The organism is Phycicoccus mangrovi, from assembly GCF_018729305.1.
Classification (GTDB): domain Bacteria; phylum Actinomycetota; class Actinomycetes; order Actinomycetales; family Dermatophilaceae; genus Phycicoccus; species Phycicoccus jejuensis.
Genome location: NZ_JAHHWP010000012.1, coordinates 111,116 through 221,072, shown reverse-complemented (window position 1 = coordinate 221,072; position 109,957 = coordinate 111,116). Strand labels below are relative to the sequence as shown.

Here is a 109,957-nt window from a genome sequence, read left to right as displayed (position 1 = left end):
CCGGGGTGCCGTCGGCGACGACCCGCCCGCCGTCGAGGAGCGAGACGTGGTCGGCGAGCTGGTCGGCCTCCTCGAGGTACTGCGTGGTCAGCAGGACGGTGACGCCCTCGGCCACGAGCTCGCGCACGACGTCCCAGGTGGACCGTCGGCTGCGGGGGTCGAGGCCGGTGGTCGGCTCGTCGAGGACGAGGATGCTGGGCCGCCCGACGAGCCCCATCGCGAGGTCGAGGCGGCGGCGCATCCCGCCGGAGAACGTGGACGGCCGGCGGTCGGCGACGTCGGCCAGCCCGAAGCGCTCGAGCAGCTCGGCGGAACGTCGACGCACCTCGGCGGCGGGCAGGTGGTGCAGCCGGCCGACGAGGACGAGGTTCTCCCGGGCGGTCAGGAGGTCGTCGACCGCGGCGAACTGCCCGGTGAGCCCGATGCAGGCCCGGACGAGCCGAGGCTCGCGCGCGACGTCGTGGCCGAGGACCGCCACCGTGCCGGCGTCCGGCGCGACGAGGGTCGTGAGGATGTTGACCGTCGTCGTCTTGCCGGCGCCGTTGGGGCCGAGGAGCGCGTGGACGGTCCCGGGCGCGACCGTGAGGTCGGCACCGGCGAGGACGACGTGGTCCCCGAAGGACTTGTGCAGGCCGCGGATCTCGACTGCCGGGGTGCTGGTCATGTTGGTCCTCTCGAGCGGTTCCGGGTGGTGGGCAGGGCGTGGGTGGTGGGCGGTCAGGCGCGCCGCAGGACGACGTCGCCGTAGCCGGCGCGCACCCGGACCTCGACGGTCGGCTCGTCCTCGGCCGGAGGGCCGCTCGCCTCGAGGTCGCTGCGGACGGTGCCGTGGCGGGCCTCGACGTCGAGCCACGTGGCGACGCCGTCGGCGACACCGACCTCGACCCGCCCGTAGGCGCTGTCGACGCTCACCGTGCCGCCGCGGACGGCCGCGACGCGGACGTCGCCGGCCGAGGCCTTGGCGGTGATGCCGCGGTCCGCCCGCTCGACGCGGACGTCGCCGGCGGTCGTCGAGAGGTGCAGCGGCCCGCGCCCGGTGCCGACGGTGACGTCACCGGCGGCCGTCCGCGCGGTCGTCTCGTCGCCGGCGTCCTCGACGCGGATGCTCCCCGCCGACGTGCGCAGCTCGACCCGGCCCTGCGCCGTGCCGACGCGGACGTCGCCCATCGACGTGCGGCCGCGGAGGGCGCCGGTGTGCTCCAGCGTGATGTCGCCCATCGAGGTGTCGACGTCGACCGTCCCGAGGGTCCCCGTCGCGCGGACGCCGCCCCAGCCGCGGACCTCGAGGCCGGAGCCCTCCGGCAGCCCGACGACGATGTCGGCGCGGTCGCCGGTGCCGACCATGGCCCGGAGGCGGCCGGCCACGGAGCGTGGCGACCGGACGACGACGCGGCCGTCCGTGTGCTCGACGAGCACGGCGGCGGCGTGGTCGACGTCGCCCTGGCGCCCGGGGTTGTGCGGCCGGACGTCGACGACGGTCTCGTCCGTGGCGGACGCCCGGACGGTGAGGTCGGCGCCGGACACGTCGACGTGGAGCGTGACCGGTCCTGGGGTGCTGAACGTGGGCATGGCGGATCCTCCCGTGGCGGGTCGGGCTGTGGCTGTGGGGTTCTGGCGGAGCCGGGCGTGGGTCCCCGGCGCGATGGCGGGGGCTAGCGCACCCAGCCGGTGTGGCGCTGGCCGGTCCTCACCGGCGGCACCTGATGGCTCGAAGTCGGCGAGGAGGAGGGGTCGGCGACCGCGGCGGCCACCGTGCGGACGAGCCAGGCGTTGACGGACATCCCGGCGGCCTCGGCCGCCTCCTCGACGCGTGGCTTGAGGCGCTCGGGCAGGCGCAGGCTCAGGCGGGCGGTGCCGCCGGCCTCGTCGTCGTCCGTCTCGACGGCGGCCGGGGCGGGGGTCGGGGCCGGTGCGACGTCGGGCACGGCGGTGGAGACGACGAGGTCGAGGTCGCGCCCCCGCATCCGGACGTCGACCGAGCCCGGGGCCAGCCGCTCGCTCACCTCGGCGGCGGCCTCGACGACGGCGTCGAGGAGGAGCATCCGGGCGGACGGCTCGAGGGTGCCGGCGACGAGCTCGGCGAGCTCGGCCGCCTCGGGTCCCCCGGCCCGGGCCGCGACGACGAGGTCGCGCTGGAGGCGGGCGACGTAGGGCGTGAGGTCCATGACGCCACTATGACACCACGATGACGTCATCCGCAAGAGGGATGGCGCCACCGCGGCGTCACGGAAGCGTCAGGGCATGGTCAGCGCCCCCGGGAGGCCGGGCTGCGCAGGTCGGCGAGCACCTGCTCGAGGGACGGGGCGTTGCGCCGGTTGTACGGCAGCCGGGAGAGGGCCATCCCCATGGCGCAGGTGTTCGTCAGGGCGGCGCCGGCCAGGCCTGCGCCGACCGCCCCGGCGACCCACACCGCCCCGGGGACGACGAGGGAGGCGAGGACCGAGAGCAGGACGATGCTGCCGGCGACGAGGCGGACCTGCCGCTCGAGCTCCCAGCGCTCCTCGCCACGGACGAGCGGCGCGCCGGCGGCCTCCCAGGCGACGACCCCGCCGGTGAGCACGTGGAGGTTCGGCAGGTCGGCGGCGGCCTCGGCGAGCACCTGCTCGGCCTGGCCGGCGCGGGCACCGGACCGGCAGACCAGCACGACGTCCTCGGCGAGGTGGGCGGCGAGCTCGTCGCGGTGCTCGGTCAGCAGGTCGAGGGGGACGTTGTACGAGCCGGGCACGTGCGCCGTCGTGAACTCCCCGGCGGTCCGGACGTCGAGGACGCGCGGGCGGTCGGGGGTGTCCATCCAGTCACGCAGGGTGGGGGCGTCGACGGCGGCGGGGTGTCGGGTGGTGTCGGCAGAGGTCACGGGAGGGGGGCCTTCCGGGCAGGGGTGACCGTCCGGCGCCGCGGGGCGTCGGCCGGTCGGGACGGAGGAGGTGGTGCGGACAGAGGGGAGATCGGTCGTCGGCCGGTGTCAGACGACGGGTAGGCCGGCGCTGCGCGCGTGCTCGTCGAACGAGTCGTCGACGAGCACGACGTGCGTCCCGGCGGCCGCGAGCAGGGAGGCGGCGATGGAGGCGCGGTAGCCACCGGCGCAGTGCACCCACACCTCGCCGTCGGGGACCTCGTCGAGTCGGGTCGGCAGCTCGTGCAGCGGGATGCTCGTGGCGCCCTCGACGTGGGCTGCGGCGTGCTCGGAGTTCCGGCGCACGTCGAGGACGGACACCTCGCGGTGGTGGCGGACCTGGGCGAGGTCGGCGAAGGTGGCCCGCGGCGTCGAGGCCAGGGGCTCGTCCGTCCAGTCCTCGGGCGCGCCGTCGGCCGCGCCCTCGAGCCGGTCGACGCCGATGCGGACGAGCTCGCGCCGGGCCTCCTCCACCTGCTCGGGCGACTCGCCGAGCAGCGTGAGCGCGCTGCCCCAGGGCATGAGCCAGCCGAGGTAGGTCGAGAACTGGCCGTCGAGACCGATGTTCAGGGTCCGCGGGACGTGGCCCCGGGCGAACGCGGTGCGGTGGCGCAGGTCGACGACCCACTCGCCGGCGGCGAGGGCGCGGGCGACGGCGTCCTTGTCGGCGCGGGCCGGAGCGGCGTCGAGCCCCGGGGCGTCGGGGCCGGCACTGTTGGCCGGGCCCATGTGGGCGTAGTAGGTCGGGTACTCCTCGAGGCCGGCGAGGATGTCGGCCACCCAGGCCTCCTCGTCGTGGGTGAGGGCGGGGTTGACCCGCTTCTCGTCCCCGATGGTGGAGCTGTCGGCGCCGCTCGTGGCCCCCGCGGCGCAGAAGCTGCCGAAGCCGTGGGTCGGCAGGACCCGCGCGCTGTCGGGCAGCTCGTCGGCGAGGCGGTGCGCCGAGGCGAACTGGTGGTGGACGAGGGCGTGCGTGTGCTCGGCACCGAGGAGGTCCGGACGCCCGGTGGCCCCGAAGAGGAGCGACCCGCCGCTGAACACCGCCTGCTGCTCGCCGCCCTCGAGGAGGGCGTACGAGAGGTGCGTGAAGGTGTGGCCCGGGGTGGCGATGGCGCGCACCGACATCGTCGGGGAGACCTCGACGACGTCGCCGTCGCGGATCGGGTTGCGCTCGAACGAGACCGTGTCGTCGGCGTTGACGTGGTAGCGCGCGCCCACCTGCTGCGCGAGGGCGAAGCCGCCGGTCACGTAGTCGTTGTGGATGTGCGTCTCGAAGACGTCGGTGATGCGGACGCCCTCGCGGGCGGCGAGCTTCAGCACGCGGTCGATGTCGCGCTGTGGGTCGACGACGACGGCGAGCTCGCCGTCGTGCGCGAGGTAGCTGCGGTCGCCGAGGCTCGGCGTCTCGATCTGGAGGATGTGGACCATCGGAGGACCTTTCGGGAGGGGTCAGGTCGGGCGGGGCCGGTCGGCGCGACCGGCGGGTTGTCCGGACAGAGGGGTCAGGAGGACGGGTGGAGGACCAGCTGGTCGAGCAGGACCCAGCCGGCGAGGAGCACGAGCAGTGCGGCGAAGGCGCGCTGCAGGACGGGGGCGCGGACCCGGGCGGCCACGCGCTGCCCGAGGACGGCGGCGACGCTCGCCGTGAGGGCGAACGGGGCGATGACCGCCCAGTCGAGGTGCGCGCCGGTGGCCCGGGTCGCGAGCGCGGCCGCGGAGTTGACCGCGATGACGAGCAGCGAGGTGCCGACCGCGTCGGCGAAGGTGAAGCCGGCCGCCGCGACCAGGGCGGGGACGGCGAGGAAGCCGCCACCGACCCCGAAGACGCCGATGAGCACACCGACCCCTGCTCCCGCGACCACGCTGCGCAGGGCGGACGCCGGCCGGGCGGGTGAGTCGGCGGCGCGCCGACCGCCGGCGGAGCGCCACATGACGGCGGCTGCGGCGAGCATGACGACGGCGAAGCCGACGAGGACGACGGCATCCGGCAGGCCGGCCGAGAAGTGGGCGGCGAGGACCGACGTCGCCAGGCCCGCGAGGCCGAAGAGCAGGCCGGCCCGCACCTTGACCCGTCCGGCGCGGGCGTGGGCGACGACCCCGGCCAGCGACGAGAGCACGACGATGACGAGGGATGCGGTGGTCGCCTCGTGCGGTGACTCGCCGAGCACGTAGACGAGCGCCGGCACGGCGAGGACGGAGCCCCCTCCGCCGAGGGAGCCCAGCACGAGCCCGACGGCGAGGCCGAGCGCAGCGGCGACGAGCGGCATGCTCACGCACCCCCGGGGACGGGTCGACCCGACGCCGGGGCGCCGTGGGCCCACCCGGTCCGGCAGGTGTCGGGGGTCGTGCGCGGGGGCATCCGTGGAAGTTCCTCTCGGTCGGGGTCTCGCCAAGTTGTCCGTACATCTTATACCCAGATGGGTATGGCGAGATCGCCCCCGGGGGGATGCCGCGGGTGACGGGCAGCCGAGGGCGGAAGGCGCCGACGAAGGGGGCGGCGCGCGTCAGGCCTCAGGCGTCCGGGTCCTCGGGGCGGCTCTCCGCGCCCAGCCGGAAGCCGCCCGGGGTCCACGAGGTCAGCAGGTCGTAGCGGTCGCCGCGCACGAGGGTGCGCCGGTACTCGAGCGGCTGGCTGCCGAGCACGGTGCCGGTCCGTTCTACGGCGAAGCAGGCGACGCCGGGGCCGAGCTGCAGGAGTCGCCGCTGGGCGTCGTCCGGGACGACGGCCGCGATGCGCTCGCGGCCCCCGCTCGGGCGGACCCCGACGCGGCGCACGAGCTCGTCGTAGAGCGCGGCGTGGCCGAAGTCCGCGTCGAGCAGCGGTCGACCGACCTCCTCCGGAAGCCAGACGCGGTCGTGCGCCAGCGGCAGGTCGTCGGCGTAGCGGAGGCGCTCGAGGTGGAACAGCGGGGCCTCGGGCGCCAGCCCGAGCTCGCGGGCGGCGTGGGCGTCCGTGCGGATGCCGAGGTCGAGGACCTCGCTGCGCTGCTCCAGCCCCTGCTCCTCGACGACGCGGAAGAGCGAGTACAGACCACCGAGGGGCTGCTCGATGCTGCGCGCCGCCACCCGGGTGGAGCGGCCGCGGTGGGTGTCGAGCAGGCCGCTCTCCCGCAGCCGGCGCAGGGCCTCGCGGACGGTGTGCCGCGAGACGCCGTAGCGCTCCGTCAGCTCCAGCTCCCCCGGGAAGCCGTCGGCGAACTCGCCCGCCCCGATGCGCCGCAGCAGGTCCCGGTGCAGCACCTGCCACTTGGGCTCCCGGCGCGGCGACGGGCCCTCGGCCGTGACGTCACGGCCGGTGGAGGGTGCCATGCCCTCGAGGATAGGCCCGGGCGACGTCACGGCTGCCTCCCGGTCAGGAGCGCCGCACGACGGGGACGTGCAGGTCGCCGAGGCGGGCGATGAGGCGCAGGGCGTCGTGGGGCGCGTGGCCGCGGGCGTCGTTGTCGAAGAACACGACGACGTCGTGGTCCTGCGCCCAGCCGCGGCAGCGCTCGGCCCACCGGTCCAGGGCGGCGTCGGAGTAGCCGCTCGCGTAGAGCTCGGTGTCGCCGTGGAGGCGGACGTACACGAGGTCGCTCGTGACGGCGTCGGCCGTCGGCCACCGACCGGCCGTGTCCGCGACCACCGTCGCGACGTCATGGCGGCGCATCAGGTCGGCCGCCTCGTCGGTGCAGAACGTCGCGCTGCGGAACTCGAGGGCGTGCCGGATGCGCCGCGCGGCCAGCCCGTGCGGGGCCCGGGTCAGGGCGCGGTCCTCGGGGACCTTGGCGTCGTGCCGCCGGGCCAGCGCGGCCGCGTCGGCCACGGTCCGGGGGAGGAGCGCGAAGAAGTCGGCCAGGAGCGCGGCGTCGTACTCCTGCCGCTCGGGCAGCTGCCACAGCATCGGGCCGAGGTGCGGGCCGAGCGCCAGCACGCCCGAGGCGAAGAAGTTGGCGAGCGGCACCTCGACGTCGCGCAGGCGCTTGAGGTGGGTGACGAACCGGCCTCCCTTGACGGCGAGCTCGACGCCGTCGGGGACCTGCTCCCGCCAGTGGGCGTAGGTCGTCGGTCGTTGCAGGGAGTAGAACGAGCCGTTGACCTCGAGGGCGCCCATCCGCTCGGCGGCGTACCGCAGCTCCTCGCGCTGCACCAGGCCGCCGGGGTAGAAGTCGCCCCGCCAGCGCGGGTACGTCCAGCCCGACGTCCCGACGCGGATGCGTCCTCCGCGCGCCTGGTCCGCCGTCACGTCGGGCACCTACCCGGACGGCTCGACGACCACACCGCCCTCGCGTCGTGCGGGCGAGCCGGGCCGTGGTCCCTCCACGACCCGCCTCCCTAGACTGCGGGCATGGCGGCGACTGCGACGAGGCTCCTGCTCCTCGGTGCCGTCATGGTCTTCGAGCCGGTCAACGGCTACCAGATCCGGCGCGAGCTGCTCTCGTGGCGGGTCGACGAGTGGGCCCACGTCAACCCCGGCTCCATCTACTCCGGGCTGGCGACCCTGACCCGCATGGGCCACCTCGACCGCCACGACCTGGTCGACGGCGGCCGGGAGGTCGCCGTCTACACCTCGACCGCCCAGGGCCGCGACGCCTTCGCCGGGCTCTGGCGGGCCGCGGCGGAGACCGTCGACCTGCTGAGCCCGCTGGACTTCCACACGGCGCTCTCGCTGCTCGGCCTCGTGGACCGGGACGAGGCGCTCGACGCCTTCACCGCGCGCCTCGCCGCCCTCGATGCCGAGGTCGGGCGCCAGGCCGACATCTACCCGGAGCCCGAGCGGATCCCCCCGAACGTCCACGCCATGGCCGACCTCTGGGTGGGGCTGGCGGCGACCGAGCGCGAGTGGCTGGTCACCCTCCTCGGTCGGCTCCGCGCCGGCGAGCTCGACCTGCGCGGCGACGAGATGTCGTGGGCGCCCGCGGCCGACGACCCCGGCGTGCAGATGGTCGCCGACCGGTCGCGCTACCTGGAGATCATCCGGGGCGGCTGACCACCTCCTGCGCGACGACCGATGAGTCGGCGGCGGCTCTGCGGTCCACCCGTGCGACGGCGGCCCCGGTCAGGGGTTGCCGCCCTACTGGTCAATGTTGAATACTCTCGGTGTTCAACGTTGACCACGACCGAGGAGGACCCATGATCCACGCACGCGGGCTCGTCCAGACGTTCCGGACCCGAGAGGGCCGCCGGACGGCGGAGGTGCGCGCCGTCGACGGTGTCGACCTCGACGTCGCCGAGGGCGAGGTGGTCGGCTTCCTCGGGCCGAACGGGGCGGGCAAGACCACGACCCTGCGGATGCTCACCACCCTGCTGCGGCCCACCGCCGGCACCGCCACCGTCGCCGGGTTCGACGTCACGAGCGAGCCGACCGAGGTGCGCCGCCGCATCGGGTACGTCTCGCAGAGCGGCTCCACCGGCAGCTTCGCCCGCGCGGGCAACGAGATCGTCGACCACGGGATGCTCTACGGGATGGCGGAGGCCGACGCGCGCCGTCGTGGCCACGAGCTGTTCGAGCAGCTCGACCTGCCGGGCATGTGGGACCGCCAGCCCAGGTCGATGTCCGGCGGTCAGCGCCGACGCCTGGACATCGCGATGGGGCTGGTCCACGACCCCACCCTCGTCTTCCTCGACGAGCCGACGACGGGTCTGGACCCGCAGGCCCGGGCCAACCTCTGGGAGCACATCGGCGCCCTGCGCACCGAGCGCGGCGCCACCGTCTTCCTCACCACCCACTACCTCGACGAGGCGGACGCGCTCTCCGACCGGATCGTCGTCATCGATCACGGCCGCATCGTCGCCGCCGACACGAGCGACAACCTCAAGGCGCAGGTCGCCGGCGACCTCGTCGACCTCGAGGTCACCGACGCCGAGCGGGTCGCCGACGCGGCCGCGCGGCTGGCCACCATCGCGACCGACGTCGAGGTCGAGGGCCGACACGCCCGCGGTCGCGTGCCGCGCGCGGCCCAGGCGGTCCCGAGGCTGCTGCGCGACCTCACCACGGACGGTGTCGAGCTCGCCTTCTTCGAGGTCAAGCGCCCGACCCTCGACGACGTGTTCCTCACCCTCACCGGCCGGTCGCTGCGCGACGCCGAGGCCGGCACCGAGACCACCGAGCCCACCCCCGCAGGAGCCCCCGCATGACCTTCCTCCGCGAGTCCTTCATCGTCTTCCGCCGGCAGCTGCGGATGAACCTGCGCAACCCCACCTGGGTCGTCATCGGACTCATGCAGCCGGTGCTCTACCTCTTCCTCTTCGGTCCGCTGCTCGAGCCCCTCGCCGCGCAGTTCGGCTACGCCAACAGCTGGACCTTCTTCGTGCCGGGGATGCTCGTCCAGCTCGGCCTCTTCGGGGCGTTCTTCGCCGGGTTCGGGCTCATCGCGGAGTGGCGGGACGGTGTCGTCGAGGCCGAGCGCGTCACGCCGGCCAGCCGGACCGCGCTCCTCATGGGGCGGCTCTGGCGCGACCTGATCCAGCTGTTCGCCCAGGCACTCGCCCTCGTCGGGCTGGGGTACGTGCTCGGGATGGACGCGTCGGCCGGCGGGGCCGCACTCGGCGTCCTCATCACGCTGCTCATGGGTGGGGCGTGCGCCGCGGCGTCGAACGCGTTGGCGCTCACCACGAAGAGCGAGGACGTGATGGCTCCGGTCATCAACGCGGTGATGATGCCGGTGCTGCTGCTCTCGGGGATCCTCCTGCCGATGACGCTCGGCAAGGACTGGCTGCAGAAGGTCAGCGACTTCATGCCGACCCGGTGGGTGGTCGACGGCGTGCGCACCTCGTTCCTCGGCGAGTTCGGGAACAGCGCGTTCCTCTGGGGCGCCGTGTGGTCCCTCGCGCTGTTCACCCTCGCGATGTGGTGGGGGACGCGCACCTTCCGCAAGGAGAACGCCTGACCCGGCGGTCTGCGGCCCGAGACCCACACGCACCCCGTCGACGAGCGGCAGGGAGTGGCGTCGGCGCCCCCGGAGACGACAGGAGCCGCAGCCCGGGGTGCGGACTGCGGCTCGTGGTGGTGGCCAGGGGCGGGGTCGAACCGCCGACCTTCCGATTTTCAGTCGGACGCTCGTACCAACTGAGCTACCTGGCCTGGACCTGCACGGAAGGGCCGGACGTATCCGGCCCCTCTCGTGAAGGAGCGACCCCGACGGGACTCGAACCCGCGACCTCCGCCGTGACAGGGCGGCGCGCTAACCAACTGCGCTACGGGGCCTTGGCTGGTGCAAGACCGTATCCCCAACGGGATTCGAACCCGTGCTACCGCCGTGAAAGGGCGGGGTCCTGGGCCGCTAGACGATGGGGACCCGACCTTCGCCGGACCCTCTCCGTCGCACAACCCGGGATCGGATCCGTCGAGGACTCCGAAAGCATAGGGGAGATTCTCGCGACCACCAAAACGGGGTCCGACCGGGGCCGGAGGGGCGTCAGCGCAGGTGCCCGAGGGCGTCCCGGACGAGCGCGACGGCCGCCTCGTCGGCGAGCCCGGCGGCCCGCGCGGCGCGGGCGAAGTCGGCCGCGGCGAGCCGCATCGCAGGGTCCCCGTCGCTCCGGTCCCCGCCGGCGCCCGGGGCCACGAGGGTCCCGAGGCGTCCCCGGGTGACGACGAGGCCGGCGGCCTCGAGCTCCTTGTAGGCCCGCGCGACGGTGTTGGCGGCGAGGCCGAGCTCCTCGGCGAGGCCGCGGACCGTCGGCAGCCGCGTGCCCTCGGCGAGCCGCCCGTCACCGACGGCCTCGGCCAGCTGGCTGCGCACCTGGTCGAACGGCGGTCGCGCGCCGTCGTGCTCGACACGCAGCACGCCGTCGAGGGCGGTCGTGACGCGCCCGCTCACCGCCCGGCCTCCGTCCACTCCAGCACCCGCTCTACCTCCCACGTCGTGACGACGCGCTCGGCCGGCACGCCGAGCCGCTCGGCCCGCTCGCACCCGTACGCCTTCATGTCCAGCTGCCCGGGAGCGTGTGCGTCGGAGTCGATGCTGAAGAGGCAGCCGATCTCCAGCGCGAGCGTGACGAGCTCGTCCGGCGGGTCGCAGCGCTCGGGCCGACTGTTGATCTCGACGGCCGTGCCGTGCTCGGCGCAGGCCTCGAAGACCGCGCGGGCGTCGAACTCGGACTGCGGGCGGGTGCCGCGCGAGCCGGTGACGAGCCGTCCCGTGCAGTGCCCCAGCACGTTGACGCGCGGGTTCGAGACCGCGGCCACCATCCGCCGCGTCATCGGGTCGGCGTTCATCCGCAGCTTGCTGTGCACCGACGCGGTGACGAGGTCGAGGCGGCCGAGCATCTCGTCGGTCTGGTCGAGCGAGCCGTCGTCGAGGATGTCGACCTCGATGCCCTTGAGCAGTGTGAACTGGCCTGCGAGCGAACGGTTCACGCCGTCGACGATCTTCAGCTGCTGCCGCAGCCGCTCGACCGTCAGGCCGTTGGCCACGCGCAGCTGCGGGCTGTGGTCGGTCAGCACCATCCACGCGTGCCCGGTCTCGACGCCGGTCAGCACCATCTCGTCGATGGGGGAGCCGCCGTCGCTCCAGTCCGAGTGCAGGTGGCAGTCGCCGCGGAGCATCCCGTAGAGGTCCTCGCCGCCGTCGACGAGCGGGCCGCCGGACTTCTCCTGGAGCGACGCCAGGTACTCCGGCACCTCGCCGGCCACGGCCTCGGCGATGACGCCCGCCGTCGACTTCCCGATGCCGTCGAGCTCCTGCAGCGTTCCGGCAGAGGCGCGCTCGCGCAGCTCGTCGCCGTCGAGCGCCCTCACGCGCTTCACCGCGTTGCGGAACGCCTCGACCCGGTAGGTGCCGGCGCGGGTGCGCTCGAGCAGGAAGGCGATGCGGCGCAGCGCGTCGACGGGGTCGACGGGAGCCTCCAGCGGCTCGAGCAGGGCGACCATGCCGTCGATGCTGTCACAGCCGCGGCGCGGCCGGACGGGACGCGACGGCCCCGTCCGACCGGTGGTGCGCCGGCGTCAGCAGACGTCGTCGAGCGCGCTGAGCAGCCGGTCGACGTCCTGGCGGTTCGTGTACGGCGCGAGGCCGACCCGCACGCCACCCGCGTCGCCGAGGCCGAGGTGGCGGCTGCACTCCAGCGCGTAGAAGCTGCCTGCGGGGGCGTTGACGCCGTGGCTGGCCAGCGTCCGGCGCACGTCCTGTGGGTCGCGGCCGGTCACCGTGAAGAGGAGGGTCGGCGTGCGGCGGGCGGCGTTGGACCAGACCTGAACCCCTCGGCGACCGCGCAGCGCCGGCTCGAGGCGCGCGAGCAGCCCCTCCTCGTGCTTCTCGAGGGCGGCCATCGACGCGCGCAGCCGGGCCCGCCGGTCCTCGGGCGTCACGGGCGTGTCGAGGTCGTCGAGGCCGGCGAGGAAGTCGACGGCGGCCGTGGTACCGGCCAGCAGCTCGTAGGGGAGCGTCCCCAGCTCGAAGCGCTCGGGCACGTCGTTGCTCGAGGGCAGCAACTTGTCGGGGTGCAGCGACTCCAGCAGCTCCGGGTCGGCCGCGAGGACGCCGCAGTGCGGCCCGAGGAACTTGTACGGCGAGCAGGTCCACACGTCGGCGCCGAGCGCGGCGACGTCGACCGGCACGTGCGCGGTGGCGTGCACGCCGTCGACCCAGTGCAGCGCGCCGACCGCGTGCGCGGCCGCCGAGATCGCGGCGGTGTCGGGCCGGGTGCCGGTGAGGTTGCCCGCCGCCGTCGTCGCGACGAGCCGCGTGCGCTCGCTGAGCACCGCCTCGACGGCGGAGGTCGGCATCTCGCCCGACTCCGGGTCGAAGTCGACCCAGCGCACGGTCGCGCCGACCGCCTCGGCGACCTGGACCCACGGGCGGATGTTCGAGTCGTGGTCGAGCCGCGTGACGACGACCTCGTCACCGGGGCCCCAGCCCTTGGCCATCGCCCGGGCGAGGTCGTAGGTGAGCGTGGTGGCGCTACGGCCGTGGACGATGCCCCGCGGGTCGGCGCCCAGGAGGTCGGCCATCGCCTGCCGGTAGGCGACGACGACCGCGTCCGCCCGGCGCTCGGACGAGGTGACGACGCCCCGGTTGGAGATGGCCGAGGTCAGCGTGTCGGCGACGGCGCGGCCGACGACGTCCGGCACCTGGCTGCCGCCGGGGCCGTCGAAGTGGGCCGCCCCCTCGACGAGGGACGGGAAGTGGGAACGGATCCGCTCGACGTCATAGGCCATGCCGTCATTTTCGCCCATCGGCGGCGCCGCACGGTGCGCGCCCTCCCGGCCGATGACCGGCTGTCCGAGGGGTGGGCGCGCACCGCGGCGGTGGGTCACCAGGAGGTGTGCAGCGGCCGTCCCTCGGCGAAGCCGGCCGTGCTCTGGATGCCGACCGTCGCCCGCTCGTGGAACTCCTCGAGCGAGCGCGCGCCGGCGTAGGTGCACGCGCTGCGCAGGCCGGCGACGATCTGGTCGATGACGTCCTCGACGCTCGGGCGCGCGGGGTCGACGTACATCCGGGCGCTGCTGATGCCCTCCTCGAAGAGGGCCTTGCGGGCGCGGTCGTACGCGCTCTCGGTGGCGGTGCGGTTGCGCACGGCCCGGGCCGAGGCCATCCCGAAGGACTCCTTGTACTGGCGGCCCTGCTCGTCGGTGTAGAGGTCGCCGGGGGACTCCAGCGTCCCGGCGAACCACGAGCCGACCATGACGTTCGACGCGCCGGCGGCCAGGGCGAGCGCGACGTCGCGGGGGTGGCGGACACCGCCGTCGGCCCAGACGTGCTTGCCGAGCTCGCGGGCCGCCGTGGCGCACTCGAGCACCGCGGAGAACTGGGGGCGGCCGACCGCCGTCATCATCCGTGTCGTGCACATCGCGCCCGGTCCCACGCCGACCTTGACGATGTCGGCGCCCGCCTCGATGAGGTCGCGCGTGCCCTGCGCGGAGACGACGTTGCCGGCGACGACCGGCACGCCGAGGTCGAGGGAGCGCACCTGGCGCAGCGCCTCGATCATCTTCTCCTGGTGGCCGTGCGCGGTGTCGATGACGAGGACGTCGGCGCCGGCCTCGGCGAGGGCCTGCGCCCGCTCGGCGACCTCACCGTTGATGCCGACCGCTGCCGCGATGCGCAGGCGGTTCGACGCGTCGACCGCGGGGGAGTACAGGTGCGCACGCAGGGCGCCGGCGCGGGTCAGCAGGCCGACGAGCGTGCCGTCGGGGGCGATGACCGGGGCGAGTCGGCGGCGGGCGTGCGAGAGGACGTCGAAGGCCTTCTCGACGTCGACGCCGTCGTCGAGGGTCACCATCTCGCGGACCATGACGTCGGCGAGCTGGGTGAACCGGTCGACCCCCGTGAGGTCGGTCTCGCTGACGATGCCGACCGGGCGGTCGCCCTCGACGACGACGGCCGCGCCGTGCGCGCGCTTGTGGAGGAGGACGAGCGCCTCGCCGGCGGTCGTCGTCGGCGCGAGGCTGATCGGGGTGTCGTAGACGAGGTGGCGCGACTTCTGCCACGCGATGACCTCGCGGACGACCTCGACGGGGATGTCCTGCGGGATGACGGTCAGCGCACCGCGGCGGGCGGTCGTCTCGGCCATCCGGCGGCCGGCGATCGCCGTCATGTTGGCGACCACGAGGGGGATCGTCGTGCCCGTGCCGTCGGTGCTGGCGAGGTCGACGTCGAGCCGGCTCGTGACCGACGAGCGGTTCGGCACCATGAAGACGTCGTCGTAGGTGAGGTCGAGCTGGGGCATGAGGCCGTTGAGGAACTGCACGGGTCCAGCGTAGGCGCGCGGGGCCATGGGGCAGGATCGGCCGGGTGAGCCTCATGGCGGAGTCCCCGGCCGACGCGCGGCGCCGCACGGCGCTGCGCCGGATGCGCCTGGTCGCGCTGTCCCTCCTGCTGCTCGCGGCGGTCGTCTTCCTCGCGACGCTGCGGCTGGACCACGGCGGCGTCTGGGGCTACGTCAACACCGCGGCCGAGGCGGCGATGGTCGGCGCGCTCGCCGACTGGTTCGCCGTCACCGCCCTCTTCCGGCACCCGCTCGGGCTGCCGGTGCCGCACACGGCGATCATCCCGCGGCGCAAGAACGAGATCGGGCGCAACCTCCAGGAGTTCGTCACCGAGAACTTCCTCACCGTCGAGATCGCCCGCGAGCGGCTCGCGGCGGCCGACGTCACCGGCCGGCTCGGCCGCTGGCTCGGGGTCGCGCGCAACCGCCGACGCGTCCTCACCGAGGTCGTCCGGGTCGCGCGCGCCGGCCTCGGCCGGCTCACCGACGACGAGGTGCGCTCCCTCGTCGCCGACGTCCTCGTGCCCCGCCTCGTCCGCGAGCCGGTCAGCCCGATCGCGGGCGCGCTCCTCGAGGGGGTCGTCGAGGAGAGCACCCACCACGGGCTCGTCGACCTCGGCCTCGAGCAGCTGCACGACTGGCTGCGCGAGAACCCCGGCACCTACGCCGACGTCCTCGGCAGCAAGGCGCCGTGGTGGACCCCGCCGTGGCTCGACGACCGCGTCATCACGTGGACCTACGACCAGGTCCTCGCCTGGCTGCGCGAGATCCGCCGCGACCCGCGCCACCCGGCGCGGCTCGCCCTGGACGACCTCCTGCGCCGGCTCGCCCACGACCTCCAGCACGACGCCGACGTGATGGCGCGCGCCGAGTCGCTCAAGGAGCGCCTGCTCACCCATCCCCAGGCCACGGAGACCGCGGTCGGGCTGTGGCGCTCGTTCCGCACCTCGCTTGAGACGGCGATGGACGACGAGCACTCGTACTTCCACACCCGCGGCGACGAGCTGCTCGAGCACCTCGGCGCCCGGTTCGAGCACGACCCGGAGTGGAAGGCCGTCGCCGAGGCGCGCCTCGGCGAGGCGGTCTCGTTCGTCGTCTCGACCTACGGCGAGGAGCTGGCCGAGGTCATCTCCGTCACCGTCGAGCGCTGGGACGCCCGCGAGGCCTCAGAGCGCATCGAGCTGCACGTCGGCCGTGACCTCCAGTTCATCCGGATCAACGGCACGGTGGTCGGCGCCCTCGCAGGCCTCGTCATCCACGCGGTCGCGCAGCTGCTCGGATGACCCCGGCGGGCGCCCGGCTGGGATGCTGGGACGCATGACCGCCGAGGCCGCCACCCCGCCGACCCGCCTGCTGCTCACCGCCGCTGGCCTGAGCGCGCTCGTCTTCGCCGTGCTGGACGCCGTCTGGCTGACCACCGGCTCCGGCACGCTCTACGACGACCGGATCGGCCACCTGCTCGCGGAGAAGCCGAACATGGCCGCGGCAGTGGCGTTCTACGTCGTCTACCTGCTCGGCTTCGTCCACTTCGTCGTCCGGCCGGCGCTCGCGGCGGGCTCGGTGCGGCGGGGCGTGCGCGACGCGGCGGCGTTCGGCGTCGTCACCTACGCGACCTTCGACCTCACCTCGATGGCGGTCTTCCGGGACTTCCCGCTCGTCGTCGTCCTCGTCGACATCGCGTGGGGGACGGTGCTGTGCACCGTGACCGCCGCCGTCGCGCTGGGCGTCACCCTGCGCCGCCGCTGACGGGCGGCGGCGCAGGGCGAGCGTTCACTTCTTCTTCGGCGGGAGCGGGAAGAACATGCTCGTGCGCTCCTGGTACTCCGGGTAGCCGGGACGCTTGGCCATCTCGGACTCCAGCAGCCGGGCCCCGGTCGCGAAGGCGAGGAAGTAGGTCATGACGACCGGCGAGAGCACGGTGAGCACCCCGGGCCACGCCTCGGCCGCGACGACCCACATGCCCCACCAGACGGCGGAGTCGCCGAAGTAGTTCGGGTGGCGAGTCCAGCCCCAGAGGCCGCGGTCCATGACCTTGCCCTTGTTGGCGGGGTCGGCCTTGAACGCCTTGAGCTGGGCGTCGCCGACCGACTCGAAGGTCACGCCGACGAGCCAGACCACGACGCCGAGCGCCGCGACCCAACCGAGGGCGGAGTCGGTGGCCGCGGCGACCTGCAGCGGCAGCGACACGAACCACGCCGCCGCGCCCTGGGTGCCGAAGACCTTGACCAGGGCGGTGCGGAACCGCTTCTCCTCGGGGACGCCCGACAGCATCTTCGCGTAGCGCGGGTCCTCGCCCTGCCCGAGCGCACGCCCGCGGATGTGCCACGCCAGCCGGCCACCCCAGAGGGTGACGAGCACGGCGAGCAGCAGCGAGCGACCCGAGTGCTGACCGGCGAGGTACGCGACCCAGCCGATCGCGACGAAGACCAGGCCCCACGTGATGTCGACGACCGCGTACTTGCCGACCCGCTTCGACCACAGCGCCGTGGCGGCCATGGCCACGAGCGACGTGAGGGCGGACGCGACGAGGACGACGCCGAGCGTCCCTCCGGAGAAGCCGTCCATCAGCGCGCGGGGTCCGAGACGACGGCCGGGCCGCCGGTGCGACGGAGCAGCAGCTGGTCGACGCCCATCCGGTTGTCGCGGAACGCCTGCGCCCCACCGACGAGGTAGAGGCGCCAGACGCGCGCGCCCTCCTCGCCGAGGAGCTCGACCGCGCGGTCCCAGTTCTCCTCGAGGGTGCGGTGCCAGGCCTCGACCGTCCACACGTAGTGCTCGCGCAGCGCGTGCACGCCGCGGACCTCGAAGCCCGCGCCCTGGAGGAAGGTCAGGGTGTCGCCGACGGGACGCATCGTCATGTCCGGGGCGATGAACTGCTCGATGAACGGGCCGCCGCCGGGGTGGTGACCGCGGAAGCGCGACATCTGCTGGACGAGGACGTACCCGCCGGGCTTGACGTTGCGGTGCAGCACCTCGGCGTAGGTGTCGTAGTTCTTCTCGCCGACGTGCTCGCCCATCTCGAGCGACGCCACGGCGTCGTACGGGCCGTCGTGCACCTCGCGGTAGTCCTGGAGGCGGATCTGCACCCGGTCCTGGAGGCCGCGCTCGCGGATCCGCTCGTCGATGAACGCCTTCTGCTCGGCGGCGATCGTCACGCCGGTGACGTGCGCCCCGAAGTGCTCGGCCGCGTAGAGCGACAGCGAGCCCCAGCCGCAGCCGACGTCGAGGAAGCGCATGCCTTCCTGGAGGCCGACCTTGCGGCAGACCATGTCGAGCTTGGCGGCCTGCGCGTCGACGAGCGGCATCTGCGGGCCGTCGGCGTAGAACGCGCACGAGTACGCCATGTGCGGGTCGAGGAGGAACTCGTAGAACTCGTTCGAGAGGTCGTAGTGGTGGCTGATCGAGGCGCGGTCACGGGCCAGCGAGTGCAGCCGCCCCTTGATGACGGCCTGGGTCGCCGGCGGGGCCGGCGGGCGGGCGAGGGCCCCGGCGTCGCGGGCGAGCCGGACGAGGTCGGGGAGCATCCGCGCGACGCGGGCCGGGGTGAGCGGCGGGATGCTGCGCGCCGCCACGGTCTCGCGGACGAGGTCGAGGGCGTCGCCGATCTCGCCGTGCACCTCGATCTCACCGGTCACGTAGGCCTGCGCGGCGCCGAGCTCGCCCGGGTGCCAGAGGAGGCGGGTCAGGGCCCGGGGCGAGCGCAGCTCGACGAGCATGGCGCCCTCGGGGCCGGCCTCGGAGCCGTCCCAGGCCCGCAGCCGCACCGGCAGGGGGCCGGCGAGGAGGGGTCGCAGGGCGGCCTCGATGCGCGGGGCGAGCCCCTGCGTCGAGGTGCTCGTCGTGCTCCGGTCGGTCAGCGTCACGGGGGCTCCTGGGGTGTGGGGGGTAGGGGAAGGCCGGGCGCTGGCTGCAGCGCCCGGCCCGTCGGGTGTGGTCACGACCGGGGTTCGGAGTCCGTCCGGGTCGCGGATGCCCCGTCGCCCGCGTCCTGGGCCTGCGCCCGGCGGCGCTCCCGCGCGGCGTTGGTCAGCTCGGTGACGTCGCCGACGAGGTCGGGACCGAGGTGGTAGGCCTTGATCTCGTCGAGGACGCGCGGCGTCGTGCCGCGGCCGGCCAGCCAGACCGGGTGGCGCTCGGCGAGCCGGCGCAGGGCCGGTGCGTGCGCCCGGAAGCCCGAGGGGCGGCGGCTGGCGAGGACGACGGCGTCCGGCTGGGTCAGGTCGGCGGCCGACGCGAGCGACGCGATCGGGGTGTCCGGACCGAGGTAGCGGATGCGCCACCCGGCCCTGCCCAGCAGCACGCCGAAGCTGAGGAGGATGATGTCGTGGAACTCGCCCGGCGGGCACGCGAGCACGGCCACCGGGCCGGTGCCGATGCCCCAGGTGAGCGACAGGGCGCCGAGGCGCCGCCGCACGAGGCTGGAGGCGAAGTGCTCCTGGGCGATGCCGATGCGCCCGAGCTCCCACATCTCGCCCACCCGGACGAAGAAGGGGACGAGCACGTCGACGATGGCGCTCTCCACGGAGCGGTCGAGGAACGCAGTGTCGAGGACGGCGTGGGCGCGGTCCTCGTCGAGCGCGGTGACCGCGTCGAGCAGCTGCGTGACGAGCAGCGGAGGGTCGGTGCGCATCGGGTCGACGGTGTGACCGTTGGTCGTGGGCTCGCCCTCGACGTCGTCGGAGGCGATGCCGGTCGCGGCGTTGCCCGCACGCTCGGCCGCCAGCACCTGCCGGCACGCCTCCATGGCGCTGACACCCTGCTCGCGCAGGGCCAGGACGTCACGGACGCGGCGCTCGTCGTCGGCCCCGTAGAGCCGGTAGCCGCCGCTGCTGCGGACCGGGGTCAGCAGCCCGTAGCGGGACTCCCACGCACGCAGCACGTGGGTGCTGACCCCCACCTTGGTGGCCAGCTCTCCAATCCGCATCGATGGCGGAACCGAACGCCTCACACAGACCACGGTAGGCGCTCGGCAGAGATTTGACAAACCTTTGACGACATTCGATGGAAGGTTCTACGGTCGTGCCCATGCCCACCCACCCCGCGGCGAGCCCCGACGCTCGCCGGCGCATCGCCGTCGTCGGCGCCGGAGTCTCCGGTCTGACTGCGGCGCACGTCCTCTCGTCCACCCACGACGTCACGCTCTACGAGGGTGAGGACCGCCTCGGCGGCCACGCCCACACGCACACCGTCCCGACGGTGAGCGGGGACGTCCGGGTCGACAGCGGCTTCATCGTCCACAACGACCGCACCTACCCCCACCTGCGCCGCCTCTTCCGCGAGCTCGGCGTCGAGGCGCGCGACACCGAGATGTCGATGAGCATCCGGGACGCCTCGACCGGCCTCGAGTACGCGGGCGGCCGCGGGGTCAAGGGCTTCGTCGCCCGGCCTCGCCAGCTGCTCGAGCGCGAGTACCTCGGGATGCTCCGCTCCGTCAAGCGCTTCCACGGCCTCGCCACGCGCTTCCTCGACGAGACCGACGACGAGGACACGACGACCTACGGCGAGTTCATCCGCGAGCACGGCTTCCCCGAGTCCTTCACCCGGCTGTACGCCGTGCCGGTCGTCGCCTGCGTCTGGTCGAGCGGCGGCGGCGACGCCCTCGACTACCCGGCGCGCTACCTCTTCCGCTTCCTCCAGCACCACGGGATGCTCTCCGTCGGCGACTCCCCGCAGTGGATGACCGTCGTCGGCGGCTCCCGCACCTACGTCGACCTGCTCGCCGCCCGCCTTCCCGCGGTCCACGTCGGCGACCCCGTCACCTCCGTCGCCCGCACCCCCGAGGGTGTCGAGATCCGCACGGCGGGAGGGCGGCTCGACCGCCACGACCAGGTCGTCGTCGCCACGCACGCCGACGACGCGTTGCGGCTGCTCGCCGACGCGACGCCCGCCGAGAAGGAGGTCCTCGGGGCGTTCCGCTACTCCCGCAACGAGACCGTCCTCCACCGCGACGGCTCGCTGATGCCGCGCGCGCGGCTCGCGCGCTCGTCGTGGAACTACCTCGTCGGGGACCCGGCGCAGGGCGCGGTCGTCACGTACTGGATGAACAAGCTCATGGGCATCCCCGACCGCGAGCCGTTCTACGTCACGCTGAACGCCACCGAGCGCATCGACCCCGGTAGCGTCGTCGCCACCATGGAGTACACCCACCCCCTCTACGACGTGGCGGCCGTCCGGGCCCAGCGACGCCTGCCCGAGATCACCACGGACCGCACGGCGTTCGCCGGCGCCTACCAGGGCTGGGGCTTCCACGAGGACGGCTGCCGGTCGGGGGTGGAGGCGGCGCGCGCCTTCGGTGTCGAGTGGTGACCCGATGACCACCACCGCCGACCTGCCCGCCCTCCCCTCGATCGTCGTCGGGCAGGTGCACCACACCCGGCACCGCCCGGTGCGCCACTCGTTCACGCACAAGCACACGCAGTGGCTCGTCGACCTCGACGACATGCCGCGGGTCCCGTTGCCGCTCAGGCCCTTTGCCACGTTCCGCGCCGAGGACCACCTCGCCGGCAACCCGGGCATCCCTGCCCTCAAGGCCAACGTCCTGCGCGTCCTCGAGCGCGACGGCGTACCGACGTCGGCCCGCGACCGGGTCGTCATGCTGTCGCACGCCCGGGTGCTCGGGCACGTGTTCGACCCGATGTCCGCGTTCTGGGTCTTCGCCCCCGACGGTGCGCTGCGCGCGGTGCTCGTCGAGGTGCACAACACCTACGGCGGGCGCCACGCCTACGTCCTGCGCCCCGACGAGGGCGGCCGCGCCTCGATGGACAAGGACTTCTACGTCTCACCGTTCAACGACGTCGAGGGCGAGTACGCCATCCGCCTCACCCTCACCCCCGGGACCGTCGGCGTGGCCATCCGGCTGCGCACCCGCGACGAACCCCTCGTCACCGCGACCGTCACCGGACGCCCCCGCGCGGCCACCACCGCGCAGGTCGCCCGCACGGCGCTGCGGTACCCGCTCATGCCCCAGCGGGTCACGGCGCTCATCCGCGTCCACGGCATCTGGTTGTGGCTGCGGAGGCTGCCCGTCCGACCCCGCCCCGAGAACTCACTGGAGACCGTCCGATGACCGCAGAGACCCCCCGCCTCGAGCTCGCCACCCCGGCGCTGCGCTTCCCCCACGTCCTGACGCGGGGCGCGGTCGCCAAGGCCATCACCGAGGTCGCCGTCAAGCCGATGCCGGTCCGGATGCGCTACCCCGACGGCACCGTCGTCGGCGCCGGCGGGCCGGACTCGCCGGTGCTCGAGGTCGTCCGGCCGCGGGCGATGTTCCGCCGGCTGGAGGCGCACCCGAAGATCGGCCTCGGCGAGGCGTACATGGTCGGCGACTGGCGTGTCGCCGACGGCACCGACCTCGCGCGGGCGCTCGCCCCGTTCGCGGCCCGGATGGGTGAGCTCGTGCCGAAGCCGCTGCTGTCGCTGCGCGGACTCGTCGACCGGGCCATCCCGCGGGCGCAGCGCAACACGCTCGAGGGCTCGCGCAGCAACATCAGCGCGCACTACGACCTCTCGAACGACCTCTTCGCAGCCTTCCTCGACCCGTCGATGTCCTACAGCTCGGCGCTGTTCGACCCGACCCGCCCGGTCGCCGAGCAGGACCTCCACGAGGCGCAGGTGCGCAAGGTCGAGGCGATCCTCGACGCCGCCGACGTGCGCGAGGGCTCCCGCGTCCTCGAGATCGGCACCGGCTGGGGCGAGCTGTCCATCCGGGCGGCCGCCCGCGGCGCCACCGTCACCTCGGTCACGCTCTCGGCGGAGCAGCGCGACCTCGCGCTGCAGCGCATCGCCGCCGCGGGGTACACCGACCGCGTCCGGGTGCTGCTCCAGGACTACCGCGAGACGACCGGCGAGTACGACGCGATCGTCAGCGTCGAGATGATCGAGGCCGTCGGGGAGGAGTACTGGGAGACCTATTTCCGCCAGATCGACGCGCTGCTCGCTCCAGGCGGCGTCGTCGCCGTGCAGGCCATCCTCATGGAGCACCACCGGCTGCTGGCGACCAAGGGCTCCTTCGGCTGGATCCAGAAGTACATCTTCCCGGGCGGCCTCATCCCCTCGCTCCAGGCGATCCGTGACGTGACGCGTGAGTCGACGACCTTGCGGGTAGAGAGGGTCCACGGCTTCGGCGCCGACTACGCCGAGACGCTGCGTCGCTGGCGCGAGAGCTTCAACGCGCAGTGGCCGGACATCCAGCGGTACGGGTTCGACGAGACGTTCCGCCGGATGTGGGAGTTCTACCTCGCGTACTGCGAGGCGGGCTTCGCCACCGGCTACCTCGACGTGGCCCAGATCCGTTTCTCACGAAGGGACACCGCATGAGCACCACGGTGGAGCGCACCATCACGACGACCGCACCCCCGTCCGACGTCCTGCCCTACCTGGCCGACTTCCGCAACGCGACCGAGTGGGACGCGGGGACCGTCTCGTGCGAGCGGGTCAGCGGAGACGGCGGCGTCGGCACCACGTACAAGAACGTCTCGAAGTTCGCCGGCAACACCGTCGAGCTCGAGTACACGACCGAGGAGCTCGGCGAGGACCACGTCGTCATCGTCGGCCGCAACGACGCCGCGACGAGCCACGACACCATCACCGTGCGGCCGCACGGCACCGGCTCCGAGGTCACGTACAAGGCGGAGTTCGACTTCAGCGGGATCGTCGCCCTCGTCGGCCCGCTCATGACGCCGCTGCTCGAGCGGCTGGGCGACAAGACGGCCGCCCAGCTCAAGGACGTGCTGGACCGCCGGTGAGCGACTCCCGCGGCGCCGGCCGCCGAGCCCTCGTCACGGGCGTCACCGGCTACATCGGCTCCCGGCTCGTGCCGGCCCTCCTCGACGAGGGCTGGACGGTCCGGGTGCTGACGCGCGACGCCACCAAGCTCGACCGGCGCCTGTGGCGCGAGCGGGCCGAGGTCGTCGAGGGCGACGCCACCTCGCGCGCCACCCTCGCCGAGGCGCTCGCCGACGTCGACGTCGCCTACTACCTCCTGCACTCGATGGACGGCGCCGGCAACTTCGTCGAGCGCGACCGCGAGATGGCCCGCGCCTTCGGCCTCGCCGCCTACGAGGCCGAGGTCGGCCGCCTCGTCTACCTGTCCGGGCTGCACCCCGACGACGGCCCGCTCAGCGACCACCTCGCCTCCCGCGTCGAGGTCGGCGACCTCCTCATGGCCAGCGGCGTGCCGACCGCGGTGCTGCAGGCGGCGATAATCCTCGGGTCCGGTTCGGCGTCCTTCGAGATGCTGCGCCACCTCACCTCGCGGCTGCCGGTCATGGTCGCCCCCAAGTGGCTCGACAACCGGATCCAGCCCATCGCCGTGCGCGACGTCCTGCACTACCTCGTCGGCGCGGCCGACCTGCCGCCGGACGTCAACCGCACGTTCGACATCGGCGGTCCCGAGGTGCTGACCTACCGCGAGATGATCACCCGCTTCGCGAGGCTGGGGGGCATGCTGCCGCGCACCGTCCTCACCGTGCCGGTGCTGACGCCGCGCCTGGCCAGCCAGTGGGTCGGGTTCGTCACCCCGGTGCCGACGGGGGTCGCCAAGCCGCTTGTCGAGAGCCTGCTCCACGAGGTCGTCTGCGAGGAGCACGACGTCGACGACCTCGTCGGCCCGCCCCCGCAGGGCGCGCTCGGCTTCGACCGTGCCGTCACCGACGCCATCGCCGGCGACGACGCGGACCCGCGTCCCGAGCCCGGCACCGTCGACCCCGCCCGGGTCACCGCGGCCGACCCCTCGTGGGCCGGGGGTGGCAGCGGGTCGTCGGGCTGAGTCCGATGGCCACGTCCGTCCGGCCGGTCGCCGAGCTGCGCGCGTTCGTCCGCGCCGCGCTCGTCGACCCCGTCCCGCGCGACCACACCGAGACCGACCGCGCCTTCCGCCGCCGCCGCGTCGTCGCGGTCGTCACCCTGCTCGTCGGCGCCGGCATCCTCGCGTACGCGCTGCGGATCGAGCCCGGCGACCCGACCTTCTACGCCGCGACCCTCGCGCTGGCCCTCGTCTGGGCGGTCGGGGCGTTCGTCTCGGGGCCCCTGCACCTCGGCCGCGCCCACTCGCGCGCCGGGGGCACCGACAGCCGTCCGGTGGTGCAGTCACTCGCGCTCGGTGCGCTGCTGCTCGGGGTCTTCCTGCTCGGCTCGGTCGTCGTCGCCCAGATCCCCTTCCTGCGTGACCCCGTGCAGCAGCTCCTCGACCACGCCCGGTACGGCTCGCTCTGGGTCGTCGCGGTGATCACGGTCGTCAACGGCGTCGCCGAGGAGCTGTACTTCCGCGGTGCCCTCTACGCGGGCGTCGGCCGCAAGCACGCCGTCGCGGTGACCACCGTCGTCTACGCCCTCGTGACCGCCACCTCGGCCATCCCGCTGCTCGTCTTCGCCGCCGCGGTCGTCGGCGTCGTCGTCGGGCTCCAGCGGCGGGTGACCGGCGGCATCCTCGGCCCGATCGTCACCCACCTCACGTGGTCCCTCGGGATGCTCTTCCTCCTGCCCCCCGTCCTCGACCGCCTCTCCTGAGGAGCGCCCCGCGATGACCTCCGTCCTCTGGCTCCGCCGCGACCTGCGCCGCCGGGACCACCCGGCGCTCCTCGCGGCCCGTGACGCGGCGGGGGACGGCGACCTCGTCGTCGCCTTCGTCGTGGACCCGCGGTTCTGGGACCGCGGGGGGCCGGTGCGCCGCGCCTGGCTCGCGGCGACGCTGCGCGACCTCGACGAGACGCTCGACGGCTCGCTCACCCTCCTCCACGGCGACCCGCGGCAGGTCGTCCCCGCGCTCGCGGAGCGGGTGGGCGCCTCCAGCGTCCACGTCTCGCGCGAGACCACCCCCGGCGGCCTGCGGCGCGACGAGGCCGTCCGCGACGCGCTCGGCGAGGGTGTCGAGTGGGTCGAGACCGGCACCCCCTACGCCGTCGGGCCGGGCCTCGTGACCAACGGCTCCGGTGACCCGTACAAGGTCTTCACCCCCTTCTCCAAGGCCTGGCGGTCGCACGGATGGCCCGAGCCGGCTCCCACCCCGCGCACCCTGCCGCTGCGGCACGCCCGCAACGACGCCGACGCGACGGCGGCGCTCGACGCCGCCCTCTCCGCCTCCGACCTGCCCGACCTGCCGCCGGTCGGCGAGGAGGCCGCGCTGCGCCGCTTCCGGGCCTTCCGCGACGACGCCCTCACCGACTACGACGACGACCGCGACCGCCCGGCCCTGGACGCCACCTCGCGGATGTCGCCCTACCTCAAGCTCGGGGTCGTGCACCCGCGCACCCTCCTCGCCGAGCTGGCCGACCGCACCGGCGCCGGGGTCGAGACCTACCGCGACGAGCTCGCCTGGCGCGAGTTCTACGCCGACGTGCTCTTCCACAACCCGCGCAGCGCGTGGTCCGACCTGCGACCGGCCCTCAAGGGCATGCGCTACGACGAGCCCGAGGACGCCGTCGAGGCGTGGCGCCGCGGCGAGACCGGCTACCCCGTCGTCGACGCGGGGATGCGCCAGCTGCTCGCCGAGGGCTGGATGCACAACCGTGTCCGGATGATCACCGCGAGCTTCCTCACCAAGGACCTCCACGTGTGGTGGCCGGTCGGCGCTCGGCACTTCCTCGACCACCTCTGCGACGGCGACCTCGCCTCGAACAACCACGGCTGGCAGTGGGTCGCCGGCACCGGCACCGACGCCTCGCCGTACTTCCGCGTCTTCAACCCCGTGACGCAGGGGGAGAAGTTCGACCCGAGCGGCGACTACGTCCGGCGCTGGGTGCCGGAGCTGCGGCACCTGTCGGGCAAGGCCGCGCACCAGCCGTGGAACCACGACGACGGCTACGCGCACGGGTACCCGGAGCGCATCGTCGACCACGCCGAGGAGCGCCAGGAGGCGCTCGACCGGTACGCCGCCGTCCGCGGCTGAGGTCGGCCACCGACCGGGTCCCGCCCGGCGGTCCCGGTCCTGCCCGGGGTGGCGAGGCGTCGAAGGTTGGACGGTTTTCCGCACACGGACTTGGGGAAAAGATCGGGCCGCCGGTAGCCTTGGACGCGACGAGGGGAGTACTTCCCAAGTCCGTCACCGGTCAGTACGAGCATCCCATGGTGCTCCCGGGGCGGCGCCACACCGCGGTGTGGTGAAGGAGACCTCGGGACAACGACAGTGCCCCGAGGAGCGTCATGCCATCCCTCCACACCCTCGTCGCGGCGGCCGAGCCCGCCGCCGCCACCGAGCAGTCCGTCGGGACCCCCCTGCTGTGGGGCGTCACCATCGCGGCCGTCCTCGGTCTCTTCGCCCTCGACTTCGTGCTGACGCGCAAGCCGCACGAGGTGTCGATGAAGGAGGCCGTCGGCTGGTCGAGCTTCTACATCGCCCTGCCCCTGGCCTTCGGTGTCTTCATCTGGTCGCAGTACGGCGGTGACCGCGGCCTGGAGTACTACACCGGCTACCTCGTCGAGAAGTCGCTCTCGGTCGACAACCTCTTCGTCTTCATGCTGCTCCTCGCAGCCTTCGCCGTGCCGGACGAGCTCAAGCAGCGCGTGCTGCTCATCGGCGTCGCCGGCGCCCTCATCCTGCGCGGCATCTTCATCGCCGTCGGGGCGCAGCTGATCTCGATGTTCGCGTGGACCTTCCTGCTGTTCGGCGTCATCCTCCTGCTCACCGCCGTCAAGGTGCTCAAGGACGCCCTCTCCGACGAGGAGGAGGCCGTCGACATCGGCTCGCTGCGCACCGTCAAGCTGCTCCGCCGGTTCTTCCCGGTCGTCGAGGACTACCGCGGCCCGCACCTGACCGTCAAGGAGAAGGGCAAGCGCGCCCTGACCCCGCTCGGCCTCGTCGCCGTGGCCATCCTCGGCACCGACATCGTCTTCGCGGTCGACTCGGTCCCGGCCGTCTTCGGCATCACCGGCGACGCCTACCTCGTCTTCGCGACCAACGCGTTCGCCCTCCTCGGCCTGCGTGCCCTCTACTTCGTCCTCGAGGGCCTGCTCGGTGCGCTGCGCCACCTCGGCTTCGGTCTCGCGGCGATCCTCGCCTTCATCGGCGTCAAGCTCGTCCTGCACTGGGCGCACGGCGTCTGGCCGGGCACCCCGGAGGTCCCGACCCTCGCCTCCCTCGGCGTCATCGTCGGCATCCTCGCGCTCGTCACGACGACGAGCATCATCGCCAACAAGCGCGACGAGGCGAACGGCGTCGGCCGGGGCGACGACGACCCGGACGCCACGCGGCGACCGGAGCTCGAGCCCGAGCGCTCCTGACCCCCACGCACGACACCGGACGGCCCGGCGGGACACCCCCGCCGGGCCGTCCCGTGTGGACGCGACGTGCACGAGCGCGGCACGCCTCACTACGGTGGGCCGGTGACCGACGACGCCCCCACCTCGCACCCGGTCTCGGGGGCGGACTGCACCGGCGAGGTGCTCGACGAGGGGGCGCTCGTCCTGCGCTGGCACCCCGTCGGCTCCGAGCCGGTCCTCTTCTCCCACCCGACGCTGCCGGTGCGCTCCGGCACGCCGCCGCACGCCGGGATCCCGGTGTGCTGGCCCTGGTTCGGCGCGGGGCGCCACGGTGACAAGGCGCCCTCGCACGGGTGGGTGCGCTCGACGCGCTGGCACCTCCTCGATGAGGTCGCCGACGCCGGTGGCGGCACGGTGCGGATGGGCCTGTCGTCGCGGGACTCCGGCAGCCTCCAGTGGCCGCACCCCTACCGGCTCGAGCTCGTCGCCCGGATGGGTCGCGAGCTCGAGGTCTCGCTCTCGACGACCAACCCGGGGCGCGAGCCCGTCGTCGTCGAGGAGGCCCTGCACGCCTACCTCGCCGTGGGTGACGTGCGGCAGGTGAGCATCGGCGGCCTCGACGGTGCGCGCTTCCACGACAAGGTGACCGGGCGCGACGAGACCCAGCGCGGCGACCTCGTCCTCGACGGCGAGACCGACCGCGTCTACCGCTCGGACGCGGTCGTCACCGTCACCGACCCCGTGCTCGGCCGCCGGCTGCGCGTCGAGACCGAGGGCGCCGCCGACCGCGTCGTCTGGAACCCCGGCCCGGACAAGGGCCCGGGCATCCCCGACATCGGCGACGAGTGGCCGCGATTCGTCTGCGTCGAGGCCGCCAACGCGCTCGCCGACGTCGTGACCGTCGGCCCCGGAGAGACCCACACCCTGACCTACCGCCTGTCCGTGGAGGACCTGTGACCAGCTGGCTCGACGACCCGACCCACCGCGAGTGGCTCGGCCGGGGACTGTCCGACGTCCTCGGCTTCGCCCTGCGCTCGATCCGGCCCGAGGGCGGCTTCCACCACCTCGACGCCGACGGCACCCCCCTGCCTGACCACCCGCCGATGCTCTTCCTCACGGCGCGGATGGCGTACTCCGCGTCCGCCGGTGTGCGGCACGGCGTCCCGGGCTCGGGCGAGCTGCTAGACCACGCGATGGCCTCGCTCACCGGGCTGCACGCCGACCGCGAGCACGGCGGCTGGCTGACCCAGCCGGGGACCGAGACGCGCAAGGCGACCTACGACCACGTGCACGTCGGGCTCGCCGCCTCCGCGGCGCTCGGGGTCGGGCACCCGGGAGCGCGGGCGCTGCTCGACCAGGTGGTCGAGGTCGTCGACACCCACCTGTGGGACGAGGGTTCTCGGTCGCTGCGGGAGTCCTTCGCCGCCGACTGGAGCGACTCCGAGGACTACCGCGGCGCCAACGCGAACATGCACGGGCTCGAGGCCTTTCTCGCGATGGGCCACGCCACCGGCGACGCCGTCTGGCACGAGCGCGGGCTCGACATCGCCGACCGGCTCATCAACCGGGCCGCGCGCGAGAATGGCTGGCTGCTGCCGGAGCACTTCACGGCCGACTGGGAGGTGCTGCCCGAGTACAACCGGGACGAGCCGAACCATCCCTTCCGCCCGTACGGCGCGACCTTCGGCCACTCGCTCGAGTGGGCGCGCTTCCTCCTCCAGCTGGACGCCTCGCCGCTCGTCGGCTCGCCGGACTGGCTCGTCGAGTCGGCGGACGCCCTGGCTCGTCGCGCGCTCGACGGCGGCTGGGCCCTCGACGGCCGCCCGGGCCTGGTCTACACGGTCGACTGGGAGGGAGCTCCCGTCGCGGACGTGCGCCTGCACTGGCCGGTGTGCGAGGGCATCCAGCTCTCGGCGTCGATGGTCCGGCTCACCGGCGACCAGCACTGGGAGGGCTGGTACCGCCGCCTCTGGGACCACGCGGCGCGCTTCTGGGTCGACGAGCGCGGCACCTGGCGCAACGAGCTGGACCACGAGATGCGCGAGGCCGGCACCATCTGGCCCGGGCGTCCCGACGTCTACCACTGCGGCGGCGCCCTCTCCGGCCCCCTCGAGGCCTGACCCCCGCGCCCCACACGCCCCACGCGTCCCCGGAGCCACCCCTTTTCGGGGTCACCCCGAAAAGGGCACGCGACCCCGGCTCGGAGCCGGGGTCTCGTGGACGAACCGGGGGCACGACGCCGCCGGGTCCGGAGTGTCGCCGATGGCGCGTCCGGTGGCGTGAGAACCGGGGTGATGACCCTAGGTCCTGCGCCACGGGTGGATCCACGCGCCGGCGGACCGGGCTCAGCCGAGCACGACCACCGCGTCGGGGTCCTCGACCGGCAGGTCCGGGTCCGCGGTCGCGGTGACGTCCATCGCGAACGGCCCGGTCTCGGCGCCGAGCGTCGTCATGAGGGCGACGTCCGCCGCGTCCCGCCCCGTGCCGGTGCGCACCATCGACGCGCGCGGCGCGAGCCGGGTGGCGTCGAGCAGGCGCCACTCGTCGCCGACCGCCGCCTCGACGACGGCGTGGGCGTCCATCGGGTCCAGGCCGGGGGCGTAGACCGAGACGTAGCGAGCCGGGACCTCGAGGGCCCGCAGCAGCGTGACCGTCAGGTGCGCGTAGTCGCGGCAGACGCCCTGCCCGGTGTGCAGCGGGACGAGGGCGTCGTCGCCCGCGTCGGTGGAGCCGGGGGTGTACGCGGTGCGGTCGTGGACCCACGCGGCGACCCGGCGGGCGAGGTCCCACGGGTCGTCGATGCCGGCGAACTCGGATGCCGCCCAGCCCTGCACGCGGTCGCTCGGGCAGTAGCGGCTCGGCAGGACGTAGGTGAACCGGTCGGCGTCGGTGACGGGCGCGGGGTCGAGCAGGTCGCGACGGACGGTTGCGCGGTAGCGCACGGACAGCTCGCCCGGCGGGGCGTCGACGACGTGCAGGCGGGTGTGGTGGGGCAGCCCGACCTCGCGGACGTCGAGTGGGTGCCCGTCGGGGCCGGTGACCGCCAGCGACTCGTCGCGGTCGAGGTGCCCGGCGACGGTGAGGCAGAACGCGACCTCGCCGGCCGTGACGACCTCGGTGCGCAGGTCGAGCGCCACCGAGGTCGTCGGGCCGGCAGGCGTAGCGCCCGCGGCGGGGCTCAGAGCCATCCGGCGCCCTGGGCGATGAGGAGCAGGCCGAAGACGAGGAACGCGGCGGCCGCGCCGTACTTGATGACCTTCTCGGGCAGCTTGCGGCCGAGGACCGCGCCGACGCCGATGGCCAGCGCGTCGGCGGCGACCATCCCGACGGTGCTGCCGATCCAGGTGCCGAACCAGCCCTCCTGCGTCGCGAGCGTGATGGTGGCGAGCATGGTCTTGTCGCCGAGCTCGGCGAGGAAGAACGCGACACCGACGGCGAGGAGCGCCGCGCCGGTGCTGCGGCGGGCCTTGTCGGCCTCGTCCTCGGTCAGCTCGTCGCCGCGCAGGGTCCACGCGGCGAAGACGAGGAAGGCGACGCCGGCGACGATCGAGATCGTCCCCTGGTACTGCTCGAAGGCGGTCCCGACGGCGGCGCCGATGCCGACGGAGACGAGGTGGACGATCGCGGTGGCGGCGGTGATGCCGATGAGGACGTCGCGGACGCGGTAGCGCGTCGCGAAGGTCATCGCCATGAGCTGGCTCTTGTCGCCGAGCTCGGCGACGAAGATGACGGCGGTGCTGAGCAGGAACGCGTACATGTGGTGGGGCTCTTCCTCGTGCCGGACGAGGAGTGCCGCGGGACGGACCTCTCGGCCGGCACGCGTGACTGGACGGGCGTGCTTCTGGCCGAAAGTCTCGTCCGCCACCGGAGGTGGCCCGCCGTACCGGACCCGGGGGTCAGTGTGTCGACACGGCGATTGGGGACTACTCCCTTTCGCCACCAACCGTAGCGGCCCACGACGTGGAGACGGAAATCGCCGGCGGTGCGCATCCCGTAGGTTGGACGGGTCGAGGCACGAGCACGCGGGCGGCACCGTCCGCGCACGAGGAGAGGTGGCCGCCGTGGCGGGCTCCGAGGGACTGTCGCTGGGTTACCGGTTCGGGTGGCGGGTCCGGTACCTGCTGACCAGCGTGTTCGGGCCGGCGCAGCTCGGCACCGAGGACGACCCCCAGGCGAAGCTGCGCCGCGAGCGTGCCCGGCGGGTCGAGGAGGCGCGGCGCTCGCGCGAGGGCTGACGGATCCGTCGGCGCGCGGAGGCGTGCACGGCACCCTCCGGTGGGTGAACGAGGTCACGGCATAGACCCCGGCCCCGGTGGCGTTGGAACCACTCGGTCCACGTCCCCGACACCCCTGGAGGTCCACCCATGACCGACACCACCACGACCACGACCACAGCGCGCGAGTGGCGCCTGGCGTCCCGCCCGACCGGCTGGCCGACGCCCGAGAACTTCGAGCTGGCCGAGAGCGACGTCCCCGCGCTGGCCGACGGCCAGCTGCGCGTGCGCAACGTCGTCCTCTCGGTCGACCCCTACATGCGCGGCCGGATGAGCGCCGCCAAGTCGTACGCCGCCCCCTACGCGGTCGGCGAGGCGATGAACGGTGGCGCCGTCGGCGTCGTCGAGGAGTCGCGCGCCGACGGGTTCGCGGTCGGTGACCACGTCCTCCACGGCCTGGGCTGGCGCGAGGTCGCCGTCCTCGACGCCAAGGACGCGCGGGTCGTCGACACCTCCGCCGCACCGGCGTCCGCCTACCTCGGCATCCTCGGGATGACCGGCCTGACCGCCTACGCCGGCCTCAAGCGCGTCGCCGCCCTCAAGGAGGGCGACGTCGTCTTCGTCTCGGGTGCCGCGGGTGCCGTCGGTGGTGCGGTCGGCCAGATCGCCAAGGCGATGGGCGCCTCGCGCGTCATCGGCTCGGCCGGCTCGCCCGAGAAGGTCCGCCACCTGACCGAGGACCTCGGCTTCGACGCCGCGTTCTCCTACCGCGACGGCCGCGTCTCCGACCACCTGCGCGAGCTCGCGCCGGAGGGCATCGACGTCTACTTCGACAACGTGGGCGGCGAGCACCTCGAGGCCGCCATCGGCTCGCTCAACCTCGGTGGCCGCATCGCCGTCTGCGGGATGATCTCGGTCTACAACGACACCGAGCCGGCCCCGGGCCCGCGCAACCTCGCGCGTCTCATCCAGACCCGCGGCCGCATCGAGGGCTTCCTCGTCGGCGACCACTACGACCTCGCGGGTGAGTACTTCTCGACCGCCGCCGGGTGGCTGGCCGACGGCACGCTGTCGCAGCGCGAGACCTCCGTCGCGGGCTTCGAGAACGCCGTCGACGCCTTCCTCGGCGTCCTGCGCGGCGAAAACACCGGGAAGATGGTCGTCACGCTCTGACCTGCGCGCGACCCACGGGACGGCCGCGGGCCGGGGTGCCTCCAGGCACCTCCGGTCCGTGCCCGTCAGCGTCGTCGGGCCCGGCGCAACCGCGGACGGCGATCCTGCCCGGAGTGGCAGGTTCGCGCTGATTCGTGGATTCTGGCCGCACCTGCGGTTAGGGTCCGTGCATGCACCTCTTCCGGATGCGCGAGGCGGCCGACCTCCTGGGGATCAGCGACGACACGATGCGTCGCTGGGCCGACGCCGGGCGGCTCGAGACCGTCACCGACCCAGCGGGGCGGCGGGCCGTCGAGGGCCCCGTCCTCGCCCGTTTCGCCGAGGAGCTCGCGGCCGAGGGTGCGCACCTCGACGTGGGAGAGGTCGCGGCCGCCTCGGTCCGCAACCGGTTCACCGGGCTGGTCACGCGCGTGCTCAAGGACGGCGTGATGGCGCAGGTCGAGATCCAGTCCGGGCCGCACCGCTTCGTCTCGCTCCTCAGCCGGGAGGCCGCCGACGAGCTCGGCCTCGAGCCGGGGGTGCTCGCCGTGGCCGCGATGAAGGCGACCAACGTGTCCGTCGAGATCCCGAGCAGCCGGTGAGCGTCGCCCGATGACCACCGCCCGTCGCCCCCGAGGAGCCACCGTGCGCCGTGCCGTCATCACCTCCGTCGTCCTCGTGACGGGCCTCGGTCTCGCCGGGTGCGGGTCGGGCTCGTCGGGCTCCACGACGTCCACCGCCGCGGCCGGCGGGTCGGCGGCGTCGGCGAACAGCCAGGTGACGGGTGACATCACCGTGCTCGCCGCGGCGTCGCTCACCGAGTCCTTCACGACCATCGCGCAGCAGTTCGAGGCCGCGCACCCCGGGACGACGGTGACGCTGAGCTTCGGCGCGAGCTCGGCGCTCGCGACCCAGGTCACCTCCGGCGCGCCGGCCGACGTCTTCGCGTCCGCGAGCGCGAAGAACATGGACGCGGTCGTGTCGGCCGGCGCCGCCACCGACCCGAAGACGTTCGCGCAGAACGTGATGGAGATCGCCGTCCCGCCGTCGAACCCCGGCGGGGTGACGGGCCTCGCGTCGCTGGCCGGCTCGGGCGTGAAGACCGCGCTGTGCCAGGAGCAGGTGCCGTGCGGTGCCACCGCGGCCACGGTCTTCGCCAACGCGGGCGTCACGGTGAAGCCGGTGACCCTCGAGCCCGACGTGAAGTCGGTGCTCAGCAAGGTCACGCTCGGCGAGGTGGATGCCGGGGTCGTGTACGTCACCGACGTCCGTGCTGCCGGCGACAAGGTCGAGGGCATCCCGATCCCGGCCGACGTCAACGCCTCCACGAGCTACCCGATCGCCGCGCTCGACGACGCCCCGAACGCCGCGACCGCGAAGGCGTTCGTCGACTACGTGCTCTCGGCGGAGGGGGCGAAGGTCCTCACCGCGGCCGGCTTCGAGCAGCCGTGAGCCCGTCCGACGACGGGACGCGAGGTAGCCGACCCGGCTCTGCCGCAGCCCGGCCCGTGAAGCTCGGGGCCCGCGAGCGGCAGCGGCGCGCGAGCACGGGTGGGGCGTCGCGCCGGCCGCCGGCGCCTCTGCTCGTCCCGGCGGTGGTCGGGGTCGCCTTCCTCGTCGTCCCCCTGCTCGGGCTGGTCGTGCGAGCGCCCTGGGGCGACGCGTGGAGCATCCTGCGGGAGTCGCAGGCGTCCGAGGCGCTGAGGCTGTCGCTGTGGACCTCGAGCGTCGCGACCGTCATCGCCCTCGTCGTCGGGGTGCCGCTCGCCTGGCTGCTCGCGCGCAGCAGCTTCCCGGGGCTGCGGATCGTCCGTGCGCTCGTGACGCTGCCGCTGGTGCTGCCGCCGGTCGTGGGTGGCGTGGCGCTGCTGCTCGCGTTCGGGCGCAACGGTTTTCTCGGGCGCTGGCTCGACGAGTGGTTCGGCCTGACGATCCCGTTCAGCCCGGTGGCCGTGGTCATGGCCGAGACCTTCGTCGCGATGCCGTTCCTCGTCGTCACCGTCGAGGGGGCGCTGCGTGCGGCGAACCAGGGCTACGAGCAGGCCGCGGCCACGCTCGGGGCCGGCCGGATGACCGTCTTCCGGCGGGTCACGCTGCCGATGGTGGCGCCGTCGCTCGCGGCCGGCGCGGTGCTCTGCTGGGCGCGGGCGCTCGGCGAGTTCGGGGCGACCATCACCTTCGCCGGCAGCTTCCCCGGGCGCACGCAGACGATGCCGATCGCCGTCTACTACGCCCTCGAGACCGACCCGGACGCCGCCATCCTCCTCAGCCTCGTCCTGCTGCTCGTGTCGGTCGCCATCCTCGTCGCGCTGCGCGACCGCTGGCTGCGCGGAGGCACGGTGTGAGCGGCCGGGGTCTCGACGCGCAGGTCGAGGTGCGCCGGGGCGGTTTCGTCCTCGACGCCGCGGTGCGCGCGGCGCCGGGGGAGGTGCTGGCCGTCCTCGGGCCCAACGGGTCCGGCAAGTCGACGCTGCTCGGCGCCGTCGCCGGTCTCGTGCCGGTGGCGGGCGGGAGCATCCGGCTCGACGACGTCGTCCTCGACGACGCGAGCACCGGGGCCTTCGTCGAGGCGGCGCACCGCCCCGTCGGCTTCGTCTTCCAGGACTACCGCCTCTTCCCGCACCTCTCGGTGCTCGACAACGTGGCGTTCTCGCCCCGGGTCCGCGGGCGCTCGCGGGCGGAGGCCCGGGCCGTCGCCGCGGAGTGGCTCGAGCGCCTCGGGCTCGCCGACCTCGCGCGTCGGCGGCCCCACCTGCTGTCGGGCGGGCAGGCGCAGCGCGTGGCGCTGGGGCGCGCGCTGGCCGGCTCGCCCGACCTCCTCCTCCTTGACGAGCCGCTGTCCGCCCTCGACGCGCGGACCCGGCTCGACGTGCAGGCCGAGCTGCGCACGCACCTCGCCGAGTTCGGCGGCCCGAGCCTGCTCGTCACCCACGACCCGCTCGAGGCGCTCGTCCTCGCCGACCGGCTCGTCGTCCTCGAGGGCGGCCGCGTCGTCCAGGAGGGCAGCCCTGCGGAGGTCGCGCGGCGTCCGGCGACGGAGTACGTGGCGCGCCTCGTCGGGCTCAACCTCTACGCCGGGACTGCGGATGCCGACGGGGTCGCCCTGGAGGGTGGGGGCCGGTTCGTCGTGCCCGACCACGGTGGGCGCGGCGAGGTGCTCGTGGCCCTGCGGCCCTCGGCGGTGACGGTCAGCGCGCAGCCGCCCGGTCCCTCCAGCGCCCGCAACACGTGGGCGGCGACCATCGCAGGGCTGACGCTGCTCACCGACCGCGTGCGGCTCGACCTCGACGGCGAGCCGTCGTGCCTCGTCGACATCACGCCGGCGGCCGTGGCCGACCTCGGGCTTTCGGCCGGGCAGCGGGTCTGGCTGTCCGCCAAGGCCGTCGACCTCGAGGTCTACGCCCGCTGACGGTTCAGGCGTTCCGGGAGGACGCCGGGGGCGGCGGACCGGTCGAGGACCGGACGACGAGCTCGGTCGGCGCGATGACGGAGTCGTCGGTCAGCGACCCGCCCCCGAGGAGCGTCACGACCATGTCACCGGCCACCGCACCCTGGGCCGACGGGTGCTGGCGCACCGTCGTCAGGTCGGTGAGCTCCGCGAGCGGATGGTCGTCGATGCCGATGACGGAGACGTCGACCCCGGGGCGCAGGCCGCTGCGGCGCAGGGTGCGGACGGCGCCGAGCGCGACCTCGTCCGAGTGCGCGAACACGGCGGTCGGCGGCTCGGGGATGCTGAGCAGACGCGCCATGAGGGCGGCGCCGTTCTCCCCGCTCCACGACGATGCGAGGACGAGCGAGGGGTCGACGGACAGGCCCCGTTCGCGCAGCGCCTCGGCGTAGGCCGGTGAGCGCGTGGCCGGCAGCTCGGGCTGTGCCGGGTCGTGGGCCTCGAGCATCCCGATGCGGCGGTGCCCGAGGAAGAGCAGGTGGTCGACGGCCTGTCGGGCGGCGGTGTGGTCGTCGATGTGCACCGACGGGTAGGCCGCGCTCTGGCCGCCCGCGGCGACGATGTGCACGCCCATCGTCGCGAGCTGGTCCTGCTCGTCTGGGTCGACCTGGAAGCCGACGACGACGACCGCGTCGACCTTGCGCCGCGCCGGGAGGCGGGTGAAGAAGTCGCGCCGCTCGTCGGGGTCGGCGACGTGGTAGAGCAGCACGTCGAGGTCGGCGGCGTGGAGGACCCGGACCAGCCCCTCGACGACCTCGCCGAAGAACCAGCGCGAGAGGTGCGGGACGACGACGGCCACGCGCCCGCGGGTGCCCTTGGCCAGGCGAGAGGCCTCGGGGGAGACGACGTAGTTGAGCTCTGCGGCGACCCGCAGGACGCGCTCGCGGGTGGCGGGGGCGACGTCCTTGCCGTGGCCGAGGGCGCGCGAGGCGGTCCCGACACCGACGCCCGCGAGACGGGCGATCTCGACGATCGTCACCTTGCCGGGGGACTCGGCCTTGCGGGGCATGCGCGCAGCGTAACCGACGGTCACCCGGAAGCGTTTCGGACTCGGAGCCGTACAGCAGGTCCACGTGGTCGAACGCGCAGCGGAATCGGGTCTTGACAGAACGGTGAGCTGCCCTCATCCTCGAACCGGAAACGCTTCCAGTCAGACCGGACGCGACGTCCACAGCGGCGAGTCGGCTCGCCGGTCCTCCAACGACGCAGGAGAAGTCACATGCCCTCGGCAGCCCAGCACCCCCGCAGCACCACCACCCGCCGCGCCCTCGTGGCCGCCGTCGGCGCCCTCGGCGTCGGCGCCCTCGCCGCGTGCTCGGCGCCCGGCGGCTCCGCCGGCGTCTCGTCGAGCCAGGCGGTGCCCTCGTCCGTCAGCACGAGCGTCGGCACCGACCCCGTCACCCTCGAGCTCTACGACGGCCAGGGCCTCAAGCCCCTCGACGACGCGCTCATCGCCGCCTTCACGAAGAAGTACCCCAACGTGACGATCACCCCGACGTACGACCCCGACAACGTCACCACCCAGAACCAGCCTCGTCAGCTCGCGTCGGCCACCCCGCCGGACCTCGTCCGGGTCATCTCCGTCACGGCGGGGACGAAGAACAACCTCCTGACCAACCTCGACAAGTACGCCGAGGCCTACGGGTGGGACTCGCTGCCGGCCTCCCAGCTCGCGCAGTTCCGGGCCGAGAACGGCGTCGCCGGCTCGGGGTCGCTCTACGCCAAGGCCTCCGGGTTCACGATGACCGGCCTCTACTACAACAAGTCCCTCGCGACGAAGGTCGGGATGTCGACGCCGCCGACGACCCTCGCCGAGCTGACGGGGTACATGGACGAGGCCAAGGCGCAGGGTCTGACCCCGATGGTCGTGCACAACAAGGAGGGCGGCGGGGTGTTCCCCTTCCAGCTGCTCCTCAACACGCTCATGGGCCCGGAGAAGGTGTCGCAGTGGGTGTTCAACGCCCCCGACGCGACGATCGACGACCCGGCCGGTGTCGAGGCGGCGACGACCGTCGCGCAGTGGCAGAAGGCCGGCTACTTCCCCGAGTCGGTCAACGCCCTCGACGCCACGGCGGCGGACGCGCTCTTCGCGAGCAACAAGGGCCTGTTCTTCCCGTGGGGCAACTGGGACGCCGCGAACCTCGACAAGACCATGCCGAACCAGGTCGGCTTCTTCCCGTTCCCCTCCGCCAAGGACGGCGTCGGCCCCGCGGCGATGTCGGACGCGGCGACCGCGTTCGGCATCCCGGCCAAGTCGCAGCACAAGGACGTGGCCGCCGCCTTCCTGAACTTCCTCTCCAGCGACGAGGCCCGCCAGATCGCCGTCGACGCCGGGTTCATGCCCACCGGCACGAGCGACCAGCAGGCACCGACCATCAAGGACGGCTCGGTCCTCGCCGACGTCACGACGGCCTTCAGCACCGTGTCGGAGGCGGGCGGACAGGTGCCCTTCGTCCAGAACGCGACCGCCGGGATCAACAACCGTGCGTGGAACCCCGAGAGCCAGCTGCTCTACGCCGGTCGCGAGACGCCGCAACAGTTCGTGACGAACGTGCAGGCGAAGTACGACGAAGAGCTGCAGCGATGAGCGCGGTCGACGGCCTCAGCGGTGCGGCCGTCGCCGAGGCGGAGCTGGTGACCGACGGGCGGCCGCAGCGTCGCCCCCGGCGGGCGGGCGGTGCCGGGTCCTCCCGGCGCCGCGCCCGCTGGGCCGGCTGGTGGTTCGCGCTCCCCGCGCTGGTCATGTACGTCGTCTTCGAGCTGTACCCGATCCTCACCGCGGTCCAGTACTCGTTCTACGACTGGGACGGCATCAACCTCTCGACATCGGTCGGGCTGGACAACTACGTGCGCGTCTTCACCGAGCCGCAGCTGCTCTCCTCGATCGTCCACGCCTTCATCCTCATCATCTTCTTCTCCTTCGTCCCCGTGCTCCTCGCGCTCGTCGTGGCCTCGATCGTGCGGGAGATCCGCTCCGCGGTCGCCGGGGGCCTGGCGCGCACGCTGCTCTTCCTGCCGCAGATCATCCCGGGTGCGGCGGCGGCCATCGCCTGGACGTGGATGTACGCGCCCGACGGCGCCGTCAACCAGGGGCTGCGCGCGGTCGGACTCGGCGCCCTGGCCCGGCCCTGGCTCGGCGACTTCACCTGGGCCCTGCCGGCGGTCGGCATCATCGGCACCTGGCTCGCGACGGGCCTGTGCACGCTGCTGCTCATGTCCGGCATCGGCAAGATCGACGCCAGCCTCTACGAGGCGGCCCAGCTCGACGGGGCGAACCGCGTGCAGCAGTTCCGCAACGTGACCCTCCCGGGGCTGCGGCAGGAGATCGGGGTGTGCGTGACGATCACGATCATCGCGGCGCTGGCCAGCTTCGACGTCGTCTTCATGTCGACCCAAGGAGGCCCGGGCTACTCGACCCAGGTGCCCGGGGTGCAGGTCTACCAGCTGGCGTTCACGGAGAACCGGATCGGCCAGTCGTCCGCGGTGGCGGTCGTGCTCAGCATCATCGTGCTGGCCGTCATCCTCCCGCTCCAGCGACTCTTCAGGGAGAGGTGAGCCCCGTGCTGACCCGGCTCAAGGACTCCACGCCCAAGACCCTCCTGCTCGGGGGAGCAGCCCTCTTCTCGGTCTTCCCCCTGCTCTCGATGCTGTCCGCCGCGCTGCAGCCCCAGGGCTCTTCGCCGGCCGGCTTCTCGATCCCGACGAACCCGCAGTGGCACAACTTCGTCGACGCCTGGGACGTCGCGAACATCACGACGCTCATGAAGTCGAGCATCATCCTCGTCGTCGGCGTCGTGCCCGTCGCGGTGCTCATCGCGTCGATGGCGGCCTACGCCATCGCGCAGCTGCGCATCCCGTTCGGCAAGGTGTTCTTCCTGCTCCTGCTGCTCGGCCTGACGCTGCCCTACGAGATCGTCGTCGTGCCGCTGTACTACGAGATGCAGAGCCTCGGGCTGCTCAACACCCGGCTCGGGCTCATCCTCCCGCTCATCGGGCTGAACATGCCGTTCGCGGTGTTCTGGATGCGGACGCACTTCATGTCGGTGCCGGCCGAGCTGTCGGAGTCGTCGGCGATCGACGGCGCCGGTCCGTGGCAGGCGTTCCGCCGCATCCAGCTCCCGCTCGCGGTCCCGGCGATCGCCTCGCTCGCGGTCCTCATGTTCCTCAGCACGTGGAACCAGTTCCTCCTGGCGATCGTGCTCATCGACGACCCGAACAAGCGGACGATGGCCGGCGCCCTCCAGGGCTTCGTCGGGGCGCACTCGACCGACGTCGTCCTGCTCAACGCGGGGGCGCTGCTCATCATGGCGCCGACGATCCTCGTCTTCCTCGCCTTCCAGCGGTACTTCATCCAGGCGATGCTCGCGGGCGCCGTCAAGGGCTGACGCCCTCCGCACGCTCCGGGCAGCCCGTCCCGTCTGGGTCGGGAACGGGCTGCCCGGTCCACACTCGTCGACACGACCACCCGAAGGAGGCGACCCCGGATGTCCGAGGACGCAGCACCGCACGACCCGGCGAGGCGGGAGTGGTGGCGCGACGCCGTCGTCTACCAGGTCTACCCGCGCAGCTTCGCCGACGCCGACGGCGACGGCATGGGCGACCTGCCCGGTGTCCGCAGCCGCCTGCCCTACCTCGCGGCGCTCGGCGTGGACGCCGTCTGGCTCAGCCCGTTCTACCCGTCACCGCTGGCCGACGGCGGCTACGACATCACCGACCACCGGGAAGTCGACCCGCGGCTCGGGACGCTGGCCGACTTCGACGCGCTCGTCGCGGAGGCGCACGCGCACGACATCCGCGTCATCATCGACATCGTCCCCAACCACACCTCGGACCAACACCCGTGGTTCCTCGCGGCGCTGGAGGCGGGTCCCGGTGCGCCGGAACGCGATCGCTACATCTTCCGACGCGGGACCGGGCCGGACGGCTCGCTGCCGCCGGCGGACTGGCGCTCGCACTTCGGCGGCCCGGCGTGGGAGCGGGCGGCTGACGGGGAGTGGTACTGCCACCTCTTCGCCCGCGAGCAGCCGGACCTCAACTGGGCGCACCCGGAGGTGCGTCAGTACTTCCTCGACACGCTGCGCTTCTGGGCCGACCGCGGCGTCGACGGCTTCCGCATCGACGTGGCGCACTCGCTCGCGAAGGACCTGTCCGAGCCGTTGCGGAGCCAGCCCCACCTCGACGCGCGGCTGCCGCTCGACGGCTCCGACCCGCTCTACGACCGCGAGGAGGTGCACGAGATCTACCGGTCGTGGCGGCGCGTCTTCGACGAGTACGACCCGCCGCGCATGGCGGTGGCCGAGACGTGGCACCCGGCGAGCAGCCGGACCTTCCTCTACGCGCGGCCCGACGAGCTCGGTCAGGTCTTCGACTTCTCGCTCCTGAAGTCCGAGTGGGACGCCGGGCAGTTCCGCACCGTGATCACCCGCTCCCTCGCCGAGCACACCGGTCTCGGCGGCGGCATGACGTGGGTGCTCTCCAGCCACGACGTGCCGCGGCACGCGAGCCGGCTCGCCCTCCCGGTCGGGACCGACCTCGACACCTGGCTCGCCACCGACGGCCGCACCCCTGCCGTCGACCCGGAGGTCGCCGCGCGCCGGGCGCGGGCCGCGACCCTGGCGATGCTCGCGCTGCCGGGATCCGCCTACCTCTACCAGGGGGAGGAGCTCGGGCTGCTCGAGGTCGCGGACCTCCCCCACGAGCGGCTGCAGGACCCGGTGCACGAGCGGACCGGCGGCACGCTCAAGGGGCGCGACGGCTGTCGTGTCCCGCTGCCCTGGGCCTCGTCCGGTCCGTCCTTCGGCTTCGGCGCCGGTGACGCGTGGCTCCCGCAGCCCGACTGGTTCGCGGACGTCGCCGTCGACACGCAGTCGGGTCGGCCGGGGAGCAGCCTCGAGCTGTACCGGGCCGCGCTCCACCTGCGCCGCAAGCTCGCCGTCGACGACTCCTTCGCGTGGGTCCCGACCGACGACCCCCAGGTGCTCCACTTCCGCCGCTCGGACGGATGGTCCTGCCTCCTCAACTTCTCTGCTCGAGAGGTGCGGCTGGCGGGCCGGGTGCTCCTGAGCAGCAACCCTTCCCAGGGGGAGGGTCTGGCTCCGGAGACCGCGGTCTGGGTCGAGGAGGACTGAGCGGCGGAGCGGCTAGGCACTGCCCGGTGATCTGGCCCCGCACGCCGCCGGACGTGTGGAGCCGGTGTCGCGGATGAGCCGACCACGAAACGTCCAGCATCAGGCGAAGCAATACAGCGGTGTTGGTGGGCCCCGTGGGATTCGAACCCACAACCTACGGATTAAAAGTCCGCAGCTCTGACCGTTGAGCTAGAGGCCCCGGGGTGGCGGGACGCCGTCGAGGAGGCCTCGGTGACATCCCGTGGCCCCGGATTTCCCGTCCACCCGCGTGACCGAGGGTAGCGTCACCTGCGGTCGTCCCCGGAGGGACCGGACCGGTGGGCCGTCCACAGGCCCGTTGCCCGGATCGCGTCGGACGGTGACGGCCCCAGCCTCCCGGAACGCGGGGGCCGACAGTGCCACGATGTCGTGGACCCGACGAGCGAGGAGGTGCCATGCAGGTGTCCGTGGCGGTGCGTCCGCCCGAACACATCCGCGACGCGGTGACCGGCATCGCCGCGCGCGTCCCCGGTGCCAGGCAGCAGCTCGAGCTCACGCACTCGGGAGCGTTCCGGCTGAGGATGATGGGCCTCGGCAACCTCACCGTCCCCGACGCCCGCAGGCTCCACGAGGCCCTCTACTGGCCGGTGACGCGGTTCGGCCTCGTCGCGAAGGTCCGGCTCTCCGGCGTCTGGGCGCTCGAGGACGAGACCGACCCGAGCATCGCGATGAAGCTCGAGGGCGACCTCGACACGCTGGCCGAGATCGCGCGCCGGCTGCCCCCGCTCGTCGCGGACCACGCGTTCTACGTCGACCGCCGCATCTTCGTGCCCCGTCTGACGGTGGCGCGCGTGACGCCCGAGACCACGGTGCCCGTCCTCGAGCACCTCGTCGAGGCGCTCGAGGCGTACAAGAGCCAGGAGTGGGAGATCTCCGCGGTGCAGATCCTCAGCCGGGTCAACCGCGACTACGGCCACTCCTTCGAGGTCTTCGAGGACCTCCCCACCGTCGTCCCGTCCTAGCGGCCGGCAGCGGTCCACCCGGTCCGTCGCTCGGGCGAGACCGGAGGCCCCGACGAGGTCGTCGAGCTCCGGTGTCGCACGGGCTTGCTGGACCGCTCCGTGCAGGGCGTCGTCCGCGGTCGGCCGGGCCTGCTCGACCAGCCCGCGGTCCGCGAGCCGGGTGACGAGCCGGGTGGCGGCGCTGGGGAGAGGGCGGCCGAGCCCGCCGAGCCCGCGCTGGTCCGACCGGCGAGGGGGTGACGGCGGCGGCCGCCGCGCCTACCGTGGGCGGATGGCCTTCCTCCGCCTGGCGTTCTTCCCCGGCGCCACCGCCGAGCACTGGGCCGCGGTCGTCGAGGCGGTCGGCGACGTCCGGCCGCCGCCCGGACGTCGGGCCTTCGCCGCCGGGCCGGCGGAGGGCGGCTGGCAGGTCGTGCAGCTCTGGGACACCGAGGCCGGGCTCGAGCGGTTCAACGCCGAGGTCCTCGGACCCGCCCTGGCGCGGCTGGGTGGCGAAGGGTTCCCGGCGCCGCCGGTCGTGCGCGACGTGCACACGACCGCGGCGTGGGTCGACGGCGAGCCGCTGCCCTGACGTGGCACGGGCGGGTCGCTGCCCGGCCGCGGGAGACCCCCCGCCCGCATCCGGCGTGCTGGGATGGGGGGGGACGGCCCGGTCGCCCGCGAGGCGGCCCCTGACGACAGGACCCCGATGACCACCGCGCTCCTCATCATCGACATCCAGGACGACTACTTCCCCGGCGGTGCTTTCCCCCTCGTCGGGCCCGAGGAGGCCGCGGCGCGCGCCGCGGACGTGCTCGGCCGGTTCCGGACGGCCGGCCGTCCCGTCGTCTACGTGCAGCACGTGTGGGACGACCCGGAGGCCGACTTCTTCAGGCCGGGGACGCCGGGCGTCGAGATCCACCACCTCGTCGCGCCGCAGGACGGTGAGCCGGTCGTGCAGAAGGCCTTCCCGAACGCGTTCCGCGACACCGACCTCCGGGCGGTCCTCGAGCGCCTCGACGTCGATGCGCTCGTCGTCGCCGGGATGATGACGAGCCTCTGCGTCGACGCCACAGTGCGGGCAGCGGCCGACTCCGGGTTCGACGTCACGGTGGTCGCGGACGCCTGTGCCGCGCCGGATCTGGAGTTCGGTGGACGCACCGTCGAGGCGGCCGACGTGCACGCGGCGTTCCTCGCCGCCCTCGCGGACTCCTACGCGACCGTGACGGCCGCCGCCGATCTCGACGTCTGAGGGGGCCGGCGGCTCAGGGCACCAAGGCCGGGCGGAGATGTCGGCGGTGTCGGAGCCCGACACCGGCGACGACGAGCACGAGCAGCACCCACGGCCCCCACCGGGCGAGCCGCTCGGACCAGACGGCCCGCTCGTCGACCTGCGGCGTGCCGCGGAGCTCGTTGCCCGCGAACGAGACACACGCGCCGTCGTAGCGGGACGAGACCGCGACGAGCTCGAACGCCGAGTCCGACCTGCCCGAGTAGCGCGCGCTCGGGTCCTCGACGAAACCCGTCACGTCGCCGTCGGTGTGGACCGGCAGCCCGTCCTTCCACGCCGGGTGACAGCCCCAGCCCGCCCACCCGAAGACGCTGCCTTCCGTGAAGCGCGTGGGGTCGAGCGTGCCGTCCGGCATCGGTTGGCCGAGGCCCCGACCGGAGCGGGCGTCGAAGAGCATCGCGAGGGTCCCGGTGATCTCGCCGGTGTCGGGGTCGACCTCCCCCTGGGTGAGCAGAAGGCGCGTGCCGTCCGGTGACAGGGAGGCATCCGGACCCGGAGCGCCGGGGTCTCCCCAGGTGATCGTCGCGCCCGTCGGGGTCCAGCGGCGGGCACCGACGGTCCAGCGGTAGAGCTCCAGCCCCGACGTGCCGGCGGGCGTGGGTTGCAGGGCCAGCACGGTGTCGTCGTCCGTCCATCCGGCGAAGATCGGAGGGACGCCTCCATCGACCAGAGGGGCCTCGACGGTCGAGCCGTCCGTGGCGACGACGACACCCGAGCGCGCTGGAACCCCTTGGTTGAAGGCGCCGACGAACACGCGCGAGGAGTCGGGGGACCAGAAGGCAGGCTGCTCGCTCGGCATCCACCGGCGCTCGAGGGCCGAACGCCCCTTCGCTGTGGGGAGGGTCTCGCCCGTGAGGAGGCGGCTGAGGACGGGACCACGAGCGAGCCACCGCCCGTCGGGGGAGAGGGCGACCTGCGGCCGGGAGGTGATGAGGGCGTCGGTGTCCAACGCCAACCGCCTGACCTCTCCGGTGGGAGAGACCGCGAAAGGACGCGAGTCGTTGCGCTCGGAGACGAGCGCTGCCGTCGTGCCGGGCGTCGAGGTCGCGGACGCGAAGGGCGGCTTCGGGATGGACCCCGGGTACGAGGTGAGGCGGACAGGACCGTCGTCGAGGCGGACGGCCGGGACCGTGACCCGCGGGGGGTCGACAGGCCAGGCGACGAAGGCCAGCAGGGCGACCACGCACGCGATGGCCAGCACCGGGACGGCACGAGCGGTCCGGCGGCGACGGCGGCCGCCGGCCCACAGCTGGTCGGGCGTCGGACCGACGTCGTCGACGCCGTCCACGAGTTCGCGCAGGGCGGTGGTCAGGGTGTCGGGGGTCATCGGAGGCTCTCCTGCCGGCCGAAGGTGGCGGCGAGCTCGGGCGCCAGGACGCACAGCCGCTCGAGCGCGTGCCGGGTCTGCGACTTGACGGTGCTGACGGAGCAGCCGAGGACCCGGGCGGTCTCGACCTCCGTGCGGTCCTCGTAGAACCGGGCGACGAGGACGGCACGCTGCCGCGGGGTGAGCCGGCGCAGGGCCGCGCCGAGCGTGACGCGCACGTCGGCGTCGTCGTGCGGGGACGAGTGGCCGCCCGGCCCGTCCGCGACCCCGTCGACGGGGTCGGGCTGGTGCCGTCGCCAGCGCCACGCATCGACCGAGCGCGTGTAGAGGATGCGGCGGACGTACGCGTCGGGTGTCGCCGGGTCGACCCTGCTCCAGTGCTGGGCGGCGCGGACCAGGGTCTCCTGCACGAGGTCCTCGGCGGAGTGGCGGTCGCCGGTCAGGAGCATCGCCGTGCGCAGCAGCGGGCCCCACCGCTCGCGCACGTAGGCGTCGAACGCCTCACGGTCGGCCATGTCCCCTCCTCGTCGCGCCGGCTGGTCCCGGCTCCTCCATCGATGAGTACGGACGACGGCACCTTCTCGGGTGGAGGCCCGCGCCGGGGCCCGCGCGAGGAGTCAGTCGGGCCGAGGCGTGAAGGGCAGCACCAGGAGGTCCTGGGTCTGCCGCTCCCCGACGGAGCTCGTCGCCGTGAGCGTGCCGACCCCCAGGTCCATGGCCACGTCGACGACGCGGTCGTCCACCGTCGCGTACTGGTCGCTGCGCCAGACGCCGTCGGCCGCGAGGAACCAGAGGGGCACTCCCCACACCGTGCCCACGTCGCCGGCGCGCACGGACACGTCGACGTTGACGTAGGAGCGCCGGCGCGAGAAGTGCGTGCGGTCGAGGTCGGCCGGGTCGAGCGTCAGCGACCACCGTCCCTCGGCATCCGTCGTCACCTCGGGGGTCGAGGCCATGTCGACGGCCTCGCCCACCTCGGTGTCGTCCTCCAGGGGCCAGATCTCGAGGTGGACGGTCGCCCGCTGGCCGGCCGGGAGCCCGGTCACGCGGCCCTGGATCGCCGTGAGACCGGTGCTCGGTCCGGACGGGGCGGGGGCCGGCACCGCGGTGACGGACGGCGTGCCGGAGGTCCCTCCGCCGGCCGCCGCCACCGTGGACCCGCAGCCGGTCAACGCCGCCAGTGACGCCACCAGCAGCGCCGCACCCAGTCGTCCCGACACGTCGTTCCCCCTCACCTCGCACCCTGACGGCGACCATGAGACCACGCGTCGGGGTCCGTCGTCAGCAAGTCGGTGCAGACCGGATCGGTGCGAGTCGCAGACCTTCGCGGGCTTCTCGGGTCCGGTCGTTCCCGGGACGGAATGGGGTCCGAGACCCTAGAGTCGCAACGCTCCGAGGGGGATCGTGGCGTCGACTCGTCGTGTCCGACCGAGGAAGCCGGCCTGCCCTCGACCGTCGGACGGGATGGCCGTCCGTCACGTCCGGGGGCCTCGACCTCCGGCCCCCGAGGAGGAACCGTCATCACGCCGTCCGTCATCCGGAGGTCGCCGGCCGCAGCCTGCACCCACGTCGGAGTCGCCGTCGTCCGGCCCGACCGCGCGAACGCGAAGTCCGGCCTCGATGCGGGGACGGCGTCGTGATGGCGTGGACGGGTGGCCCGGCTCGGTCGCCGGAGCCCGGACAGCGCGGCCGGATGGGCTCGTTCCTCCGCAGCCGCCTCGGGCCCGGGTCGGTGGTCGTCGCGACGCTCGCGCTCTTCTTCGTCGTGGGCCTGGGCCTCACGCTGGTGGGGGTGGTCCTCGCCGTCACGCTCGGGCCGTGGCCGCTCGCCGCCGGTGTGCTGGTGACGTCGGTCGCGCTCGCCGGCGCGGGGATGCTCGTCCGCCGCGGGCGGGTGGCCTCCCACGAGCCCGCCGGTCCGTAGCCGGCGCTCCCGTCGTCCGTTCGGCCCCTCCTCGGCGGGTCCTCGAGATGGCTGAGTCGGCCGACGGCATCCTGTCGGGGTGCGGCACAGGGGGAGTCATGGAGGTCGGCCCCCGAGCTCCCGACCGGGCCGCCGCTCCGGGCTGCGACGCAGGATGCTGGGAGCCGGACTCCTCGTCCTGGCGCTCACCGGCTGCGCGGGGGCGTCGGCCGATGCGCCGGCCCCCGACGAAACGCCGTCTTCCCACGTCACGGACCCCCGCACCCGGCCGTCCAAGACACCTGTCACCCCCACCCCAACGTCGTCCCCGTCCCCGACGGCGACGTCACCTGCGAGTCCCTCGGGCGCGCACCGCGGGTTCGCGCTGACCGCGCTGGAGTCGATCCGGGTCAAGGGTCGCGCGCCGAGGACCGGGTACGACCGAGCCCGGTTCGGGCAGGCGTGGGCCGACGTCGACCGGAACGGCTGCGACACCCGCAACGACGTCCTGCGGCGCGACCTCTCGTCGGTCACGCTGAAGCGTGGCACCAGCGGGTGCGTGGTGCTCTCGGGCATGCTCCACGACCCCTACACGGGTCACAGCGTCCGCTTCACCCGGGGCGCGCGCACCTCCGGTGCGGTGCAGGTTGACCACGTGGTCGCGCTGTCCGACGCGTGGCAGAAGGGCGCGCAGCGCTGGGACGAGGCCACCCGCACGGCCTTCGCCAACGACCCCCTCAACCTGCTCGCCGTCGACGGACCCACGAACGCCGCCAAGGGTGACGGCGACGCCGCGACGTGGCTGCCGCCGCGGAAGGCCGCGCGCTGCGGGTACGTCGCCCGGCAGGTGGCGGTGAAGCACCGCTACCACCTCTGGATGACGGCAGCCGAGCAGGCCGCCGTCGAGCGTGTCCTCGTGGGATGCCCCCAGCAGGCGCTGCCCACCGCACGGGTGGTGCCTCTCGGCGGGGCGCCCGAGGAGCGCGAGTCCCGCTCTGCGACAGCTGCGTCGCCGAAACCCGGGCGGTCCTCCGGTGCCGACCCGCGCTTCGGCTCGTGCCGGGCCGCGCGGGCCGCGGGGTACGGGCCGTACGTCGACGGGCGCGACACGGAGTACGGCTGGTACCGCGACGGCGACTCCGACGGCACGGTGTGCGAGTAGGAGTTTCGCCCGGACTTCGTCGAAACCGCTGCACGACAGACAGATCCGCGAGTACGTTCGCGCAGGCGCCACGGCGCGTGGGGGAAGGAGCCGGGGGGCTCTCCTGCGTCGGCGCTGCCCACCGTCGACTCCGAAAGGTTCCACCATGTTCCGCCACCGGTTGCGTCACGGCGCACCAGTCCTCGCTCTCGTCAGCGCCACCGCGCTCGTGCCCGTCCTCGCCATTCCGGCGACGGCCGTGCCCGCGGGCGCCCCGGTCGTCGCCGCGGCGGCCCCCGCCGCCCAGGGTACGCCCTACCTCGGCGCGGACATCTCGTGGCCCAACTGCCCCAAGGGAATGGGCATCCCGTCGCGCCGGAGCGAGGGCAACCCGATGCCGGACCGTACGGCACGCTTCGTGCTCGTCGGACTGACCAACGGCCCCGCGTTCACCCCGAACCCCTGCCTGAAGAAGCAGGTCGACTGGGTGCGCTCGCGGCACGTCTGGGCGGCTCCGTACGCCGTCGTCACGTACCCGACGGCCGCGCAGCTCACGAGGTACGGACGCACCGGCCCGTACCGGCCGACGTCCACGACGGCGCGGCTGCGCAACGTGGGGTGGGCCCAGGCCAGGACGAACCTCGTCCGGATGAAGGCGGCGGGACTCAGGTCGCCGATGGTCTGGATGGACGTCGAGCACTACCCGGTGCGCCCGTGGTCGTCGTCGCGCAGCCGCAACAAGGCCGTGGTCGACGGGGTGCTCGCCGGTTACCGGGACGCCGGGATGCGCGTGGGTGTGTACTCGACCCGCCTGCAGTGGATCGCGATCGTCGGCACCGGCGCGAACTACGGCCTGCCCGAGTGGCGCACGGCCGGCCAGACCTCACTGTCGGCGGCGCGTCGCATGTGCTCCGTCGCGTCGATCCAGGGCGGCCGGGCCGTCGTGGCCCAGTGGTGGACGCGCCGGACCGACCACGACGTCCTCTGCAGCGGGGAGGGCCGGGTGGCCCGGATGAGGCAGCACTTCAGGAAGTACTGAGGGGGTCCGGCGCGGCGGCGGCGAGCAGCATCCGCGCTGCCGCCCCGAGGCGGGGACGGCCGTCGTCGACGGGGACGAGGACGGTGGTCATCCCCGCGGCGGCCGCACCACCGTCGGTCGACCTCGAGTCGCCGAGCATCACGCAGTCGGCCGCCTCGACCCCCAGGCGCCGCGCGGCGAGCGCGAAGACGCGCGGGTCGGGCTTGACGAGCCCGACCTCGACCGAGAGGACGACGTCGTCCAGGTGCTCGAGCAGGCCCAGCTGCGCCAGCCGTCCGCGCGGGTCGAGGCCGATGTTGGACAGGAGGCCCACCCGCAGACCGTGCCGCCGGAGGGCGACGAGCAGGTCGACCGCCCCGTCGGAGGCCATCCAGTGCGCGAGCATCAGGTCGTAGAGGGCGGCGGAGAGCGGCGCGGAGGTCGAGGAGTCCTCGCGCAGCGACTCCTCGAAGGCCCGACGGTGCAGCGCAGGGTCGAGGTCCCAGGCGAGGTCCGGGTGACGTACCGCCGCGCGCGACCACACGTGCCGCAGCGAGGTGAGCACCGCCTGCCGGTCGGCGGGCTCGTCCCCGCTCGCCGCCACCGCGGCGTCGACCCAGGTGTCGACCGAGCCGGTCCGGACCAGCGTGTGGTGGAGGTCGACGAGGACGGCGCGCAGCATCCCCGCATCCTGTCAGCCGCCCGCCGACGCGTGCCCGGTTGCGCTGCACGTCCCGCACGGCGGCCGCCCGCTCCGGCAGACTCGCGGCAGCGTCGGCCCGTCGGGCCGCGAAGGAGGGGAGCCATGTCAGGACACGACACGCCGCCACCACCGCGCTTCGCGCCGCCACCGAGCGGACCGACGGGTCCGCCGCTCGTCCGGCTCCAGACGTGGGTCAACATCGCGCTGCTCATCATCCTGCTCGCGTCCTGCAGTGCGGCGAGCAACGCGGGCGACGTCGTCACCCGCGTCGTCGACGGCGGTGACGCCGCGTCGAGCGCCCAGATCGACGACATGTGCCGTCTGCTCGGCGCGGTGGCGCAGAAACAGGGCATCGACCTCGACACCGTCTTCCCCGCGGACTCGGGCGACCCGTCCGCGACCTGCCGGACCGTCGCACGGCAGGCCGGCACCCCCTGACGGGGGATGCACGAAGGCCGCACTCCGGGGGAGTGCGGCCTTCGTGCGGGTGTGCGGTCCTGTGGGGCCCGGAGGGGTCAGGCGCAGTCGAGGCAGATGCTCGTACCGGGCTTGGACTCCTGCGAGCGGTGCACGAGGAGGAAGCAGCTGATGCACGAGAACTCGTCGGCCTGACGGGGGATGACCCGCACCTCGAGGGAGAGGTCGGACAGGTCGGCGCCGGGGAGGGTGAGGCCGTCGACGGCCTCGGTGTCCTCCTCGAGGAGGTCGACGCTGGTCCCGCGGGACCGTGCGGCGTCGAGCTCGATGATGTTGTCGGACTTCTCTTCCTCACCGTCGCGAACCCGGGGAGCGTCGTAGTCGGTTGCCATGTCAAGCACCTCTCGGTCGATCGGGGTCGGCTGTGGCGGTGAGGCCGGAGCCATGAGTATGTCGAGGTCAGAGGCCTTTGTCAAAGCTTTGTCTGAAGTTTGACGAAGGTGCGTCTGCTCGGTGAACGGCGGGGGGCCCGCCGATGTTCCCGAGGGGTCCGTCGGTCGTCGACGGACGGCTCCCCGCGGGCCGTCCCCGGACGCGGCGGACGGGTGTGTGCGCCTCCCGGCGGGGTGCTGTCGTGTGGGCGGTCAGGGCATGAGCGCGAGGACGAGGCCCACGGCGAGCGTCGCCGCGAGCAGTGCCGTCGCGGGCAGCCAGGCCCAGTGGACCCGCCGGACGCCGTCCTCGCCGACCGTCACCGACGGTCCGGCCGGGACGCTGCCCCGCTCGTGGTGCAGCGCGCGCCGACGTCGACGGCGAGCCCGCGGAGCGGCGAGGGGTGCCACGGGCGTGAGGGGTGTGGGGGCCGGGTCGTGGTGGGCGTCGCGCCCCGAGGCGTCATCGACATCGTCCGCGGCAGAGCGACGTTCGGCCGTCAGGGCGTGACCCCGGACGTCATGGGCGGCGACCTCGTCCGGCTTCCGCAGTGGCGCGTCGGACAGCTGCTCCCCGAGCTCGCGGGCGCTCGCCGGGCGAGCGTCGGGTCGCTTGGCCAGGCACTGCTCGATGATCTCGCGCAGCTCGCCCGTCACGTGCTCGGGCAGCGGTGGCGGCGGGTCGTTGACCTGGGCGAGCGCGGTGGCCACGGGCGTGTTCCGGTCGAAAGGCCTTCTACCGGTGAGCATCTCGTGCGCGACGATGCCGAGGGCGTAGAGGTCGCTCGCGCCGGTGGCCGCCTCGCCGAGCGCCTGCTCGGGGGAGAGGTAGTGCGGTGTGCCGACGACCTCGCCGGTCTGGGTGTGCCCGCTGCCGTCGAGCGCGCGGGCGATGCCGAAGTCGGTGAGCTTCACGGTGCCGTCGGCCGAGAGCAGGATGTTCGCCGGTTTGACGTCGCGGTGCACGACCCCGGCCTCGTGCGCGGCGCCGAGGGCGAGGGCGGCCTGGGCCATCACCGACCGCACCCGCTCGGGCGGCTGGGCTCCTTCTCGGCGCACGAGGACCGACAGCGGCTCGCCGTCGACGAGCTCCATCACGAGGTAGGCGAGGTGGTCCTCCTCGCCGTAGTCGTAGACGGTGGCGATGTTCGGGTGCGCGAGGGCGGCCGTGTACAGGGCCTCGTCACGGAAACGGCGGGCGAAGACCGGCTCGCTGTCGGTGCTCGGGCGCAGCACCTTGACGGCGACCGTGCGGTCGAGGACCTCGTCGTCGGCGCGCCACACGTCGCCCATCCCGCCGGAGGCGATGCGTGAGCCCAGCAGGTACCGGCCCCCGAGGCGGTACCCCTGCTGCAGCCGGTTCACCGGTGTCGACTCGTTCGCACGGCCACGACCATACGCCCGTCGGACCCGTGCGCTCGCCAAGGCTGACCTGCGGTGTTGAGGGTTTGTCGAAAAGTGACCGAACCGACACCCCATCTGTCCCACCCGGCACCGACGCACCCACCGCCTCAGGCGTGAGGGGGAGGGAGGGCCCCGACCCGCGGGGGATCCCCGGCGCCGTCGGCGCCGGTAGACCGGGGGGACGGCAACCGCCGCACGACCGACCCGACCCGAGGGGAACCCGATGACCAGCACCCGACGACTCCACCGCCTCCGCGCCGGCCTCGCCCTCGGCGCGGTCGGTGCCCTGGCCGCCACCGGCGCCGCCCAGGCCGCCCCGATCCCGGCCGCGACGGAGGCCTCGTCGGTGGCCGTGGCGAGGACCGGGGACGACCGGGCCGCCGCGCGTGCGCGCCTCGACGAGCGGCTCGAGGAGCTGACGGCCGCCGGGGCCGTGGGCGCCGTCGCCCACAGCCGCGGAGCCACCGGCCGGGCGTGGAACGGGGCGGCCGGCGTGCGCACCATCGACGCCGCGCGCCCCGCCCGGCCCGGGGACACCGCGCGGGTCGCGAGCGTCACCAAGGCGATGGTCGCCGTCCTCGCGCTGCAGGAGGTCGACCGCAAGCGGTGGACGCTCGAGACGACCGTCGACGACGTCTGGCCGGGGCTGCTGCCGGGCCACGGTGACGTCACCCTCGAGCAGCTGCTCTCGCACCGCAGCGGCCTGCCCGACTACCTCGTGCCCCTCCTCGGCGACGCGCAGACCGGGACCGACCTCGTCGACGTCCTCACCCGGGACCGCACCGACCGGCAGCTCGTGCGGGCCGGGCTCTCCCAGCCCTGGCTGTTCGAGCCCGGGACGTCGTTCTCCTACTCCAACACCAACTACGTCGTCGTCGGGCTCATGCTGCAGCGCGCGACGCACCGCCCGGTCGCCTCGCTCCTCCGGCAGCGCGTCTTCCGCCCGGCCGGGATGCGCGACGCCCGCTTCCCGACCACCGGACGGACCTTCGCCGGGCCGGCGCACCTCGGCGACTACGCCGTGCTCGAGCGGCCCTACCTGCTCGACGGCACGAGCTCGAGCGTCTTCTCGTCGGCGGGCGCGGTCGTCGCGAGCGCCGCGGACATCGGGTCCTTCTACCGGTCCCTCCTGGCGGGGCGGCTCGTCTCGAAGCGCTCGCTGGCGCAGATGCTCACCCCGCGAACCACCGAGCCGCTGGCCTACGGCCTCGGCGTCTACCGCGCGACCGACCCCTGCCCCGACGCCTCCGGGCAGCCCGGCACCCTCTACGGCCACGACGGCGCCTCGTTCGGCACCATCACGCTCGTCTTCACCTCCGCCGACGGCACCCGACAGGCGAGCGTCGCCTTCGGTGGACGGCAGTACACCGCCGACGCACCGACCGCGGCGGCGGCCAACCGGGTCCTCGTCGACGCCCTCGTCTCGACGTGCCCCCGGCCCGTGCCGGCGGCGGCGGCGCAGCGCAGCCTCGCCGAGCTCGACCGGCTCTCGGCCGGCCTCGACACCCGGGCCGAGGCCCTGCCCGAGGCGCTCACCACTCGGTGAGGGCGGCTCCTCTCGCGCGGCGCCCTCCGGCTCAGCGGCGGCGGGCGCCCTGCGAGGGGAGCGGCTCGAGCTCGACGCCGTCGGCGCGCTCGTCGTGCGGTCGCGGCTCCGGGATGCCCCGCCGCAGCCGGCGCCCGGCGCGGACCCGCTCGTCGAGCTTCTCCTTGGCCTTCTCGGCGCCCGAGGCGTCCTTGAGCGGCAGCTGGACCGTGTGCTCCGCCTTGATGCCCGCCTCGAGCTCGCGGACCCGCTCGAGCTCGGCGTCGACCTCGGCACCGAAGAGCAGCGCGAGGTTGGTGATCCACAGCCAGAGGAGGAAGACGATGATGCCGGCGAGCGAGCCGTAGGTCTTCGCGTATGAGCCGAACGTCGTCACGTAGAACCCGAACCCGACCGAGGCGAGGACCCAGACGCCGATCGCGACCGCGGCCCCGACGGACACCCAGCGGAAGCGGGGCTGGCGCACGTTCGGGGTCCAGTAGTAGAGGACCGCGACCATGACGACGACGACGCCGAGCATCACCGGCCACTTGGCGACCGTGAAGACCGTGACGGTGGCCGCCTGGAGCCCGATCCGGCTGCCCACGACGTCGGCGAGCGGGCCACTGACGACGAGCCCGACGAGCACGAGGCCCGCCATCACGACGAGGCCGAGGGTGATGAGGACCTGCTGCGGCCGCAGCTTCCACACGGGACGCCCCTCGGGCACCTCGTAGACGCGGTTGAGGGCCCGGCCGAACGCGCCGACGTAGCCCGAGGCGGAGAAGAGGGCGGTGCCGATGCCGAGGACGAGGGCGAACCCGGCGCCGCTCGCGCCGATCATCGAGCGGATGGGCTCCTGCAGCTGGTCGGCCGCGTCGCCCTGGCCGAGCTGGCGCACGATGTCGAGCAGCTGCTGGGTCGTCGACTCGCCCTGCCCGAAGACGCCGAGCAGCGAGACGAGCGCGAGGATCGCGGGGAAGATCGCGAGCACCGAGTAGTACGTGAGGGCGGCGGCGAGGTCGGTGCACTGGTCGCGCTGGAACTCGGCGAACGCCGCCTTGGCGGTCCGGCGCCATCCGCGGGGGCTGACGTCGGTGGGCGAGTCCGGGGTGCGGTCGCGGCCGGCCCCGGGCTCGCGCCGCCGGTCGGCGGGTGCGTCGGTGGCCATGGTCGTCCTCCGGGGGTGCGGGGGTGCCCGGCGGGCACGGCGGTCCCTCCCAACCTAGCCGGGGCCACCCGCATCGGCGCTGGTGAGGGCGCTCCGATGCCCCGTGCCGCCACGGGGCGGCGTGCGAGGTGCGAGACTGCCCGGATGACGAGCGACGGAGGACGACCCGTGCCGCGTCGGCCGGTGCGCTTCGGCCCGGACGCCCTCGAGGCCCATGGCGGGACACTGCCCGGCCCCGCCGAGACCACCGAGATGGCGCACCAGACGGCGGCCATCCTCGTCGGCGCGGGGCGCGCGGCCCACGACCCGCAGGTCACCTCGCGCCTCGTCTCGCTCGTCGACGACCTCGGCCTCTCGACCGTCGCCGACCTGTGGTCCTCGCGGCCGGGGCGCTCGCTGCCCGGAGCGCTGTGGCGGCTCTACGCGCTGCGCGAGTGGGTGCGGCGCAGCCCGGAGGCCGCGAGCCGCGAGTACGCGGCGGGCATCCGCTTCACCGACGTCGCGCACGTCGTGGCGGGCATCGCCGAGCCGCCCGAGCCCGCAGAGCTCATGCGCGTCGCCGACCAGATCCTCGCCGGCGTGTTCGAGGGCGACCTCGCCGTAGCGCTGGAGCGAGCGTCGGCGTTCTGCGCCGTCATCGCCGCCGGACGCGCCGAGCTCGCCCACGACCACGACGTCCTCGACCCCCTCTCGGCCACCGACCTCACGCGCAGCGGCGCCGCCCTGCTCGCGACCGGTGAGGACCTGCGGGCCAGCGCGCGGCTCTGGCGCACCGGCGAGCTCGACTGAGAGCCGCATGCTCCCGTCGGCGGATCGGTCCCCGCATCGGGAACATCCCCGGCCGGGGCACGCGTTATGGTCTTCCGTGGGTGCCGGGCCGCGGCAGCCCCGGGTCCCAACATCAGCCGCTACGAGCGGCCACGCGCCGTGAGGCGCTCCCGGTCCGGCATCCACCTCATCGCCTCGCGGGCGTCTTGGACGCCGCGCGCGTTCGCCCGGTCGGGGTCCTGCCGTCACGCGCTGTTTGCCCCTACGGTGGCGGCATGCCACCGGACGACCCGCTGACCGACGATGCGCTCCAGGAGGAGATCGAGCTCGTCGGGGCGCTCGTGCTCGAGGCCTCGGCCAGCGACGGACCGATGGACCAGGAGCACATCGACGCCGTCCTCGGGGTCGGGGAGGGCGACGCACCGGGGGAGTCGGACGCCGACGGGGGCGACGCGGTCGCGGAGGATGCGGGGTCCTGACGCGAGGTGCCGGGCTGGGGCCTAGCCTGTACCCGAGCACCAGGCCGTTCCCCGGGAGACCGTCATCGTGGGCTTTCGCCGCACCCCGTCCGACCCCTCCTTCTACGCGCTGTTCGCCGACTCGGCCCGACAGCTCGTCGAGGGCGCAGGGGCGCTGACCGCGCTCCTCGGGGCGGACGCCGAGGAGCGCGAGGCCATCCTCAAGCAGATGCACGAGATCGAGGCCGCGGCCGACGACGCCACGCGCGCGATCGTCCGCAAGGTCGGCGGCTCGTTCGTCACGCCGTTCGACCGCTCCGACATCCACGCCCTCGCGGTCGCGCTCGACCAGTGCGTCGACCTCATGGAGGCCGCGGTCGACCTCATCGTCCTCTACCGCGTCGACGAGCTGATGCCGCGCGTGGCCAAGCAGGTCGAGGTCATCCAGCGGATGGCCGAGCTGACCGCCGACGCGATGCCGCGGCTGCGCTCGCTCAAGGAGATGGACGCCTACTGGGTGGAGATCAACCGGCTCGAGAACAGGGCGAACAAGCAGTACCGCCGGATGCTCGCCGACCTGTTCAACGCCAAGAAGGCCGACCCCCTGACGGTCATGAAGCACAAGGACATCATCGACGCGCTCGAGGCGACCGCGAACGGCTTCGAGCACGTGGCGATGACCGTCGAGGCGATCGCCGTCCGGGAGTCCTGACCCGTCGTGGAGTGGTGGCCCGCGGCCCTCGTCGTCGTCCTCGCGATGGGCTTCACGTACACGAACGGCTTCCACGACTCGGCGAACGCCATCGCGACCTCGGTCTCGACGCGCGCGCTGACGCCCCGCATCGCGCTCGCGCTCGCGGCCGTCATGAACCTCGCCGGCGGGTTCGTCGGCGTGCGCGTGGCCGAGACCGTCGGCGGCGACATCGTCTCGGTGCCGACCGGGCCGACCGGGATCGTCCTGTGCGTCGGCGCGCTGCTCGGTGCGACCGGCTGGAACCTGCTGACGTGGTGGCGGGGGCTGCCGTCGTCGTCGACGCACGCGCTGATCGGCGGCCTCGGCGGGGCGGCGCTCGCGGCCGGGGCGACGGTCAAGTGGGACAGCATCCTCGACAAGGTCGTCGTGCCGATGCTCGTCTCGCCGGTCGTGGGGCTGGCCGGCGGCTTCGCGCTGATGACGCTCATCCTGTGGGTCTTCCGGCGGGCGCGGCCCGGGCCGGCGGTGCGCGGCTTCCGGTACGCGCAGACGGTGTCGGCCGCGGCGATGGCCTTCGGCCACGGGATGCAGGACGCCTCGAAGACCGCCGGTGTCGTCGTGCTCGCGCTCGTCGCCGGTGGGCACCGGGGGGCCGACGACGCGTCCGTGCCGTGGTGGGTGCTCGCGCTGTCGGCGGTGGTGCTCTCGCTCGGGACGTACGCCGGCGGGTGGCGGATCATCCGCACGCTGGGGCGCGGGATCATCCACCTCGACCCGCCGCAGGGGTTCGCGGCCGAGGCGTCGGCGGCGTCCGTGCTGTGGGTCGCGACGATGACCGGGGCGCCGGTCTCGACGACGCACGCCATCACCGCGGCGATCACCGGGGCCGGCGCGACCCGCTCAGCCAAGGCGGTGCGCTGGGGTGTGGCGCGCTCCATCGTCGTCGCCTGGCTGCTGACCTTCCCCGGTGCCGGCCTCGCGGCCGCCCTCGTCTACGCCGTCCTCTCCCCCCTCACCTGACCGCGCCTCTCCCGGGGTTCAAGCCGACTTATTGCCCATCCGCCACCTTTCGGGCCCGGATGTGGGTCCCCTCAGGTGGCGGATGAGCAATAAGTCGGGTCGAGCGGGTCGTCCACAGGGTCGGCGGATGGGGCTCGTCGTCCACAGATGCCGCCCCGGGGATGTCGCGCGCGTCCTTCCTCGGCTCATGGTGGCGGCTGTGGAGGCTCTCCCGATCTGCTTCACCCGGGCCGAGGCGCTCGCGGACGGATGGTCCGCGCGGCGCCTCGACGCCGCGGTGCTCGGTGGTCGCCTCGAGCGGATCGTGCCCGGGCTGTACGCGGACGCCGCCGCGTGGTCGGGGATGCCGCCGTGGGACCGTCACCTGGCCATCGCCCGCACGGCGAGCCGGACCACCCCCGACGCGATCATCAGCCACGCGAGCGCGGCCGCCCTCCTCGGTCTGCCGATGCCGCCGCACCCGCCAGAGCTGGCCACGCTGACGCTGCTGGACGACTCCCGGACGTCGCGAGAGGACTCGTGGCGCCGGTTCCACCGTGGCGCAACGCCGCCGTCGCACGTGTGGATTCGGAAGGGGACACCGTTCCTCGTGCCGGGTCGGACGGTCGTCGACTGCCTGCGGGACATGCGGCCCGGCGACGCGCTCGCCGTCGTCGATGCGGCGCTGCGTCGGGGACTCGTGACATCCGCCGGGTTGGCGGAGATGCGGGAGCACCAGCGCCGCTGGCCGGGCATCGCGGTCGCCGACCTGCTGCTCGAGCTGGCCGACGGCCGGCGCGAGAGCTGGTTGGAGTCGGTGAGCGCGTACGTCTTCGCCTCGTGGGAGGCCCCGCCGGGCGTGCCGCAGGTGGTCGTGCGCGACGAGTACGGCCGCTTCGTCGCCCGTGTGGACGTGGGGTGGGAGGGGCTCGGGGTGGTGGGGGAGGCCGACGGCCGGGGGAAGTACCTGCTGGACGCGCCGCCGGACGCGGGGCAGGAGGAGGCTGCGGCGCGCAAGGTGGTCGCCCAGGGGGTGCGTGAGTCGCGCCTGCGCGACCTCGGTCTCGAGGTGCTGCGCTGGGAGACCGCGGACGTCCTCGGAGGTCAGGACGCGCTTCGACAACGGTGGGAGGCCGCGCTGCGACGAGCCCGCCCGGACGTCGTCACGGCGCGGTTCGAGTGCTCCTGCTGCGCCCGTCCCCTCACTGATTGCGCATTCGCCACCCGGACGGACCGTTTCCGGGGGTCCTGAGGTGGCGGATGCGCAATACGTCGGGTGGGAGATCAGCCGAAGCGGCCGCTGATGTAGTCCTCGGTGGCCTTCTCGGTCGGGTTGGAGAAGATGCGCTGGGTGTCGCCGACCTCGACGAGGCGCCCGGGCTCGCCGGTGGCCTTGAGGTTGAAGAACGCCGTCTGGTCCGAGACGCGGGCGGCCTGCTGCATGTTGTGCGTGACGATGACGATCGTGTAGTCGGACTTCAGCTCGTTGATGAGGTCCTCGATGGCCAGCGTCGAGATCGGGTCGAGCGCCGAGCACGGCTCGTCCATGAGCAGCACCTGCGGGTTCACGGCGATGGCCCGCGCGATGCACAGGCGCTGCTGCTGCCCGCCCGAGAGGCCGGCGCCGGGCTTGTCGAGGCGGTCCTTGACCTCGTTCCAGAGGTTCGCGCCCTTGAGCGAGGTCTCGACGACCTCGTCGAGCTTCTTCTTGTTCTTCAGCCCGTTGAGCTTCAGCCCGGCGGCGACGTTGTCGCGGATGGACATCGTCGGGAACGGGTTCGGCCGCTGGAACACCATCCCGACCGTCCGCCGCACCGCGACGGGGTCCATCGAGGAGGCGTACAGGTCCTGGTCGTCGAGCATGACCGAGCCGTCGACCCGTCCGCCGGGGATCACCTCGTGCATCCGGTTGAGGGTCCGCAGCACGGTCGACTTGCCGCAGCCGGACGGGCCGATGAAGGCGGTGACGGAGCGGGGCTCCACGGTCATCGTCACACCCTCGACGGCCTTGAAGTCGCCGTAGTAGATGTCGAGGTCCTTGACGTCGATGCGCTTGGCCATGGGTGCGGTGTCTCTTTCCGGAGGTGGTCGTCGGGGACGTCGGGGGTCAGCTCTTGACCTTGCTGAAGCGGCCGACGAAGCGGCCCAGCAGGTTGAGCAGGAAGACGAGGAGGATGAGGGTGAGCGAGGCGCCCCAGACCCGGTCCACCGCCGGCTGGAGGGCCTCGACGCGGTCCTGGTTGATCATCGTGGGCAGGGTCGCCATGAGGCCGCCGAACAGGTCGGTCGCGATGACCTTCGTGTACGGGCCGAGGATGATGAGCGGCGCCGTCTCGCCCATGACGCGGGCGAGGCCGAGCAGGATGCCGGTGACGATGCCGGAGAACGCCGTCGGGACGACGACCTTCATGATCGTCTTCCACTTCGGCACGCCGAGCGCGTACGACGCCTCGCGCAGCTCGTTGGGGACGAGCTTGAGCATCTCCTCGGTCGAGCGGACGACCGTCGGGATCATGAGCAGGGTCAGCGCGAGCGTCACCGCGAAGGCGACTCGCTGGAAGTCGAACGTCGTCACCCACAGCGCGTAGATGAACAGCGCCGCGACGATCGAGGGGATGCCGGTGAGGATGTCGACCATGAACGACACGACCCGGGCCAGGCGCCCGCGGCCGTACTCGACGAGGTAGACGGCGGTCAGCACGCCGACGGGCACCGACATCACGGCGGTCACGGCCGCCTGGATGAGCGTGCCCTGGATGGCGTGGACGGCACCGCCGCCCTCGCGCCGCGAGGTGATGCCGGCCTGGCTGTTGGTCCACCACTGCGCCTCGAGCAGCATGTGGCCGCCCTTGACGAGGGTCGAGCCGAGGATCCAGACCAGCGGCACGACGGCGACGGCGAAGGCGAGCCACATGACGACCTTCGCGAGGAGGTCCTTCGCGGCGCGGCCGCCGGACTTCTCGCCGAGCCCGCGGGTCGGGGAGGACCCGGTGCCGGGGGGCGTCGTGGGGGCGGTGGTGTCGAGCTGGGCGGTGCTCATTCGGAGAAGGCCTTCCTGCGCTCGATGACGATGCGGGCGGCGGCGTTGACGAGGAACGTCACGACGAAGAGCACGAGGCCGGCGGCGATGTACGCGCCGGTCTTCTGCGGGGTGTCGAACTCGCTCGCGCCGCCGGCGATCTTCGAGGCGAAGGTGGAGCCGCCGTTGAAGATCGAGAAGCTCCACTCCTTCGTCGGGCTGAGGGTCGACAGGAGGATGAGGACGGCGAGCGTCTCGCCGAGCGCGCGGCCGAGGCCGAGCATCGCCGCGCTGATGATGCCGGGCTTGCCGTAGGGCAGGACCGCGACGCGGATCATCTCCCACTTCGTCGCGCCGAGGGCGAGCGCACCCTCCTTGTGGGTCGTCGGCACCTGCGCGAAGACCTCGCGCGAGATGGCCGTGACGATCGGCAGGATCATGATCGCGAGGATGACGCCGGCGAAGGCGAGGGTGCTCTTTGCGCTGACGTTCTGGTCGGACAGGAACGGGATCCAGCCGAGGGCTCCCTGGATGACGCTCGCGACCGGCTCGAAGTACTGACCGGCGATGTTCAGCCCCCAGAAGCCGTAGACGATCGAGGGGACGGCGGCGAGCAGGTCGACGGTGGCGGCCGCCGGGCGCGAGAGCCAGCGCGGCGCGTACTGCGTGATGAAGAGGGCGACCGCGACGCCGAGCGGCACCGCGATGAGCATCGCGATGACCGAGGTGACGAGGGTGCCCCAGGCGAGGTCGGCGATGCCGAAGCGCGGGTTCGCGCCGCTCGGGCTCCACTCGCGCGAGAGGAGGAAGTTGGCGTCGTTGTTCATGAGCGACGGCACGGCCTGCACGAGCAGGAAGACGCCGACGAGCGTCACGATCGCGACGACGAGCAGGCCCGAGCCCGTGGCGAGGCCGCCGAAGATGCGGTCGCCCAGCCGGCCGGTGGAGGCGCGGTCGGCGTCGTGCGGGTCGTCGTCGATCGTTGAGCGGCCGGTGATGGAGGTCGTCACGTCGTCCTCGGTCTCGGTGGGGGTGGTGGTCGTGCCAGAGGGCGGGCCGGTGGTTCCGGCCCGCCCCCGTGGCGGGTGGTCGGGGCGGCGAGACGCTCCGACCGGGTGGCGCCGCGGGCGCCGGTGGGTCAGGAGATCGCCGCGATGGCGGTCTGGACCTTCTCCTCGATCGAGGACGGGAGCGGCGCGTAGCCGATCTCCTCGAGGCCCTTCTGGACCTCCGGGTCCGCGAAGTGCGTGAGGAAGCCCTTGACCTTCGTGGCCGTCGCCGCGTCCTTGTACTTCGAGCAGACGATCTCGTAGGTGACGAGGAGGATCGGGTAGGCGCCGGCCTCCTTGGTCGCGTAGTCGAGCTTGAGGCGCAGGTCGTTGCCCTCGCCGTCGTTGGCCGCGGCCTCGAGGGCCTTGCCGACCGACTCGCCGGTCAGCTCGACCGCGCCGCCGCCGTTGTCGACCTTCGCGACACCGAGGTCGTTGTCCTTGGCGTAGCTCCACTCGACGTAGGTGATGCCGCCCTCGGTGGACTTGACGCCCTCGGCGACACCGGCGGACTTCTCCTTGCCCTCACCCGAGGCGGGCCACACCTTCGCGGGGTCGTAGCTCCAGGCGTCCCCGGCCGCACCCGAGAGGTACTTCATGAAGTTCTCGGTGGTGCCGGACTCGTCCGAGCGGAAGAAGACCTTGATGTCGGTCGCGGGGAGGCTGACGCCCGAGTTGATCGCGGCGATCTTGGCGTCGTTCCACTTCGTGATCTTGCCGTCGAAGATCTGCGCGGCGACGTCAGGCGTGAGGGTCAGCGAGTCGACGCCGGGGACGTTGTACGCCAGCGCGATCGGGCCGGTGACCATCGGGATGTTCCAGGCGGGGGAGCCGCAGGTCTGGGCGGCCGCGTCGGTCTCGACGACGCCGTCCTTCTCCTCGGTCTTGAGCGCCGAGTCGGAGCCGGCGAAGTCGACCTGGCCGGCGATGAACTGCTTGATGCCCGCGCCCGAGCCGGTCGGGTTGTAGTTGACGGTGGCGCCGGAGCAGGCCTCCGAGTAGGACGCGGCGGCCTCCTCGAAGGCGTTCTTCTGCGCGGAGGAGCCCTCGGCGTTCAGGGTGCCGTCGAAGCAGTCGGAGGAGGTGGAGGAGGAGCTCGAGCCGGAGCCGGCGGTCGTGCCGGTGCCCGAGTTGTTGTCCGAACCACAGCCGGCGAGAGCGATGGAACCGACCAGGGCGAGGCTCGCGAGCTGGCCGAAGCGGCGGGTCTTCACAGGTGTACCTCTCGGAGGTCAAGGGAGTCGTGGAGCCGGACATCGATGTCCGACGCTGAGGACGGTAGGGAGGCCGGGTGACGCCGTGGCCCGTCACCGGTGAACGGGGCGTGAACAGCACCCGAGCATCGGCCGACGGGACGGTCAGGTCCCGGGGACGGATGCGTGTCGCGACGGGCGCTCCCGCGTCCCGCTGTCCTGTGAACGTGTGTGAAGAACGTCGGCATGCCGACGTTCTTCACACACGTTCGGGAGAGAGCGGGTGGGGCGGGTGGGGCAGGTGGGGTGGGGGCGTCAGGGGAGGTGACGCTCGACGGCGACGACGCGGGCAGCCGGGCCGGTGCCGGCGACGTGGAGGACGAGGGCCTCGCCCTTGACGAGCTTCGCGTCGCCGGCGGCGGCCAGCAGCGCGCGGTCGGCGGCGGGGGAGGAGGCGGCGAGCGGCGCCAGCACCTCGAGCAGGGCCGGGAGGACCGGGCCGTGCGAGCAGAGCACCGCCGGCCGGCCGGCCTCGAGCAGCCGCAGGACGCGGCGCGGGGCCTTGGCGGGGTCCTCCTCGAACCCCTCCTCCGACAGCCCGCCGCGGGTGCGGACGGTCAGCCCGGCGGAGGCGGCGAACGGCGCGACGGTCGCGACGCAGCGCACCGACGGCGAGCTGACGACCCGCCGCGGGGCGTACGCCGCGAGGACGCCGACGAGCGCCGACGCGCGCGCCACCCCGGCGGCGTCCAGAGGGCGCAGCGTGTCGTCGCCGCCGGACCACGCCCCGCGCGCGACGGCGTGGGCGTGCCGGACGACGACGAGCGGCCAGGTGTCGAGCGAGCCCGCCTGGTGGTGGCGGACGAGGGCGCGCAGCTGCTCGCGGTCGCGGGCGTAGTCGAGCCGGTCGTGGGCCTCGCGGGGGTCGAGCCACGCGACGTCGTCGATCTCGTTGACCAGCTCGCCGGTGCCGCCGACGACGCGCGCCGCCCAGTAGCGCACCACCTTGTCGGCGGGCCGGCCGTCCTTGTCGAGCATCGTGTAGCGGGCCTCGGGCAGCGGGACGCCGAGCCGCACCCGCAGCCCGGTCTCCTCCTCGGTCTCCCGGGCCGCGGCGGGCGCCCACTCCTCGCCCGGGTCGAGCTTGCCCTTGGCCCAGGCCCAGTCGTCGTAGCGCGGACGGTGGACGAGGGCCACCTGGAGCGCGTGGCCGCGCACCCTCCAGGGGAGGGTGCCGGCGGCCGGGATCGTCGTCGGCACGGTCGGGCCGCTCAGCGCCGGCGGGCCTTGCGGCGGCGCTTGGCGTGCATCTCGACCAGCGCGGTCTGGAGGTCCTCGAGGGGCTGACCGTCGTCGTCGAGGTGGCGGCGGGTCCATCGACCGTCCGGACCGAGCGCCCAGTGCGAGTACCGCTGCGACGCACCGCGTTCCATGAGGGAGCGCAGGTCCTCGACGTGCCGCGGGTCGGTGAGCCGGACGAGCGCCTCGACGCGGCGGTCGAGGTTGCGGTGCATCATGTCGGCGCTGCCGATGTAGACGAGCGGGTCGCCGCCGCCGCCGAAGTAGAAGATGCGCGAGTGCTCGAGGAAGCGCCCGAGCACCGAGCGCACCTCGATCGTCTCGGACAGCCCCGGCACGCCCGGTCGCAGCGCGCAGATGCCGCGCACCCACAGCTGCACCCGCACCCCGGCCTGCGAGGCGCGGTAGAGAGCGTCGATGACCTGCTCGTCGACGATGGAGTTGACCTTGAGGCCGATGTAGCCGCTGCCGGGCTCGGCGCGCTCGTGCTCGATCTCCTGGTGGACGTGCGCGACGAGGCCCGAGCGGACCGAGCGCGGCGCGACGAGGAGGCGGCGGAACTTGCTGCGCGGCGCGATGCCCGACAGCTGGTTGAACAGGCGGCTGAGGTCCTCGCCCACCTGCTCGTCGTCGGTCAGCAGCCCGAGGTCCTCGTAGAGCCGCGCGGTCTTCGGGTTGTAGTTGCCGGTGCCGACGTGGCAGTAGCGGCGCATCCCCTCCGCCTCCTGGCGGATGACGAGGCACAGCTTGGCGTGGGTCTTGAGGCCGACGATGCCGTAGACGACGTGGACGCCGGCGTGCTCGAGCTTGCGGGCCCAGGAGATGTTGTTCTCCTCGTCGAAGCGCGCCTTGATCTCGACGACGGCCAGCACCTGCTTGCCGGCCTCGGCGGCGTCGATGAGGGCGTCGATGATCGGGCTGTCGCCGCTCGTCCGGTAGAGGGTCTGCTTGATCGCGAGGACCTTCGGGTCGGCCGCGGCCTGCTCGAGGAGCGCCTGCACCGAGGTCGAGAACGAGTCGTACGGGTGCTGGAGCAGCACGTCCTGCTTGCGGATGGAGGCGAAGATGTCGCGCGCCTTGGCCGACTCGGTCGGGGCGAGGTCGGCGTTGGTGCGCGGCACGAACGGCTCGAAGTGCAGCTCGGATCGCTCGAGGTCGGCGATGACGTTGAGCGCGCGCAGGTCGAGCGGCGCCGGCAACCGGTAGACCTCGGTGGAGTTGACGCCGAGCTCGCGGACGATGAGGTCGAGGACGTGGTCGTCGATGTCCTCCTCGACCTCGAGGCGCACCGGCGGCCCGAAGCGGCGCCGGGTCAGCTCGCGCTCGAGCGCGGTGAGGAGGTTCTCGTTGTCGTCCTCCTCGACCTCGAGGTCCTCGTTGCGCGTGACCCGGAAGGTGAAGTGCTCGCGGATCTCCATCCCCGGGAAGAGCTGGTCGAGGTGGGCGGCGATGACGTCCTCGAGCGGCACGAACCGGGTGTCGTACATGTCGGCGAGCGGCGACTCGTCCGGCCCGGGCTCGACGCGCACGAGCCGCGGCAGCATCGGCGGCACCTTGACGCGGGCGAAGTGCTCCTTGCCGGTGCGCGGGTTGACGAGGATGACCGCGAGGTTGAGCGACAGGCCGGAGATGTAGGGGAACGGGTGCGCCGGGTCGACCGCCAGCGGGGTGAGGACGGGGAAGAGGCGCTGCGTGAAGACGTCGCCGAGGCGCTCGCGCTCGTCGTCGGAGAGGGCGTCCCAGTGGACGATCGTCACGCCCTCGGACTCCAGCGCCGGGCGGACCTGCTCGGCGTAGACGCGGGCCTGCATCCCCATCAGCTCGTGCGCGACGAGGCTGATCTGCTCGAGCACCTCGCGCGGCTCGAGCCCGGAGGCCGACCGGACGGCGATCCCGGTGGCGATGCGCCGCTTGAGGCCGGCGACCCGGACCATGAAGAACTCGTCGAGGTTCGAGGCGAAGATCGCGAGGTAGCGGGCGCGCTCGAGCAGCGGCACGTTCTCGTCGCCGGCGAGCTGGAGGACCCGCTCGTTGAACTGCAGCCACGAGATCTCGCGGTCGAGGAAGCGGTCGGCCGGCAGGCCCTCGTCGTCGTCGGGCTCGGGGTGGTGCGCGCCGCGGACGAAGCGGCCGTTGGCGCTGCGCGGCTGCTGCCGGGACTCGGTGGCCGAGGCGCTCGCGATGGAGACCTCGCTGACGATGGCGCCCTCGGCCGACGCGTCGGCCGCGGCGTCGCGCGCCGTCCCGCCCTGCTCCTCGACGTCCACCGCCGTCTCGTCCGTCATGCGTCCATCCTGTCAGGTCCGCGCCCGGGCGGTCAGCCCGCTCGCGGCCGGTTCAGCGGATGGACACGCGCGCGACACGACCCTTGCCCCCGGCGGCCCAGCACGACCCGTCGGCGGTGCAGTCGACGGTGTGGAACCCGGTGTCGGAGAGCCGGTACCAGGAGCGGCCCGCATCGAGGGTGACGCTGACGCCGCCGACGTCGCCGCTCTCGCCGACGGTCACCGCGCCGCGACGCACGCCGGGGAGCCACGCGACGTCCTCGCCGAGGTGCCGGAGGTCGCCCGCCGAGGTCCAGCGCCGGCCGTCGCGGCTCGTCGAGGTCGCATCGACGCCGTCGGCGGGGTCCGAGAAGTCGCCGCCGACCGCGAGGCCGCCCACGCCGGGGCGCACCGCGATGCCGAAGACCCCCGCGGCCTCACCGGCCGGGATGCGGGAGTCGGTGGCCGTCCAGGTGCAGCCGAGGTCGCCCGAGCGGAAGACGCGCGAGCGCTCGCCGCCGCTGCCGAACCACGCCTCGTGGCCGGACACGGTGAGGCACTCGCCGCTCGCGGAGAAGTTGGCCTCGCCGGTGCTGTCGGGCATCCGCGTGCTCGGCAGGACGTGCCACGAGCGCCCGCCGTCGGTGGTGCGGGCGATGCGGAAGCGGCCGTCGACCGGGTCGCTGACGGCGAGGCCGGTGCGCCCGCCGGGGAAGAACGCCAGGCAGTTGTAGAACGCGGTGGGCTCGGTGTTGCGGAAGGTCTCGGTCCACGTCCGGCCGTCGTCGCGGGTGCGGTAGATGCGCGAGGCCTCGCCCTCGCCGATGGCCAGCACGGTGACCGTCCCGCGCCCGGTCACCTCGACGTCGCGGAAGTTCAGGCCCTCGGTCTGCGGCGGGGACACGTCCACCCACGTCCGGCCGCCGTCGTGGGTGCGCCAGACCCCGCCGGTGCCGCCCGACACGCTGCCGCCCGCGACCCAGGCGGTCCGGCGGTCGACGGCGTCGAGGCCGCGGAAGGACTGGTCGGCGTCGACGACGCGGGTCGAGGTCGTCAGGTGGGGCGCGTGGCGTCCGTCGGCGGTGCCCGCGTGGGCCGGCGCGGCGGCGACGAGGGAGGCCGCCAGCACGGCGGCGGAGGCGAGGGCGGCGGGCATCGGTCGGCGCATGCCGGCACTCTTCCCCCACCGGGTGGGTCGCGCCACCCGGGCAGCCGACCCCCGTCCACGCGAGCAGCGCGCGCTACGCCGCAGTAACTGCTGCTGTGGCGACACGTACTGCGGTGTAGCCCGCGACGGAGGGCGCGGTGGGGTCAGCGGGGGACGGTGTACTGCACGTCGACCGCGGCGTCCTCGAAGCCGAGGCGCGCGTACGTGCGCCGCGCGGCGGTGTTGTCGCCGTCGACGTAGAGCTCGACCTCGGCGAGGCCGCGCCGGGCGAGGTGCGCCGTGCCGAGGCGGGTCAGCGGGCCGCCGAGGCCGTGGCCCTGCTCGGCCGGGTCCACCCCCACGACGTACACCTCCCCGCTCCCGTGCCGGACTTCGTCCGTCTCGGAAGCGTGGGCCCGTCCGCTCCGTGACCCGGGCTCGACCTTGGTCCAGTGGAACGCCACGACCCGCCCGTCGCGCTCGACGAGGATGAACCCGGCGGCGTCGAACCAGTCCTGGTCCATCCGCTCGTGCAGGTCGGCCACGGTGAGCCGGCCCTGCTCCGGATGGCTCGCGAACGCCGCGGCGTTGAGCGCGACCCAGTCCTCGTCGTCGCGCCCCGGCTCGAAGGCGCGGGCGGTGTAACCGTCGGGCAGCTCGGGGTCGGAGGCGTCGTCGGAGGTCAGCGGCCGCGCCATCCGGAACAGCTCGCGGGTGCGCTCCAGCCCGGCGGACGCGGCGAGCACGCCCGCGGCCGGGAGGTCGCCGTGCGCCCAGACCGACCGGGCGCCCTCGGCGAGCGCGGCGTCGAGCAGCGCCCGCCCGTGGCCCGCGCGTCGGTGCGCCGGGTCGACGACGAGCTCGGCCACCGCGTCGTCGGTGCCGGCGGACGCGACCTGCGCGTACCCCGCGACCTCGTCGCCGTCCTCGCGGACGAGGTGGACGACCCCGTCGCGCGCGGGCCCGACCGCGAGGCGGAACGCCTCCGAGACCGCGCCGACCCCGTCGGCTTCCTCGGCCCGCGACCAGAGCGCGCGCAGCCGAGCGGCGAGGTCGCCGTCGACCGTGTCCAGCCGGTGCGTCGACCCCACGTCAGCCCTCGACCTCCTCGAGCTCCTCGTCGACGGCCGCGGCCTCCGGGACGAAGCGGTAGCCGACGTTGCGGACGGTGCCGATGAGCAGCTCGTGCTCGGTGCCGAGCTTGGCGCGCAGCCGGCGCACGTGGACGTCGACGGTGCGCGTCCCGCCGAAGTAGTCGTAGCCCCAGACCTCCTGGAGCAGCTGCGAGCGCGTGTAGACGCGGCCGGGGTGCTGCGCGAGGTACTTGAGGAGCTCGAACTCCTTGTACGTGAGGTCGAGCAGCCGCCCGCGCAGGCGCACGGAGTAGGTGGCCTCGTCGATGACGAGCGCCCCGGCCGTGATCGGTCCGGCCTCGTCGTCGGCGGCCTCGGCGCGGCGGCCGAGGGCCAGGCGCAGGCGGGCCTCGACCTCGGCGGGGCCGGCGGTGTCGAGGAGGACGTCGTCGACGCCCCACTCGCTCGTCAGCCCGGCGAGGCCACCCTCGGTGACGACGGCGAACAGCGGCCCGGACACGCCGGTCGTCGTGAGGACGCGGCACAGCGACCGGGCCATCGCGAGCTCGCGGCGCGCGTCGACGAGGACGGCGTCCGCCTCCGGGGCGTCCACCAGCGCCGACGCCTCGGCCGGGAGGATGCGAACATGGTGGCTGAGCAGCCCGAGCGCCGGGAGCACCTCGGCCGCGGGGGCCAAGGTGTTCGTCAACAGCAGCAGGTGGGCCATCGCCCCACAGGATAGGCGGTCATGGACGCACGGCACGGGGCCACGGCTCCTCTTGGGACAGGCGCCTCCTCCACGGCGGGCGTCACGGTGCGGTACTGGGCCGGGGCCCGGGCCGCGGCGGGGGTCGACGGCGAGGACGTCGAGGCACCCGCCACGGTGGGCGAGCTGACCGCGGCGCTCGCGCAGGCCCGCCCGGCGCTCGCCGCGGTGCTGCCGGTCTGCTCCGTGCTCGTCGACGGGCTCGCCGCCTCGGGCGAGGACCCGCTCCCGCCCGGGGCCACGGTCGAGGTGCTCCCGCCGTTCGCCGGTGGGTGATGCGAGGATGCCGGGCGTGGACGAGCACCCGGACGGCGCAGGCGCCGAGGCATCCGACGCGCCCGTGACGGTCGACGAGGCCGGTGGGGGCGAGGCCGTCCCGGACGGCGGGGCGGTGCTCGAGGGGCCGCAGGCCCCGGACGGCACGGACCCCTCCGGCGCTCCGGCCGTCGAGACCCGGGCCTCGCGCCGCGCGCGGCTCGAGGCGCTGCGCCGGCACCCGGTGCTCCCGCAGATGGCGACCGTCGTGCGCCCGGTCGTCGTGGCCGTCACCGTCGTCCTCGCCGCCCTGCTCGTCCTCGCGCTGCGCACGGACGCGGTCGTCCTCGCCGGCGGCCTCGCGTGGACCGGGCTCGTCGTCGCCTGGGGCTGGCCGCGCCTGCTCGGCAGCTCGAGCCGCTTCGGCTCCTCGCTCGCCGTCGGCGTGGCGGGCGTGCTCGCGCCGGCCGCCGGGGCCGCGACCTCCGACGAGCCGTGGCTGCGCCTCGTGCCGGTCGCGCTCGCCGTGGCGCTCGGCGTGATGTTCGTCCACCAGATCGTCCGGCGCGACGGCCGGCCCCGCCTCACCGAGTCGATCGGCGTCACGGCGTTCGGGCTGGGCCTGGTCGCGGTCGGCACGACGTGGCTGCCGCTGGCCCGCTCGCCGCGGGCGACCGACCTCGCGACGGCGGCCCTCGTGGCGGTGGCCGTCGGCTCGCTCGCCGACCTCGCCGCCGGGACCAGGCCGCTGCGCGGCTGGCTGCTCCCGCTGTCGATGGTGCTCGGCGGGGCGGGGGCGCTCGTCGCGGCGAGCCTGCTCGGCGGGCCGGGCCCCGGCACGGCCGCGCTCGTCGGCATCCTCTGCTCCGCGGTCGCCCACGCGCTGCGCCGCACGCTCGTCGTGCTCCCGCCGGTCACCGCCATCCGCTGCCAGCTGGCGACCGGTGCGGCCTCGCTGCTCGTGCCGGGCGTCGTCGCCTACGGCCTCTCCCTCTGGCTCGTCGGCTGACCGCCGTCCAAGAACTGACGAAAGCGTCACTTCCTGCACGCGAGTCGGGGTCGGGGGTGTGCAAGAACTGACGAATGTGTCGATTCCTGCACGCGAGTCGGGGTCGGGGGTGTGCAAGAACTGACGAATGTGTCGATTCCTGCACACGGGTGGCGCCGAGGGCGTACGGAAATCGACGAAAGCGTCACTTCCTGCACGCGGGTGGGGTCGAGGGGCGTCCGGAAATCGACGAAAGCGACGAGTTCTGCACACGCGCGGGTGGTGGTGCGTCAGTAGACGAGCGCCCGGGTCGCGGGGGCGACGACCTCCTCGACGAACGCCGCGGCGCCCCGGACCGTCGCCCCGGGCAGCAGGTCGTCGACGGTGAGCCCGCGGCGGGCCGCGCACTGCCCGCACACCGTCATCCGCCCGCCCTCGAGCACCGCGTCGCGCAGCTCGGCGAGCGGCGCCGAGTGCGGCAGGTCGACCTCCTCGGCGCGGCCGGGCACCGCCATCCACGCCGCGTCCCCGGTCAGCCATAGGCTGACCTCGAGCCCGGCGGCGAGGGCCGTGGCCGCGACCGTGAGCCCCTGGGCCAGCCGCTCGGGGGCCTCCGGGCCGCACGTGACCTTGACGACGAGGGTGCGGGCGGCGTCATCCATAGACTGGACCCTATGGTCTTCACGCTCGACACCTCCCTCCACGAGGATCTCGCCCCGCTCGCCTGGCTCGTCGGCACCTGGGCGGGGGCCGGCCTCGTCGGCTACCCGACGATGGAGTCGCAGCGCTTCGGGCAGGAGGTCGTCTGCAGCCACGACGGCCGCCGCTTCCTGCGGTGGGACTCGCGCACCTGGCTCCTCGACGACGACGGCAACCAGGTGCGCCCGCTCGCGACCGAGACCGGCTTCTGGCGCCCGGTCACCGGCGCCACCGACGGCACGAACGTCGAGCTCCTGCTCGCGCACCCCACCGGCTTCGTCGAGATGTACGCCGGGGTCGCCGAGCCGGCCAAGGTCGAGCTCCGCACCGACGGGGTGATGCGCAGCCCCGACGCCAAGGAGTACAGCGCCGCGCACCGCCTCTACGGGTACGTCAACTCGAACCTCATGTGGGTCATGGACATGGCCGCCGTCGGGCAGCCGCTCCAGTCGCACGTCTCGGCGGAGCTCAAGCGCGTCGAGTGACGCTCGGGGTGGGCCGGCTCCGGCCCACCCACCGCGTCACGGGGCGACGTAGACGTCGAGGTAGTCGTCCATCGTGTCCGAGCGCAGCGCCTTGCCGAGCAGGGCCATCCCCTTCTCGTCGACGATGTCGATGCTGCCCGCGTTCGGGTCCGTGCCGAAGCCGGAGAACGGGGCGGTCGCGAAGACGACGTCCGAGGCGCGGATGTGCCGCAGGTCGAGGGCGTAGTCCTTCATCGTCCCGATGCTCAGGCCGCGGTCCACGACGAGGTTCTTCGTCGCCGCGTCGGCGAACCGGGCGACCGCCAGCGGGTTGCGGACGGTCTCGGAGCTCGTCGCCTTGAGGAGCAGCGCCTTGACGAACGCCAGCTGGCGGCGGCCGCGCGAGATGTCGCCCTCGCTCAGCTCGTAGCGCTCGCGGACGAACGCCAGCGCCTGCTCGCCGTCGAGCTCGTTCCATCCCTTCTGGATGGCCTTGCCGCCGTTGCCGTTCGCGTCGTTGCCCTCCTCGGCGTAGACGCGCACGCCGCCGACGGCGTCCGTCATGTTCTTGAAGCCCTCGAAGTCGGTGCGGGCGACGTGGTCGATCTTGACGCCGACGAGGTCCTGGAGGGTCTCGACGAGCAGGGGCTCGCCACCGAACGCGTACGCCGCGTTGATCTTGTTCTTCCCGTGGCCCGGGATGTCGACGAAGAGGTCGCGCGGGAAGTGGATCATCTGGATGGACGTCGGGTCCTTCGGCACGTGGACGAGGACGATGACGTCGGCACGGCCCCGGTCGGCGCCCCGGCTGTCGGAGCCGACGAGGAGGAAGTTGGTGCCCTTGTCGCGGCCGATCGTGATGGGCGTGCCGTCGGGGGCGACGGTGGGCGGGGGCACGGTGGGGAGCAGGTCGGCCTGCGTGACGTTGTCGGACACGCGCCAGCCGAGGTAGCCGACGAACCCGCCGACGGCGAGGACGACGAGCAGGACGAGGACACCGAGGACGGTGAGGACTCGTCGCAGGCGTCGCCGGCGGGGACGGCCGGTGCCGTCCTCCTTGGGGGCCTCGTCGGGGGCCTCGGGGCGGTCGTCACCGAACCCGAGCAGGTCGAGGTTCTGTCCGCTCACCGGGTCAGTGTAGGAAGGCGGGCTGGGTGACGTCCGGAGGTCGGCCTACATTGGAGTGGTGAGCGACCTCGGTGAGCGCCTGCGGGCGCGCGGCAAGCGTCTGACGACGCAGCGCGAGCGCGTGCTCGCGGCCGTGGGCCGGCTCGGGCACGGCACCCCCGACGAGGTGGCCGACGCGGTCGCCGCCGACGGGGGCGGCGCCGTGCCGGTCTCGACCGTCTACCGCTCCCTCGACGCGCTCCAGGAGCTCGGGCTCGTCGCCCACACGCACGTCGACCACCGCAGCCCCAGCTACCACCTGGCCGAGCACGCGACCCACCTCCACCTCGTCTGCCGCGGCTGCGGCTGGGTCGGCGAGCTGCCGCTCGACGTCGCCGATGAGCTCGTGGCCCGGGTCGACGACCGGCTCGGCTTCGCCGCCGACGTCGGTCACGCCGCCGTCCACGGGCTGTGCCGCACCTGCCGGGAGGACCCGTGACCGCATCCGTCCAGACCACCCGCTCCCCGCTGCTCGACCGCCACGGCGCGGTCGAGGGCGAGGGGCCCGACGCCGGGGTCGCCGCCCACTACGGCGACCCGATGCGCGAGCAGCGCCTCCTCACCGAGGGCCTCGCGGTCGTCGACCTGTCGCACCGCGGCGTCGTCACCGTCACCGGCCCCGACCGGCTGACCTGGCTGCACTCGATGACCACCCAGCAGCTCGCGGGGCTGGCGCCGCGCAGCTCCGCCGAGTCGCTCGTCCTGTCCCCGAAAGGGCACGTCGAGCACGCGCTGCACGTCGTCGACGACGGCACGAGCACCTGGCTCACGCTCGAGCCCGGTACCGCGCCGGCGCTCGTCGCGTGGCTGGAGTCGATGCGCTTCATGCTGCGGGTCGAGGTCGCCGACGTCACCGACGCCTGGGCGGTGCTCGGCGAGCCCGTCGGCGCCGAGTCCGCCGACGGCGAGCCGCTCGCCTGGGTCGACCCCTGGCCGCGCCTCGTCGGCGACACCGCCGCCTACGGCCCGGTCGAGGGCCACGCGGGGGCGGGGCGCGCCTGGCGCGAGCTGCTCGTGCCGCGCGACGGGCTCGAGGCCGCCGTCGGCGACCGGCCGCTCGCCGGCACGTGGGCGGCCGAGGCCCTGCGGGTCGCGGCCTGGCGTCCGCGCCTCGGGCACGAGACCGACCACCGCACCATCCCGCACGAGGTCGACTGGCTGCGCACCGCCGTGCACCTGCACAAGGGCTGCTACCGGGGCCAGGAGACCATCGCGCGCGTCCACAACCTCGGGCGGCCGCCGCGCCGGCTGGTCTTCCTCCACCTCGACGGCTCCGGCCACGTGCTGCCGGCCGTCGGGTCGCCGCTGACCCTCGAGGGCCGCGAGGTCGGCCGGCTGACGAGCGTCGCGCGACACCACGAGGACGGTCCGGTCGCGCTCGGGGTCGTCAAGCGGTCGGTCGCCGAGGACGTCGATCTTCTCGTCGACGGCGTCTCGGCAGCGCAGACGGTCGTCGTCCGCGGCTGATCGCCGAAGATCCTCCGGCGTGCGGTGACCACGACCGGATGGCGGGTCGGGTGGGGCACCTGACAGGATGGCGGCATGACGACGCCGTCCGCCGGGGTGACCGGCACGCTCATCACCGTCGCGCCGACTGGCGCCGAGCACGCCAAGGCCGACCTGCCGCAGCTGCCGACGTCCCTCGACGAGGTCGTCGAGACGGCGCGGCGCTGCGAGTCCGCCGGCGCGTCCCTCATCCACCTGCACATCCGCGACGCCGAGCACCGGCCGACGCTCGACGGCGGCTACCTGCGCGCGGCGGTCGAGGCGCTGCGCGAGGCGACCGACCTCGTGGTCCAGCTGTCCACCGGTGGGTCCGTGCACGACCCCCTGGAGCAGCGGCTCACCGTGCTCGACGCCGAGCCGGACTCGTGCTCGCTCACCTGCGGCACGACGAACTTCGGCGACGACGTGTTCCTCAACCCGTGGGGGTTCATGAGCGACCTCTACGTGCAGGCGCAGGAGCGTGAGGTCGTCCCCGAGTTCGAGCTCTTCGACCTCGGGCACGTCCACGCGCTCGCCCGCCTGCTCGACACGCACGGACTGCCGTACGGCGGCCGGGTGCACGTCGACTTCGTGACGGGCGTGCCCGGCGGGATGCCGGCGACGACGGCCGCGCTCATGGCCGGGGTCGCGATGCTGCCCGCCGAGGTCACGTCGTGGTCGGCCACCGGCATCGGCCGCGGGCACCTGCCGGTCATGGCCGCGGCGCTGTCGGCCGGCGGCCACCTGCGCGTCGGGATGGAGGACAACGTCGTCTACCGACGCGGCCAGGTCGTCCAGCACAACGACGAGCTCGTCGCGCGGGCCGCGGAGCTCGCCGAGACCATGCAGCGCCCGGCCCTGACGACCGACGAGGCGCGGGACCTGCTCGGCATCAAGGAGCGCCGCCCCGGCCGCTGATCGCCTCCGCCTCACCGCCCGCGCCCCGTCGTCTCGCCCTCCTCCGCGAACGTGTGTGAAACCGCCGGGACCGCCCGGCGATTTCACACGCGTTCGCGGGAGGGGGGAGCGGCCGCCCGGGTCTCGGGGGCCTCGAGGTGTTCCGGGGTCCGAGGGATGGACCGGGATCGCCGGTCGCGGAATGCCGACCGCATAATCCGGTGTTATGGCGACCATGCGTTCACTGATCGGTTTCCCGGCGATCGTCAACGAGAAGGCCGCGCGCGCCGTCGCCGCCCAGGTCGTCCTCGTCGCCGTCGTCGCCCTGGCCACCGGGTGGCTCTGGCTGACCGCCGTCCTCGCCGTGGGCTTCGCGCTGCGCGTCGCGTCCGGGCCGCGGTTCGACCCGTTCGGACGCCTCGCGACGCAGGTCCTCGCGCCGCGTCTCGGGGAGCCCCGGATGGTCTCCGGAGCGCCGAAGCGCTTCGCGCAGGGCATCGGCCTCGCGTTCACGCTCGCCGGCACCGTGGCCCTCGCGCTCGGCGCGCCGGTCGTCACCGTCGTACTGCTGTCGGTCCTCACGGTCTTCGCCGCGCTCGAGGCCTTCGTGGGCTTCTGCGCCGGCTGCTTCGCCTTCGCCCAGCTGATGCGCCTCGGCGTCGTCTCGGACGACACCTGCGTCGAGTGCGCGGACATCTCGCTGCGCCGTCGCCGCCACGAGGCCGCCGCCGCCTGACGGTCGCCTTTCGCCGCGAACGTGTGTGAAGAACGTCGGCCTGCCGACGTTCTTCACACACGTTCGGGGAAGGTCGGGGCGGTGTGGGGCGGCTCACGCTTGCCCGAGTTTGCATTTTGCTAACTGGAGCAAGCAGAATGGGGGCATGAGCAAGAACCCGCTGAACGACCTGGGCGAGAGCCTCGGCGAGTACCTGCGCGACCAGCGCCGGTCCGCCCGGCTCTCCCTGCGTCAGCTCAGCGAGCTCGCCGGGGTGTCCAACCCCTACCTGTCGCAGATCGAGCGCGGGCTCAAGCGCCCGAGCGCCGAGATCCTCCAGCAGCTGGCCAAGGGTCTCGAGGTCTCGGCCGAGTCGCTCTACGTGCGCGCCGGCATCCTCGACGCCGAGCACGCGCCCTCGTCGGACGAGGCGCCGGACGTGCGCCGGGCCATCGCCGAGGACCCGCGCCTCACCGCGCGCCAGCGCAAGACCCTCCTCGACATCTACGAGTCCTACGTCGAGGACGACGCCCGGCCCTGAGGCCGCACCGCCCCACGGCAGCGCCGCCCGCCGGGCCACCCAGACACCGTCAGTACTGCAGTCCCACCACGAAGGAGCCCACCATGGCCGTCAAGGACGACCTCCGCAAGACCGTCGACACCACCCCCCTCTACGCCCTCGCCGGCGCCACCGACCTCGCCGTCGAGAAGGTCCGCGAGGCCCAGAAGCGCGCCGACGCGCGCCGCGCCGAGATGACCAAGCGCGCCGAGGCCGCGCGCGCCGACCTCGCGCCGGCCGCCATCCAGGCCCGCGTCACCACGGTCGCCGGCCAGGTCAAGGAGCTTCCGGCGCTCGCCGTCAACCAGGGCCTCGTCGTCGGCGGCAAGGTCTCCGAGGGCTACGACGACCTCGTGACCCGCGGCAAGGACATCGTCGCCCGCCTCCGCCGCCAGCAGGCCACGCAGGACCTCGTCGCGCAGGCCGAGACGACCGTCGCGCAGGCCAAGGGCGCCGTCACGACCGCCCGCAAGGCCGTCGCCGAGGTCGAGCGCTCCGCCAAGGCCACCGTCACCGTCGGTCGCAAGGAGGCCGCGAAGGCCTCCGACGTCGTCGCCGAGACCGTCGAGCAGGACGCCAAGGTCGCCGAGACCGAGGTCAAGACCGCCGCCAAGCGCACCCGCACCGCGGCCAAGCGCACGAGCACGACGACCAAGAAGGCCGCGAAGAAGACGACCTCCTCCACGAAGGCCGCGACGACGAGCGCGCGCAAGACGGTCAAGGCCGTCGAGAAGGCCGTCGAGGCCGGCGCCGCCAAGGTCGGCGACTGACCCTCGCACCACCTCCCGGGGCCCGACCCCGTCGAGTGAACAGGACACGCCGTGTGGGCAGCAGCCCGCGCGGCGTGTCCTGTTCACTCGACGGGTGGGGCGGCGGTGGGGGCGCACCCGGCGGGACCCACCGGCGCTAGGGTCGCTGGCGTGTCCGACCCCGCCGCACCCGCCCCGCTGCCCGCCTCCTCGCTCGCGTCCTCCGCGATGCCCACCCCGCCCGCGCTCGCGGACGCCCCCGTCCTCGCCCACGTCGTGCGCGGCGGGGTCGTCGAGTCCGCGCACCGCGCGAGCGTCGCCGTCACGGCGCCCGACGGCACCCTCGAGCACGCCTGGGGCGCCGCCGACGACCCGGTCTTCCCGCGCAGCTCGAACAAGCCGGTCCAGGCCCTGGCGATGCTCCGCGCCGGCCTGCACCTGCCCCCGCCGCACCTCGCCCTCGCGAGCGCCAGCCACAGCGGCGAGCCGTTCCACCTCGACGGCGTCCGGGCGATGCTCGAGGCCGCCGGGTTCACCGAGGCCGACCTCCAGAACACCCCGGACCTGCCCTACGACCCGCAGGAGCGCGACGCCTGGCTCGCCGCCGGCCGCGCCGCCTCGTCCATCGCCCAGAACTGCTCGGGCAAGCACGCGGGGATGCTCGCCGCCTGCCGCGCCGCCGGGTGGGACCCCGCCACCTACATCGACCCGCAGCACCCGCTCCAGCGGCTCATGGACGCCACCCTCGAGGACCTCACCGGCGAGCCGGTCGCGGCGACGGCGGTCGACGGCTGCGGCGCACCGGTCATGGCCGTCTCGCTCGCCGGCCTCGCGCGGGCCCTCGGGCGGATCGCCGCCGCCGACCCGGCCACCGACGAGGGCCGGGTCGCCGACGCGATCCGGTCGCACCCCGAGATGCTCGGCGGGACCCGGCGCGACGTCACCGCGCTGATCCGCGGGACCGAGGGCGTCGTCGCGAAGGACGGGGCCGAGTCGGTCTACGCGGTCGGTCTGCCCGACGGCCGGGGCATCGCCCTCAAGGTCGCCGACGGCGGGCAGCGCGCCCGCCCGGTCATCCTCGCCGCGGTGCTGCGCCGGCTGGGCGTCGCGTCCGACGCCTACACCCGCCTCGAGGACGCACCCGTCCTCGGCCACGGCGCCCCCGTCGGGGCGGTCGTCGCCGTCGGGCTCGACGAGGGCGCTGCGTGAGGGCGGTCCTCCAGCGCGTCTCGCGGGCGGCCGTCCGGGTCGAGGGAGAGGTCGTCGGGTCGATCGACCGGCCGGGGCTCGTCGCCCTCGTCGGTGCGACCCATGACGACGGGCCCGAGCAGGTCGCGACGCTCGCCCGCAAGATCGCGGAGCTGCGCATCCTCCACGACGAGCGCTCGGTGCTCGACGAGGGCGCACCGGTGCTCGTGGTCAGCCAGTTCACGCTCTACGCGGACACCCGCAAGGGCCGCCGGCCGTCGTGGAACGCCGCGGCGCCGGGGCCGGTGGCCGAGCCGCTCGTCGACGCCGTCGTCGGGGCCCTGCGCGAGCGCGGGGTCGAGGTGGCGACCGGCCGCTTCGGGGCGCACATGGAGGTCGAGCTGGTCGGCGATGGCCCGGTGACCATCGTCCTCGACGTCTGACACCTAGGCTGTCGGCATGACTTGGCTCCGGTCCGCCCAGGACATCGTCTACCTCGTGCTCTCCGTGGCCGCCCTCGGCGTCGAGCTCTGGGCCCTCGTGGACTGCCTGCGCCGCCGCCCCGACGCGTTCGTCGCCGCCGGCAAGCGGACGAAGAACTTCTGGATGCTCGTGACGGGCGTCGCGGCCCTCATCGGGTTCGCCACCGTGGCGAGCCCGGCCGCGCTGGGGCTCCTCGGCATCGCCGCGCTCATCGGCTCCGGCGTCTACCTCGCCGACGTCAAGCCGGCCCTCGACCAGGTGACGGGCCGCGGCAGCACCGGCCGGCAGGGTCCCTACGGCCCCTGGTGAGGCGCGACGGCGGACCACGCGAGCGTCAGCTCACCGAGCCGCCAGCGTGACGGGCCGTCGACGAGCGGCCAGCCGGCCTCCCGCAGCGCCGTCGCCGTCGCGATGAAGCGCTGCCGCACGCCGTAGGACGCGAGCGGCGCCTGCCGCAGCCACGCGTCGTCGAGCGCCCCGAGCAGCGTGTGCACCGGCTCGCCGGGGACGTTGCGGTGGATGAGCGCCTTGGGCAGCCGCTCGGCGACCACCCCCGGCCGCTCGAGCCCTCGCAGCCGCCACGACAGGGTCAGCGTCTCAGGGCCGTCGGCGCCGACCGCCACCCACGCGGCGAGCCGGCCGAGCTCGTCGCACGTGCCGTCGACGAGCAGCCCGCCCGGTGCGAGGCGCTCGACGGTGGTCGCCCACGCCTGCCCCACCTCGTCCTCGTCGTACTGGCGCAGGACGTTGAAGGCGCGCACGAGCACCGGTCGCGCGCCGGCCGGCAGGGGCACCTCGAAGCCGCCGCGCACGAACCGCAGTCCCGGCCGCTCGAGGGGACGGGCGGCGGCCACCCGGGCCGGGTCGATCTCGATGCCGACGACCTGCACGTCCGGGCGCACCCGGCGCAGCCGCTCGTGCAGCTCGAGGGCCGTGACCGGCGAGGCTCCGTAGCCGAGGTCGACGACGACGGGCTCCGGCCCGGCCCGGCGCAGCCGCCAGCCCTGCGGCCCGGCGAGCCAGCGGTCGCACCGCCGCAGCCGGTTGGGGTTGGTGGTGCCGCGCGTGATGACACCCACGGGTCGCTGGCCGGCCACCGGACCAGCCTAGGGCGACGCAGCGCGGCATCCGCCCGCCGTCGAGGGACGTCCACCGCGCACCGGGTGCCCGGCCGGCCGACATACCCTTGAGCGGTGCTGACGTGGTGGCGCTCCGAGGGGCGGGAACAGCGGGTGAGCCTGTCGATGGTCTCGCTCGTGCTCTCGCTGACGGCCGCCCTCGTCCTCGGGCTGACCTCGTGGGTTCCTCGCGTGCTCGCCCGCGACATCGGCATCGTCGACGCCGAGCCCGGGCTGCTCCAGGTCTCCCAGAACGCCTTCGGGGTGCAGTCGCTCGGGGCCGGCCTCACCGTCACCCTCTACGACCGCGGGTTCCGGCTCTCGCGGGGCAGCACCGTCCTCGCCGACACGGTGACCAAGGGGGCGCCGGTCGTCGCGATGACCGGGACCGTCGACGAGACCGGTGACCACCCGCGCGAGACGGTCTCCCGCGTCTACTCGGCGGTCAGCATCGACGCCGTGAGCCGCGACGACGAGACCGTCACCTACAGCGGGGTCGTCCACGACGGGACGGGCAGCCTCCCGCTGCGCATCCGGTTCGAGCCGACCGACGGGCGCATCCGGATGGACGTCGCCGTTCGTGGTGCCTCCGCGGTCGCGGTCAACCTCGACTGGCGACCCGCGACCGTCGGCATCGCCCCGGCGCTGCCGGAGCGCAACCTGCGCGCCCGGGCGTACTGGGTCGACCCCGTCGAGACCGAGCAGCCGGCGTTCACGTGGGTGCTCGGGACCGACGTCTCCATCGCCCCGATCCAGGTCCCGCGCGCCGTCGACCTGCGCCAGGACGGCCGCATCGGGATCCACGTGTGGTCGCCGCGGGCCGTGGTGACCGTCACGGACACGCCCCGGCCGAGCGTGGAAGACTCGCTCCCATGATTGACCCGACCGGTGCGCCGCGCCCGCACCGCGTCGCCATGGTCACGGTGCACACCTCCCCGCTCGCGCAGCCGGGCACCGGGGACGCCGGGGGGATGAACGTCTACGTCCTCGAGGTCGCGCGCCGGCTCGCCCGCCTCGGGACGCAGGTGGACCTCTTCACGCGGACGACGAGCGCGGCGCAGGCCGAGGTCGTCGAGGTGGAGCCGGGCGTCGTCGTCCGGCACGTCGCCGCCGGCCCGTACGAGGGGCTTTCCAAGGAGGACCTGCCCGGCCAGCTGTGCGCCTTCGCCGCCGGGATGATGCGGGTCGCGGCCCACGCGCCCCTCGGCTACTACGACCTCGTCCACTCCCACTACTGGCTCTCGGGGCAGGTGGGGTGGCTCGCCGCCGACCGCTGGGGCGTGCCGCTCGTGCACTCGATGCACACGATGGCCCGGGTCAAGAACCTCCACCTCGCCGACGGCGACGAGCCCGAGCCCCGCGGCCGCGAGATCGGCGAGTCGCAGGTCGTCGAGGCGGCCGACCGGCTCGTGGCGAACACCGAGCGGGAGGCGCGCGAGCTCGTAGACCTCTACGACGCCGACCCGGCCCGGGTCGCGGTCGCCGCTCCCGGGGTCGACCTCGGGACGTTCACGCCCGGCCCGGTCGCGCAGGCCCGCGCCGAGCTCGGGCTGCCCGCCGACGCGGTGCTCCTGCTCTTCGTCGGGCGCGTGCAGCCGCTCAAGGCGCCGGACGTGCTCGTGCGGGCCGCCGCCGAGCTCGTGCGGCGGCACCCCGCGCTGCGCGAGCGGCTCGTCGTCGCGGTGCTCGGCGGGGCGAGCGGCGCCGGCGAGCGGACGCCGATGGGGCTGGACGCGCTCGCGACCTCGCTCGGGATCGGTGACCGGCTGCGGCTCGTCCCGCCGGTCGACCGCGCGACGCTGGCCCGCTGGTACCGCGCGGCCGACGTCGTCGCCGTCCCGTCGCACAACGAGTCGTTCGGGCTCGTCGCCGTCGAGGCGCAGGCCTGCGGCACCCCCGTCGTCGCCGCGAACGTGGGCGGGCTGCCGACGGCCGTCGGGGACGGTGGGCTGCTCGTGGACGGGCACGACACCGCCGACTGGGCGACGGCCCTCGGGCGGGTCGTTCTCGAGCCCGGGCTGCGGGACGCGTTGTCCGCGAGGGCGGTCGAGCACGCCCGCGGGTTCGGGTGGGAGCGGACGGCCGAGCGCCTGCTCGAGGTCTACGGCGAGGCGCTGGCCCGGCCGAAGGACGTCTCCATCCACGACGCGCAGCGCATCGCCGGTGTGCCGCAGGCGGTCATCCCGTGAGCACCCCCGACCTGCTCGCCACCGTGCGGGCGTTCCTCGACGAGTCCGGGCTCGAGTGGGAGGCCGGCGCCCGCGACGACGAGGTCGTCGTCGCGCTCCCCGGCGAGAAGAAGCTGAAGACCGTCGTGTCGCTCGTCTGCGGCGAGCAGGCGCTGTCGGTGTCGGCGTTCGTCATCCGCAACCCCGACGAGAACCACGGCGAGGTCTACCGGTTCCTCCTCAGCCGCAACCTGCGCCTGCCGGGGCTCGCGTACGCCGTCGACCGGTCGGGTGACGTCTTCGTGACCGGCCGGGTGCCGGCCGCGGGGGTGGACGCCGACCAGCTCGACCAGCTGCTCGGGGTCGTCCTGGCCGCGGCCGACGAGCCGTTCAACGAGCTGCTCGTCATGGGCTTCCTCTCCTCGATGCGCAAGGAGTGGGAGTGGCGGGTCTCGCGCGGCGAGAGCCTGCGCAACCTCGAGGCCTTCCGGCACATCCTCGAGCGGCCGGGCGACCCGCCGCGCGAGGGCTCCGCCTGACCCGGCTGCGGGTCCGGCTCCGGGCCGCGGCGCAGGGGTGTCCACGCGGGCGGATGGCGGGTCCCGCGTCGTCCGCGGCTCGCTAGGCTGGCGGCATGACGGAGCACACGCTGATCCTCCTGCGCCACGGCGAGTCCGACTGGAACCAGAAGAACCTCTTCACCGGATGGGTCGACGTCGACCTCACCGACAAGGGCCGCGCCGAGGCCGTGCGCGGCGGGCAGCTGATGCGTGACGCCGGCCTGCTGCCCGACGTCGTCCACACGTCGGTGCTGCGCCGCGCCATCACGACGGCGAACCTTGCGCTCGACGCGTGCGACCGCCACTGGGTGCCGGTGCACCGCAGCTGGCGCCTCAACGAGCGTCACTACGGCGCGCTCCAGGGCCTGGACAAGGCCGCGACCCGTGACAAGTACGGCGACGAGCAGTTCATGCTGTGGCGCCGTTCGTTCGACACCCCGCCGCCGCCCATCGAGACCGGCAGCGAGTTCGACCAGACCGGGGACCCGCGCTACGCCGGCGTCGACGTGCCCGCCACCGAGTGCCTCGCCGACGTCATCCCGCGGATGATGCCCTACTGGGAGAACGAGCTCCGCGCCGACCTCAGCGCCGGGCGGACCGTCCTCGTCACCGCGCACGGCAACAGCCTGCGCGCGCTCGTCAAGCACCTCGACGGCATCAGCGACGACGACATCGCCGGCCTCAACATCCCGACGGGCATGCCGCTGGTCTACCGGCTCGGCGAGGACTTCATGCCGACCGCTGCCGGCGAGTACCTCGACCCGGAGGCCGCGGCGGCCGCGGCGGCGGCGGTGGCGAACCAGGGTCGCTGAGCGCGGTCGGACGGCTCAGGCCGGGTTGGGCAGCACCGGCACCTCGCCGCTGGTGCCCCTGGCCGGCAGGCCGAGCCACCCCGTGTCCCGGTCGCCGAGCAGGGCCTGGCCGACCGGGGGCACGCCGGAGTGGACCAGGCGGCCGTCGGCGTCGCGCACGACGAGGCGGAACGCCGCTGCGTCGTCGGCGTTGACGACGGAGACCACCGCGGTGCGGCGCTTCATCGGCGTCACCTTCGAGACGGGGTAGGCGTTCGGGCTCGTCGCGAGCAGCTGGCAGGTGGCGCCGCCCTCGGGGACGACGACGAGGAAGCGGCCGGTGCCCGGCGGGTCGTCGTCGAGGCGGTAGACGGCCGGGGCGTCGGCCTGGTCGGACGCCACCGCGACGGCCGGGAGGACGAGGAACCCGCTGCGGCCCGAGCGCCCGTCGTCGCGGACGTCGAGCCGGCGGACGACGCCCCCGCCCGGGAGCCGCACGCTGCTGAGCAGGACGCGCCCGTCGCCGCCGGTGGGGGAGTCCGCGGCGGTGTCGAGGACGCTGCCGACGACCGGTGAGTCGCAGAGGACCTCGCCGCGCAGGTCGCGCCGGGGAAGGCCGGTGGCCGAGGCGACCTGGTCGAGGAGGCCGTCGAGCGGGGCCGCGGTGGCCGACGTGAACGCGGCGGCGTTCCAGTCCTCGGGGGTGACCGGCGGACCGTCGTAGGCCGAGACGGCCACGCGCCCGGCGATGCCCCACGGTCTGCCGGCGAGGGCGCCGACGCCGTCACGGAGCCGGACCGGGAGCGAGTCGCGTTCCACAGCACCGGTCTTCGTCGGGAGGACGAACGGGGAGAAGCGCGCCGACGTGACGGTCGGCCGGGTGAGCACGAGGAGGGCGGCGTCCTCGGCCCGCGGGACACCGACGGCGACGACGTCCTCGGCGCCGAGGATGGCGTCGAACCCGAGGCGTACCTCGTCGAGTCGCTCGGCGGGCGCGCGGGCGGGGCCGGTCCACACGCGCACCGAGGTGCTCGACGGACGCTCGCCGAGGAGGGTCGTCGCGACGACGGCCCTCGTGTCGTCGAGGTCGCCCGCCCACAACAGGCGGGTCCCCGGGCCGGCGCGGGCGACGAGGGCGAGAATGCCGAGGTCGCTGCGCAGCGGGCCGCGAGCCGGCCACCGGGACGCGGAGGCCCAGGCAGGGTCGTCCGGGCCGGCGGTCGTCGGGGCGGTCGAGGGGCGGGGTGGGGTGGCGGTGGTGCTGCTCGTCCGTCGGTCGACGACGGCCCAGGCGAGCGCGGCGGCGCCGGCTGCGGCGAGGCCGCCGAGCACCACAATGCGGCGGGAGCGCGAGGAGTGCTGGCCGGCGACGAGGGCGGCGGGGTCGGGGGGTTCGGGCTGGGAGCGGGCGAGGCGGACGACGAGGTCGTCGAGGTCCGTGCGCAGCCGTGCGTCGTCGGGGGCGAGGCCGACAGCGGCGCGGGCCTGCCGGTGCGCGGCGAGCATCCGGTGGTGGGTCTCCGCCGCGACGGGCGGGGTCGGTGTGGGGCCGTCGTCCCAGAGGACCTCGGCGGCGAGGGCCAGGCGCTGCTCCGGCGGGGTGGCGGCGAGGGCGTCGAGGAGGGCGGCGGGAACCGGGTCGTCGGGGTCGGCCACGAGCGCCGCGAGCTGGGGGAGGTGGGCGGGTGCCTCCTGCGCCTGAGATGCGGTGCCGGGGCGGGTCGGGGTGTGCGGGAGGCGGGTGACGAGCTCGCGGCGGGCGACGGCGGTGGGCGCGCCGTCCTCGACGGCGTCGGCCCAGCGCCGGCGGACGGCGACGAGGGCGTCGGTGGTGGCTCGGCGGGCGGCCACCGGGTCGAGGAGGGTGACGAGGGCGACGGCCTCGAGGTCGGGCCAGCGGGCGGCGACGAAGCGGTCGGCGTCGGCGGCGGTATCCGCGTCGGCCCGATGGCTCGTCGTCATGCGCCCATGATCACCCGGCGCGCCCGCCGGTGGGGCGGACCGGACGGTCGGGGGTCACGGCACGTTCCTGAGAGCGGCCGGGTCACATAGGTGCTCCCGGGATCCATGCGCCTCGGAAGGAATCCCTTGCCGGGTGGAAGGAATCCCTTGCCGCGCGGAAGGTTTCCCTTCCGCGCGCAGGGGAGACCTTGCCGAGCGGAAGGAATCCCATGCGGCGTGGAAGGAACTCTCTTCGGTGGGCAAGGGAAACCTTGCGGGGTGCAAGGGAAACCTTCCGCGGTGGAAGGGAAACCTTCCGCGGCGACAGGAGGCTGGGAGAGCACCATTGCTCCCGGCTCCCGGCTCCCGGCTCCCGGCTCCCGGCTCCCGGCTCCCGGCTCCCGGCTCCGGCTCCCGGCTCCCGGCTCCCGGCTCCGGCTCCCGGCTCACCCGTAGTAGGTGCCCGAGCCGCTGCCCACGTCGTAGAAGTCGAAGAGGTCGAGCACGTCGCGACCCGGCGGCGGGACGTCGTCGTAGAGGACCCGGCCGTCCGCCGCCCGCGCCACCACCCGCACGTCGCCCCCGGTGAACGCCGTCGTCAGCCGCGGCAGCGCGGCGCCGCCCCGCACCGGTGTCGGACGGCACAGCGGCGCCCCGCTCAGGGTGCGTAGCTGCACCGTCGCGGCGCGCGCCGGGGCGGTGACGAAGTACTTGAGGTGCTCGTCCGACCCCATGAGCGGGGTGACGTACGGTGCGCGGACCGCCGAGGCCGGGATGACGAGGGGCGCGTCTCCGTACTCAGCACTGCCGCCGCCCGCGCCTCCGCTCCGGAACGAGGCGAACCGTACGACGGCCCCGTCCGGTGTCCGCACGACGACGACCTCCGCAGAGGCCGCCCCCCTCTCCCCGAGGACGTCACGCAGGCTGTCGTCCGGGAGGACGTGGCCGGTGCGCTCGACCTCCAGCGAGCGGCGGGGCACGCCGAACGCAGCGGCGAGCTCGACCACCGTGCTCTCGGTGAACCCGCCCGGGCCGACGACCATGTCGTCGTCGGTCATCTCGCGGGGGAACGGGCCGTCGAGAGCGCCGAGCTGCAGCCGGGCGGCCGGCCCGGGTGACCGGGGCAGGACGGTCGTGGCGACGCCGTCGCGCACGGCGAAGCTGGTCCACGTACGGTCGACCCGGCCCCCGGGGGTCGGGCGCACGACGAGCGAGTAGCGCCCCTCGCGCACCCCGGGACGCGTCAGCGCGAGCAGCACGAAGCGTCGGCCGGACTGCACGGCGAGCCCGACGGCGTCCTGTGTGTCCCCCGCCCAGCTGTAGCCGAGCTGGAGCGTGGTGAGGCGCGACGCGGCGGTCCCCGCCGGTCCGCCCCACGCGCGCACCACGAACCCGTTGTCGGCGTCGACGGACGGGTCGGTCGACACGACGAGCCGTCGGTCCTCGACGTCCCCGGCGAAGAGCAGCCGGGCACCCTCGGCGTCCGAGGCGAGCATCGCCTGGACCCCGGGGTCCCGCGCGAGTGCTCCTCGAGGAGGCCAGCGGTCCACGGAGCCCCACGCCGGGTCGTCCGGCCCGGCGGTCGACGGGGCCGGGCGCGGGCCCCGGGCGACCGGGTCAGGGGTCGTCGGCCGCGACGCCACCGCCCAGCCGCCCACCCCCACACCGGCCACGGCCAGGGCTCCGACCACGACGAGCGAACGGCGGCGGACGCCGCGCTCCCGGGCCCGCACGAGGTCGGCGGGGTCCGGCGGGTCGGGCAGCGTGGCGGCGAGCCGGTCGAGGAGGTCGGCGAGGTCGATGTCCAGGCGGTGGTCCGCGGGCGCCGCCCCGGCCGCGGCGAGCGCGCCACGGTGCCCCTCGAGGAGCCGGTGTCGGGCGGCCGCGAGCGTGTCGTCGTCCGCGCCCCGCGCGCGACCGAGTCCCGCCCGGCCGAGGCCGCCGCGGTTCGGCACGAGCCGGTCCACCTCCTCGTCGGTCAGCTCCCAGAGCGGACCGGCGGCGAGCGCAGCCCGGACCGGGACCGGCTCGTGGGCCAGGGCAGCGAGGAGGGCACCGGGGACGGGGTCGTCGGGCGCGGAGGGGTCGCGCACCCCATCGCGCAACCGTTCCGGGACCGCGGTGCCGCCGGCCTCGCCGAGCGTCCGCATCCGCGCGAGGAGCTCGGTGCGCGCGGCCGCGGTCGGCGCGCCCTCCTCGACGACGTCGGACCACCGACCGTGCAGGGCGGCCACGGTGGACGCCGTCACCGCGCGGGCCCGGTCCGGGTCGAGCGTCGCGGCGAGCGCGACGGCCTCGAGGGCGGGCCAGCGCGCGGCCACGAACCCCTCGAACCCGTCCCCCTCGTCCTGCGTCACGCCGCCATGATCACCCACGAACGCGATCGTGTGCAGCCCTTCGCGACGAGCGGTCGGTCCGGACCCGCCGACGGGGCCAGGCCGACGTCAGAGCCGCGGGAGGACCCGCTCGGTGTGCTCACCCGGCTCGAAGATGCGCGAGGCCGGGCCGACGATGAGCGGGTCCGGGACCCCGACGAGGTCGACGTCCTTCGAGGCGTAGTCGACCCCGCTGAGCAGGACCCGCATCGCCTCGAGGCGGGCCCGCTTCTTGTCGTTGCTCTTGACGACGGTCCACGGGGCGTCACCGGTGTCGGTGTAGAAGAACATCGCCTCCTTGGCCTCGGTGTAGGCGTCCCACTTGTCGAGGCTCGCGAGGTCGGTCGGCGAGAGCTTCCACTGGCGCACTGGGTCGTTCTGGCGGGAGGCGAAGCGCGCGGCCTGCTCCTCCCGGCTGACGGAGAACCACAGCTTGACGAGGTGGATGCCCGAGTTGACGAGCATCCGCTCCAGCTCCGGTGCCTCGCGCATGAACTCGAGGTACTGGCTGGGGGAGCAGTAGCCCATCACGCGCTCGACGCCGGCCCGGTTGTACCAGGACCGGTCCATGAAGACGATCTCGCCGCCGCTCGGCAGGTGCTGGACGTAGCGCTGGAAGTACCACTGCGTCGTCTCGACCTCGGTCGGCTTCTCGAGCGCCACGACGCGCGCGCCGCGGGGGTTGAGGTGCTCCATGAACCGCTTGATGGCGCCACCCTTGCCGGCGGCGTCACGCCCCTCGCAGATGACGAGGACCTTGCCCCCGGTCTCCTTGACGTGCAGCTGCAGCTTGAGGAGCTCGATCTGCAGGCGGCGCTTGGTCCGCTCGTACTCGTCGCGCGGGAGCTTCCTGTCGTACGGGTAGCCGTGCTGCCACGCCTTGCCGGTCGCGGGCGCCCCGGCCCCGCCGGCCGCGTCCTCGACCTCCTCGAGGTCGTGCAGCTCCTCGAGCTCCTCGGCGTAGTCCTCCGTCACGGACCGGCGCTGGTCGTCCACGCCTCGAGCGTAGCCGCGTCGTCGCGGCCCGTCAGGGGGTCAGGCGACGGTGTGCTCGCCGACCTCGTCGTGGCCGCCGGCCGCCTCGTCGCCCCACTCGCCGGTGACGATCCAGATGACCCGCTCGGCGACCGACACGGCGTGGTCGGCGAAGCGCTCGTAGTAGCGGCCGAGGAGCACGACGTCGACCGCGGTCTCGGTGTCGTGGGCCCAGTCCCCGCCCGTCACGTGGGTGAAGAGGTCGCGGTGCAGGCGGTCCATCGCGTCGTCCTCGCGGGCGACGTCCCGGGCGGCGTCGACGTCGCGGGCCGCGATGACCGAGCCGGCCTTCTCGACGACGAGCTCGGCGACGGTACCCATCTCGCGGAAGGTGCCGCGCAGCTCCGGCGGGACCGCGGACGCGGGGTACCGCAGGCGGGCGACCTTGGCGACGTGGCGCGCCAGGTCGCCCATCCGCTCGATGTCGCTGCTCATCCGCATGCTCGTGACGACGACCCGCAGGTCCGTCGCGACCGGCTGCTGGAGGGCGATGAGGTCGAAGGAGAGGAGGTCGACCTGCTCGCGCATCCGGTCGATCTCGGCGTCGGCGGCGATGACGGAGTCGGCCAGGCTGACGTCGGCGTCGAGGAGGGCGGTCGTCGCGCGGCTCATCGCGGACGCCGCGAGGTGGGTCATCTCGACGAGGCTCTCGGCGATCCGGTCGAGCTCCTCGTGGTAGGCCTTGCGCATCACGGCTGGGGTCCTTCGTGGCTGGGGGTGCGTCGGCGCGCGACGGCAGCGGTCGGTCGCGCCGTCGCCCGGGAACCATCCCACCCGGGGATGAACCGCAGACGTGGCCGAGGTGAACTTCGGGCGTCCGGAGGCGCGGCAGGGCCCCGGATGGCGGGGAGCGGTCGGCGGACCCCCGTACCCTGACGTCGTGGATGCGACCATCGCGGCGAGCCTCGGCGGGGCGGCGGGCCTCGTCGTCGGCGCCGTCGCCGTGCTCGCGGCGCGCTGGTCCGAGCGCAGCCTCGACGACGCGCCCGTCGTCGACGAGCCGCCGCTGGCCCGCGGGGTCGGGGACGTCCTGTCGGTCCTGCGCTCCATCGCCGTCGTCGTCGACGCGTCCGATGCGGTGGTCAAGGCCTCGGCCCCCGCCGTCACCTACGGCCTCGTGCGCCACCAGGAGCTGGTCCACCACGAGCTGCGCCACCTCGCGCGCCAGGTGCGCCGCGACGGCGTCATCCGCGAGGCCGAGCTCGACCTCGCGCGCGGACCGAACCCCGACGGCAGCGTCGTCATGCGGGTGCGCGTCGCGCCGCTCGGCGTCGCGCACGTCCTCCTGCTCGCCGAGGACCACACCCACGCGCGCCGCGTCGAGGAGGTCCGCCGCGACTTCGTCGCCAACGTCAGCCACGAGCTGAAGACCCCCGTCGGCGGCATCTCGCTGCTCGCCGAGGCGGTGCTGGACGCCAAGGACGACCCCGTCGCGGTGACGCGCTTCGCGCAGCGGATCCGCGTCGAGGCCACCCGGCTCGGTCGGCTCGTGCAGGAGATCGTCGACCTCTCGCGCCTCCAGGTCGCCGACACCCTCCACGAGCCCGAGCTCGTCGACCTCGGCACCGTCGTCGTCGAGGCCGTCGACCGGGTCAAGGTCGCCGCCGAGGCCAAGGAGATCGAGCTCGGCCTCGCGACCGAGCGCGGGCTGCGCGTCTTCGGCGACCGCGAGCTGCTCGTCACCGCCGTGACCAACCTGCTGACCAACGCGGTCAACTACAGCGACCCCGGCACGAAGGTCGGGCTGGGGGCCCGCCGCGTCGACGAGACCGTCGAGGTCGCCGTCACCGACCAGGGGCAGGGGATCCCCGCGGCCGAGCTGGAGCGCATCTTCGAGCGCTTCTACCGCGTCGACGCCGCGCGCTCGCGGGCCACCGGCGGCACCGGCCTGGGCCTGGCCATCGTCAAGCACGTCTGCGCCAACCACGGCGGCGAGGTCACCGTGTGGAGCCAGGAGGGGCGCGGCTCGACGTTCACCATGAGACTCCCCGTCGCGGCCACCCCGGTCGACGACGACGACGCGACCGCGCCGGCCCCCGGCGCCGGGGTCGCCCGAGAAGAGAGCACCGCATGACGCGCATCCTGATCGTCGAGGACGAGGAGTCGTTCTCGGACCCGCTGAGCTACCTCCTGAGCAAGGAGGGCTACGAGGTCTCGGTCGCCGACAACGGGCACGACGCCCTGAGCGAGTTCGACGCCGGGGGCGCCGACCTCGTGCTGCTCGACCTCATGCTGCCCGGCCTCTCCGGCGTCGACGTGTGCCGAGCGCTGCGCCAGCGCTCGAACGTGCCGGTCATCATGCTCACGGCCAAGGACAGCGAGATCGACAAGGTCGTCGGCCTCGAGCTCGGCGCCGACGACTACGTGACCAAGCCGTACTCCTCCCGCGAGCTGCTGGCCCGCATCAAGGCCGTCCTGCGCCGCGGGGCCGAGCCCGAGGAGCTCCTGCCGACGACCCTCGAGGCCGGGCCGGTGCGGATGGACGTCGAGCGCCACGTCGTCACCGTCCGCGGCGAGCAGCGCTCGATGCCGCTCAAGGAGTTCGAGCTCCTCGAGATGCTCCTGCGCAACACCGGGCGGGTGCTGACCCGCGGGCAGCTCATCGACCGGGTGTGGGGCAGCGACTACGTCGGCGACACCAAGACCCTCGACGTCCACGTCAAGCGCCTGCGCGCCAAGATCGAGGACGACCCGGGGGCGCCGCAGCACATCGTCACCGTGCGCGGCCTGGGCTACAAGTTCGAGGCCTGAGGGCCGGCCGGGCGGCGCGCCGGGCCCGCGGCGCCGGCGCGCGGGGTCAGCTGGCGCTGGGCGACGGGGTGGCGCTCGGCGTCGCCGACGGGCTCGGCGCGAGGCCCTCGTAGTAGCGGTCGGACGGGAGCACCGGCACCTGGACGACGTTCTGCCCGGCCTGCCGGGTCGTGACGACGAGCTGGACCATCGAGCCCGGGCGCTGCGGCACGGTCGCGAGGGTGACCGCCTTGCCGTCGGCGGAGATCGCGTCGTCGGAGTAGGGCGCCACCGTCGTGGTCGTCGGGGACGAGCCCTCGAGCGAGAAGGACACCTCGACGGGGTCGCGACCCTCGTTGACCGCCTGCCCGACGATCGTGCCGGGACCGCCCTCCTCGTCCGAGACGATGACGAGGTTGCGCAGGTCCAGGCCCGGGATGGTGAGGGGCACGCCGTCAGCCGGGATGTACGGGTAGTCCGTCTGGACCGGCGAGAAGACGCCGCAGGCGGAGACCGTGAGGGTGGCGGCGGCGAGTCCGGCGAGCCGGAGGGCGGAGGCGGCGCGGGTCGTCACGCGCCCAAGGATAGCGGGGGGTCGGGTTCCGCCTCGCCCCGTGTCCCGGTGCGCGTCCTCGACCGGGCGTCGCGCCGCGCGGGGAGGCCGTCCCCACGGCGCGCCCGCGTCACGCGCGAAGCATGCCGCGGGGCCGTCTGTCAACCCCCGATTTTCTCCCGTGGATTGCCGTTTCAGGCCTCTGACCTGCGGAAACGTGCCGAGTTCCCGTTGGGCCGGATCGGCGTGTCGTGGTATTCTTGGGGCCTCGAAAGGGGACAACACCACATGGTTTTCAAGGTCGGCGAGACGGTCGTGTACCCGCACCACGGGGCCGCGCGCATCGAAGAGATCAAGACCCGCACGATCCGCGGAGAGGAGAAGCTCTACCTCAAGCTGAAGGTCGCGCAGGGCGACCTCGTCATCGAGGTACCCGCCGAGAACTGCGACCTCGTCGGCGTCCGTGACGTCGTCGACAAGGCCGGCCTCGACAAGGTCTTCGAGGTCCTCCGCACTCCGTACGCCGAGGAGCCGACCAACTGGTCGCGCCGCTTCAAGGCCAACCTCGAGAAGCTCGCCTCCGGCGACGTCATCAAGGTCGCCGAGGTCGTGCGCGACCTCTGGCGCCGCGACAAGGACCGCGGCCTGTCCGCGGGTGAGAAGCGGATGCTGGCCAAGGCGCGCCAGATCCTCGTCTCCGAACTCGCACTCGCCGAGAAGACCGACGAGGACAAGGCCGAGTCCATCCTCGACGAGGTCCTCGCGTCCTGACGCACCCGGTCGCCCCGGCGGCCGCTCCGACGTGACCGACGACGCCCACACCGCCCCGCGCGGTGTGGGCGTCGTCGTCGTCGCGGCCGGGTCGGGGACCCGCCTGGGCGCCGGGATGCCGAAGGCGTTCGTGCCCCTGGCCGGGCGCCCGCTGCTCGGCTGGGCGCTCGACACCGTCGCCCGCCTGCCGGGGCTGCGGTCGGTCGTCGTCGTCGCCCCGTCGGACCTCGCCGACCCCGCCGCGCCCGCGTGGACGGGCATCACCCTCCCGGCCGGGGCGGCCGTCGTCGCCGGAGGGGCGGAGCGCACCGACTCCGTCGCGGCCGGGCTCGCGGCCCTCGATCCCGCCTGTGACGTCGTCCTCGTCCACGACGCCGCGCGCTGCCTCACCCCGGTCGCGGTCTTCGTACGCGTCGCCGAGGCGGTGCGAGCCGGTGCGGCGGGGGTCGTGCCCGGGGTCGCGGTCGTCGACACGGTCAAGACGGTCGACGCGCGAGGGGTCGTCACCGGCACCCCGGACCGTGCGACGCTGCGCGCCGTGCAGACGCCCCAGGGCTTCCGCCGCGACGTGCTCGAGGCCGCCCACGCCGGTGGCGCCGGGGCCACCGACGACGCCGCCCTCGTGGAGCTGCTCGGCCACGACGTGCTCGTCGTCGACGGAGACCCTCGCTCCTTCAAGGTGACGACCGTCGACGACCTCGCCCACGCCGAGCGCCTGCTCGCCGGCGCCTAGCATCGGGGCATGAGCGTGCTGCCCCGGGTCGGTGTCGGTGTCGACGTCCACGCCCTCGCGCCGGAGGGGTCCGGCCGTGAGCTGTGGGTCGCGGGCCTGCACTGGCCGGGGGAGCGGGGCCTGGACGGGCACTCCGACGCCGACGTGGCCGCTCACGCCGCCTGCGACGCCCTCTTCTCGGCGGCCGGCATCGGCGACCTCGGGGCGCACTTCGGGACGGACCGGCCGGAGCTCGCCGGCGCCTCGGGGCTCACGCTGCTCGCCGAGGCCGCGCGCCTCGTCCGGGCCGCCGGCTTCGAGATCGGCAACGTCGCGGTGCAGGTCGTCGGCAACCGGCCGAAGGTCGGCACGCGACGGGCCGAGGCGGAGGCGGCCCTGTCGGCGGCGGCCGGCGCGCCGGTCTCGGTGAGCGGCACGACGACCGACGGCCTGGGGCTGACCGGTCGGGGCGAGGGGGCCGCCGCGATCGCGACCGCGCTCGTCGTCCCGCTCGCCTGACCCCGGCCGCGGCCCGGCCTCAGCCCACGGGTGGCGGGTCGATGCGCCGCGACCAGGTGACCTCCTGGGAGCCCGCGACGACGCACACGGTCGTGCTCGGGCAGTCGACGACGTCCGACTGGGTGTCCCGTCCGTAGCGCGTCCCCCCGGACCAGCCCGCGCCCCGCCACTGGACCGGCGCCGATGCGTTGGTATAGGGGTGGACGCCCAGGCACCAGTCGTCGGTCACGCAGGAGATGTCGCTGAGCCCGGTGCCGGGTCCGATGTCCTGCCCCGGGACCACGGTCCAGGAGCTGCCGTCCCACCGGGCGGTGGTGCCGATGCCGACGACGGCGAGGCACATCCGCGCGCTCGCGCAGTCGAGGACGACCGTGCCCTGCCGGGTGAGCGAGGCGGGGAGGGTGCGCGGGGTGCTCCAGGACCGGCCGTTCCACACCGACCACCAGCCGTCGAGCGCGGTGGCCATGCACCAGGAGGCTGCGGTGCAGCGCACCTCGGACTCCGACCCCTGGTAGGGCAGCCCGGTGAACGGCGCGCCCGCGGCGACGATCGACGAGCCGGTCCACCGCCAGGCGCGACCATCCATGTCGAGCGCCAGGCAGGAGGTGGCCGAGGAGCAGGAGGGGGTGCGCAGGTAGCTGCCGCGCGGCGCCGACCGCAACGGAGACCACCGGTTGTCGTTCGAGAGCGTCCGGTAGTGGCCCGCGTCGTCGACGGCGAGGCAGAAGCCGGTCGGGGCGCAGTCGGCCGTCGCGTGGCTGCGGAACGGCTGGCTCGGCCGACGCCACCCGGTGCCGTCGAAGCGGTAGGACCAGCCGTAGAAGTCGAAGGCGAGGCAGTCGGTCTCCGACGCGCACGACACCTCGGTGAGGTAGCCGGCGGTGGGGTCGAACACGCCCTCGGTCCGCCACCCGCCGGAGAGGCTCCAGCGGTGCTCCCGTCCCCGGTCGTCGACCGCCACGCACGGCGTCGCGCCACGGGGACAGGAGAGGTCGGCGACCATCCCGTTGCCGATCGGAGGGCCCGGGACCGACGCCCATCCGCGCCCGGTCCACCGCGTCGGCCGCAGCCACCCGTCGAGGCCGACGCACGTGGAGACGGACGCGCAGGCCAGCGCGGTGTCGGCGTTGGCCAGGGTGGGCTCGTGGCGGGCGCTCCACGTGGTCCCGGAGACGGTCCACGTCCCGTAGGCGCCGGACGCGATGCACCAGCTGCTCGTCGGGCACTCGACCTGGCGGATCGACCGACCCGGTCCGTCGAGCTTCGCCGTGCTCCACCGGCCGCCGACCAGCGTCGCGCGCCACGCCGAGCCGTCGCCGTCGGACTCACCGACGGCGACGCACCGCCCGGCCGCCTGGCAGGCGACGTCGAAGAACGTCGTGGCGCGCAGCGACGAGAGGTATTGGGGCGTGCTCCACCGGGTGCCGTCGAAGACGGTCGCGCGGGGTCCGGTGGTCAGCGCGACGCACCACGTGGGGGACGTGCAGGTGAGGCTGCGGACCTCGGTCCCCACCGGGGGCTGCGGTGTGTCCGCGGCGGACCGCCACGCGCCGCGCGTGTACTCGTGGGCGCCGTCCTCCCCGACGGCCAGGCACCATCCGACGACCGGGCACGACAGGTGCCAGGTGACCGACTGGGAGGTCCCCGGGGCCATCGTCACCGGTGCGGACCAGCCCGTGGACGTGCGCACGAGGTAGCTGCTGCTGCGGTCCAGCACCATGCACCACGTCGTCCGGGGGCACTCGACGTCCTGGGGTCCCCCGGACGGGGGCGCCAGGGTGGCGTGGGCCCAGCCGACGGTCGTCCGCGCCGTGACCTCGCGCGCCGGCGACTCCGCCCCGGCGTCCGAGACCGCGGCGACCGAGTACGAGTACGAGCGCTCCACGTCCAGGCCGGTGTCGGTGAAGGTCGTCGAGAGCCCACGATGGATCGCGGTGCGTACGCCGTCGTCCCCCACCCGCCGGACGACGACCGCGGACGGGGCCGGGTCGGTCGGGAGCGTCCAGTCGAGCCGCACGGACGTCGTGCCCGCGGTCGCGGTCAGGCCGGACACCGGGTCCACGGGGAGGGTGGTCGCCGTGACGCGCTGCGGCACCCGGCGGAGCCGGCCGTCGACGTCGTAGCTGCGGGCCTCGTAGCAGGACCTGGTCGTGGGGGCGAGGCCCCCGTCGACCCAGGAGGTGGTGGGCAGCGCGACGTCGACGGTGCGCAGGACCGTCCCCGCATCCGCGCAGTCGACGACGGCGATGCGCATGCCGACCGGGCGCGCGTCCAGCGGGCGCCGCCAGGACAGGGTGATGCTCCGGCTCGCCGGGGTGGCCACGACGGTGGACGTCGAGAGGTCGAGGGCGGCCCCCGTCACGGACGCCGGCGGGGACCACTGGCCGGCGGCGTCGCGTGCGAAGACCGAGTAGGACCACGTGCCGACCCAGTCCAGGTCGAGGTCGCTCCAGCGCGAGATGAGCCCCGAGGCGACCTGCGTCCCGTCGGTGGGTGTCGCCGGGGCGGTGGTGCCCGGGAGGCGACGGACGACGACCTCGGCGAGGTCCGCGTCGGTCGGCAGCGTCCACCCCAGGGCCACGGAGGTCCTCTGCGGCAGCAGGGACAGGCCGGTGACCGGACCCGGGGGCGCGTCGACCGTCGGCGCGGCGAGGGCGCCGGTCGGTGCGCCGACGAGGAGGGTGACGAGCAGAGTCGTCAGGAGCAGGCCGAGACGGCGGGTGGTGCGCACGCGGTGGGTCCCCCGGGATGGTGCGACGGGCGCTGTCGCTCGGCCCGGATGGCGTGAGTGTAGAGGGCCGACCGGCTGCGGCACAGGGGTTCTGCGCTCCGTCCGGTCGCGACGTCGGTCAGCCGACCGGAGCCGGGTCCACCGTCCACAGGGCCTCGACCGGCCCCACGACGACGCACCGGCGCGCCGTGGGGCAGTCGACGCTGTCGCCGTACGTCTCGCGGCCGTAGGGCCCCGCGTCCTCCCAGCCGTCGCCGGTCCAGCGGACCGGGCCCGTCGTGTTCGTGTAGGGGTGCACGGCGAGGCAGGTGGTGACCCCCGAGCAGGACAGGTCCGCCAGCCGGGCGCCGGGGGTCCGGCCGTTGAGCGTCAGCTCGGTCCAGTCGCGTCCGTCGTACCGCGCGGTCGCCCCGGAGTCCACGACGGCGAGGCACATCGAGCCGGTGGCGCAGTCCATGACGACGGTGCCGGCGCCGGCGAGCGCCCCGGGCAGGTGGGCACGGGTGCGCCACGTGGTGCCGTTCCACCGCGACCACCAGCCGCCGTTGGAGACCGCGATGCAGAAGGTCGCACTCGTGCAGCGCACCCGCACGTCCCACCCTCCGTCCGCGGTGCCGCTGAAGGGGGTGCCGGACAGCACGAGAGAGGTCCCGTTCCACTGCCAGGCCCGGCCGTCGATGTCGATGACCATGCACAGTGTGGACGAGTAGCAGTGGGGGCTGCCGAGCTGCGACGCACCGGAGAGAGCGCGCACCGAGGACCAGGTGCCGGCGCTCGACAGCGTGCGGTAGCGCGCCGGCGGCATGGACTCCACGGCGAGGCAGAAGCCGGACGCCGCGCAGTCGAGCTCCGCGGGGCCGGTGAGGGGCTTGCTCGGCGAGCGCCAGCTCGTCCCGTCGAAGCGGTAGAACCAGCCGCGCTGGTCCATCGCCATGCAGCTCGTCGCGGACGGGCAGGACACCCGGGTCAGCCCGCCGGAGGTGAGGTCGAAGGTGCCGATCCGTCGCCAGCCGGCGGCGGTGCTCCAACGGTAGTCGCCGCCGCGGTCGTCGACCCCGGTGCACGGGGTCGCGCCCTTCGGGCAGGAGAGCGAGGTGAGGGTCACCCCGGTCGCGACGAAGCGGGTGGCCGAGCCCCAGGAGGATCCGTTCCACCGCACGCCGCGGCCGCCCCCGTCGATCCCGATGCACGTCGACGCGGAGGCGCAGGTCACCGCCCGCTCGGCGTTGGACGTGGAGGCGGCGCGCTTGGCGCTCCACGTCGTCCCGGCGACCGTCCACGTGCCGTAGGCGCTGGAGGCGATGCAGAAGCTGCTGGTCGGGCAGTCGACCTCGTCGACGCCTCGGCCCGCCGTGTCGAGCGCGGCGGTGCTCCACCGGCCGCTGACCAGGCTCGCGCGCCACGCCGAGCCGCTCGTCGCGGACCGTCCGACGGCGAAGCACCGGCCGGCGACCTGGCACGAGACGTCGAGGAAGTCGACGCCGCGCAGGCTCGAGAGGTACGTGGGGGCGCTCCAGCGGGTGCCGTCGTAGACCGTCGCCCGGGGGCCGGTGGTCATCGCGACGCACCACGTGGGCGAGGTGCAGGTCAGGGCGGTCACCGTCGTGCCGGCCGGCGGCTGGGGCACCGAGGACAGCGGCTGCCACGCACTCCGCGTGTACTGGCGGACGCCGTCCGCCGACGCGGCGAGGCACCAGCCCACGACCGGGCACGAGAGCTCCGTGGGGCCGGACTCCACCGCCGGGTCGATGGCGACCGGGCTCGACCAGCCGCTACTCCCGAGGACCTGGTAGCGGTTCGAGGCGTCGGTCGAGAGGCACCACGACGTGCGCGGGCACTGGACGTGCTGGGGCGAGCCCGTCATCGGGGCGACGGTGGCGCGCGTCCAGGTGTGGACCGTCGTGGCCCCGACCGACGCAAGGGGTGAGGCCTTGCCGTCCGCGGTCATCGCGTTGGCCGTGTAGAGGTAGTGCTGCTCCGGCAGGAGGTTGCGGTTGACGACGCTGGTCCCGCGGCCCCGGTAGACCTCGACGGGCGAGGAGCTCGGCGCCTGCCGCCAGACGACGACCTCCGCCGGCGCCGGGTTGGTCGGCAGGGTCCACCGGAGGCTGACGGTGGTGCCGGAGACGGTGGCGGTCAGGTCCGTGACGGGGTCGATGAACAGGGTCTTGAACGCCGCCCGGCGCGGGGTGCGCTGCGTCCGCCCGTCCTGGTCGTAGGTGCGCAGGTCGTAGCAGTACTGCACCCCGGGGGAGAGCCCGGTGTCGGCCCAGGACGACGTGGGCCGGGGCACGTCGACGTGGGAGGTCTCCGTCCACGGGTCGCTGCAGCCGATCCGGGCGATGCGCAGCCCGGCGACGCGCTCGTCGGTCGGCAGGCCCCACTCCAGGGAGACCTGTGAGGCGGTCGTGGAGTGGGTGAGCGAGGCTCCGGGCAGGTCGAGGGTGGCGCCCGTGACCGAGACCGGGGCGGACCACTGGCCCGCGGCGTCGTGGGCGAAGACCGAGTAGGACCAGGTGTCGACGAAGTCGAGGCCGGTGTCGCTCCACTGCGTCAGCAGGCCGCTCGCCACCTGCGTGCCGTCGGTCGGCGTGGCCGGAGCGGTCGTGCCCGCCGCGCGGCGGACGACGACCTCGGCCAGGTCGGCGTCCGGCGGCAGCGTCCAGGCGAGGCCGACCCCGTCGCGCAGCGGCGTGAGCGTCAGCCCGGTGACCGGGCCGGGCGGGGCGTCGGCCGTGGGGGCCGCGACGGCGCCCGTGGGCGTGGTGGCGAGGAGGGCGACGAGCAGCGTCGTCAGGAGCAGGCCGAGGCGGCGGGTCGTGCGCACGATGGTTCCCGAGAGGTGCGACGGGCGCTGTGGTCCGGCCCGGATGCCGCGAGTGTAGGTTCGGCCGCCGACGGTGGCGAGGGGTTCTGCGAGAACCTGCAGCGAACGGTGGATGGCGCTCGGCCCGGAGGGTCAGCGGCCGCGCGGGCCGCCCTGCACGCGCCGGTCGGCCCCGACGATGCGGGCCATCCGCTGGAGCTCCGCGACGTGCCCGCAGAGCGCGTCACGGCCGGCGCCGGTGAGCACGACGGTCGTCACCTGGCGCCCCTCGCGCGACCCGCGCTCGAGCCGGGTGTAGCCCTTGCCCGACAGCGCCTTGAGGTGCTTGGACAGGGCGGAGTCCGACAGGCCGATCTCGTCGCGGACCTCGCCGAACTCTCGTCCGGCGCTGGGCACGAGGAAGGCGCAGATCCGCAGGCGGTGCGGCTCGTGGATGACGTCGTCGAACACCGGGTACGGCATGTCCGCAGGATACGTCGGCTTGCCCGTCGGGAAAGGGGCATCGGTCGCCCGCGGGCGGCCCGCCCCCGGGCCCCACCCCCCTCGGCACTGCCGTCGACGTCCGGCCTTCGCTAGCGTGGCGAGACCCAGCACCGCCCACCCAGGAGGAACCGTGCCGCAGACCGTCAAGGGCGTCGTCGCCCGCGCCAAGGGCGCCCCCGTCGAGCTCGTCGACGTCGTCGTCCCCGACCCCGGGCCGGGCGAGGCCGTCGTCGTCGTCGAGGCCTGCGGGGTCTGCCACACCGACCTGCACTACCGCGAGGGCGGGATCAACGACGAGTTCCCCTTCCTCCTCGGCCACGAGGCCGCGGGCCGGGTCGAGGCCGTCGGTGAGGGCGTCACCGAGGTGGCCCCCGGCGACTTCGTCATCCTCAACTGGCGGGCCGTGTGCGGGCAGTGCCGCGCCTGCCGCAAGGGCAAGCCCTGGTACTGCTTCGCGACGCACAACGCGACGCAGAAGATGACGCTCACCGACGGCACGGAGCTCTCGCCGGCGCTCGGCATCGGGGCGTTCGTCGAGAAGACGCTCGTCGCCGCCGGCCAGTGCACGAAGGTCGACGAGGCGGACGCGGCCGCGGTCGGGCTGCTCGGCTGCGGGGTGATGGCCGGCTTCGGCGCGGCGGTCAACACCGGCGGGGTCGGCCGCGGCGACTCGGTCGCGGTCATCGGCTGCGGCGGCGTCGGTGACGCGGCCATCGCCGGCGCCAAGGTCGCCGGCGCGACGACCATCATCGCGGTCGACGTGGATGCGAAGAAGCTCGCCTGGGCCAAGGACCTCGGCGCGACGCACACCGTCGACGCCTCCACCGAGGACGCCGTCGAGGCCGTCCGGGCGCTGACCGGCGGGCACGGCGCGGACGTCGTCGTCGAGGCGGTCGGGCGCCCCGAGACCTACGAGCAGGCGTTCTACATGCGCGACCTCGCCGGCACGGTCGTGCTCGTCGGGGTGCCGACGCCGGAGCAGCAGGTGACGCTGCCGATGATCGAGATCTTCGGGCGCGGCGGCGCGCTGAAGTCCAGCTGGTACGGCGACTGCCTGCCCTCGCGGGACTTCCCGATGCTCGTCGAGCTCTTCCGCCAGGGCCGCTTCCCGCTCGACGCCTTCGTGTCGGAGCGGATCGGCATCGAGGGGGTCGAGGAGGCCTTCACGAAGATGCACGACGGCGACGTGCTGCGCTCGGTCGTCGTCATGGGCGGGTCGGCGTGAGCGCGGCGGTCGCCGTCGACGGCGTCCCGACCTCGCCGGGCGGGGTGCGGGTCGAGCGGCTCGTGACGTCGGGCGTGTTCGAGCTGGACGGCGGCTCGTGGGACGTCGACAACAACGTGTGGCTGCTCGGGGACGACGACGAGGTGCTCGTCGTCGACGCCGCACACGACGCGCGCGCCATCCTCGAGGCGATCGACGGCCGGCGGGTCGTCGGCATCGTCTGCACCCACGGCCACAACGACCACGTCAACGCGGTGCCCGACCTCGTCGCCGAGACGGGCGCGAGCGTCTGGCTGCACCCGGACGACCGCGTGCTGTGGGACATGAGCCAGGACGAGGCGCCGGACGAGGACCTCGCCGACGGCACGACCTTCACCGTCGGTGACGTCGGGGTCGTCACGCTGCACACGCCCGGCCACGCGCCGGGGGCCTGCTGCCTCCACGCGCCGTCGCTCGGGGTGCTCTTCAGCGGCGACACCCTCTTCCAGGGCGGGCCGGGCGCGACGGGTCGTTCGCACAGCGACTTCCCGACCATCGTGCGGTCGATCAGCACCCGGCTGCTCTCCCTGCCGCCCGAGACCGTCGTCCTCACCGGCCACGGCGACGCGACGACCATCGGGGACGAGGCGCCACACCTCCAGGAGTGGCTCGACCGCGGCCACTGACCCGCCGGCTCACCGCGAGGTTCCGCGCCGTCACTGTCACGGCGCGGAACCTCGTCCGTGACGGGGATGTGTCCGCGTCCGGACGGAGCAACCGCGTCATCACTGTGACGACGCGGATGCTCAGGGCCCGGGCAGCAGCCCACGAGCCGCCGCGCGGTCGAGCGCGGCCCGGACGAGGGCGGCCACCCGCTGCGGGCTCGCCAGGTCGGCCCAGGTGAGGCGCACGACCTCGTAGCCGAGGGCCCGCAGTCGGTCCTCGCGCACCTTCTCGGCGGCGAGCGCGGCTCGTCCTTCGGCCCCCTCGTACTTGACGAGACCGTCGAACTCGACGACGACGCAGCCCTCGACGAGCAGGTCGACCCGGGCGAGGACGGCCCCGCGCCCGTCGGCGATGCGGACCTGCGACCGCACGTCGTGGCCGAGGTCGATGAGCATCAAGCGGGTCCGGGTCTCGCCCACGGACTCGCTGAGCGGGTCCGCGAGGTACATCCACCGGAGTGCGCGGGTGGCCCGGCGAGGGGACTCGGCCAGCTGCTCGACGAGGCTCGTCACCCGCACGAGGTCGCAGGACCCGTCGTGCAGCGCCCGGTCGGTCGCCACCACGACCGCATCGCGTCCCCCGCGCAGCGCGAGCTGGGCCAGGGCGACGTCGACGGGGACCGTCCGGCAGCCGTCGACGGTCTCGACGGGGAGGTCGGCTGTCGGATGGATGCGCAGGCCGCTCGCGCGGCGGACCCGCGTGACGGTGCCGCACACGTCGACCACGTCGAGGGGCACGTCGTGCAGGGGCAGCCCGTGGACGGCGAGGGCGCTCTGGTGGGTCGCGGCCTCGTGCGGCCGGCCCCGCGCGTGGAGGACGGCCCGAGTGCGCAGGTCGAGGCGACGCTCGGGCGTGGCCGGTGCCCAGACCGTGCCGAGGACGTAGGCGCCGCGCCGGACCCGGACGAGCGTCCCGGCGTCGACGAGCGCGGCGAGAGCGTTGGGGTCGACGTCGAGCCGGGTGGCGTCCGGGCTCGAGACGACGCCGTGCTGCGCGGTGGCGAGGGCCAGGAGTCGGTCGGACATCGACCGATCGTGCCCGGTTCGGCGATGACGCCCGGCGCGTCATCCACAGGCCCCGGCCGGCGAGGCCGTCGAGGATCCGCGTCGTCACGGTGACGGCGCGGAAGTTCCACCCGGACGGGGATGCATCCGCGTCCGGGCTGAAGAACCGCGTCATCACGGTGACGTCGCGGAAGTTCCGGGCGGTTGCCGCGATGCGGGGCGCCCGGGACCCGGCCGGTAGCCTGTCGAGGGTGACCCTCAGGCTGTTCGACTCCCTCACGCGCGAGCTGCGTGACTTCGTCCCCGTCGTGCCCGGCAAGGCGGGGATCTATATCTGTGGGCTCACGACGCAGGCGCCGCCGCACATCGGGCACGTCCGCTTCGCCGTCGCGTTCGACGTCCTGCGGCGCTGGCTGGCGGTCGGGCACGGCTACGACGTCACGCTCATCCGCAACGTCACCGACATCGACGACAAGATCCTCGCGAAGTCGGCCGAGGCCGGCGAGCCGTGGTTCGCGCTCAGCTACCGCAACGAGATCGAGACGGCCGAGGCGCTCGCCGCGCTCGGCGTGCTCCCGCCCACGTACGAGCCCCGCGCGACGGGCCACGTGCCCGAGATGGTCGAGCTGATGGAGACCCTCGTCGGCTCCGGGCACGCCTACGCCGCCGCGGACGACTCCGGCGACGTGTACTTCGACGTGCGCAGCTGGCCGAGCTACGGGGAGCTGACCCGCCAGAGCGTCGAGGACATGTCCGACGCCGAGGACGCCGACCCGCGCGGCAAGCGCGACCCGCGCGACTTCGCCCTCTGGAAGGGCCGCAAGGCCGACGAGCCCGCGACCGCGTCGTGGCCGACCCCCTACGGCGCCGGCCGCCCGGGGTGGCACCTCGAGTGCTCCGCGATGGCCCGCAAGTACCTCGGCGACACCTTCGACATCCACGGCGGCGGCGTCGACCTGCGCTTCCCCCACCACGAGAACGAGGTCGCGCAGTCGCGCGCCGCGGGGCTCGGGTTCGCCAACTACTGGCTGCACAACGCGTGGGTGACGATGGGCGGCGAGAAGATGAGCAAGTCGCTCGGCAACTCGCTGCGCGTCTCGGAGGTCGTGCGCGAGCACCGGCCGCTCGCCGTGCGCTACTACCTGACGGCCGCGCACTACCGCTCGACGATCGAGTACCACGAGGGCTCCATCGAGGAGGCCACCGCCACCGTCGAGCGCATCGAGGGCTTCCTGCGGCGCGCGCTGCCCGGTGTCGACACCCTCGTCCCCGACGGCTCGGCCGAGCTGCCCGTCGACTTCCGCGAGGCGATGGACGACGACCTCGGGGTCTCGGACGCGCTCGCCGCGCTGCACCAGGCCGTCCGTGCCGGCAACACCGCGCTCGACGACGGCGACCACGACGACGCCGCGACCATCGCGCGGCAGGTCGTCGCGATGGCCGACGTCCTCGGCGTCAACCCGCTCGACCCGCACTGGGCCGCCGGTGGGTCGGAGTCCGACGAGATGACGGCGGCGCTCGACGCGCTCGTCGCCGACCGCGTCGCCGCCCGGGCCCAGGCCCGCGCCGCCCGCGACTACGAGACCGCCGACGCCATCCGCGACGCGCTGACCGCGGCGGGGATCGCCGTCGAGGACACCGCCGCCGGAGCGCGGTGGACCATCATCCGAGGAAAGGGCGACTGACGTGGCCGGCAACTCCCAGCGCCGCGGCGCCGTGCGCAAGAGCAACAAGAAGGGCTCCACCGTCGGCTCCGGTGGCCAGCGCCGCCGCGGCCTCGAGGGCAAGGGCCCGACCCCGAAGGCCGGCGACCGCCCGAACCACAAGGCCCACAAGATGGCCAAGGCCGCCGAGAAGCGGGGCGGCGGCCGTCCGCCGCAGCGCTCGCCGAAGAAGTCGGCCGCCTCGAGCGAGGTCGTCGCCGGGCGCAACTCCGTCGTCGAGGCGCTGCGCGCGCACGTCCCGGTGACGACGATGTACGTCGCCGGTCGCATCGACTCCGACGACCGCGTCCGCGAGGCGATCAAGACCGCGACCGAGCGCTCCATCCCCATCCTCGAGACGCCCCGGGGCGAGCTCGACCGGCTGACCGACGGCGCCGTCCACCAGGGCCTCGCGCTCCAGGTCCCGCCGTACGCGTACGCCGACCCGCGCGACCTCGTCGACCCCGAGCAGCCGGGCATCCCGCTCGTCGTCGCCCTCGACGGGATCACCGACCCGCGCAACCTCGGCGCGATCGTCCGCTCCGTCGCCGCGTTCGGTGGCCACGGCGTCGTCGTCCCGAGCCGTCGCTCGGCCGGGATGACCGCCAGCGCGTGGAAGACCTCCGCCGGCGCCGCGGCCCGCATCCCGGTCGCGCAGGCCACCAACCTCACGCGGGCGCTCGAGGACTTCCGCAAGGCCGGGTTCTTCGTCATCGGCCTTGACATGGACGGTGACGTCGAGCTGCCCGACCTCGAGCTGGCGTCCGAGCCGCTCGTCGTCGTCGTCGGCTCGGAGGGCAAGGGCCTCTCGCGGCTCGTGCGCGAGACGTGCGACCAGATCGTGTCGGTGCCGATGAGCTCGGCGGTCGAGTCGCTCAACGCCGGCATCGCCACCGGGGTCACCCTCTACGAGGTCGCGCGCCGGCGTCGCCGCTGACGCGGGGGCTTGCGGGACAGGCCGGTCCGGCCCGTCGCTCCGGCTGGCGCGGGCGCCGGTGTGCCACGATCGAGGGGATCGCGGTCCACCGACGACCGCCGTCGCCGCTCGCGAGGAGGAAGACCGACGATGTCCGACCAGTACCCGCCGCCCCCGCCCACCGGCCCGGGCACGCCCCCGCCGCCCGGAGGCAGCGCCCCGCAGTACGGCACCCCGGCCCCGGCCGAGAACCCTTACGGCGCACCGCCGCCCGCGCCGGCGTATGGCTACGCCCCACAGACGGGTCCGGTGACGCGCCCGAAGTCGATGGACACCGCCGTCCTGCTCATGCGCGTCGGTGCGGCCCTGTCGATCGTGACGTTGCTGCTGAGCTTCCTCTTCGCCGGAGACATCCGTGAGCAGGTCGTGAAGACCCTCGAGGACTCCGGGCAGACCGTCGACCAGGCGCTCGTCGACACCACGGTGACCGTGGGCATCGCCTTCGCGGTCGTCCTCGGCCTGCTCGGTGCGGGCCTGTGGCTGTTCATGGCCTGGGCCAACGGCAAGGGCAAGTCGTGGGCCCGGATCGTCGCCACGATCCTCTTCGGTCTCTCGCTCCTGTCCTTCCTCGCCGGGCTCACGCAGGCGTCCCCGACGCTCTCGCGCGTCCTGAGCGTCGTGCAGATCGCCCTCGGCGGGTACATCGTGTACCTGCTGTGGCGCAAGGAGTCCTCGGAGTTCTACGCGGCGAGCAACGCGCCCCGCTACTGACGTCGCACCACCCACGGGGACGCCCCGCACCGCTCGTCGGTGCGGGGCGTCGTCGTCCACGGGCACGACGAGACCGTCTGCCCGCGAACCCGGCTCGTGCCAGGAGCGACGCCGCCGGACGAGCCGAGACCGCCCTCGCGTGCCTGTCGGCAGGCGGCGCGACTACGCGGGGGAGAGGAACTCGGCGCCGGGCAGGTTGCGCACCACGCCGAACACGAGCACCGCGAGGGCGATCGCGACGGGAAGCCAGTTCGGGACGACCGTGCGGACCGGGCGCCCCTGGCGCGCGCGCACCAGGCGGTAGCCGAGGTACAGGGCGACCGCGAGGTACAGCGGCGGCACGAGGGGATGGCGCTCGAACGCGGCGCCGACGTGACCGTGCAGCAGCTCGTAGGTGGAGCGCGTCCCCCCGCACGCAGGGCAGTACAGGCCGGTGGCCGAGTAGAGGACGCACCCCGGGTAGTGGCCGGCCTCGTAGGGGGAGTGGGTGGCGAGCCACGCCGCCCCACCGGCGACGGCGACCCCGGCCGCCCCCCACCACACGCGTGGCGAGAGGTGACCGAGACCGCCGACGGGGGTCGTCATCTCAGTTGGAGAGGTTCGCGGCGACGTTGGCCGCACCGAGGGCCATCAGGATGAGGGCGAGCACCACGGCGATGATGCCGGTGACGAACCCACCCTGGGCGAGACCGCGACCGGCCTGGCCGGTGCGGCCGATCTCCTGCTTGGCGAGGTAGCCGAGGACGGCGCCGCCGATGCCGAGCAGCAGCCCGACGATCGAGCAGCAGATGGCGAAGACGAGTCCGGCGATGCCGAGGACGAGGGCGATGACCGCCTTCGTGTTGTTGCCGCCGAGGCCACCGGCGGGGGAGCCGCCGGGGATGGGCATGCTCGGCGGCGCGGTGTAGCCACCGCCGGCACCGGGCGGCGGCGGGGGCGGCGGGTAGCCACCGGTGGCCGACGAGTCGCTCGGCTCCTCGGGCTCCGGCGGGGGCGGGTAGCTCCCACCGGGCGGGGGCGGCGGGGGCGGGGGCGTGCTGCTGCTCATGGGTCCTCCGTCGTCAGGGAGCCGACGGCTGCCGGCTCGCGTTCACCCTAGCGGCAGCGCGGTCGCGGACCTCGGCACTTCCCGGGCGTCACCGGAGGCCCCGCCGCCGCCACGGCCCAAGACGGGTCGAGGTGATACCCGACCGCCGGAAGGTCGCCCATCACCTCGACCCGGAGGGGTCAGGCCTTCGGGACCTTGATGACCGTCGAGTGGACGGCCTTGTCGGCGAGCGTCTGCCGGTTGTCGTCCCAGAGCATCCAGAGGTAGGACAGGTAGACGACACCGTTGACGACGCCGCTGACCAGCTCGCGCAGGAAGCAGCTGCCGGCGCCGATCGGGGCGCCGGTGCGGGCGTCAACGAGCCGCAGGCCCACGACCGACTTGCCGATGCTCTGGCCGCGGCGGCCCATCCGGAACACCCGGTTCCACAGCTGGAAGCCGACGCCGACGAACCAGAACAGCACCATGACGCCGATGCCGACGGCGATGAGCGCGCCGTTGGTGTCACCGTAGGTCGTCATCCCGTACTCGTCGACCCCGGTGCGGTCCGGCGCCCCGGCGACGATGAAGGGGATCCCGCCGAGCATCAGGAGGAAGGGGAGGAACGAGAGGCCGACGTCGACGAGGAGGGCGAGCACCCGGTCGCCGAACGACGCGACGGGGCCGAAGTGGGCCTCGACGTAGGGCACCGACTCGGGCACGGCAGGGCCGGACGCGTACGTCGACGCGGTGGTCCACCCGCCGTACGGGTTCTGCTGTGGCGCAGGCTGGCTCGGAGGCGCGGACGGGGAGGGCGGGGGCGGGGGCGTCGGCGCGGCGGTGCCGGACGGCGGGGCGGGCTGCTCCGGGGTGGGGGGCTGCT

At 74.0% G+C, this 109,957-nt stretch carries 113 protein-coding genes and 4 tRNA genes (2 of these 117 cut by a window edge); 64 read left to right on the top strand and 53 right to left on the bottom strand.

Annotated features, from left to right (window positions below):
- The 8 genes from KMZ30_RS11480 to KMZ30_RS11445 all read right to left on the bottom strand — a co-directional run.
- On the bottom strand, window positions 1–664 hold the 5' portion of the coding sequence (locus KMZ30_RS11480; protein WP_215512157.1) for an ATP-binding cassette domain-containing protein. 293 nt of this gene lie to the left of the window's left edge; only the first 664 of its 957 coding nucleotides appear in the window; its start codon is at window positions 662–664; its stop codon lies off the left edge, out of view.
- Between the two features lie 53 nt (window positions 665–717).
- Window positions 718–1,569, bottom strand: coding sequence for a DUF4097 family beta strand repeat-containing protein (locus KMZ30_RS11475; protein ID WP_215512158.1), 852 nt, complete (start codon window positions 1,567–1,569; stop codon window positions 718–720).
- An 83-nt stretch (window positions 1,570–1,652) separates the two neighbouring features.
- Complete coding sequence (locus KMZ30_RS11470) at window positions 1,653–2,165, bottom strand: histidine kinase (RefSeq protein ID WP_215512159.1); 513 nt, start codon at window positions 2,163–2,165, stop codon at window positions 1,653–1,655.
- An 80-nt stretch (window positions 2,166–2,245) separates the two neighbouring features.
- The gene (locus KMZ30_RS11465; protein WP_308279629.1) at window positions 2,246–2,854 is read right to left on the bottom strand and encodes a rhodanese-like domain-containing protein; all 609 of its coding nucleotides are present in this window, start codon (window positions 2,852–2,854) and stop codon (window positions 2,246–2,248) included.
- A gap of 108 nt (window positions 2,855–2,962) precedes the next feature.
- Window positions 2,963–4,321: an MBL fold metallo-hydrolase gene (locus KMZ30_RS11460; RefSeq protein WP_215512160.1), complete on the bottom strand. Its 1,359-nt coding sequence runs from the start codon at window positions 4,319–4,321 to the stop codon at window positions 2,963–2,965.
- Window positions 4,322–4,395: 74 nt separating this feature from the next.
- Window positions 4,396–5,160 carry a sulfite exporter TauE/SafE family protein gene (locus KMZ30_RS11455; RefSeq protein WP_226901960.1) on the bottom strand — a complete coding sequence of 255 codons (765 nt, stop codon included), beginning with the start codon at window positions 5,158–5,160 and terminating at the stop codon, window positions 4,396–4,398.
- Between the two features lie 244 nt (window positions 5,161–5,404).
- Window positions 5,405–6,202 carry a GntR family transcriptional regulator gene (locus KMZ30_RS11450; RefSeq protein ID WP_215512162.1) on the bottom strand — a complete coding sequence of 266 codons (798 nt, stop codon included), beginning with the start codon at window positions 6,200–6,202 and terminating at the stop codon, window positions 5,405–5,407.
- A 43-nt stretch (window positions 6,203–6,245) separates the two neighbouring features.
- Window positions 6,246–7,118: a DUF72 domain-containing protein gene (locus KMZ30_RS11445; RefSeq protein ID WP_215512163.1), complete on the bottom strand. Its 873-nt coding sequence runs from the start codon at window positions 7,116–7,118 to the stop codon at window positions 6,246–6,248.
- Between the two features lie 102 nt (window positions 7,119–7,220).
- On the opposite strand from KMZ30_RS11445, the gene KMZ30_RS11440 reads away from it, so the two are divergent.
- The 3 genes from KMZ30_RS11440 to KMZ30_RS11430 all read left to right on the top strand — a co-directional run bounded on the left by KMZ30_RS11440 (window position 7,221) and on the right by KMZ30_RS11430 (window position 9,762).
- Entirely contained in the window at window positions 7,221–7,862 is a 642-nt protein-coding gene (locus KMZ30_RS11440; RefSeq protein ID WP_215512164.1) for a PadR family transcriptional regulator, read from the top strand.
- Window positions 7,863–8,005: 143 nt separating this feature from the next.
- Window positions 8,006–9,010 (top strand): ATP-binding cassette domain-containing protein, encoded by a 1,005-nt coding sequence (locus tag KMZ30_RS11435; protein ID WP_215512165.1) that lies wholly within the window; start codon window positions 8,006–8,008, stop codon window positions 9,008–9,010.
- Window positions 9,007–9,762 carry an ABC transporter permease gene (locus KMZ30_RS11430; protein WP_215520013.1) on the top strand — a complete coding sequence of 252 codons (756 nt, stop codon included), beginning with the start codon at window positions 9,007–9,009 and terminating at the stop codon, window positions 9,760–9,762. The genes KMZ30_RS11435 and KMZ30_RS11430 overlap by 4 nt, the downstream gene beginning before the upstream one ends.
- Before the next feature lie 117 nt (window positions 9,763–9,879).
- Here the strand turns inward: KMZ30_RS11430 and KMZ30_RS11425 are convergent.
- The 7 genes from KMZ30_RS11425 to KMZ30_RS11395 all read right to left on the bottom strand — a co-directional run bounded on the left by KMZ30_RS11425 (window position 9,880) and on the right by KMZ30_RS11395 (window position 14,566).
- Window positions 9,880–9,956: transfer RNA gene (locus tag KMZ30_RS11425), tRNA-Phe, on the bottom strand.
- Window positions 9,957–10,005: 49 nt separating this feature from the next.
- Window positions 10,006–10,079 (bottom strand) — tRNA-Asp (locus KMZ30_RS11420).
- Window positions 10,080–10,097: 18 nt separating this feature from the next.
- A tRNA-Glu gene (locus KMZ30_RS11415) sits at window positions 10,098–10,170 on the bottom strand.
- 120 nt (window positions 10,171–10,290) lie between these two features.
- The gene (locus KMZ30_RS11410; RefSeq protein ID WP_308279631.1) at window positions 10,291–10,695 is read right to left on the bottom strand and encodes a GntR family transcriptional regulator; all 405 of its coding nucleotides are present in this window, start codon (window positions 10,693–10,695) and stop codon (window positions 10,291–10,293) included.
- Window positions 10,692–11,747 carry a PHP domain-containing protein gene (locus tag KMZ30_RS11405; RefSeq protein ID WP_215512167.1) on the bottom strand — a complete coding sequence of 352 codons (1,056 nt, stop codon included), beginning with the start codon at window positions 11,745–11,747 and terminating at the stop codon, window positions 10,692–10,694. Before KMZ30_RS11405 ends, KMZ30_RS11410 begins: the two co-directional genes overlap by 4 nt.
- Before the next feature lie 75 nt (window positions 11,748–11,822).
- Window positions 11,823–13,034, bottom strand: a complete 1,212-nt coding sequence (locus tag KMZ30_RS11400; RefSeq protein WP_215512168.1) for a cysteine desulfurase-like protein — start codon at window positions 13,032–13,034, stop codon at window positions 11,823–11,825.
- Window positions 13,035–13,129: 95 nt separating this feature from the next.
- A complete protein-coding gene (locus tag KMZ30_RS11395; RefSeq protein ID WP_215512169.1) occupies window positions 13,130–14,566 on the bottom strand; it encodes a GuaB1 family IMP dehydrogenase-related protein in 1,437 nt (478 codons plus the stop codon).
- A 53-nt stretch (window positions 14,567–14,619) separates the two neighbouring features.
- Here KMZ30_RS11395 and KMZ30_RS11390 point away from each other — a divergent pair, with 53 nt between their 5' ends.
- Window positions 14,620–15,867, top strand: coding sequence for a DUF445 domain-containing protein (locus KMZ30_RS11390; protein WP_226901991.1), 1,248 nt, complete (start codon window positions 14,620–14,622; stop codon window positions 15,865–15,867).
- Between the two features lie 34 nt (window positions 15,868–15,901).
- Complete coding sequence (locus tag KMZ30_RS11385; RefSeq protein ID WP_215512170.1) at window positions 15,902–16,330, top strand: DUF2177 family protein; 429 nt, start codon at window positions 15,902–15,904, stop codon at window positions 16,328–16,330.
- Window positions 16,331–16,354: 24 nt separating this feature from the next.
- On the opposite strand, the gene KMZ30_RS11380 is transcribed toward KMZ30_RS11385, so the two are convergent.
- From KMZ30_RS11380 to KMZ30_RS11370, 3 genes are all read right to left on the bottom strand, one after another.
- Window positions 16,355–17,149 (bottom strand): DUF1295 domain-containing protein, encoded by a 795-nt coding sequence (locus KMZ30_RS11380; protein WP_215512171.1) that lies wholly within the window; start codon window positions 17,147–17,149, stop codon window positions 16,355–16,357.
- Window positions 17,149–18,447, bottom strand: coding sequence for a class I SAM-dependent methyltransferase (locus tag KMZ30_RS11375; protein WP_308279632.1), 1,299 nt, complete (start codon window positions 18,445–18,447; stop codon window positions 17,149–17,151). The genes KMZ30_RS11380 and KMZ30_RS11375 overlap by 1 nt, the downstream gene beginning before the upstream one ends.
- A 71-nt stretch (window positions 18,448–18,518) precedes the next feature.
- On the bottom strand, window positions 18,519–19,508 hold the full coding sequence (locus KMZ30_RS11370; RefSeq protein ID WP_215512172.1) for a B12-binding domain-containing protein: 990 nt from the start codon (window positions 19,506–19,508) through the stop codon (window positions 18,519–18,521).
- Between the two features lie 101 nt (window positions 19,509–19,609).
- Here KMZ30_RS11370 and KMZ30_RS11365 point away from each other — a divergent pair, with 101 nt between their 5' ends.
- From KMZ30_RS11365 to KMZ30_RS11320, 10 genes are all read left to right on the top strand, one after another.
- A complete protein-coding gene (locus KMZ30_RS11365; protein WP_215512173.1) occupies window positions 19,610–20,890 on the top strand; it encodes an NAD(P)/FAD-dependent oxidoreductase in 1,281 nt (426 codons plus the stop codon).
- A 4-nt stretch (window positions 20,891–20,894) separates the two neighbouring features.
- Complete coding sequence (locus KMZ30_RS11360) at window positions 20,895–21,650, top strand: DUF1365 domain-containing protein (protein ID WP_215512174.1); 756 nt, start codon at window positions 20,895–20,897, stop codon at window positions 21,648–21,650.
- Window positions 21,647–22,900 (top strand): SAM-dependent methyltransferase, encoded by a 1,254-nt coding sequence (locus tag KMZ30_RS11355; protein ID WP_215512175.1) that lies wholly within the window; start codon window positions 21,647–21,649, stop codon window positions 22,898–22,900. The genes KMZ30_RS11360 and KMZ30_RS11355 overlap by 4 nt, the downstream gene beginning before the upstream one ends.
- Window positions 22,897–23,328, top strand: coding sequence for an SRPBCC family protein (locus KMZ30_RS11350; RefSeq protein ID WP_030526891.1), 432 nt, complete (start codon window positions 22,897–22,899; stop codon window positions 23,326–23,328). Before KMZ30_RS11355 ends, KMZ30_RS11350 begins: the two co-directional genes overlap by 4 nt.
- The gene (locus tag KMZ30_RS11345) at window positions 23,325–24,350 is read left to right on the top strand and encodes an NAD(P)H-binding protein (RefSeq protein WP_030526890.1); all 1,026 of its coding nucleotides are present in this window, start codon (window positions 23,325–23,327) and stop codon (window positions 24,348–24,350) included. Before KMZ30_RS11350 ends, KMZ30_RS11345 begins: the two co-directional genes overlap by 4 nt.
- 5 nt (window positions 24,351–24,355) lie before the next feature.
- Complete coding sequence (locus tag KMZ30_RS11340; RefSeq protein WP_215512176.1) at window positions 24,356–25,090, top strand: CPBP family intramembrane glutamic endopeptidase; 735 nt, start codon at window positions 24,356–24,358, stop codon at window positions 25,088–25,090.
- A 13-nt stretch (window positions 25,091–25,103) separates the two neighbouring features.
- Window positions 25,104–26,468: a cryptochrome/photolyase family protein gene (locus KMZ30_RS11335; protein WP_215512177.1), complete on the top strand. Its 1,365-nt coding sequence runs from the start codon at window positions 25,104–25,106 to the stop codon at window positions 26,466–26,468.
- Between the two features lie 254 nt (window positions 26,469–26,722).
- Window positions 26,723–27,799 carry a TerC family protein gene (locus KMZ30_RS11330; RefSeq protein WP_215512178.1) on the top strand — a complete coding sequence of 359 codons (1,077 nt, stop codon included), beginning with the start codon at window positions 26,723–26,725 and terminating at the stop codon, window positions 27,797–27,799.
- Between the two features lie 102 nt (window positions 27,800–27,901).
- Entirely contained in the window at window positions 27,902–28,735 is an 834-nt protein-coding gene (locus tag KMZ30_RS11325; RefSeq protein WP_215512179.1) for a D-hexose-6-phosphate mutarotase, read from the top strand.
- Window positions 28,732–29,898 carry an AGE family epimerase/isomerase gene (locus KMZ30_RS11320; protein ID WP_215512180.1) on the top strand — a complete coding sequence of 389 codons (1,167 nt, stop codon included), beginning with the start codon at window positions 28,732–28,734 and terminating at the stop codon, window positions 29,896–29,898. The genes KMZ30_RS11325 and KMZ30_RS11320 overlap by 4 nt, the downstream gene beginning before the upstream one ends.
- Before the next feature lie 225 nt (window positions 29,899–30,123).
- Here KMZ30_RS11320 and KMZ30_RS11315 read toward each other — a convergent pair whose 3' ends face one another.
- Window positions 30,124–30,966, bottom strand: a complete 843-nt coding sequence (locus tag KMZ30_RS11315; RefSeq protein WP_215512181.1) for a transglutaminase-like domain-containing protein — start codon at window positions 30,964–30,966, stop codon at window positions 30,124–30,126.
- On the bottom strand, window positions 30,957–31,535 hold the full coding sequence (locus tag KMZ30_RS11310) for a TMEM165/GDT1 family protein (RefSeq protein WP_030526883.1): 579 nt from the start codon (window positions 31,533–31,535) through the stop codon (window positions 30,957–30,959). Before KMZ30_RS11310 ends, KMZ30_RS11315 begins: the two co-directional genes overlap by 10 nt.
- A 304-nt stretch (window positions 31,536–31,839) precedes the next feature.
- Between KMZ30_RS11310 and KMZ30_RS11305 the strand changes: the two genes are divergently transcribed.
- The 6 genes from KMZ30_RS11305 to KMZ30_RS11280 all read left to right on the top strand — a co-directional run bounded on the left by KMZ30_RS11305 (window position 31,840) and on the right by KMZ30_RS11280 (window position 36,553).
- The gene (locus tag KMZ30_RS11305) at window positions 31,840–32,013 is read left to right on the top strand and encodes a hypothetical protein (RefSeq protein WP_226902022.1); all 174 of its coding nucleotides are present in this window, start codon (window positions 31,840–31,842) and stop codon (window positions 32,011–32,013) included.
- A gap of 129 nt (window positions 32,014–32,142) precedes the next feature.
- Window positions 32,143–33,165: an NADP-dependent oxidoreductase gene (locus tag KMZ30_RS11300; RefSeq protein WP_215512182.1), complete on the top strand. Its 1,023-nt coding sequence runs from the start codon at window positions 32,143–32,145 to the stop codon at window positions 33,163–33,165.
- Window positions 33,166–33,335: 170 nt separating this feature from the next.
- Window positions 33,336–33,746 carry a TOBE domain-containing protein gene (locus tag KMZ30_RS11295; RefSeq protein ID WP_215512183.1) on the top strand — a complete coding sequence of 137 codons (411 nt, stop codon included), beginning with the start codon at window positions 33,336–33,338 and terminating at the stop codon, window positions 33,744–33,746.
- A gap of 10 nt (window positions 33,747–33,756) precedes the next feature.
- A complete protein-coding gene (gene modA / locus KMZ30_RS11290; RefSeq protein WP_215520012.1) occupies window positions 33,757–34,596 on the top strand; it encodes a molybdate ABC transporter substrate-binding protein in 840 nt (279 codons plus the stop codon).
- A 56-nt stretch (window positions 34,597–34,652) separates the two neighbouring features.
- On the top strand, window positions 34,653–35,489 hold the full coding sequence (locus KMZ30_RS11285; protein ID WP_215512185.1) for an ABC transporter permease: 837 nt from the start codon (window positions 34,653–34,655) through the stop codon (window positions 35,487–35,489).
- Window positions 35,486–36,553, top strand: a complete 1,068-nt coding sequence (locus KMZ30_RS11280; RefSeq protein WP_308279634.1) for an ABC transporter ATP-binding protein — start codon at window positions 35,486–35,488, stop codon at window positions 36,551–36,553. The genes KMZ30_RS11285 and KMZ30_RS11280 overlap by 4 nt, the downstream gene beginning before the upstream one ends.
- Before the next feature lie 4 nt (window positions 36,554–36,557).
- On the opposite strand, the gene KMZ30_RS11275 is transcribed toward KMZ30_RS11280, so the two are convergent.
- Window positions 36,558–37,601 (bottom strand): LacI family DNA-binding transcriptional regulator, encoded by a 1,044-nt coding sequence (locus tag KMZ30_RS11275; RefSeq protein ID WP_215512186.1) that lies wholly within the window; start codon window positions 37,599–37,601, stop codon window positions 36,558–36,560.
- A 210-nt stretch (window positions 37,602–37,811) separates the two neighbouring features.
- Here KMZ30_RS11275 and KMZ30_RS11270 point away from each other — a divergent pair, with 210 nt between their 5' ends.
- The 4 genes from KMZ30_RS11270 (at window position 37,812) to KMZ30_RS11255 (ending at window position 42,720) form a co-directional block, all read left to right on the top strand.
- Entirely contained in the window at window positions 37,812–39,179 is a 1,368-nt protein-coding gene (locus KMZ30_RS11270) for an ABC transporter substrate-binding protein (protein WP_215512187.1), read from the top strand.
- Entirely contained in the window at window positions 39,176–40,147 is a 972-nt protein-coding gene (locus KMZ30_RS11265; RefSeq protein ID WP_215512188.1) for a carbohydrate ABC transporter permease, read from the top strand. The genes KMZ30_RS11270 and KMZ30_RS11265 overlap by 4 nt, the downstream gene beginning before the upstream one ends.
- Window positions 40,148–40,152: 5 nt before the next feature.
- Window positions 40,153–40,977, top strand: coding sequence for a carbohydrate ABC transporter permease (locus tag KMZ30_RS11260; protein ID WP_308279635.1), 825 nt, complete (start codon window positions 40,153–40,155; stop codon window positions 40,975–40,977).
- Between the two features lie 99 nt (window positions 40,978–41,076).
- Window positions 41,077–42,720, top strand: coding sequence for a glycoside hydrolase family 13 protein (locus KMZ30_RS11255; RefSeq protein ID WP_215512189.1), 1,644 nt, complete (start codon window positions 41,077–41,079; stop codon window positions 42,718–42,720).
- A gap of 123 nt (window positions 42,721–42,843) precedes the next feature.
- Here KMZ30_RS11255 and KMZ30_RS11250 read toward each other — a convergent pair.
- Window positions 42,844–42,919, bottom strand: a tRNA-Lys gene (locus KMZ30_RS11250).
- 235 nt (window positions 42,920–43,154) lie between these two features.
- On the opposite strand from KMZ30_RS11250, the gene KMZ30_RS11245 reads away from it, so the two are divergent.
- The 3 genes from KMZ30_RS11245 to KMZ30_RS11235 all read left to right on the top strand — a co-directional run bounded on the left by KMZ30_RS11245 (window position 43,155) and on the right by KMZ30_RS11235 (window position 44,952).
- Window positions 43,155–43,721: a 2'-5' RNA ligase family protein gene (locus KMZ30_RS11245; protein WP_215512190.1), complete on the top strand. Its 567-nt coding sequence runs from the start codon at window positions 43,155–43,157 to the stop codon at window positions 43,719–43,721.
- Between the two features lie 271 nt (window positions 43,722–43,992).
- Window positions 43,993–44,292, top strand: a complete 300-nt coding sequence (locus KMZ30_RS11240; RefSeq protein WP_215512191.1) for a hypothetical protein — start codon at window positions 43,993–43,995, stop codon at window positions 44,290–44,292.
- A gap of 117 nt (window positions 44,293–44,409) precedes the next feature.
- On the top strand, window positions 44,410–44,952 hold the full coding sequence (locus KMZ30_RS11235) for a cysteine hydrolase family protein (RefSeq protein WP_215512192.1): 543 nt from the start codon (window positions 44,410–44,412) through the stop codon (window positions 44,950–44,952).
- 13 nt (window positions 44,953–44,965) lie between these two features.
- Here KMZ30_RS11235 and KMZ30_RS11230 read toward each other — a convergent pair whose 3' ends face one another.
- From KMZ30_RS11230 to KMZ30_RS11220, 3 genes are all read right to left on the bottom strand, one after another.
- Complete coding sequence (locus KMZ30_RS11230; RefSeq protein WP_215512193.1) at window positions 44,966–46,318, bottom strand: hypothetical protein; 1,353 nt, start codon at window positions 46,316–46,318, stop codon at window positions 44,966–44,968.
- Window positions 46,315–46,833 carry a SigE family RNA polymerase sigma factor gene (locus KMZ30_RS11225; RefSeq protein ID WP_215512194.1) on the bottom strand — a complete coding sequence of 173 codons (519 nt, stop codon included), beginning with the start codon at window positions 46,831–46,833 and terminating at the stop codon, window positions 46,315–46,317. Before KMZ30_RS11225 ends, KMZ30_RS11230 begins: the two co-directional genes overlap by 4 nt.
- A gap of 102 nt (window positions 46,834–46,935) precedes the next feature.
- Window positions 46,936–47,538: a hypothetical protein gene (locus tag KMZ30_RS11220; protein ID WP_215512195.1), complete on the bottom strand. Its 603-nt coding sequence runs from the start codon at window positions 47,536–47,538 to the stop codon at window positions 46,936–46,938.
- Between the two features lie 473 nt (window positions 47,539–48,011).
- Here KMZ30_RS11220 and KMZ30_RS11215 point away from each other — a divergent pair, with 473 nt between their 5' ends.
- The 3 genes from KMZ30_RS11215 to KMZ30_RS11205 all read left to right on the top strand — a co-directional run bounded on the left by KMZ30_RS11215 (window position 48,012) and on the right by KMZ30_RS11205 (window position 50,401).
- Window positions 48,012–48,242 (top strand): hypothetical protein, encoded by a 231-nt coding sequence (locus KMZ30_RS11215; protein ID WP_215512196.1) that lies wholly within the window; start codon window positions 48,012–48,014, stop codon window positions 48,240–48,242.
- A 154-nt stretch (window positions 48,243–48,396) separates the two neighbouring features.
- A complete protein-coding gene (locus KMZ30_RS22370) occupies window positions 48,397–49,383 on the top strand; it encodes a GmrSD restriction endonuclease domain-containing protein (protein ID WP_215512197.1) in 987 nt (328 codons plus the stop codon).
- Window positions 49,384–49,528: 145 nt separating this feature from the next.
- Window positions 49,529–50,401, top strand: a complete 873-nt coding sequence (locus tag KMZ30_RS11205) for a glycoside hydrolase family 25 domain-containing protein (protein WP_215512198.1) — start codon at window positions 49,529–49,531, stop codon at window positions 50,399–50,401.
- Here KMZ30_RS11205 and KMZ30_RS11200 read toward each other — a convergent pair.
- On the bottom strand, window positions 50,388–51,062 hold the full coding sequence (locus KMZ30_RS11200; RefSeq protein ID WP_215512199.1) for an HAD family hydrolase: 675 nt from the start codon (window positions 51,060–51,062) through the stop codon (window positions 50,388–50,390). The genes KMZ30_RS11205 and KMZ30_RS11200 overlap by 14 nt on opposite strands.
- A 123-nt stretch (window positions 51,063–51,185) precedes the next feature.
- Between KMZ30_RS11200 and KMZ30_RS11195 the strand changes: the two genes are divergently transcribed.
- Window positions 51,186–51,521, top strand: coding sequence for a hypothetical protein (locus KMZ30_RS11195; protein ID WP_215512200.1), 336 nt, complete (start codon window positions 51,186–51,188; stop codon window positions 51,519–51,521).
- 77 nt (window positions 51,522–51,598) lie between these two features.
- Here the strand turns inward: KMZ30_RS11195 and KMZ30_RS11190 are convergent, their stop codons facing one another.
- On the bottom strand, window positions 51,599–51,892 hold the full coding sequence (locus KMZ30_RS11190) for a DUF4193 domain-containing protein (RefSeq protein ID WP_030528457.1): 294 nt from the start codon (window positions 51,890–51,892) through the stop codon (window positions 51,599–51,601).
- 252 nt (window positions 51,893–52,144) lie between these two features.
- On the bottom strand, window positions 52,145–53,296 hold the full coding sequence (locus KMZ30_RS11185; RefSeq protein WP_308279636.1) for a serine/threonine-protein kinase: 1,152 nt from the start codon (window positions 53,294–53,296) through the stop codon (window positions 52,145–52,147).
- A gap of 262 nt (window positions 53,297–53,558) precedes the next feature.
- On the opposite strand from KMZ30_RS11185, the gene KMZ30_RS11180 reads away from it, so the two are divergent.
- Window positions 53,559–54,881: a serine hydrolase domain-containing protein gene (locus tag KMZ30_RS11180; protein WP_215512202.1), complete on the top strand. Its 1,323-nt coding sequence runs from the start codon at window positions 53,559–53,561 to the stop codon at window positions 54,879–54,881.
- A gap of 31 nt (window positions 54,882–54,912) precedes the next feature.
- On the opposite strand, the gene KMZ30_RS11175 is transcribed toward KMZ30_RS11180, so the two are convergent.
- Window positions 54,913–56,031 (bottom strand): YihY/virulence factor BrkB family protein, encoded by a 1,119-nt coding sequence (locus tag KMZ30_RS11175; RefSeq protein ID WP_215512203.1) that lies wholly within the window; start codon window positions 56,029–56,031, stop codon window positions 54,913–54,915.
- A gap of 144 nt (window positions 56,032–56,175) precedes the next feature.
- Here KMZ30_RS11175 and KMZ30_RS11170 point away from each other — a divergent pair, with 144 nt between their 5' ends.
- The 5 genes from KMZ30_RS11170 to KMZ30_RS11150 all read left to right on the top strand — a co-directional run bounded on the left by KMZ30_RS11170 (window position 56,176) and on the right by KMZ30_RS11150 (window position 60,202).
- Window positions 56,176–56,820 (top strand): hypothetical protein, encoded by a 645-nt coding sequence (locus tag KMZ30_RS11170; protein ID WP_030528461.1) that lies wholly within the window; start codon window positions 56,176–56,178, stop codon window positions 56,818–56,820.
- 254 nt (window positions 56,821–57,074) lie between these two features.
- Entirely contained in the window at window positions 57,075–57,278 is a 204-nt protein-coding gene (locus tag KMZ30_RS11165; protein WP_215512204.1) for a hypothetical protein, read from the top strand.
- 67 nt (window positions 57,279–57,345) lie between these two features.
- Window positions 57,346–57,969 (top strand): DUF47 domain-containing protein, encoded by a 624-nt coding sequence (locus tag KMZ30_RS11160; protein ID WP_215512205.1) that lies wholly within the window; start codon window positions 57,346–57,348, stop codon window positions 57,967–57,969.
- Between the two features lie 6 nt (window positions 57,970–57,975).
- Window positions 57,976–58,971 carry an inorganic phosphate transporter gene (locus KMZ30_RS11155; RefSeq protein WP_308279637.1) on the top strand — a complete coding sequence of 332 codons (996 nt, stop codon included), beginning with the start codon at window positions 57,976–57,978 and terminating at the stop codon, window positions 58,969–58,971.
- A 199-nt stretch (window positions 58,972–59,170) separates the two neighbouring features.
- Complete coding sequence (locus KMZ30_RS11150; protein ID WP_215512206.1) at window positions 59,171–60,202, top strand: type IV toxin-antitoxin system AbiEi family antitoxin domain-containing protein; 1,032 nt, start codon at window positions 59,171–59,173, stop codon at window positions 60,200–60,202.
- Window positions 60,203–60,234: 32 nt separating this feature from the next.
- Here the strand turns inward: KMZ30_RS11150 and pstB are convergent, their stop codons facing one another.
- The 9 genes from pstB to KMZ30_RS11105 form a co-directional block, all read right to left on the bottom strand.
- Window positions 60,235–61,011 carry a phosphate ABC transporter ATP-binding protein PstB gene (gene pstB, locus KMZ30_RS11145; protein WP_030528466.1) on the bottom strand — a complete coding sequence of 259 codons (777 nt, stop codon included), beginning with the start codon at window positions 61,009–61,011 and terminating at the stop codon, window positions 60,235–60,237.
- Window positions 61,012–61,057: 46 nt separating this feature from the next.
- Entirely contained in the window at window positions 61,058–61,990 is a 933-nt protein-coding gene (gene pstA, locus KMZ30_RS11140; protein ID WP_215512207.1) for a phosphate ABC transporter permease PstA, read from the bottom strand.
- Complete coding sequence (pstC, locus tag KMZ30_RS11135) at window positions 61,987–62,979, bottom strand: phosphate ABC transporter permease subunit PstC (protein WP_215512208.1); 993 nt, start codon at window positions 62,977–62,979, stop codon at window positions 61,987–61,989. The genes pstA and pstC overlap by 4 nt, the downstream gene beginning before the upstream one ends.
- 128 nt (window positions 62,980–63,107) lie before the next feature.
- The gene (pstS, locus tag KMZ30_RS11130; protein ID WP_215512209.1) at window positions 63,108–64,232 is read right to left on the bottom strand and encodes a phosphate ABC transporter substrate-binding protein PstS; all 1,125 of its coding nucleotides are present in this window, start codon (window positions 64,230–64,232) and stop codon (window positions 63,108–63,110) included.
- 294 nt (window positions 64,233–64,526) lie between these two features.
- Entirely contained in the window at window positions 64,527–65,471 is a 945-nt protein-coding gene (locus KMZ30_RS11125; RefSeq protein WP_308279638.1) for an NUDIX hydrolase, read from the bottom strand.
- Between the two features lie 11 nt (window positions 65,472–65,482).
- Complete coding sequence (locus KMZ30_RS11120; RefSeq protein ID WP_215512211.1) at window positions 65,483–67,795, bottom strand: RNA degradosome polyphosphate kinase; 2,313 nt, start codon at window positions 67,793–67,795, stop codon at window positions 65,483–65,485.
- Between the two features lie 52 nt (window positions 67,796–67,847).
- On the bottom strand, window positions 67,848–68,942 hold the full coding sequence (locus KMZ30_RS11115; protein WP_215512212.1) for a beta propeller repeat protein: 1,095 nt from the start codon (window positions 68,940–68,942) through the stop codon (window positions 67,848–67,850).
- A 143-nt stretch (window positions 68,943–69,085) separates the two neighbouring features.
- A complete protein-coding gene (mshD, locus tag KMZ30_RS11110; protein WP_215512213.1) occupies window positions 69,086–70,012 on the bottom strand; it encodes a mycothiol synthase in 927 nt (308 codons plus the stop codon).
- Window position 70,013: 1 nt separating this feature from the next.
- Window positions 70,014–70,721, bottom strand: a complete 708-nt coding sequence (locus KMZ30_RS11105; RefSeq protein WP_215512214.1) for a winged helix-turn-helix transcriptional regulator — start codon at window positions 70,719–70,721, stop codon at window positions 70,014–70,016.
- Window positions 70,722–70,742: 21 nt separating this feature from the next.
- On the opposite strand from KMZ30_RS11105, the gene KMZ30_RS11100 reads away from it, so the two are divergent.
- Window positions 70,743–71,036: a MoaD/ThiS family protein gene (locus tag KMZ30_RS11100; protein WP_215512215.1), complete on the top strand. Its 294-nt coding sequence runs from the start codon at window positions 70,743–70,745 to the stop codon at window positions 71,034–71,036.
- A 16-nt stretch (window positions 71,037–71,052) separates the two neighbouring features.
- Window positions 71,053–72,024 carry a hypothetical protein gene (locus KMZ30_RS11095; RefSeq protein WP_215512216.1) on the top strand — a complete coding sequence of 324 codons (972 nt, stop codon included), beginning with the start codon at window positions 71,053–71,055 and terminating at the stop codon, window positions 72,022–72,024.
- Between the two features lie 269 nt (window positions 72,025–72,293).
- Here the strand turns inward: KMZ30_RS11095 and KMZ30_RS11090 are convergent, their stop codons facing one another.
- On the bottom strand, window positions 72,294–72,665 hold the full coding sequence (locus KMZ30_RS11090; RefSeq protein WP_215512217.1) for a DsrE family protein: 372 nt from the start codon (window positions 72,663–72,665) through the stop codon (window positions 72,294–72,296).
- A gap of 12 nt (window positions 72,666–72,677) precedes the next feature.
- Between KMZ30_RS11090 and KMZ30_RS11085 the strand changes: the two genes are divergently transcribed.
- Window positions 72,678–73,187, top strand: coding sequence for a heme-binding beta-barrel domain-containing protein (locus tag KMZ30_RS11085; protein ID WP_215512218.1), 510 nt, complete (start codon window positions 72,678–72,680; stop codon window positions 73,185–73,187).
- 36 nt (window positions 73,188–73,223) lie between these two features.
- On the opposite strand, the gene KMZ30_RS11080 is transcribed toward KMZ30_RS11085, so the two are convergent.
- Window positions 73,224–74,294: an LCP family protein gene (locus tag KMZ30_RS11080; RefSeq protein ID WP_308279639.1), complete on the bottom strand. Its 1,071-nt coding sequence runs from the start codon at window positions 74,292–74,294 to the stop codon at window positions 73,224–73,226.
- Window positions 74,295–74,352: 58 nt separating this feature from the next.
- Between KMZ30_RS11080 and KMZ30_RS11075 the strand changes: the two genes are divergently transcribed.
- The 9 genes from KMZ30_RS11075 (at window position 74,353) to KMZ30_RS11035 (ending at window position 80,718) form a co-directional block, all read left to right on the top strand.
- On the top strand, window positions 74,353–74,772 hold the full coding sequence (locus KMZ30_RS11075) for a Fur family transcriptional regulator (protein ID WP_215512219.1): 420 nt from the start codon (window positions 74,353–74,355) through the stop codon (window positions 74,770–74,772).
- On the top strand, window positions 74,769–75,800 hold the full coding sequence (ygfZ, locus tag KMZ30_RS11070) for a CAF17-like 4Fe-4S cluster assembly/insertion protein YgfZ (protein ID WP_215512220.1): 1,032 nt from the start codon (window positions 74,769–74,771) through the stop codon (window positions 75,798–75,800). Before KMZ30_RS11075 ends, ygfZ begins: the two co-directional genes overlap by 4 nt.
- A 75-nt stretch (window positions 75,801–75,875) precedes the next feature.
- Window positions 75,876–76,736 carry a beta-keto acid cleavage family enzyme gene (locus tag KMZ30_RS11065; RefSeq protein ID WP_215512221.1) on the top strand — a complete coding sequence of 287 codons (861 nt, stop codon included), beginning with the start codon at window positions 75,876–75,878 and terminating at the stop codon, window positions 76,734–76,736.
- 214 nt (window positions 76,737–76,950) lie between these two features.
- Entirely contained in the window at window positions 76,951–77,451 is a 501-nt protein-coding gene (locus KMZ30_RS11060; RefSeq protein ID WP_215512222.1) for a DUF4395 domain-containing protein, read from the top strand.
- A 145-nt stretch (window positions 77,452–77,596) separates the two neighbouring features.
- A complete protein-coding gene (locus tag KMZ30_RS11055) occupies window positions 77,597–77,971 on the top strand; it encodes a helix-turn-helix domain-containing protein (RefSeq protein ID WP_215512223.1) in 375 nt (124 codons plus the stop codon).
- An 83-nt stretch (window positions 77,972–78,054) separates the two neighbouring features.
- Complete coding sequence (locus tag KMZ30_RS11050; protein WP_215512224.1) at window positions 78,055–78,759, top strand: hypothetical protein; 705 nt, start codon at window positions 78,055–78,057, stop codon at window positions 78,757–78,759.
- A gap of 207 nt (window positions 78,760–78,966) precedes the next feature.
- Entirely contained in the window at window positions 78,967–79,947 is a 981-nt protein-coding gene (locus KMZ30_RS11045; RefSeq protein WP_215519892.1) for an asparaginase, read from the top strand.
- Entirely contained in the window at window positions 79,944–80,369 is a 426-nt protein-coding gene (gene dtd, locus KMZ30_RS11040) for a D-aminoacyl-tRNA deacylase (RefSeq protein WP_215512235.1), read from the top strand. Before KMZ30_RS11045 ends, dtd begins: the two co-directional genes overlap by 4 nt.
- A 16-nt stretch (window positions 80,370–80,385) precedes the next feature.
- Window positions 80,386–80,718: a DUF2516 family protein gene (locus KMZ30_RS11035; RefSeq protein WP_215512236.1), complete on the top strand. Its 333-nt coding sequence runs from the start codon at window positions 80,386–80,388 to the stop codon at window positions 80,716–80,718.
- Here KMZ30_RS11035 and KMZ30_RS11030 read toward each other — a convergent pair.
- Window positions 80,703–81,506 carry a class I SAM-dependent methyltransferase gene (locus KMZ30_RS11030; RefSeq protein ID WP_215512237.1) on the bottom strand — a complete coding sequence of 268 codons (804 nt, stop codon included), beginning with the start codon at window positions 81,504–81,506 and terminating at the stop codon, window positions 80,703–80,705. The genes KMZ30_RS11035 and KMZ30_RS11030 overlap by 16 nt on opposite strands.
- Before the next feature lie 96 nt (window positions 81,507–81,602).
- On the opposite strand from KMZ30_RS11030, the gene KMZ30_RS11025 reads away from it, so the two are divergent.
- From KMZ30_RS11025 to KMZ30_RS11010, 4 genes are all read left to right on the top strand, one after another.
- Window positions 81,603–82,403, top strand: a complete 801-nt coding sequence (locus KMZ30_RS11025) for a hypothetical protein (RefSeq protein ID WP_215512238.1) — start codon at window positions 81,603–81,605, stop codon at window positions 82,401–82,403.
- Window positions 82,400–83,716 (top strand): D-inositol-3-phosphate glycosyltransferase, encoded by a 1,317-nt coding sequence (gene mshA / locus KMZ30_RS11020; protein WP_215512239.1) that lies wholly within the window; start codon window positions 82,400–82,402, stop codon window positions 83,714–83,716. Before KMZ30_RS11025 ends, mshA begins: the two co-directional genes overlap by 4 nt.
- Window positions 83,713–84,234, top strand: coding sequence for a type III secretion system chaperone family protein (locus tag KMZ30_RS11015; protein ID WP_051750509.1), 522 nt, complete (start codon window positions 83,713–83,715; stop codon window positions 84,232–84,234). The genes mshA and KMZ30_RS11015 overlap by 4 nt, the downstream gene beginning before the upstream one ends.
- Window positions 84,235–84,329: 95 nt before the next feature.
- Window positions 84,330–85,067, top strand: coding sequence for a phosphoglyceromutase (locus KMZ30_RS11010; protein ID WP_215512240.1), 738 nt, complete (start codon window positions 84,330–84,332; stop codon window positions 85,065–85,067).
- A gap of 15 nt (window positions 85,068–85,082) precedes the next feature.
- On the opposite strand, the gene KMZ30_RS11005 is transcribed toward KMZ30_RS11010, so the two are convergent.
- The 4 genes from KMZ30_RS11005 to phoU form a co-directional block, all read right to left on the bottom strand.
- Window positions 85,083–87,008 carry a hypothetical protein gene (locus KMZ30_RS11005; protein WP_215512241.1) on the bottom strand — a complete coding sequence of 642 codons (1,926 nt, stop codon included), beginning with the start codon at window positions 87,006–87,008 and terminating at the stop codon, window positions 85,083–85,085.
- Window positions 87,009–87,433: 425 nt separating this feature from the next.
- On the bottom strand, window positions 87,434–89,344 hold the full coding sequence (locus tag KMZ30_RS11000) for a SigE family RNA polymerase sigma factor (RefSeq protein WP_215519878.1): 1,911 nt from the start codon (window positions 89,342–89,344) through the stop codon (window positions 87,434–87,436).
- Between the two features lie 87 nt (window positions 89,345–89,431).
- The gene (ppk2, locus tag KMZ30_RS10995) at window positions 89,432–90,358 is read right to left on the bottom strand and encodes a polyphosphate kinase 2 (RefSeq protein WP_215512243.1); all 927 of its coding nucleotides are present in this window, start codon (window positions 90,356–90,358) and stop codon (window positions 89,432–89,434) included.
- A gap of 39 nt (window positions 90,359–90,397) precedes the next feature.
- Window positions 90,398–91,087: a phosphate signaling complex protein PhoU gene (phoU, locus tag KMZ30_RS10990; protein ID WP_030528496.1), complete on the bottom strand. Its 690-nt coding sequence runs from the start codon at window positions 91,085–91,087 to the stop codon at window positions 90,398–90,400.
- 190 nt (window positions 91,088–91,277) lie between these two features.
- Between phoU and KMZ30_RS10985 the strand changes: the two genes are divergently transcribed.
- Window positions 91,278–92,471, top strand: coding sequence for a sensor histidine kinase (locus KMZ30_RS10985; protein ID WP_215512244.1), 1,194 nt, complete (start codon window positions 91,278–91,280; stop codon window positions 92,469–92,471).
- Window positions 92,468–93,148, top strand: a complete 681-nt coding sequence (locus KMZ30_RS10980; protein WP_215512245.1) for a response regulator — start codon at window positions 92,468–92,470, stop codon at window positions 93,146–93,148. Before KMZ30_RS10985 ends, KMZ30_RS10980 begins: the two co-directional genes overlap by 4 nt.
- 46 nt (window positions 93,149–93,194) lie before the next feature.
- On the opposite strand, the gene KMZ30_RS10975 is transcribed toward KMZ30_RS10980, so the two are convergent.
- Window positions 93,195–93,701 (bottom strand): hypothetical protein, encoded by a 507-nt coding sequence (locus tag KMZ30_RS10975; protein ID WP_215512246.1) that lies wholly within the window; start codon window positions 93,699–93,701, stop codon window positions 93,195–93,197.
- A 267-nt stretch (window positions 93,702–93,968) separates the two neighbouring features.
- Between KMZ30_RS10975 and KMZ30_RS10970 the strand changes: the two genes are divergently transcribed.
- Genes KMZ30_RS10970 through ispF form a run of 3 tightly spaced genes read left to right on the top strand, consistent with a single transcriptional unit; the run spans window position 93,969 to window position 95,682 of the window.
- Window positions 93,969–94,451 carry a CarD family transcriptional regulator gene (locus KMZ30_RS10970; RefSeq protein WP_030528500.1) on the top strand — a complete coding sequence of 161 codons (483 nt, stop codon included), beginning with the start codon at window positions 93,969–93,971 and terminating at the stop codon, window positions 94,449–94,451.
- 31 nt (window positions 94,452–94,482) lie between these two features.
- Entirely contained in the window at window positions 94,483–95,184 is a 702-nt protein-coding gene (gene ispD, locus KMZ30_RS21665) for a 2-C-methyl-D-erythritol 4-phosphate cytidylyltransferase (RefSeq protein ID WP_308279640.1), read from the top strand.
- Window positions 95,185–95,193: 9 nt separating this feature from the next.
- Window positions 95,194–95,682, top strand: a complete 489-nt coding sequence (gene ispF, locus KMZ30_RS21660; RefSeq protein WP_215512247.1) for a 2-C-methyl-D-erythritol 2,4-cyclodiphosphate synthase — start codon at window positions 95,194–95,196, stop codon at window positions 95,680–95,682.
- 19 nt (window positions 95,683–95,701) lie between these two features.
- On the opposite strand, the gene KMZ30_RS10960 is transcribed toward ispF, so the two are convergent.
- The 3 genes from KMZ30_RS10960 to KMZ30_RS10950 form a co-directional block, all read right to left on the bottom strand.
- Window positions 95,702–98,413, bottom strand: coding sequence for a fibronectin type III domain-containing protein (locus KMZ30_RS10960; protein WP_215512248.1), 2,712 nt, complete (start codon window positions 98,411–98,413; stop codon window positions 95,702–95,704).
- A gap of 118 nt (window positions 98,414–98,531) precedes the next feature.
- Window positions 98,532–101,240 carry a fibronectin type III domain-containing protein gene (locus KMZ30_RS10955; protein ID WP_215512249.1) on the bottom strand — a complete coding sequence of 903 codons (2,709 nt, stop codon included), beginning with the start codon at window positions 101,238–101,240 and terminating at the stop codon, window positions 98,532–98,534.
- Window positions 101,241–101,372: 132 nt separating this feature from the next.
- On the bottom strand, window positions 101,373–101,702 hold the full coding sequence (locus tag KMZ30_RS10950; protein WP_215512250.1) for a transcriptional regulator: 330 nt from the start codon (window positions 101,700–101,702) through the stop codon (window positions 101,373–101,375).
- A 151-nt stretch (window positions 101,703–101,853) separates the two neighbouring features.
- On the opposite strand from KMZ30_RS10950, the gene KMZ30_RS10945 reads away from it, so the two are divergent.
- Together KMZ30_RS10945 and KMZ30_RS10940 are read left to right on the top strand one after the other, a co-directional pair.
- Complete coding sequence (locus KMZ30_RS10945) at window positions 101,854–102,948, top strand: S-(hydroxymethyl)mycothiol dehydrogenase (protein WP_215512251.1); 1,095 nt, start codon at window positions 101,854–101,856, stop codon at window positions 102,946–102,948.
- The gene (locus KMZ30_RS10940; RefSeq protein ID WP_215512252.1) at window positions 102,945–103,613 is read left to right on the top strand and encodes an MBL fold metallo-hydrolase; all 669 of its coding nucleotides are present in this window, start codon (window positions 102,945–102,947) and stop codon (window positions 103,611–103,613) included. Before KMZ30_RS10945 ends, KMZ30_RS10940 begins: the two co-directional genes overlap by 4 nt.
- A gap of 120 nt (window positions 103,614–103,733) precedes the next feature.
- Here the strand turns inward: KMZ30_RS10940 and KMZ30_RS10935 are convergent, their stop codons facing one another.
- The gene (locus tag KMZ30_RS10935; protein WP_215512253.1) at window positions 103,734–104,678 is read right to left on the bottom strand and encodes a type IV toxin-antitoxin system AbiEi family antitoxin domain-containing protein; all 945 of its coding nucleotides are present in this window, start codon (window positions 104,676–104,678) and stop codon (window positions 103,734–103,736) included.
- A gap of 230 nt (window positions 104,679–104,908) precedes the next feature.
- On the opposite strand from KMZ30_RS10935, the gene cysS reads away from it, so the two are divergent.
- The 3 genes from cysS (at window position 104,909) to KMZ30_RS22050 (ending at window position 108,047) form a co-directional block, all read left to right on the top strand.
- Complete coding sequence (cysS, locus tag KMZ30_RS10930; RefSeq protein ID WP_215512254.1) at window positions 104,909–106,342, top strand: cysteine--tRNA ligase; 1,434 nt, start codon at window positions 104,909–104,911, stop codon at window positions 106,340–106,342.
- A gap of 1 nt (window position 106,343) precedes the next feature.
- Window positions 106,344–107,297 carry a 23S rRNA (guanosine(2251)-2'-O)-methyltransferase RlmB gene (rlmB, locus tag KMZ30_RS10925; protein WP_207024454.1) on the top strand — a complete coding sequence of 318 codons (954 nt, stop codon included), beginning with the start codon at window positions 106,344–106,346 and terminating at the stop codon, window positions 107,295–107,297.
- A gap of 129 nt (window positions 107,298–107,426) precedes the next feature.
- Complete coding sequence (locus KMZ30_RS22050; protein WP_215512255.1) at window positions 107,427–108,047, top strand: hypothetical protein; 621 nt, start codon at window positions 107,427–107,429, stop codon at window positions 108,045–108,047.
- A gap of 162 nt (window positions 108,048–108,209) precedes the next feature.
- Here KMZ30_RS22050 and KMZ30_RS10915 read toward each other — a convergent pair whose 3' ends face one another.
- The 3 genes from KMZ30_RS10915 to KMZ30_RS10905 form a co-directional block, all read right to left on the bottom strand.
- Window positions 108,210–108,632, bottom strand: coding sequence for a DUF2752 domain-containing protein (locus KMZ30_RS10915; RefSeq protein ID WP_215512256.1), 423 nt, complete (start codon window positions 108,630–108,632; stop codon window positions 108,210–108,212).
- Window position 108,633: 1 nt separating this feature from the next.
- Complete coding sequence (locus tag KMZ30_RS10910; RefSeq protein WP_215512257.1) at window positions 108,634–109,095, bottom strand: DUF4190 domain-containing protein; 462 nt, start codon at window positions 109,093–109,095, stop codon at window positions 108,634–108,636.
- A 179-nt stretch (window positions 109,096–109,274) separates the two neighbouring features.
- Window positions 109,275–109,957: the 3' portion of an RDD family protein gene (locus KMZ30_RS10905; RefSeq protein ID WP_215512258.1), read on the bottom strand. Its footprint extends 10 nt past the window's final position; 683 of the gene's 693 nt are visible here — the last part of the coding sequence; its start codon lies off the right edge, out of view; its stop codon occupies window positions 109,275–109,277.

Coding starts and splice junctions, on each gene's coding strand:
- KMZ30_RS11455 (WP_226901960.1), bottom strand. CDS start 5,160: ATGCCGCTCGTCGCCGCTGCGCTCGGCCTCGCCGTCGGGCTCGTGCTG.
- KMZ30_RS11390 (WP_226901991.1), top strand. CDS start 14,620: ATGGCGGAGTCCCCGGCCGACGCGCGGCGCCGCACGGCGCTGCGCCGG.
- KMZ30_RS11035 (WP_215512236.1), top strand. CDS start 80,386: ATGACTTGGCTCCGGTCCGCCCAGGACATCGTCTACCTCGTGCTCTCC.
- KMZ30_RS11045 (WP_215519892.1), top strand. CDS start 78,967: ATGCCCACCCCGCCCGCGCTCGCGGACGCCCCCGTCCTCGCCCACGTC.
- KMZ30_RS11450 (WP_215512162.1), bottom strand. CDS start 6,202: ATGGCACCCTCCACCGGCCGTGACGTCACGGCCGAGGGCCCGTCGCCG.
- KMZ30_RS11240 (WP_215512191.1), top strand. CDS start 43,993: ATGGCCTTCCTCCGCCTGGCGTTCTTCCCCGGCGCCACCGCCGAGCAC.
- KMZ30_RS10910 (WP_215512257.1), bottom strand. CDS start 109,095: ATGAGCAGCAGCACGCCCCCGCCCCCGCCGCCCCCGCCCGGTGGGAGC.
- KMZ30_RS11380 (WP_215512171.1), bottom strand. CDS start 17,149: ATGGACGGCTTCTCCGGAGGGACGCTCGGCGTCGTCCTCGTCGCGTCC.
- KMZ30_RS11350 (WP_030526891.1), top strand. CDS start 22,897: ATGAGCACCACGGTGGAGCGCACCATCACGACGACCGCACCCCCGTCC.
- KMZ30_RS11405 (WP_215512167.1), bottom strand. CDS start 11,747: ATGGTCGCCCTGCTCGAGCCGCTGGAGGCTCCCGTCGACCCCGTCGAC.
- KMZ30_RS11330 (WP_215512178.1), top strand. CDS start 26,723: ATGCCATCCCTCCACACCCTCGTCGCGGCGGCCGAGCCCGCCGCCGCC.
- KMZ30_RS11340 (WP_215512176.1), top strand. CDS start 24,356: ATGGCCACGTCCGTCCGGCCGGTCGCCGAGCTGCGCGCGTTCGTCCGC.
- KMZ30_RS11090 (WP_215512217.1), bottom strand. CDS start 72,665: ATGGATGACGCCGCCCGCACCCTCGTCGTCAAGGTCACGTGCGGCCCG.
- KMZ30_RS11315 (WP_215512181.1), bottom strand. CDS start 30,966: ATGGCTCTGAGCCCCGCCGCGGGCGCTACGCCTGCCGGCCCGACGACC.
- KMZ30_RS11120 (WP_215512211.1), bottom strand. CDS start 67,795: ATGACGGACGAGACGGCGGTGGACGTCGAGGAGCAGGGCGGGACGGCG.
- KMZ30_RS22050 (WP_215512255.1), top strand. CDS start 107,427: ATGTCCGACCAGTACCCGCCGCCCCCGCCCACCGGCCCGGGCACGCCC.
- mshA (WP_215512239.1), top strand. CDS start 82,400: ATGATTGACCCGACCGGTGCGCCGCGCCCGCACCGCGTCGCCATGGTC.
- KMZ30_RS11400 (WP_215512168.1), bottom strand. CDS start 13,034: ATGGCCTATGACGTCGAGCGGATCCGTTCCCACTTCCCGTCCCTCGTC.
- KMZ30_RS11170 (WP_030528461.1), top strand. CDS start 56,176: ATGACGAGCGACGGAGGACGACCCGTGCCGCGTCGGCCGGTGCGCTTC.
- KMZ30_RS11100 (WP_215512215.1), top strand. CDS start 70,743: ATGGACGCACGGCACGGGGCCACGGCTCCTCTTGGGACAGGCGCCTCC.
- KMZ30_RS11385 (WP_215512170.1), top strand. CDS start 15,902: ATGACCGCCGAGGCCGCCACCCCGCCGACCCGCCTGCTGCTCACCGCC.
- KMZ30_RS11335 (WP_215512177.1), top strand. CDS start 25,104: ATGACCTCCGTCCTCTGGCTCCGCCGCGACCTGCGCCGCCGGGACCAC.
- KMZ30_RS11005 (WP_215512241.1), bottom strand. CDS start 87,008: ATGACGACGAGCCATCGGGCCGACGCGGATACCGCCGCCGACGCCGAC.
- KMZ30_RS11270 (WP_215512187.1), top strand. CDS start 37,812: ATGCCCTCGGCAGCCCAGCACCCCCGCAGCACCACCACCCGCCGCGCC.
- KMZ30_RS11230 (WP_215512193.1), bottom strand. CDS start 46,318: ATGACCCCCGACACCCTGACCACCGCCCTGCGCGAACTCGTGGACGGC.
- KMZ30_RS11460 (WP_215512160.1), bottom strand. CDS start 4,321: ATGGTCCACATCCTCCAGATCGAGACGCCGAGCCTCGGCGACCGCAGC.
- KMZ30_RS11205 (WP_215512198.1), top strand. CDS start 49,529: ATGTTCCGCCACCGGTTGCGTCACGGCGCACCAGTCCTCGCTCTCGTC.
- KMZ30_RS11300 (WP_215512182.1), top strand. CDS start 32,143: ATGACCGACACCACCACGACCACGACCACAGCGCGCGAGTGGCGCCTG.
- modA (WP_215520012.1), top strand. CDS start 33,757: ATGACCACCGCCCGTCGCCCCCGAGGAGCCACCGTGCGCCGTGCCGTC.
- KMZ30_RS11055 (WP_215512223.1), top strand. CDS start 77,597: ATGAGCAAGAACCCGCTGAACGACCTGGGCGAGAGCCTCGGCGAGTAC.
- KMZ30_RS11440 (WP_215512164.1), top strand. CDS start 7,221: ATGGCGGCGACTGCGACGAGGCTCCTGCTCCTCGGTGCCGTCATGGTC.
- KMZ30_RS11430 (WP_215520013.1), top strand. CDS start 9,007: ATGACCTTCCTCCGCGAGTCCTTCATCGTCTTCCGCCGGCAGCTGCGG.
- KMZ30_RS11370 (WP_215512172.1), bottom strand. CDS start 19,508: ATGCGGATTGGAGAGCTGGCCACCAAGGTGGGGGTCAGCACCCACGTG.
- KMZ30_RS11200 (WP_215512199.1), bottom strand. CDS start 51,062: ATGCTGCGCGCCGTCCTCGTCGACCTCCACCACACGCTGGTCCGGACC.
- ispF (WP_215512247.1), top strand. CDS start 95,194: ATGAGCGTGCTGCCCCGGGTCGGTGTCGGTGTCGACGTCCACGCCCTC.
- phoU (WP_030528496.1), bottom strand. CDS start 91,087: ATGCGCAAGGCCTACCACGAGGAGCTCGACCGGATCGCCGAGAGCCTC.
- KMZ30_RS11265 (WP_215512188.1), top strand. CDS start 39,176: ATGAGCGCGGTCGACGGCCTCAGCGGTGCGGCCGTCGCCGAGGCGGAG.
- KMZ30_RS11355 (WP_215512175.1), top strand. CDS start 21,647: ATGACCGCAGAGACCCCCCGCCTCGAGCTCGCCACCCCGGCGCTGCGC.
- KMZ30_RS11365 (WP_215512173.1), top strand. CDS start 19,610: ATGCCCACCCACCCCGCGGCGAGCCCCGACGCTCGCCGGCGCATCGCC.
- KMZ30_RS11470 (WP_215512159.1), bottom strand. CDS start 2,165: ATGGACCTCACGCCCTACGTCGCCCGCCTCCAGCGCGACCTCGTCGTC.
- KMZ30_RS11060 (WP_215512222.1), top strand. CDS start 76,951: ATGCGTTCACTGATCGGTTTCCCGGCGATCGTCAACGAGAAGGCCGCG.
- KMZ30_RS11050 (WP_215512224.1), top strand. CDS start 78,055: ATGGCCGTCAAGGACGACCTCCGCAAGACCGTCGACACCACCCCCCTC.
- KMZ30_RS11180 (WP_215512202.1), top strand. CDS start 53,559: ATGACCAGCACCCGACGACTCCACCGCCTCCGCGCCGGCCTCGCCCTC.
- KMZ30_RS11225 (WP_215512194.1), bottom strand. CDS start 46,833: ATGGCCGACCGTGAGGCGTTCGACGCCTACGTGCGCGAGCGGTGGGGC.
- KMZ30_RS10950 (WP_215512250.1), bottom strand. CDS start 101,702: ATGCCGTACCCGGTGTTCGACGACGTCATCCACGAGCCGCACCGCCTG.
- KMZ30_RS11165 (WP_215512204.1), top strand. CDS start 57,075: ATGCCACCGGACGACCCGCTGACCGACGATGCGCTCCAGGAGGAGATC.
- KMZ30_RS10935 (WP_215512253.1), bottom strand. CDS start 104,678: ATGTCCGACCGACTCCTGGCCCTCGCCACCGCGCAGCACGGCGTCGTC.
- KMZ30_RS22370 (WP_215512197.1), top strand. CDS start 48,397: ATGCTGGGAGCCGGACTCCTCGTCCTGGCGCTCACCGGCTGCGCGGGG.
- KMZ30_RS11360 (WP_215512174.1), top strand. CDS start 20,895: ATGACCACCACCGCCGACCTGCCCGCCCTCCCCTCGATCGTCGTCGGG.
- KMZ30_RS11195 (WP_215512200.1), top strand. CDS start 51,186: ATGTCAGGACACGACACGCCGCCACCACCGCGCTTCGCGCCGCCACCG.
- pstB (WP_030528466.1), bottom strand. CDS start 61,011: ATGGCCAAGCGCATCGACGTCAAGGACCTCGACATCTACTACGGCGAC.
- KMZ30_RS11435 (WP_215512165.1), top strand. CDS start 8,006: ATGATCCACGCACGCGGGCTCGTCCAGACGTTCCGGACCCGAGAGGGC.
- KMZ30_RS11175 (WP_215512203.1), bottom strand. CDS start 56,031: ATGGCCACCGACGCACCCGCCGACCGGCGGCGCGAGCCCGGGGCCGGC.
- KMZ30_RS11010 (WP_215512240.1), top strand. CDS start 84,330: ATGACGGAGCACACGCTGATCCTCCTGCGCCACGGCGAGTCCGACTGG.
- KMZ30_RS11115 (WP_215512212.1), bottom strand. CDS start 68,942: ATGCGCCGACCGATGCCCGCCGCCCTCGCCTCCGCCGCCGTGCTGGCG.
- KMZ30_RS11215 (WP_215512196.1), top strand. CDS start 48,012: ATGGGCTCGTTCCTCCGCAGCCGCCTCGGGCCCGGGTCGGTGGTCGTC.
- pstA (WP_215512207.1), bottom strand. CDS start 61,990: ATGAGCACCGCCCAGCTCGACACCACCGCCCCCACGACGCCCCCCGGC.
- KMZ30_RS10980 (WP_215512245.1), top strand. CDS start 92,468: ATGACGCGCATCCTGATCGTCGAGGACGAGGAGTCGTTCTCGGACCCG.
- KMZ30_RS11295 (WP_215512183.1), top strand. CDS start 33,336: ATGCACCTCTTCCGGATGCGCGAGGCGGCCGACCTCCTGGGGATCAGC.
- KMZ30_RS10915 (WP_215512256.1), bottom strand. CDS start 108,632: ATGACGACCCCCGTCGGCGGTCTCGGTCACCTCTCGCCACGCGTGTGG.
- KMZ30_RS11235 (WP_215512192.1), top strand. CDS start 44,410: ATGACCACCGCGCTCCTCATCATCGACATCCAGGACGACTACTTCCCC.
- KMZ30_RS11105 (WP_215512214.1), bottom strand. CDS start 70,721: ATGGCCCACCTGCTGCTGTTGACGAACACCTTGGCCCCCGCGGCCGAG.
- KMZ30_RS11190 (WP_030528457.1), bottom strand. CDS start 51,892: ATGGCAACCGACTACGACGCTCCCCGGGTTCGCGACGGTGAGGAAGAG.
- KMZ30_RS11475 (WP_215512158.1), bottom strand. CDS start 1,569: ATGCCCACGTTCAGCACCCCAGGACCGGTCACGCTCCACGTCGACGTG.
- KMZ30_RS11065 (WP_215512221.1), top strand. CDS start 75,876: ATGACGACGCCGTCCGCCGGGGTGACCGGCACGCTCATCACCGTCGCG.
- KMZ30_RS11255 (WP_215512189.1), top strand. CDS start 41,077: ATGTCCGAGGACGCAGCACCGCACGACCCGGCGAGGCGGGAGTGGTGG.
- KMZ30_RS11085 (WP_215512218.1), top strand. CDS start 72,678: ATGGTCTTCACGCTCGACACCTCCCTCCACGAGGATCTCGCCCCGCTC.
- KMZ30_RS11275 (WP_215512186.1), bottom strand. CDS start 37,601: ATGCCCCGCAAGGCCGAGTCCCCCGGCAAGGTGACGATCGTCGAGATC.
- KMZ30_RS11245 (WP_215512190.1), top strand. CDS start 43,155: ATGCAGGTGTCCGTGGCGGTGCGTCCGCCCGAACACATCCGCGACGCG.
- KMZ30_RS10970 (WP_030528500.1), top strand. CDS start 93,969: ATGGTTTTCAAGGTCGGCGAGACGGTCGTGTACCCGCACCACGGGGCC.
- KMZ30_RS11310 (WP_030526883.1), bottom strand. CDS start 31,535: ATGTACGCGTTCCTGCTCAGCACCGCCGTCATCTTCGTCGCCGAGCTC.